The 111,453-nt window shown below is 70.7% G+C and carries 108 protein-coding genes (2 of these 108 running past the window's edge); 63 read left to right on the forward strand and 45 right to left on the reverse strand.

Translation table 11 applies throughout. The features are described from left to right. From hrpA to ASF44_RS32255, 6 genes are all read left to right on the forward strand, one after another. Positions 1–1,357, forward strand: partial view of an ATP-dependent RNA helicase HrpA gene (hrpA, locus tag ASF44_RS28780; protein WP_056902686.1) — the final stretch only. Its footprint begins 2,516 nt before the window's first position; the window shows 1,357 of its 3,873 coding nt (coding positions 2,517–3,873); its start codon lies beyond the left edge, outside the window; its stop codon occupies positions 1,355–1,357. Between the two features lie 201 nt (positions 1,358–1,558). Continuing rightward, positions 1,559–2,494 (forward strand): alpha/beta fold hydrolase, encoded by a 936-nt coding sequence (locus ASF44_RS28785; RefSeq protein ID WP_082525157.1) that lies wholly within the window; start codon positions 1,559–1,561, stop codon positions 2,492–2,494. 119 nt (positions 2,495–2,613) lie between these two features. Further along, positions 2,614–3,582, forward strand: a complete 969-nt coding sequence (locus tag ASF44_RS28790) for a LysR family transcriptional regulator (RefSeq protein ID WP_056902687.1) — start codon at positions 2,614–2,616, stop codon at positions 3,580–3,582. A 106-nt stretch (positions 3,583–3,688) separates the two neighbouring features. Next, positions 3,689–4,261 carry a carboxymuconolactone decarboxylase family protein gene (locus tag ASF44_RS28795; protein WP_056902688.1) on the forward strand — a complete coding sequence of 191 codons (573 nt, stop codon included), beginning with the start codon at positions 3,689–3,691 and terminating at the stop codon, positions 4,259–4,261. Further along, on the forward strand, positions 4,258–5,067 hold the full coding sequence (locus tag ASF44_RS28800) for an amidohydrolase family protein (protein ID WP_056902689.1): 810 nt from the start codon (positions 4,258–4,260) through the stop codon (positions 5,065–5,067). Before ASF44_RS28795 ends, ASF44_RS28800 begins: the two co-directional genes overlap by 4 nt. Positions 5,068–5,159: 92 nt before the next feature. Continuing rightward, on the forward strand, positions 5,160–5,327 hold the full coding sequence (locus tag ASF44_RS32255) for a hypothetical protein (protein ID WP_156374754.1): 168 nt from the start codon (positions 5,160–5,162) through the stop codon (positions 5,325–5,327). A 122-nt stretch (positions 5,328–5,449) separates the two neighbouring features. Here the strand turns inward: ASF44_RS32255 and ASF44_RS28805 are convergent, their stop codons facing one another. Further along, positions 5,450–6,067, reverse strand: coding sequence for a glutathione S-transferase family protein (locus ASF44_RS28805; RefSeq protein WP_082525119.1), 618 nt, complete (start codon positions 6,065–6,067; stop codon positions 5,450–5,452). Then, entirely contained in the window at positions 6,067–7,296 is a 1,230-nt protein-coding gene (locus tag ASF44_RS28810) for a CaiB/BaiF CoA-transferase family protein (RefSeq protein WP_056902691.1), read from the reverse strand. Before ASF44_RS28810 ends, ASF44_RS28805 begins: the two co-directional genes overlap by 1 nt. 207 nt (positions 7,297–7,503) lie before the next feature. Here ASF44_RS28810 and ASF44_RS28815 point away from each other — a divergent pair, with 207 nt between their 5' ends. From ASF44_RS28815 to ASF44_RS28825, 3 genes are all read left to right on the forward strand, one after another. After that, complete coding sequence (locus ASF44_RS28815) at positions 7,504–8,472, forward strand: tripartite tricarboxylate transporter substrate binding protein (RefSeq protein WP_082525120.1); 969 nt, start codon at positions 7,504–7,506, stop codon at positions 8,470–8,472. 69 nt (positions 8,473–8,541) lie between these two features. Beyond that, positions 8,542–9,087 (forward strand): antitoxin Xre-like helix-turn-helix domain-containing protein, encoded by a 546-nt coding sequence (locus tag ASF44_RS31385; RefSeq protein ID WP_235579384.1) that lies wholly within the window; start codon positions 8,542–8,544, stop codon positions 9,085–9,087. Between the two features lie 8 nt (positions 9,088–9,095). Beyond that, positions 9,096–9,581 (forward strand): RES family NAD+ phosphorylase, encoded by a 486-nt coding sequence (locus ASF44_RS28825; RefSeq protein ID WP_156374755.1) that lies wholly within the window; start codon positions 9,096–9,098, stop codon positions 9,579–9,581. Positions 9,582–9,611: 30 nt separating this feature from the next. Here ASF44_RS28825 and ASF44_RS28830 read toward each other — a convergent pair whose 3' ends face one another. Then, complete coding sequence (locus ASF44_RS28830) at positions 9,612–10,829, reverse strand: acyl-CoA dehydrogenase family protein (RefSeq protein ID WP_056902694.1); 1,218 nt, start codon at positions 10,827–10,829, stop codon at positions 9,612–9,614. 215 nt (positions 10,830–11,044) lie between these two features. After that, positions 11,045–11,821 carry an enoyl-CoA hydratase/isomerase family protein gene (locus ASF44_RS28835; RefSeq protein ID WP_056902695.1) on the reverse strand — a complete coding sequence of 259 codons (777 nt, stop codon included), beginning with the start codon at positions 11,819–11,821 and terminating at the stop codon, positions 11,045–11,047. Between the two features lie 221 nt (positions 11,822–12,042). On the opposite strand from ASF44_RS28835, the gene ASF44_RS28840 reads away from it, so the two are divergent. The 6 genes from ASF44_RS28840 (at position 12,043) to ASF44_RS28865 (ending at position 18,970) form a co-directional block, all read left to right on the forward strand. Then, entirely contained in the window at positions 12,043–13,503 is a 1,461-nt protein-coding gene (locus ASF44_RS28840) for a HAMP domain-containing sensor histidine kinase (RefSeq protein WP_056902696.1), read from the forward strand. Further along, complete coding sequence (locus ASF44_RS28845) at positions 13,488–14,852, forward strand: sigma-54 dependent transcriptional regulator (RefSeq protein WP_056902697.1); 1,365 nt, start codon at positions 13,488–13,490, stop codon at positions 14,850–14,852. Before ASF44_RS28840 ends, ASF44_RS28845 begins: the two co-directional genes overlap by 16 nt. A gap of 151 nt (positions 14,853–15,003) precedes the next feature. Further along, positions 15,004–16,149, forward strand: a complete 1,146-nt coding sequence (locus tag ASF44_RS28850) for an SLC13 family permease (protein WP_056902698.1) — start codon at positions 15,004–15,006, stop codon at positions 16,147–16,149. A 162-nt stretch (positions 16,150–16,311) separates the two neighbouring features. Continuing rightward, positions 16,312–17,103: a hypothetical protein gene (locus tag ASF44_RS28855; RefSeq protein WP_056902699.1), complete on the forward strand. Its 792-nt coding sequence runs from the start codon at positions 16,312–16,314 to the stop codon at positions 17,101–17,103. Positions 17,104–17,162: 59 nt separating this feature from the next. Continuing rightward, the gene (locus ASF44_RS28860; RefSeq protein WP_056902700.1) at positions 17,163–17,723 is read left to right on the forward strand and encodes a hypothetical protein; all 561 of its coding nucleotides are present in this window, start codon (positions 17,163–17,165) and stop codon (positions 17,721–17,723) included. 8 nt (positions 17,724–17,731) lie between these two features. After that, entirely contained in the window at positions 17,732–18,970 is a 1,239-nt protein-coding gene (locus ASF44_RS28865) for an MFS transporter (RefSeq protein ID WP_056902701.1), read from the forward strand. A 51-nt stretch (positions 18,971–19,021) separates the two neighbouring features. Here the strand turns inward: ASF44_RS28865 and msrB are convergent, their stop codons facing one another. From msrB to ASF44_RS28890, 5 genes are all read right to left on the reverse strand, one after another. Then, positions 19,022–19,540, reverse strand: a complete 519-nt coding sequence (gene msrB, locus ASF44_RS28870; RefSeq protein WP_056902702.1) for a peptide-methionine (R)-S-oxide reductase MsrB — start codon at positions 19,538–19,540, stop codon at positions 19,022–19,024. Further along, positions 19,537–20,217 carry a peptide-methionine (S)-S-oxide reductase MsrA gene (gene msrA, locus ASF44_RS28875; RefSeq protein ID WP_056902703.1) on the reverse strand — a complete coding sequence of 227 codons (681 nt, stop codon included), beginning with the start codon at positions 20,215–20,217 and terminating at the stop codon, positions 19,537–19,539. The genes msrB and msrA overlap by 4 nt, the downstream gene beginning before the upstream one ends. A 157-nt stretch (positions 20,218–20,374) precedes the next feature. Next, positions 20,375–20,641 carry a pentapeptide MXKDX repeat protein gene (locus ASF44_RS28880; protein ID WP_056902704.1) on the reverse strand — a complete coding sequence of 89 codons (267 nt, stop codon included), beginning with the start codon at positions 20,639–20,641 and terminating at the stop codon, positions 20,375–20,377. A gap of 98 nt (positions 20,642–20,739) precedes the next feature. Continuing rightward, positions 20,740–21,531 carry a molybdopterin-dependent oxidoreductase gene (locus tag ASF44_RS28885; RefSeq protein WP_056902705.1) on the reverse strand — a complete coding sequence of 264 codons (792 nt, stop codon included), beginning with the start codon at positions 21,529–21,531 and terminating at the stop codon, positions 20,740–20,742. Continuing rightward, a complete protein-coding gene (locus ASF44_RS28890; RefSeq protein ID WP_056902706.1) occupies positions 21,528–22,181 on the reverse strand; it encodes a cytochrome b/b6 domain-containing protein in 654 nt (217 codons plus the stop codon). The genes ASF44_RS28885 and ASF44_RS28890 overlap by 4 nt, the downstream gene beginning before the upstream one ends. A 98-nt stretch (positions 22,182–22,279) precedes the next feature. On the opposite strand from ASF44_RS28890, the gene ASF44_RS28895 reads away from it, so the two are divergent. From ASF44_RS28895 to ASF44_RS28955, 13 genes are all read left to right on the forward strand, one after another. Beyond that, positions 22,280–23,026 carry a response regulator transcription factor gene (locus ASF44_RS28895; protein ID WP_056902707.1) on the forward strand — a complete coding sequence of 249 codons (747 nt, stop codon included), beginning with the start codon at positions 22,280–22,282 and terminating at the stop codon, positions 23,024–23,026. Beyond that, positions 23,023–24,507 carry a HAMP domain-containing sensor histidine kinase gene (locus ASF44_RS28900; RefSeq protein ID WP_056902708.1) on the forward strand — a complete coding sequence of 495 codons (1,485 nt, stop codon included), beginning with the start codon at positions 23,023–23,025 and terminating at the stop codon, positions 24,505–24,507. Before ASF44_RS28895 ends, ASF44_RS28900 begins: the two co-directional genes overlap by 4 nt. 85 nt (positions 24,508–24,592) lie before the next feature. Beyond that, entirely contained in the window at positions 24,593–25,495 is a 903-nt protein-coding gene (locus ASF44_RS28905) for a LysR family transcriptional regulator (RefSeq protein WP_056902709.1), read from the forward strand. Positions 25,496–25,631: 136 nt separating this feature from the next. Then, positions 25,632–26,639 (forward strand): tripartite tricarboxylate transporter substrate binding protein, encoded by a 1,008-nt coding sequence (locus ASF44_RS28910; RefSeq protein WP_056902710.1) that lies wholly within the window; start codon positions 25,632–25,634, stop codon positions 26,637–26,639. A gap of 28 nt (positions 26,640–26,667) precedes the next feature. Next, positions 26,668–27,573, forward strand: a complete 906-nt coding sequence (locus ASF44_RS28915; RefSeq protein ID WP_056902711.1) for an amidohydrolase — start codon at positions 26,668–26,670, stop codon at positions 27,571–27,573. Next, entirely contained in the window at positions 27,570–28,568 is a 999-nt protein-coding gene (locus ASF44_RS28920) for a tripartite tricarboxylate transporter substrate binding protein (RefSeq protein ID WP_056902712.1), read from the forward strand. Before ASF44_RS28915 ends, ASF44_RS28920 begins: the two co-directional genes overlap by 4 nt. A gap of 38 nt (positions 28,569–28,606) precedes the next feature. Next, positions 28,607–29,290 (forward strand): RraA family protein, encoded by a 684-nt coding sequence (locus ASF44_RS28925; RefSeq protein ID WP_056903061.1) that lies wholly within the window; start codon positions 28,607–28,609, stop codon positions 29,288–29,290. Then, positions 29,287–30,216, forward strand: coding sequence for an NAD(P)-dependent oxidoreductase (locus tag ASF44_RS28930; protein WP_235579385.1), 930 nt, complete (start codon positions 29,287–29,289; stop codon positions 30,214–30,216). The genes ASF44_RS28925 and ASF44_RS28930 overlap by 4 nt, the downstream gene beginning before the upstream one ends. Next, positions 30,213–31,205: a tripartite tricarboxylate transporter substrate binding protein gene (locus tag ASF44_RS28935; RefSeq protein ID WP_056902714.1), complete on the forward strand. Its 993-nt coding sequence runs from the start codon at positions 30,213–30,215 to the stop codon at positions 31,203–31,205. The genes ASF44_RS28930 and ASF44_RS28935 overlap by 4 nt, the downstream gene beginning before the upstream one ends. Positions 31,206–31,248: 43 nt before the next feature. After that, positions 31,249–32,208, forward strand: a complete 960-nt coding sequence (locus ASF44_RS32260) for a tripartite tricarboxylate transporter substrate binding protein (RefSeq protein WP_056902715.1) — start codon at positions 31,249–31,251, stop codon at positions 32,206–32,208. Positions 32,209–32,212: 4 nt separating this feature from the next. Continuing rightward, on the forward strand, positions 32,213–33,097 hold the full coding sequence (locus ASF44_RS28945) for an amidohydrolase (protein ID WP_056902716.1): 885 nt from the start codon (positions 32,213–32,215) through the stop codon (positions 33,095–33,097). Further along, positions 33,097–34,044, forward strand: coding sequence for an SMP-30/gluconolactonase/LRE family protein (locus ASF44_RS28950; RefSeq protein WP_056902717.1), 948 nt, complete (start codon positions 33,097–33,099; stop codon positions 34,042–34,044). Before ASF44_RS28945 ends, ASF44_RS28950 begins: the two co-directional genes overlap by 1 nt. A gap of 13 nt (positions 34,045–34,057) precedes the next feature. After that, positions 34,058–34,825, forward strand: a complete 768-nt coding sequence (locus ASF44_RS28955) for a hypothetical protein (RefSeq protein ID WP_056902718.1) — start codon at positions 34,058–34,060, stop codon at positions 34,823–34,825. On the opposite strand, the gene ASF44_RS28960 is transcribed toward ASF44_RS28955, so the two are convergent. The 5 genes from ASF44_RS28960 to ASF44_RS28980 are packed head-to-tail and all read right to left on the reverse strand — an operon-like array spanning position 34,808 to position 40,231. Beyond that, entirely contained in the window at positions 34,808–35,560 is a 753-nt protein-coding gene (locus ASF44_RS28960; RefSeq protein ID WP_056902719.1) for a tRNA-uridine aminocarboxypropyltransferase, read from the reverse strand. The genes ASF44_RS28955 and ASF44_RS28960 overlap by 18 nt on opposite strands. 43 nt (positions 35,561–35,603) lie before the next feature. Beyond that, positions 35,604–36,527 (reverse strand): ABC transporter permease, encoded by a 924-nt coding sequence (locus ASF44_RS28965; protein ID WP_056902720.1) that lies wholly within the window; start codon positions 36,525–36,527, stop codon positions 35,604–35,606. After that, on the reverse strand, positions 36,524–37,582 hold the full coding sequence (locus tag ASF44_RS28970; protein ID WP_056902721.1) for an ABC transporter permease: 1,059 nt from the start codon (positions 37,580–37,582) through the stop codon (positions 36,524–36,526). Before ASF44_RS28970 ends, ASF44_RS28965 begins: the two co-directional genes overlap by 4 nt. After that, on the reverse strand, positions 37,579–39,219 hold the full coding sequence (locus tag ASF44_RS28975) for an ABC transporter ATP-binding protein (RefSeq protein WP_056902722.1): 1,641 nt from the start codon (positions 39,217–39,219) through the stop codon (positions 37,579–37,581). Before ASF44_RS28975 ends, ASF44_RS28970 begins: the two co-directional genes overlap by 4 nt. A 10-nt stretch (positions 39,220–39,229) precedes the next feature. Continuing rightward, the gene (locus tag ASF44_RS28980) at positions 39,230–40,231 is read right to left on the reverse strand and encodes a BMP family protein (protein ID WP_056903062.1); all 1,002 of its coding nucleotides are present in this window, start codon (positions 40,229–40,231) and stop codon (positions 39,230–39,232) included. A gap of 287 nt (positions 40,232–40,518) precedes the next feature. Between ASF44_RS28980 and ASF44_RS28985 the strand changes: the two genes are divergently transcribed. Both ASF44_RS28985 and ASF44_RS28990 read left to right on the forward strand, forming a co-directional pair. Further along, a complete protein-coding gene (locus tag ASF44_RS28985) occupies positions 40,519–41,772 on the forward strand; it encodes an MFS transporter (protein WP_369820967.1) in 1,254 nt (417 codons plus the stop codon). A gap of 236 nt (positions 41,773–42,008) precedes the next feature. Beyond that, complete coding sequence (locus ASF44_RS28990; protein ID WP_235579407.1) at positions 42,009–42,596, forward strand: DUF4760 domain-containing protein; 588 nt, start codon at positions 42,009–42,011, stop codon at positions 42,594–42,596. A gap of 7 nt (positions 42,597–42,603) precedes the next feature. Here ASF44_RS28990 and mltB read toward each other — a convergent pair whose 3' ends face one another. The 4 genes from mltB to ASF44_RS29010 are packed head-to-tail and all read right to left on the reverse strand — an operon-like array spanning position 42,604 to position 47,634. Continuing rightward, entirely contained in the window at positions 42,604–43,713 is a 1,110-nt protein-coding gene (gene mltB, locus ASF44_RS28995) for a lytic murein transglycosylase B (protein WP_082525123.1), read from the reverse strand. Continuing rightward, entirely contained in the window at positions 43,710–45,737 is a 2,028-nt protein-coding gene (locus tag ASF44_RS29000) for a DUF3488 and transglutaminase-like domain-containing protein (protein ID WP_235579386.1), read from the reverse strand. The genes mltB and ASF44_RS29000 overlap by 4 nt, the downstream gene beginning before the upstream one ends. Before the next feature lie 8 nt (positions 45,738–45,745). Next, positions 45,746–46,669 carry a DUF58 domain-containing protein gene (locus tag ASF44_RS29005; protein WP_082525159.1) on the reverse strand — a complete coding sequence of 308 codons (924 nt, stop codon included), beginning with the start codon at positions 46,667–46,669 and terminating at the stop codon, positions 45,746–45,748. A gap of 44 nt (positions 46,670–46,713) precedes the next feature. Continuing rightward, complete coding sequence (locus tag ASF44_RS29010; RefSeq protein WP_056902726.1) at positions 46,714–47,634, reverse strand: MoxR family ATPase; 921 nt, start codon at positions 47,632–47,634, stop codon at positions 46,714–46,716. 43 nt (positions 47,635–47,677) lie between these two features. Between ASF44_RS29010 and ASF44_RS29015 the strand changes: the two genes are divergently transcribed. The 3 genes from ASF44_RS29015 to ASF44_RS29025 all read left to right on the forward strand — a co-directional run bounded on the left by ASF44_RS29015 (position 47,678) and on the right by ASF44_RS29025 (position 50,023). Next, positions 47,678–48,631, forward strand: a complete 954-nt coding sequence (locus tag ASF44_RS29015) for a histone deacetylase family protein (protein WP_056902727.1) — start codon at positions 47,678–47,680, stop codon at positions 48,629–48,631. A gap of 91 nt (positions 48,632–48,722) precedes the next feature. Further along, positions 48,723–49,406, forward strand: a complete 684-nt coding sequence (locus ASF44_RS29020; protein WP_056902728.1) for a hypothetical protein — start codon at positions 48,723–48,725, stop codon at positions 49,404–49,406. Next, positions 49,403–50,023, forward strand: coding sequence for an ATP-binding cassette domain-containing protein (locus ASF44_RS29025; RefSeq protein ID WP_235579387.1), 621 nt, complete (start codon positions 49,403–49,405; stop codon positions 50,021–50,023). The genes ASF44_RS29020 and ASF44_RS29025 overlap by 4 nt, the downstream gene beginning before the upstream one ends. Position 50,024: 1 nt before the next feature. On the opposite strand, the gene ASF44_RS29030 is transcribed toward ASF44_RS29025, so the two are convergent. After that, positions 50,025–51,011, reverse strand: a complete 987-nt coding sequence (locus ASF44_RS29030) for an SDR family oxidoreductase (protein ID WP_056902729.1) — start codon at positions 51,009–51,011, stop codon at positions 50,025–50,027. Positions 51,012–51,327: 316 nt separating this feature from the next. On the opposite strand from ASF44_RS29030, the gene ASF44_RS29035 reads away from it, so the two are divergent. From ASF44_RS29035 to ASF44_RS29060, 6 genes are all read left to right on the forward strand, one after another. Further along, positions 51,328–52,077, forward strand: a complete 750-nt coding sequence (locus tag ASF44_RS29035) for an electron transfer flavoprotein subunit beta/FixA family protein (RefSeq protein ID WP_056902730.1) — start codon at positions 51,328–51,330, stop codon at positions 52,075–52,077. Between the two features lie 14 nt (positions 52,078–52,091). Beyond that, positions 52,092–53,024: an electron transfer flavoprotein subunit alpha/FixB family protein gene (locus tag ASF44_RS29040; protein WP_056902731.1), complete on the forward strand. Its 933-nt coding sequence runs from the start codon at positions 52,092–52,094 to the stop codon at positions 53,022–53,024. Positions 53,025–53,108: 84 nt separating this feature from the next. Continuing rightward, complete coding sequence (locus ASF44_RS29045) at positions 53,109–54,896, forward strand: acyl-CoA dehydrogenase (protein WP_056902732.1); 1,788 nt, start codon at positions 53,109–53,111, stop codon at positions 54,894–54,896. 26 nt (positions 54,897–54,922) lie between these two features. Then, positions 54,923–55,876: a nitronate monooxygenase family protein gene (locus ASF44_RS29050; RefSeq protein WP_056902733.1), complete on the forward strand. Its 954-nt coding sequence runs from the start codon at positions 54,923–54,925 to the stop codon at positions 55,874–55,876. Between the two features lie 13 nt (positions 55,877–55,889). Beyond that, a complete protein-coding gene (locus tag ASF44_RS29055) occupies positions 55,890–56,942 on the forward strand; it encodes an acyltransferase (RefSeq protein WP_056902734.1) in 1,053 nt (350 codons plus the stop codon). A gap of 169 nt (positions 56,943–57,111) precedes the next feature. Further along, positions 57,112–58,113 carry a tripartite tricarboxylate transporter substrate binding protein gene (locus tag ASF44_RS29060; protein ID WP_056902735.1) on the forward strand — a complete coding sequence of 334 codons (1,002 nt, stop codon included), beginning with the start codon at positions 57,112–57,114 and terminating at the stop codon, positions 58,111–58,113. Positions 58,114–58,121: 8 nt separating this feature from the next. On the opposite strand, the gene ASF44_RS29065 is transcribed toward ASF44_RS29060, so the two are convergent. The 10 genes from ASF44_RS29065 to ASF44_RS29110 all read right to left on the reverse strand — a co-directional run bounded on the left by ASF44_RS29065 (position 58,122) and on the right by ASF44_RS29110 (position 66,872). Next, entirely contained in the window at positions 58,122–58,787 is a 666-nt protein-coding gene (locus tag ASF44_RS29065) for a glutathione S-transferase (protein ID WP_056902736.1), read from the reverse strand. Further along, positions 58,784–59,710 (reverse strand): rhodanese-related sulfurtransferase, encoded by a 927-nt coding sequence (locus ASF44_RS29070; RefSeq protein ID WP_056902737.1) that lies wholly within the window; start codon positions 59,708–59,710, stop codon positions 58,784–58,786. The genes ASF44_RS29065 and ASF44_RS29070 overlap by 4 nt, the downstream gene beginning before the upstream one ends. A gap of 8 nt (positions 59,711–59,718) precedes the next feature. Then, entirely contained in the window at positions 59,719–60,084 is a 366-nt protein-coding gene (gene mnhG / locus ASF44_RS29075) for a monovalent cation/H(+) antiporter subunit G (protein ID WP_056902738.1), read from the reverse strand. Positions 60,085–60,094: 10 nt separating this feature from the next. Next, complete coding sequence (locus ASF44_RS29080) at positions 60,095–60,373, reverse strand: K+/H+ antiporter subunit F (RefSeq protein ID WP_056902739.1); 279 nt, start codon at positions 60,371–60,373, stop codon at positions 60,095–60,097. Further along, positions 60,370–60,876, reverse strand: coding sequence for a Na+/H+ antiporter subunit E (locus tag ASF44_RS29085; RefSeq protein ID WP_056902740.1), 507 nt, complete (start codon positions 60,874–60,876; stop codon positions 60,370–60,372). Before ASF44_RS29085 ends, ASF44_RS29080 begins: the two co-directional genes overlap by 4 nt. Beyond that, a complete protein-coding gene (locus ASF44_RS29090; protein WP_369820968.1) occupies positions 60,873–62,588 on the reverse strand; it encodes a monovalent cation/H+ antiporter subunit D in 1,716 nt (571 codons plus the stop codon). Before ASF44_RS29090 ends, ASF44_RS29085 begins: the two co-directional genes overlap by 4 nt. Continuing rightward, on the reverse strand, positions 62,585–62,941 hold the full coding sequence (locus ASF44_RS29095) for a Na+/H+ antiporter subunit C (protein WP_056902741.1): 357 nt from the start codon (positions 62,939–62,941) through the stop codon (positions 62,585–62,587). The genes ASF44_RS29090 and ASF44_RS29095 overlap by 4 nt, the downstream gene beginning before the upstream one ends. A 1-nt stretch (position 62,942) precedes the next feature. Next, complete coding sequence (locus ASF44_RS29100; RefSeq protein ID WP_056903067.1) at positions 62,943–65,894, reverse strand: monovalent cation/H+ antiporter subunit A; 2,952 nt, start codon at positions 65,892–65,894, stop codon at positions 62,943–62,945. Positions 65,895–65,989: 95 nt separating this feature from the next. Continuing rightward, entirely contained in the window at positions 65,990–66,433 is a 444-nt protein-coding gene (locus ASF44_RS29105; RefSeq protein ID WP_056902742.1) for a VOC family protein, read from the reverse strand. A 1-nt stretch (position 66,434) separates the two neighbouring features. Next, positions 66,435–66,872: a VOC family protein gene (locus ASF44_RS29110; RefSeq protein ID WP_056902743.1), complete on the reverse strand. Its 438-nt coding sequence runs from the start codon at positions 66,870–66,872 to the stop codon at positions 66,435–66,437. 122 nt (positions 66,873–66,994) lie between these two features. Here ASF44_RS29110 and ASF44_RS29115 point away from each other — a divergent pair, with 122 nt between their 5' ends. After that, complete coding sequence (locus tag ASF44_RS29115; protein ID WP_056902744.1) at positions 66,995–68,086, forward strand: PA0069 family radical SAM protein; 1,092 nt, start codon at positions 66,995–66,997, stop codon at positions 68,084–68,086. Positions 68,087–68,126: 40 nt separating this feature from the next. On the opposite strand, the gene dnaJ is transcribed toward ASF44_RS29115, so the two are convergent. From dnaJ to ASF44_RS29145, 6 genes are all read right to left on the reverse strand, one after another. Then, entirely contained in the window at positions 68,127–69,275 is a 1,149-nt protein-coding gene (gene dnaJ / locus ASF44_RS29120) for a molecular chaperone DnaJ (protein ID WP_056902745.1), read from the reverse strand. 92 nt (positions 69,276–69,367) lie between these two features. Then, the gene (gene dnaK / locus ASF44_RS29125; RefSeq protein WP_056902746.1) at positions 69,368–71,335 is read right to left on the reverse strand and encodes a molecular chaperone DnaK; all 1,968 of its coding nucleotides are present in this window, start codon (positions 71,333–71,335) and stop codon (positions 69,368–69,370) included. A gap of 139 nt (positions 71,336–71,474) precedes the next feature. Continuing rightward, positions 71,475–72,038, reverse strand: coding sequence for a nucleotide exchange factor GrpE (gene grpE / locus ASF44_RS29130; RefSeq protein ID WP_056903068.1), 564 nt, complete (start codon positions 72,036–72,038; stop codon positions 71,475–71,477). Positions 72,039–72,168: 130 nt separating this feature from the next. Continuing rightward, positions 72,169–72,519, reverse strand: a complete 351-nt coding sequence (locus ASF44_RS29135; RefSeq protein WP_056902747.1) for an FKBP-type peptidyl-prolyl cis-trans isomerase — start codon at positions 72,517–72,519, stop codon at positions 72,169–72,171. 55 nt (positions 72,520–72,574) lie between these two features. Further along, the gene (locus ASF44_RS29140; RefSeq protein WP_056902748.1) at positions 72,575–73,750 is read right to left on the reverse strand and encodes a fumarylacetoacetate hydrolase family protein; all 1,176 of its coding nucleotides are present in this window, start codon (positions 73,748–73,750) and stop codon (positions 72,575–72,577) included. Beyond that, on the reverse strand, positions 73,728–74,096 hold the full coding sequence (locus ASF44_RS29145) for a helix-turn-helix domain-containing protein (protein ID WP_056902749.1): 369 nt from the start codon (positions 74,094–74,096) through the stop codon (positions 73,728–73,730). The genes ASF44_RS29140 and ASF44_RS29145 overlap by 23 nt, the downstream gene beginning before the upstream one ends. 154 nt (positions 74,097–74,250) lie before the next feature. On the opposite strand from ASF44_RS29145, the gene ASF44_RS29150 reads away from it, so the two are divergent. The 6 genes from ASF44_RS29150 (at position 74,251) to ASF44_RS29175 (ending at position 83,844) form a co-directional block, all read left to right on the forward strand. Continuing rightward, complete coding sequence (locus ASF44_RS29150; protein ID WP_056902750.1) at positions 74,251–76,161, forward strand: propionate--CoA ligase; 1,911 nt, start codon at positions 74,251–74,253, stop codon at positions 76,159–76,161. A 205-nt stretch (positions 76,162–76,366) separates the two neighbouring features. Continuing rightward, positions 76,367–79,249 carry a 2-oxoglutarate dehydrogenase E1 component gene (locus tag ASF44_RS29155; protein WP_056902751.1) on the forward strand — a complete coding sequence of 961 codons (2,883 nt, stop codon included), beginning with the start codon at positions 76,367–76,369 and terminating at the stop codon, positions 79,247–79,249. 35 nt (positions 79,250–79,284) lie between these two features. Further along, positions 79,285–80,571, forward strand: coding sequence for a 2-oxoglutarate dehydrogenase complex dihydrolipoyllysine-residue succinyltransferase (odhB, locus tag ASF44_RS29160; RefSeq protein ID WP_056902752.1), 1,287 nt, complete (start codon positions 79,285–79,287; stop codon positions 80,569–80,571). Positions 80,572–80,640: 69 nt separating this feature from the next. Beyond that, the gene (gene lpdA / locus ASF44_RS29165) at positions 80,641–82,068 is read left to right on the forward strand and encodes a dihydrolipoyl dehydrogenase (RefSeq protein WP_056902753.1); all 1,428 of its coding nucleotides are present in this window, start codon (positions 80,641–80,643) and stop codon (positions 82,066–82,068) included. A 13-nt stretch (positions 82,069–82,081) separates the two neighbouring features. After that, positions 82,082–83,185 (forward strand): cell division protein ZapE, encoded by a 1,104-nt coding sequence (gene zapE, locus ASF44_RS29170; RefSeq protein WP_056902754.1) that lies wholly within the window; start codon positions 82,082–82,084, stop codon positions 83,183–83,185. Next, positions 83,182–83,844: a hypothetical protein gene (locus tag ASF44_RS29175; protein WP_056902755.1), complete on the forward strand. Its 663-nt coding sequence runs from the start codon at positions 83,182–83,184 to the stop codon at positions 83,842–83,844. Before zapE ends, ASF44_RS29175 begins: the two co-directional genes overlap by 4 nt. Before the next feature lie 78 nt (positions 83,845–83,922). On the opposite strand, the gene ASF44_RS29180 is transcribed toward ASF44_RS29175, so the two are convergent. From ASF44_RS29180 to ASF44_RS29190, 3 genes are all read right to left on the reverse strand, one after another. Next, on the reverse strand, positions 83,923–84,327 hold the full coding sequence (locus ASF44_RS29180) for a hypothetical protein (protein WP_056902756.1): 405 nt from the start codon (positions 84,325–84,327) through the stop codon (positions 83,923–83,925). A gap of 87 nt (positions 84,328–84,414) precedes the next feature. After that, entirely contained in the window at positions 84,415–86,235 is a 1,821-nt protein-coding gene (locus tag ASF44_RS29185) for a M14 family metallopeptidase (RefSeq protein ID WP_056902757.1), read from the reverse strand. A 19-nt stretch (positions 86,236–86,254) separates the two neighbouring features. Then, positions 86,255–86,494, reverse strand: a complete 240-nt coding sequence (locus tag ASF44_RS29190) for a hypothetical protein (protein ID WP_056902758.1) — start codon at positions 86,492–86,494, stop codon at positions 86,255–86,257. 135 nt (positions 86,495–86,629) lie between these two features. Here ASF44_RS29190 and ASF44_RS29195 point away from each other — a divergent pair, with 135 nt between their 5' ends. The 4 genes from ASF44_RS29195 to flhC all read left to right on the forward strand — a co-directional run bounded on the left by ASF44_RS29195 (position 86,630) and on the right by flhC (position 89,102). Then, a complete protein-coding gene (locus ASF44_RS29195; RefSeq protein ID WP_369820969.1) occupies positions 86,630–87,319 on the forward strand; it encodes a hypothetical protein in 690 nt (229 codons plus the stop codon). 49 nt (positions 87,320–87,368) lie between these two features. Beyond that, a complete protein-coding gene (locus ASF44_RS29200) occupies positions 87,369–87,998 on the forward strand; it encodes a DUF2242 domain-containing protein (protein ID WP_235579388.1) in 630 nt (209 codons plus the stop codon). A gap of 203 nt (positions 87,999–88,201) precedes the next feature. Further along, positions 88,202–88,528 carry a flagellar transcriptional regulator FlhD gene (gene flhD / locus ASF44_RS29205; protein ID WP_056902761.1) on the forward strand — a complete coding sequence of 109 codons (327 nt, stop codon included), beginning with the start codon at positions 88,202–88,204 and terminating at the stop codon, positions 88,526–88,528. Positions 88,529–88,556: 28 nt separating this feature from the next. Further along, entirely contained in the window at positions 88,557–89,102 is a 546-nt protein-coding gene (flhC, locus tag ASF44_RS29210; protein WP_056902762.1) for a flagellar transcriptional regulator FlhC, read from the forward strand. A gap of 13 nt (positions 89,103–89,115) precedes the next feature. Here the strand turns inward: flhC and ASF44_RS29215 are convergent, their stop codons facing one another. After that, on the reverse strand, positions 89,116–89,808 hold the full coding sequence (locus ASF44_RS29215; protein WP_056902763.1) for an HPP family protein: 693 nt from the start codon (positions 89,806–89,808) through the stop codon (positions 89,116–89,118). A gap of 85 nt (positions 89,809–89,893) precedes the next feature. Between ASF44_RS29215 and ASF44_RS29220 the strand changes: the two genes are divergently transcribed. From ASF44_RS29220 to ASF44_RS29250, 7 genes are all read left to right on the forward strand, one after another. Next, a complete protein-coding gene (locus tag ASF44_RS29220) occupies positions 89,894–92,287 on the forward strand; it encodes a UvrD-helicase domain-containing protein (RefSeq protein WP_056902764.1) in 2,394 nt (797 codons plus the stop codon). Between the two features lie 92 nt (positions 92,288–92,379). Beyond that, the gene (locus ASF44_RS29225; RefSeq protein WP_056902765.1) at positions 92,380–93,951 is read left to right on the forward strand and encodes a methyl-accepting chemotaxis protein; all 1,572 of its coding nucleotides are present in this window, start codon (positions 92,380–92,382) and stop codon (positions 93,949–93,951) included. Between the two features lie 82 nt (positions 93,952–94,033). Next, positions 94,034–96,199, forward strand: a complete 2,166-nt coding sequence (locus tag ASF44_RS29230; protein WP_056902766.1) for a bifunctional diguanylate cyclase/phosphodiesterase — start codon at positions 94,034–94,036, stop codon at positions 96,197–96,199. A 120-nt stretch (positions 96,200–96,319) separates the two neighbouring features. Next, positions 96,320–96,667, forward strand: coding sequence for a YqjD family protein (locus ASF44_RS29235; RefSeq protein WP_056902767.1), 348 nt, complete (start codon positions 96,320–96,322; stop codon positions 96,665–96,667). Positions 96,668–96,710: 43 nt separating this feature from the next. Continuing rightward, complete coding sequence (locus tag ASF44_RS29240; RefSeq protein ID WP_056902768.1) at positions 96,711–97,058, forward strand: winged helix-turn-helix domain-containing protein; 348 nt, start codon at positions 96,711–96,713, stop codon at positions 97,056–97,058. 72 nt (positions 97,059–97,130) lie between these two features. Beyond that, entirely contained in the window at positions 97,131–97,814 is a 684-nt protein-coding gene (modB, locus tag ASF44_RS29245) for a molybdate ABC transporter permease subunit (RefSeq protein WP_056902769.1), read from the forward strand. A 2-nt stretch (positions 97,815–97,816) separates the two neighbouring features. Then, the gene (locus ASF44_RS29250; RefSeq protein ID WP_056902770.1) at positions 97,817–98,605 is read left to right on the forward strand and encodes an ABC transporter ATP-binding protein; all 789 of its coding nucleotides are present in this window, start codon (positions 97,817–97,819) and stop codon (positions 98,603–98,605) included. A 40-nt stretch (positions 98,606–98,645) separates the two neighbouring features. On the opposite strand, the gene ASF44_RS29255 is transcribed toward ASF44_RS29250, so the two are convergent. From ASF44_RS29255 to ASF44_RS29265, 3 genes are read right to left on the reverse strand one after another with little or no spacing between them, the layout of a single operon-like run. After that, complete coding sequence (locus ASF44_RS29255; RefSeq protein ID WP_056902771.1) at positions 98,646–99,419, reverse strand: BPSS1780 family membrane protein; 774 nt, start codon at positions 99,417–99,419, stop codon at positions 98,646–98,648. After that, positions 99,416–100,387 carry a homoserine kinase gene (locus ASF44_RS29260; protein WP_056902772.1) on the reverse strand — a complete coding sequence of 324 codons (972 nt, stop codon included), beginning with the start codon at positions 100,385–100,387 and terminating at the stop codon, positions 99,416–99,418. Before ASF44_RS29260 ends, ASF44_RS29255 begins: the two co-directional genes overlap by 4 nt. A gap of 4 nt (positions 100,388–100,391) precedes the next feature. Further along, on the reverse strand, positions 100,392–100,733 hold the full coding sequence (locus ASF44_RS29265) for a hypothetical protein (protein ID WP_056902773.1): 342 nt from the start codon (positions 100,731–100,733) through the stop codon (positions 100,392–100,394). A gap of 53 nt (positions 100,734–100,786) precedes the next feature. Here ASF44_RS29265 and polA point away from each other — a divergent pair, with 53 nt between their 5' ends. The 3 genes from polA (at position 100,787) to ASF44_RS29280 (ending at position 105,677) form a co-directional block, all read left to right on the forward strand. Then, positions 100,787–103,591, forward strand: a complete 2,805-nt coding sequence (polA, locus tag ASF44_RS29270) for a DNA polymerase I (protein WP_056902774.1) — start codon at positions 100,787–100,789, stop codon at positions 103,589–103,591. Positions 103,592–103,702: 111 nt separating this feature from the next. Continuing rightward, positions 103,703–104,602 (forward strand): dienelactone hydrolase family protein, encoded by a 900-nt coding sequence (locus ASF44_RS29275; protein WP_056902775.1) that lies wholly within the window; start codon positions 103,703–103,705, stop codon positions 104,600–104,602. 133 nt (positions 104,603–104,735) lie between these two features. Further along, positions 104,736–105,677 (forward strand): PA2169 family four-helix-bundle protein, encoded by a 942-nt coding sequence (locus ASF44_RS29280; RefSeq protein ID WP_056902776.1) that lies wholly within the window; start codon positions 104,736–104,738, stop codon positions 105,675–105,677. Here the strand turns inward: ASF44_RS29280 and ASF44_RS29285 are convergent, their stop codons facing one another. The 3 genes from ASF44_RS29285 to ASF44_RS29295 all read right to left on the reverse strand — a co-directional run bounded on the left by ASF44_RS29285 (position 105,678) and on the right by ASF44_RS29295 (position 108,796). After that, entirely contained in the window at positions 105,678–106,577 is a 900-nt protein-coding gene (locus ASF44_RS29285; protein ID WP_056902777.1) for a sulfurtransferase, read from the reverse strand. A gap of 47 nt (positions 106,578–106,624) precedes the next feature. Beyond that, on the reverse strand, positions 106,625–107,548 hold the full coding sequence (locus ASF44_RS29290) for a DMT family transporter (RefSeq protein ID WP_056902778.1): 924 nt from the start codon (positions 107,546–107,548) through the stop codon (positions 106,625–106,627). Positions 107,549–107,620: 72 nt separating this feature from the next. Further along, the gene (locus ASF44_RS29295; protein WP_056902779.1) at positions 107,621–108,796 is read right to left on the reverse strand and encodes an aromatic ring-hydroxylating dioxygenase subunit alpha; all 1,176 of its coding nucleotides are present in this window, start codon (positions 108,794–108,796) and stop codon (positions 107,621–107,623) included. A gap of 256 nt (positions 108,797–109,052) precedes the next feature. Here ASF44_RS29295 and xseB point away from each other — a divergent pair, with 256 nt between their 5' ends. The 3 genes in view from xseB to dxs are tightly spaced (at most 22 nt apart) and all read left to right on the forward strand, a layout consistent with a single transcriptional unit that may run on beyond the window. After that, positions 109,053–109,292: an exodeoxyribonuclease VII small subunit gene (xseB, locus tag ASF44_RS29300; protein WP_056902780.1), complete on the forward strand. Its 240-nt coding sequence runs from the start codon at positions 109,053–109,055 to the stop codon at positions 109,290–109,292. Continuing rightward, positions 109,289–110,260 carry a polyprenyl synthetase family protein gene (locus ASF44_RS29305; RefSeq protein ID WP_056902781.1) on the forward strand — a complete coding sequence of 324 codons (972 nt, stop codon included), beginning with the start codon at positions 109,289–109,291 and terminating at the stop codon, positions 110,258–110,260. Before xseB ends, ASF44_RS29305 begins: the two co-directional genes overlap by 4 nt. Positions 110,261–110,282: 22 nt before the next feature. Next, positions 110,283–111,453: the 5' portion of a 1-deoxy-D-xylulose-5-phosphate synthase gene (gene dxs / locus ASF44_RS29310; RefSeq protein WP_056902782.1), read on the forward strand. The gene runs 755 nt beyond the window's last position; 1,171 of the gene's 1,926 nt are visible here — the first part of the coding sequence; it begins with the start codon at positions 110,283–110,285; its stop codon lies off the right edge, out of view.

The following is a 111,453-nucleotide window of genomic DNA, read 5'->3' on the forward strand; positions in this document are numbered from 1 at the left end:
CACCGTGACCGTGCCCCTCTTCGTGCTGAACCAGGTGGCCGAGGAGCGCTGCGAGTGGCTCGTGCCCGGCATGCTCAAGGACAAGATCCAGGCGCTGCTCAAGAGCCTGCCGCAGCGCCCGCGCTCGCGCTTCGTGCCGCTGCCCGAATCGGCCGCGCGGCTGGCCGCCGAACTGCCGTTCGGGCAGGGCGGGCTGGTCGACGTGCTGCTCAAGGCCGTGCGCGACCAGACCGGCATCGACGTCAAGAAGGCCGATTTCAAGCTCGACATGCTGAGCCCGCACCTGTTCATGAACCTGCAGGTGGTGGACGAGCATGGCCGCCAGCGCGGCATGGGCCGCAACCTGGGGGCGCTGAAGGCCGAACTGGGGACGCAGGCGCGCGGCGCCTTCCAGGCCCTGGCGGCATTGAAGACGGCAACACCAGCGCCCGCGCCGGCTGCCGCGCAGGCCGAAGCGAAGGCCGTGAAGGCTGCGCCGCCGGCCCCCGCCACGCCGCAGTTGCCCGCCAACCAGCGCCACACCCAGTGGGACTTCGGCGAACTGCCCGAGTTGCTGGAGATCCGCAAGGGCGGCCAGAGCGTGATCGGCTTCCCGGCCCTGGTGGACGACAGCGACGCCGTGCGCATCGAGGTCTTCGACGAACCCGATGTCGCCGCCACCAGGCACCGCGCCGGCCTGCGCCGGTTGTTCGCGCTGCAGATCCGCGACGCCCTGAAGTACCTGGAGAAGAACATCCCGGACCTGCAGAAGATGGCAGTGGCCTACATGCCGCTCGGCACGCAGGAAATGCTGCGCGGCCAGATCATCGACGTGGCGCTGGACCGGGCCTTCCTGCAGGAGCCGCTGCCCACCGACGCGCAGGCCTTCAAGCGCCGCATCGACGAAGGCCGCGGCCGGCTCAACCTGATCGCGGGCGAGGTGGCGCGGCTGGCCGGCGCCATCCTCGTCGAGTACGCCGCCGCGCTGCGCAAGCTGAAGGACGCCCGCCCGAACGCCGACGTGGCCGCCGACGTGCAGCAGCAGCTGCAGCGCCTGGTGCCCAAGGACTTCCTGGCCGTGACGCCCTGGCCGCAGCTGCAGCACTTCCCGCGCTACCTCAAGGCCGTCGTGCTGCGGCTCGACAAACTGCGCGCCGACCCCGCACGCGATGCCACGCGCCTTTCGGAACTCAAGCCCCAGGAGCAGCGCTACTGGCGCCTCGTGGCCGAACGCAAGGGCCAGGTCGATGGCCGCATGCAGGAGCTGCGCTGGCTGCTGGAAGAACTGCGCGTGAGCTTCTTCGCGCAGGAGCTGCGCACCCCGCAGCCGGTGAGCACCAAGCGGCTGGACAAGACCTGGGCGCAGCTGAACCTGTGAGGCACCGCACGGGCGCGTGCGCCACCTGCGTGTTCGCATCCGGCGCATAGCTGTGTTGCGCGGCGCGGCCTTTCGCCGGGCGGGCGCCATGGCCAAACTGGGCGGACCCGCGCCAGCCAGGCGGCCGCCTTCGGTTGCGGTCGCGGCTGCTCAATTGCGTTGAACACGCCTTCGAACCCCGCCGTCGATCCCGGAGACACCATGCACGCCGTCCCCTGCCCATCCGGCCGCGCCTGCCCCGCCAGCGCGCGCTGCAGCCCCGCACGCCTTTCCCCCTCGGTGCCCGACCGGGCCCGCCGCCGGCTGGCGGCGGGCCTGCTGGCCGTGGCCTGCCTGCTGCCGATGGTGGCTGCGGCCCAGGGTCCGCAACGCAAGACCGTCAAGACCGCCGATGCCACCATCGCCTACCACGCCGAAGGCAGCGGACCGCTGTTCATGGTCATCGCGTCCACCGGGCGCGGCACCGAGGAGTTCGGTGCGCTCGCGGCCCGGCTGGTGGCACGCGGCTACCGTGTGCTGCGCCCCGAGCCGCGCGGCATCGGCGGCAGCGTGGGCCCGATGGAGGCCGTCAGCTTCCACGATTTCGCGCGGGACTTCGCCGCCGTCATCGAGCAGGAGGGCGGCACGCCCACGGTGGTGGCGGGCCATGCCTACGGCAACTGGATCGCACGCGTGATCGCCACCGACTTTCCTGCCCTGACGCGCGGCGTGGTGCTGCTGGCCGCCGGCGCCAGGACCTGGCCCCAGGCGCTGAGCGACGCCATCACCACGATCAACGACCCTGCGTCCACCGAGGCGCAGCGGCTCGCCGGCCTGCGGCTGGGCTTCTTCGCCGAGGGCAACGACCCGCGGCCCTGGCTGGACGGCTGGTACCAGGACGTCACGCGCAGCCAGCGCGCCGCGCGCCAGCGCACCCGGCAAGCCGACTGGTGGGCCGCGGGCAGGGCGCCGATGCTCGACCTGCAGGCCGCCGCCGACCCGTTCCGCCCAGCCTCTTCGCGCAACGAACTGAAGGACGAGTTCCCCGACCGCGTCACGGTGCGCGTCGTCGAAGGCGCGAGCCATGCCCTGCCGGCGGAACAGCCCGGGGCCACCGCCGACGCCATGGCCGACTGGGCCGACCGCCTGCCACGCTGAAGGCCCGGCCGCGCCGCGCCTTGGCGGCCCCTTCCGCGGGCCGGGGTAACCCCGGCCGGCGTTCGCGCAGCGCACCCGCACAATGCCGCGTTTCAGTTGCACGGAACAGGTGTTTGTCGATGCAGTCCCACAAGGCCACGCAGATCCAGCTCGATCTGACCTCCGACCTGCAGAAGTGGCGCGCCTTCCTGGCGATCGCCGAACTGGGCAGCCTGACCCGGGCGGCCCTGTTCCTGGACAGCAACCAGTCGCTGCTGAGCCGCCACCTGAACGCGCTCGAGCGCGAATGCAAGGCGCGGCTGTTCAACCGCACGGGCCGCGGCGTGGCCCTGTCCGATGTCGGCGAGCGCATCTTCCCGCTGGTCAAGGCCTTGCTGTCGGATGCCGAGCAGCTGGAGGCGGAGATCCGCGGCGAGGCGCGCGAGCCCGCCGGCCGCGTCACCATCGGTTCGCTGCCCTCCATCACCAATCCCATGGTCGGGCGCCTGTTCAAGCAGCTGCGCGAGCGCCATCCGGCCGTGCAGCTCAAGGTGCTGGAAGGCTCCAGCGGGCAGGTCGAGGAATGGCTGGCCGACGCCCGCGTGGACATCGCCATCCTGTACCGCTACGGCAGCGCCCCGCCCGAGCACGAGCAGGCCCTGGCCACCGTCGACAGCTACCTGATCGGCGCGCCCGGCGACCGGCTGACGGCCGCGGCCGAGCTGCCGTTCTCCGCCCTGCACGGGCTGCCCTTCATCCTGCCCGGCGTGCCGAACGGCCTGCGCACCGCGCTCGACGCCATGGCCCGCGCCGAACGCATCGTGCTGGCGCCCGTCATCGAGGCCGACTCGCTGCCGCTGATGCGCTCCACCGTCGCCGAGGCCCGGCTCTACACCGTGCTGCCGCTGCACGCCGTGTGGTCCGAGGTGCAGGAGGGCAGGCTGCAGGCGGCGCGCATCGCCTCACCGGGCCTGCAGCGCACCGTGTCGATGGCGCTGGCGCGGACCAAGGGCCCCGGCCGGGCCGTGGCCGCGGTGGCTGCCGAGATCGTCGCCATCGTCGAGGACAACGCGCGCCGCGGCATGTGGCGCTCTGCCGCGGCCGGCTGACGGCGTTGCCCGCCGGCGCATAGCAGCCTTGCCGCGCCAGCACACGCGGCCCCGGCCGCAGCGCCTAAGCTGCCCACCACCGATTGCCGCCAGGAGACGATCCCGCATGCCCCGCATCACGCTGTTCCCCACCGACACCATGGACGCCGCCCAGAGCGCCGTGCACGACCGCATCGTGTCCGGCCCGCGCGGCCGCATCCAGGGCCCGCTGCGCGCCGCGCTGCACAACCCCGAGCTGGCCGACAGGTGGCAGGCCTTCGGCGCGCTGCTGCGCTACGGCACGCTGCTCTCGCCGCGCCAGTCCGAGATCGCCATCCTCGTCACCGGCCGCGCCTGCCAGTCGCCGTTCGAGTGGTATGCCCACCGCAGCGAGGCCGAGAAGGCCGGCATCGCGCCGGCCGTCATCGAGGCCTTGCTCGCGCAGGCCGAGCCGCCCGGACTGTCGGAAGACGACGCTGCCGTGCACGCCTACGCCGTCGAGCTGAACCGGCACCGCTCGGTCTCCGACGCCACCTACGCGCGCGCGCTGGCCTGCTTCGGCGAGCGTGGCGTGGTCGAGCTCACCGCCTTGATCGGCTACTACACGCTGGTGGCCATGACGTTGAACTGCCACGAGATTCCGCTGCCCGAGGGCGTGGCGCCGGCCTTCCCGCTGCCGCAGCACGGAGCCATCGCGTGACCCCCGCCGGCTGGGACTGCCACGCCCACCTGTTCGGCCCCTACGCCCGCTACCCGCTGGCCGCCGAGCGCAGCTACACGCCGCCCGAGGCCGTCGAAGCGCAGTACGACGCCTTGCTGCAACGCCTGGGCCTGGCCCATGGCGTGCTGGTGCATGCCAGCGCCTATGGCAAGGACCATGGCCTGCTGCTCGACGCACTGGCCGCCCGGCCGGCCTGGCGCGGCGTGGTGGTGGTGCAGCCGGGCGATGCCTTGCCGCTGGCCGGCCTGCATGCGCGCGGCGTGCGCGGCGCGCGCTTCAGCCACCGCAGCGGCCCCGGCAACAACTTCGCCGGCAGCGCCTCGTTCGACGACCTGCTGGCGCTGGCCCCTGCGCTGGCCGACGCCGGCCTGCACGCCGAGCTGTGGACCGACACGCGCGCGCTGCCGGCCATCGCAGGGCAGATCGCCGCGCTTCCCGTGCCCGTCGTCATCGACCACATGGGCGGATTCGACGTGGCTGCGGGGGTGGACGATCCAGGCTTCGGCGCGTTGCTCGGGCTGCTGGCGACCGGCAATACCTGGGTCAAGCTGTGCGCCTACCGCAACCTGTTCCATGCGCCCGATGCCACGGCGGGGCGCGCCTTCCAGCAGAAGCTGGTCCAGGCCAATCCCGAGCGCCTGGTCTGGGGCAGCGACTGGCCGCACCTGCGCGTGGCGCCGGCGCCGGACGCGGCGCAGTTGCTGGCGATGTTCAGGGACTGGGCGGGCGATGGGGCGGTGGTGCAGCGGGTGCTGCAGGCGAATCCTGGGTGTTTGTACGGTTGAGGCGAGGAGCACGCCTACGACGCCGCAGCGAATATCCGCAAGCACAAAGCGTCTTTCGAGGCGGCCAAGAGCGTGTCCTCGATGGGTTCGCCGTGCAGTTCTTCGACGGGATGCACGCGCTGCAGGAAGACCGATCCATCATGCTTGGCATGCGCTCGAACGCGAAGCTGAAGAGGCCCGTCACCATGATGCTGTCCGAGCACGTCGTGGATGACTTCAAGGGCATGGCCGACGAGGCAGGGTTCCCCACCAGAGCCTGATCAATCTCTGTCTGCGCGATTGCCTGGCGCAGAACCGCGCATCCAGATCAGGTGGCCGAGCGCGGCTGGCAGGCGCGCCTGGAGGCCGAGCTGGCATCTGGCCGTGTTGGGCATCGAGAGCCTCAACCTTCGACGGCCACCGTGGCCTGGAACGACGGCCGGGCGCCGAGCTGCGCGAACCACGGCGCCAGCCGCGGCGCCTGCTGGCGCCAGCCGAAGCCGTCGAAGCGGTAGTCCAGGTAGCCCAGCGCGCAGCCGACCGTCAGCGTGCCGATGGAGAACGGGGCCGCCTGCAGCGCGCCGGCCTCGGCGTCCAGCTGCGCCAGGCAAGCGCGGGCCTTCAGCTCGAACGCATCGGTCAGCGCCTGCAGCGGTTGCGCGCGCTCGCGCTCGTTGCGCCACAGGATGGCCAGGTCCAGCAGGCCATCGCCGAACGCATGCCAGCGCAGCGCCTGCCAGCGTGCCGCGCCTTCCCGCGGGAACAGCGGCCCGTCGGCCAGCGCGTCCAGGTACTCGCAGATCACGGCCGAGTCGAACAGCCGCGTGCCGTCGGCACAGACCAGCGTGGGGATCTTGGACAGCGGGTTGTCCTGCATCAGCGCCGCATTGGGCTTGAGCATGGCCGCCACCGAGCGCACCAGCTCCAGCTGAGGCACCAGGCCCAGCTCGTGCGCGCAGACCATCACCTTGCGCACATAGGGCGACTTGGGCGACCAGTGCAGTTGCATCCGTCCGGCCATCAGATCGCTCCCGCCGTGCGCAGGCCGGCGATGCGTTCGGCGCTGTAGCCCAGTTCGGCCAGGATGGCCTCGCTGTGCTGGCCCAGCAGCGGCGGCGCGGCCTGCGTCTGCAGGGGCGCCTGCGCAAAGCGCATCGGGCTGGCCACCTGGGGAACGTCCACGCCGCAGGGGTGGGGCACGTGGCGCAGCATGCCGCGGGCCTGCACCTGCGGTTCCTCGAACACCTCGGCCACGTTGTTGATGGCACCGCAGGGCACGCCGGCCTTGTCGAGCGCGGCGATCAGCTGCTCGCGCGTCCACCCGGCGAACTGCGCGCGCAGCAGGGCCGAGAGTTCGCCGATGTTGCGCACGCGCTGGGCGTTGGTGGCAAAGCGCTCGTCCTTGCTCCAGGCGGCGCGGCCCAGCACCTCGCACAGCTTGGCGAACTGGCCGTCGTTGCCCACCACCAGGATCACGTCGCCGTCGCAGCAGGCGTACACGTCCTGCGGCTGGATGTTGGGGTGGGCGTTGCCGTTGCGCCGGGGCAGCTTGCCGGACACCAGGTAGTTCATGGCCTGGTTGGCCAGCGTGGCCACCTGCACGTCGAGCATGGCGATGTCGATGCTGTCGCCCACGCCGGTCTGGTCGCGGCGCGCCAGCGCGGCCAGCACGGCAACGGCGGTGTACATGCCGGTCATGAGGTCGACGATGGGGATGCCCACCTTCTGCGGGCCGCCGCCGGGCCGGTCGTCGCGCTCGCCGGTCACGCTCATGAGGCCGCCCATGGCCTGGATCAGGAAGTCGTAGGCCGGCTGGTCGCGCCGCGGGCCGGTCTGGCCGAAACCGGTGACCGAGCAGTAGATGAGGCGCGGGTTGATCCTGCGCAGCGAGGCTTCGTCCAGGCCGTAGCGCGCCAGCGTGCCGGCCTTGTAGTTCTCCAGCACGATGTCGGCCTGCAGCGCCAGGTCCTTCACGATCTGCTGGCCCTCGGGCGTGTCCAGGCTGACGGTGATCGAGCGCTTGCCGCGGTTCACGGCCAGGTAGTAGCCGGCCTCCCTGGTGTCGCGGCCTTCGGCATCCTTCAGGAACGGGGGGCCCCAGGTGCGCGTGTCGTCGCCAGCGCCGGGGCGCTCGACCTTGATGACCTGCGCGCCCAGGTCGGCCAGGATCTGGCTGGCCCAGGGGGCGGCGAGGATGCGGCTGAGGTCGAGCACCTTGACGTGCGAGAGCGGGCCTTGGGCGGTGGTCATGGCAATGGTCTCCTTGGGGATGGACCGATTCTGGAAGCTGCCCCCGCCCGGGGCTACCCGCCAGCCGGCAAGGCTGTGATGCGCCGTGGCGCATAGCTGGCCCCTGGTGCGGCGGGGCCTGCATAGCAGGTATGCGCGCGGCCCCGGTGGCAGGCGGCGGGCCGCTTCCTACAGTGCCAGCACGTTCAATCCCGTGGAGACATCGACATGCACCGACTCTTGAAATCCGCCGCCGCCCTCGCGCTGGGCATGGCGGCGTTCTCGGCCCTGGCCCAGGCCTGGCCCGCCAAGCCCATCCGCCTGGTCGTGCCGTTCCCGGCCGGCGGCCCGGTCGACCAGACGGCGCGCGCGCTGGGCGCCAAGGTCGGCACCGCGCTGGGCCAGAACGTGCTGATCGACAACAAGGGCGGCGCCGGCGGCCTGCTGGGCGCCGACGCGGTGGCCAAGGCGCCGGCCGACGGCTACACGCTGCTGTTCTCGTCCGCCGGCGCGCTGGCCATCGTGCCGCACATCGTGGCCAGCATGCCCTACGACCCGCAGAAGGATCTGATGGCCGTGACCCAGGCGCTCAAGGTGCCGGCGGTGCTGGTGGTCTCCAGTGCGTCGCCCTACAAGACCTTCGCCGAGCTGAAGGCCGCCGCCACCGGCCCCGCCAGCAAGATCAACTACGCCTCGGCCGGCAGCGGCACCACGCCGCACCTGCAGGCCGAGCTGCTGCGGCGCGAGGCCGGGCTGACCATCAACCACATCCCCTACCGCGGCGCGGCCCCGGCCATCACCGACATCCTGGGCGGCCAGGTCGACATGATGATGGTCGACATCCCGGTGGCGCTGCCCTTCATCCAGTCCGGCAAGCTGCGCGCGCTGGCCGTCACGAACAACAGGCGCATCCCGGTCCTGAAGGACGTGCCCACCGTGGCCGAGCTGGGCCTGCCCAAGGCCGAGGCCTACAACTGGTACGGCATGCTGGCGCCTGCGCGCACTCCCGCCGACATCGTGGCCCGGCTCTACACCAGCGTGGGCGCGGCGCTGCACTCGCCGGAGCTGCAAAAGCAGTTCGACCAGCAGGGCGTGGAGGTGGTGGGCAGCAAGCCCGAGGAGTTCGGGCCGTTCATCGCGGCCGAGTCGGCGCGCTGGGGGGCGCTGGCCAAGGCGGTGGGGGCCAAGCTGGATTGAGCTTGCGTACCGGCGCCAGTGGTTGTTGATCATTTGCACTAAGATGTTCGCTCAAACGAGAGGAAAGCAATGACCGCAAAGATGCAGCCCCGCGCCACCCGCAAGCACAGCGTTCCCCGCGCCAAGCCGTCTGGCAAGACACGTCTGCCGCCACACGCTGCTGCAGTGCCACGCCAGGATACGGACATCTATTCGTTCATCGACGTGTTCCGCGCGGAGCCATTGGCACGCGTGCGCATGATCAAGGCCGGCCTGCCCGCCGACTACCTCGACCAGCTCGCGCGCCGCATGAAGATGCCCAAGGAGCGTTTGCTGCCGACGCTGGGCATCGCGCCCGCTACGGTCAGCCGCAAGGTGCGGCAGGCATTGCCGCTGTCCAGCGACGACAGCGAACGCGCCCTGGGCATGGCCCGTCTGGTCGGTCAGGTGCAGGCGATGGTGGAAGAGTCTGGCGATCCGGAAGGGTTCGACGCCGCGCAGTGGCTCGCCCAATGGATGGAAGAGCCACTGCCTTCGCTGGGCGGTGCGCGTCCCTCGGAGCTGATGGACACTTCCGAAGGGCAGGCAATGGTGTCGAATGCGCTGGCCCGCATGCAAAGCGGGGCCTACGCTTGACACCAGCCATGACGCTTTGGCGCATCGCCGTCGATGCGCCCGAGTACCTGGCTGACGACTTGAGCGGCAAGGGCGCCGAGATCACCGGAGGCCGTTGGAATCGCAAGGGCCGGCCGGTCCTCTACACGTCCACCAGCATCGCGCTCGCCTGCCTGGAGACAGTCGTGCACCTGCAGCAGCGCGGGCTGCCGCTCAACCGCTACCTGGTCCGGATCGACATTCCGACCCAGGCGTGGAGCGCACGTGACACCTTCGGCGTCGACGCCCTCCCGGTCGGTTGGGACGCACTGCCGGAGGGAAAGGTCTCGCTCGACCTGGGGGACGACTGGCTCCTCGGCGCCGGCTCGCCACTGCTCGTGGTGCCGTCGGTGGTCGTGCCCGAGGAATACAACGTGTTGATCAACCCTGCGCATGCGCTTGCGCAAGGGATCACGGCGCGCAAGGTGCGTAGGTGGCTCTACGACCCGCGGCTGCGGGGGCACAAGCCGGTTTGAACCGGTGGGCACCGGCGCATCCCCACCATCTCAACGCCGCTTGGCCAGCTCCAGCTTGGCGATCGCATTGCGGTGCACCTCGTCCGGCCCGTCCACGATGCGCACCGTGCGCTGGTGGGCATAGGCCTCGGCGAGCCAGAAGTCCTGGCTCACGCCGGCCGCGCCGTGCGCCTGGATCGCCCAGTCCACCACCTTGCACGACATGTTGGGCGCCACCACCTTGATCATCGCGATCTCGGCACGCGCCTCCTTGTTGCCCACGGTGTCCATCTTCCAGGCGGCGTTCAGCGTCAGCAGCCGGGCCTGGTCGATCAGGCAGCGCGATTCGGCGATGCGCTCGTGCCAGACCGACTGCGCGGCCAGCGGCTTGCCGAAAGCGATGCGGGCCTGCAGCCGGTCGACCATCATCTCCAGCGCGCGCTCGGCCGCGCCGATGGAGCGCATGCAGTGGTGGATGCGCCCGGGGCCGAGGCGGCCCTGCGCGATCTCGAAGCCGCGGCCTTCGCCCAGCAGCATGTTGGCCACCGGCACGCGCACGTTCTCCAGCAGCACCTCCATGTGGCCATGGGGGGCGTCGTCGTAGCCGAACACCGAGAGGTGGCGCACCACGGTCACGCCCGGCGTGTCGCGCGGCACCAGCACCATCGATTGCTGGGCGTGGCGCGGTGCGTCGGGGTCGGTCTTGCCCATCACGATGTAGATCTTGCAGTCCGGGCTGCCCGCGCCGGACGAGAACCACTTGCGGCCATTGATCACGTAGTCGCCGCCATCGCGCACGATGGAGCACTGGATGTTGGTCGCATCCGACGAGGCCACGGCCGGCTCGGTCATCAGGAAGCCCGAGCGGATCTTGCCGGCCAGCAGCGGCTCGAGCCATTCGTCCTTCTGCGCCTCGGTGCCGTAGCGCTCGATGGTCTCCATGTTGCCGGTGTCCGGCGCCGAGCAGTTGAAGACCTGGCCCGACCAGGAGACGCGGCCCATCAGCTCGCACAGCGGTGCGTAGTCCAGGTTGGAGATGCCGGGCACGCCGCGGTGCTCGTGCGGCAGGAACATGTTCCACAGCCCGGCCTCGCGCGCGAGGGGCTTGAGCTCCTCGATCAGCGGCGAGACCTGCCAGGGATTGCCGGCGCGGCGGAAGGCGGCCATCTCTTCATGGTGGCGCGCTTCGTTGGGGTAGATGTGGCGGTCGAAGAAGGCCCGCATGCGCTGCAGCAGGTCGGCCGTCTTGGCGGATGGTTCGGCGAACATCGTTGTCTCCTTGCGTGGACCGCACCGGGGGCGCGGCGTGCCACGGTAGCACGCCGTGCCAGGCCGCACGGGTCACGCAATGGACAGTTCGCCGGCGGTCAATCCAGCCGGATCGGCTTGTCGGGGTAGCCGGCCGCGCTGGCCAGGCCGGCCAGGCACAGCGCCGCTTCGCCCAGAATTAGTTGCGGCGCGCGTGGCAGTGGGTGGGGCGCATCTCAGCGGCCGGTGAAGACGGGCGCGCGCTTCTCGGCAAAGGCGCGCTGCGCCTCCTTGGCGTCGTCGGTCTTGCCGATCTGCGCCGTCATGTCCTGCTCGTAGCGGTAGCCGTCGCGCAGGCTCATGTCCTCGATCACGTTCAGCGTGTGCTTGCCCATGCGCGTGGAGACGGGGCTCTTGGACGCGATGCCCTGGGCGATCTCCATGGCCGTGGCCATCAGCTCCTCGGGTGCGACGCAGGCCTCGACGATGCCCAGCCGGTACAGCTCGGCGCCCGGCACGCGCATGCCGGTGAGGGCCATGCGGCGCAGGCGCGAGTGGCTGAACAAGCGCATGGCGTGGCGGCAGCCGCCCAGCAGGCCGACGTCGACCTCCGGCAGGCCCAGCGAGGCCTTGTCGGACGCCACCAGGATGTCGCTGGAGGCCGCCATGGCCACGCCCGAACCCAGCGCCGCGCCGTTGATGGCGCACACCACGGGCTTGGCGCATTCGCGGATGGCGTGGAAGCATTCGCGCGTGCGGCGCGAATGCGCGGGCAGGTCGCCCGGGCCCTGGATGACGGAAGCCCGGCCCTTCAGATCCGCCCCGGCGCAGAACACCTTGCCGGCGCCGGTCAGCACCACGGCGCGCACCTCGTCCATCTCGGAGATGCGGTCCAGCGCCAGCGTCAGCTCGTCGTTCAGCGTGCGCGTCAGCGCGTTGACGGGCGGGCTGTTCATGGTGAGCGTGGCCACGTGGCCGTCCAGCGCATAGATCAGTTGGGTCAGGTCGTCCATGGGTCTCCAATGTGCGGCGGGCCGCGTGTCTCCGGGAAGATGCCAGTCTAGGCAGGCTGCCGCGGCGCCGCTACGCCGGCTGCCGCAGGGCTGCTATGCGGATCGGCGCATCTCTGCGCCGGCCCGGGCCGGCCGGGCGGCGCGCGATGCCTCCTGACGTGGAACGCCGCGCGTGCGATCATCCGGCCCCCGCGGCGCATGGCCGCCGCCCGTGACCTCCCATGCGCTCACTCCGTGTCCAGCTCACTCTGTTCGGCCTCTTGCTGGTGGCCCTGTGCGCCACGCTCGCCGTGGTCATGGTGGTGCTCTACCGCAGCAGCGCCGGCGCGCAGGTGGACGCCGGCCGCGCGGTGGCCGAACAGTCCTGCCGCGCCATCGCCGCGCGCTACGCGCAATCCGTCCCCGGCCCCTCGGCCGCTGCCGCGGCACCGCAGCTCGACCTGCTGCAGGTGCTGCTGCAGCTGGTGCTGCGCGAGGCCCCGCACGTCGAAGGCGGGGTCTGGCAGGAGCAGGGCGGGTTGCTGGCTTATGCCTACCCCACCTACGAGGGCAGCGGCGTCAAGCGCGACGTGCCCGCGGCAGAGCAGCCGCTGATCGTCGAACTCGTGCAGCGGGCCGCCCGCACCCAGCAGCCGCAGACCGACGTGGTGCGCGGCAGCCGCGAGGCGCTGATCGTCGCCGCCTGCCCGCTGGTGGCGCCGGCCAGGGACCTGGCGGCCTGGACCATGACGCGCACGCACGCCGGCGCGCTGGCGGCGCTCGGCAGCCTCTACACGGGCCTGGCGGTGCTGCTGGCCGTGGTGCTGGTCTCCGCGCTGTGGCTGGGCCTCATCCTGCGCCGCGGCCTGCGCCACGTGGGGCGGCTGGAGGCCCAGCTGGTGCAGGCCGGCGACGACAGCGTGCCGACGCTGGCCCGCACCGGCGTGCAGGAGCTCGACCGCATCGTCGACAGCTTCAACCACTACCGGTCCCGGTTCGAGCAGGCGCGCGCGCAGCTGCAGCTGGCCGCGCAACAGCGCAGCCGCGACCAGCGGCTGGCCGCGCTGGGGCGCATGACGGGCGGCATCGCCCACGAGATCCGCAACCCCATCGCGGCCATGCGGCTCAAGGCCGAGAACGCGCTGGCCGGCGCCCCCGCGCGCCATGGCGAGGCGCTTGCTGCCATCGTCGGCCAGATCGACCGGCTCGACGGCCTGGTGCAGAGCCTGCTGGCGCTGGTGCAACCCGTGCAGCTCGCGGCGCACTGCGTCGACCTGCCGGCCTGGCTGGCCGAACGGCTGGCCGGCGTGGAGCGCCAGGCGGCCCAGCGGGGCGTGCGGCTCGCGCTGCGGCATGCCGGGCCGGCGCAGGCGCGCCTCGACCCGGTGCACCTCGCGCGTGCGGTCGACAACCTGCTGGACAACGCCGTGCGCCACGCGCCCGCGGGCGGCGAGGTGCTGCTGTCGGCCGCGCGCACGCCGGCCGGCGCGCTGCTGATCGCGGTGGACGACGACGGCCCCGGCGTGCCCGACGCGCTGCAACCCCAGCTGTTCGAGCCCTTCGCCACCGGCCGCGCCGACGGCACCGGCCTGGGCCTGGCGCTGGCGCGCGAGGTGGCGCTGGCCCACGGCGGCGAACTGCGCCATGTGGCGCGCGCGCCGGGTGCGCGCTTCGAACTGGAGATGCCATGGCACGCCTGCTGATCGTCGACGACGACGACGCCTTCCGCGAGACGCTGGCCGAGACGCTGCAGGGCCTGGGCCACGAGCCGGTGCAGGCTTCCAGCGGCGCCGACGCGCTGGCGCTGGCCGCGCACACGCGCTTCGCCGCCGTGTTCCTGGACCACCGCATGCCGGGCATGGACGGCCTGGAGGTGCTGGCCGCGCTGCGCGCCCGGCTGGCCAGCCTGCCGCCCGTGATCGTGCTGACGGCCTACGCCAGCAGCGGCAACACCATCGAGGCCATGCGCCTGGGCGCGTTCGACCACCTGGCCAAGCCGATCAAGCGCCAGGACGTGGCCGACGTGCTGGCGCGGGCGCTGCACAGCGCAGCGCCGCGCGAGGCCGCGCAGGCCGCCGGCGCCGCGCCGGACGACGACGATGCGCTGGTCGGCCCCAGCGAGGCCATGCGCGAGGTGCACAAGCGCATCGGCATGGCGGCCGCCAGTGCGGCGCCGGTGCTGGTGCTGGGCGAGACCGGCAGCGGCAAGGAGATGGTGGCGCGCGCGCTGCACCGCCATTCGGCGCGCGTGCACGGGCCTTTCGTTGCCATCAACTGCGCGGCCATCCCCAAGGAACTGCTGGAGAGCGAGCTCTTCGGCCATGTGCGCGGCGCGTTCACCGGCGCCACCGCCGACCGGCCGGGCTGCTTCCGCGCGGCGGACGGCGGCGTGCTGCTGCTCGACGAGATCGGCGACATGGCGCCGGGCGTGCAGGCCAAGATCCTGCGCGTGCTGCAGGAGGGAGAGGTCACGCCGCTGGGCGGGCACCGCACGCAGAAGGTGGACGTGCGCGTAGTGGCCGCCACCCACCGCGACCTGGCGCAGGCCGTGCGCGAGGGCAGCTTCCGCGAAGACCTGTTCTACCGGCTGGACGTGCTGACCGTGCGGCTGCCGGCGCTGCGCGAGCGGCTGGCCGACATCATCCCGCTGGCCGAGCACTTCCTGCGCCGTGCCGCCGCGCGCCAGCAGGACGGCGCGCCCAAGGCCTTGTCGGCCGGCGCGGCGCAGGCGCTGCTGCGCCACCGCTGGCCCGGCAACGTGCGCGAGCTGCGCAACCTCATGGAGCGCTGCCAGGCGCTGGTGCGCCACCGCGTGGTCGACGCGGCCGACCTGGCGCTGGACGGCGCCGCGCCCGCCGCCGAACCCGGCGATGCCGCGCTGCCCGCCGACTGGCTGCAGGCCAGCCTGCCCGAGGCGGTGGAGCGGCTCGAACGCCAGTTGATCGCCCACGCCCTGACGCGCAGCCAGGGCAACCGCGCCGAGGCCGCGCGCGCCCTGGGCATCCACCGGCAACTGCTGTACCGCAAGATGGCGCAGTACGGGCTCGATTGAACCGTCCGCAAAGGAGACGCCGGGCTGTCCGCTTTGCATCCACCGTGCGCGCCCGCCACGCGGCAAGTCCTTGATCAACAAGGCAGGGCGGCTGGCACGGAAATCGAATCACCCAGGGGTTGCACCACCGTGTGTCCGCTTTTTTTCCACCATGCCTCAACCGACCGCCGCTGCCCCCGCCCCACCCAACCACCCCGATGCCGAGGCGCCCGCGCCGGCCGGCAACATGCTGCTCTGGATCCTGCTGGCGCTGGCCGCCGCGTTCGCGGTGTGGCATCCACGTGCACCGCTGGCCACGCTGCAGCTGGTGGACTGGCAGACCATCGGCGCGCTGGCCGGGCTGCTGGCCGTCACCCAGGCGGTGGAGCGCAGCGGCATGCTGCAGGCCACGGCCCAGCGGCTGCTCGCGCGCGTGTCCACGCTGCGCGGGCTGGCGCTGCTGCTGACGGCGGCGGCAGCCCTGCTGTCGGCCCTGGTCACCAACGACGTGAGCCTGTTCCTGCTGGTGCCGCTCACGCGCGTGCTGGCCACGCAGGCGCACCTGCCGCTGGCGCGGCTCGTCGTGCTGCAGGCGCTGGCCGTGAACGCAGGCTCGGCGCTCACGCCCATCGGCAACCCGCAGAACCTGTACCTGTGGCACCGCTCGGGCGAGAGCTTCCTCGGCTTCATGGGGATGATGGCGCCCACCGTCGGCGTCATGCTGTTCTGGCTGTTCGCCGCGGTCTGGTGGCTGGTGACGCGCACGCCGATCGCGCTCAAGCCCGCCGCCGAGGCGGCCGCGGTGCAGCCGCGCCTGCTGGCGCTGGCGGCGGTGCTGTTCGTCGCCTTCGTGGTGGCGCTGGACCGCCACTGGCTGCTCGCGGGCCTGGCCATGGTGTTCGGCGTCTTCGCGCTGGCGGCGCCGCGCGTGCTGCGCGGGGTGGACTGGGCGCTGCTGGCCACCATCGCGCTGATGTTCGTGGTGCTGCGCCAGGTGGCCGAGCTGCCGGCCATCGCCGCGCTGCTGCGGCAGTGGCCGATCGAAGAGGGGTGGCGTGCCTACCTGGCGGCCATCCTGGCCTCGCAGGTGATCAGCAACGTGCCGGCCACCATCCTGCTGGACGGCACCGTGCGCGACCTGCCGGCGCTGGCCGCCGGTGTCAGCGTGGGCGGCTTCGGCTGCGTGCTGGGCTCGCTGGCCAACCTCATCGCGCTGCGGCTGGCACGGCTGCCCCATGGCATGCGCGACTTCCACCGCATCAGCATCCCGTTCCTGCTGGTGTGCGCGGCCTCGGCCGCGCTGCTGCGGCTGGGCTGAAGCCGCCGGGGATGCGCAGCCCCGGCGTCCGCAAAGCGGACACCGCCTGTCCCGCAGGCATCCATCCCGGCCGAGAACCTTTTTGCAAGTCGTTGATTTGAAAGAATCTGCGGGCTGGCACGGCGCTTGAGAGCCAAGAGGCACCTCAACAGGAGTCTTGCCATGCGACAGCTTCAACGCCCCCTCGTCCTTGCCACCTTGCTGCTGGCTGCCGGCGCCTTCGCGCAGCCGGCGCCGACACCGCCCGGTCCGCTCGCGCCGCCACCGCCGCTGGCCGCGCCCCAGGCCGATGCGGCCATGCCCACCGTCACCGGCCGCCTGCAGCAGTGGCTGGTCAACCCCAATGGCGAGGTCGACGGCTTCCTGCTGGCCGATGGCACGCAGGTGGCTTTCGCGCCGCACCTCTCGGCCGAACTGCTGCAGACCGCCAGCCTGGGCGACACCGTGCAGGTCGGCGGCTGGCGCACGCCCGGGCTGCCGGTGCTGCGCGCCAACAGCGTGACGGCCACCGCCAGCGGCCGCAGCGTGGTGGACACCCCGCCCGTGCCCGGTGCGCGCGGCCCCCGCGACCCCGGCGCGCTCACCGCCATGAGCGCCAGCGGCCGCGTCACGCGCGTGCTGTACACCGACCGCGGCGACGCCAACGGCGTGCTGCTGGACGGCGGCAGCATCGTGCGCTTTCCGCCGCACCTGGGCACCATGCTGCTGCCCGGCCTGCAGGTGGGCGCCACCGTGCATGCGCGCGGCTGGGGCAGCCGCAGCGCCCAGGGCAGCGCGCTCGAGGCCACCGCCATCGGCCCGACGGCCCAGGCCATGCAGGAACTCTTCGCCGGCCCCGGCGTTGCCCCCAGGCCGCGCGGCGAACCGCGTGGCCCCCGCGGGCCGCGCGGGCCGCAGCCGCCCATGGCCGGCCAGCCGCTGCCGCCCACCCCGCCGACCCCGCCGGCCTCCTGAGCCGCTCCCCGTCCGCGGCCCACCACCACCCCATCCTCTTCACGCACAAGGAATCCACCATGCCCCGCCCCAACCACCAACGCCACCACGCCCCCGATGACGACGTCTGGTCCGTCGAAGGACGCTTTCAGCACCTGGTCTACAGCCCCAAGGGCGGCATCGAAGGCCTGCTGATCGACACCGACGGCATCGCCACGCAGTTCACCGTCGATCCGCACGACGCCGCCGCCGTGGGCGCCTTGCTCGGCCTGCGCCACGGCCAGGCGCTGGCCGTCGAAGGCCGCAAGACCGGGCCCTCGCCCAAGGGCGAGGGCGCGCACGTGGTCTACCGCTTCGAGCGCCTGGCCGCCATCGACGGCCAGGAACCCGAGGCGCGCAACGACGTGCAGGCGCACGGCAAGGTCGTGCGTTTCAACTTCGCCAAGCACGGTGCCCCCAACGGCGTGGTGCTGGACAGCGGCGACTTCGTCCACACCCGGCCCGACGGGCTGGAACGGCTGCGGCTGCAGATCGGCGACGCGGTGCGTGCGGAAGGCCCGGCACACCCGCTGGCCACCGGCAGCGGCCGCGTGATCGAGGCGCGCAGCGTCAACGGCCAGCCCCTCGCACCCGCCCACTGAGCACGGCCATGGCAACCCCGAGTTCCCTGCTGGCACTGACCTGGCTGGCGTTCTTCATGGCCGACGTGCGCGACGGCCTGGGGCCGTTCCTTGCAACCTACCTGCAGGAGAGCGGGGTGCGCCAGGAGCTCATCGGCGCCACCATGACCGCCGGCGGCCTGGCCGCCGTGGCCATGACGCCGCTGGCCGGCGCCTGGGTGGACAACAGCCAGGCCAAGCGCGCGATGACGGTGGTGGCGGCGCTGGCCGTCACCGCGGCCAGCGCGCTGGCGTTCACGACGCTGTCCGCGCCCTTGCTGGTCGCATCGCAGGTCGTCACCGGCGTGGCCGGGGCGGTGTTGGGCGCGACCATGGCGGCGCTGACGCTGGGCCTGTCGCGCGCGGAAGGCTTCAAGCGCCAGATGGGGCGCAACGAGGCCTGGAGCCACGCCGGCAACATGCTCTCCGCGGTGGGGGCGGGCCTGGCCGCCCACTGGTTCGGCGCGCCCTGGCTGCTGGCGGTGATGGCCGCCATGGCGGTGGGCATGCTGGTCTCGGTGGCGGGCATCCGCGCGGCCGACATCGACCACGCCGCGGCCCGCGGCGACGAATCGGCCGCCGCGGCCCCGCGCGCGGCCGACGACCCCGATGCCGGCGGCATCGGCGCGCTGCTGCGCAACCGGCCCCTGCTGCTGTTCGCGCTGGCCTGCGCGCTGTTCCACCTCGGCAATGCGGCCATGCTGCCGCTGCTGAACCAGCGCCTGGCGGCCACGGTGGCCGACTCCGCGCCGCTGCTGTGGACCGGCATCGCCATCGTGGTGGCCCAGGCCACCATGGTGCCGGTGGCGCTGTGGGTGTCGCGCAGCCGGCGGCTGGACATCACCTGGTTCGTCTACGCCGCCATCCTGGTGCTGCCCGTGCGCGGCCTGCTGGCCTATGCCTTCACGAGCGCCTGGAACAACATCCCGGTGCAGGTGCTCGACGGCCTGGCCGCCGGCGCGCTGGGCGTGGCCACGCCGCTGCTGGTGCAGCGCTACAGCGCGGGCAGCGGCCGCTTCAACACCGCGCTGGGCTTCGTCATGACGCTGCAGGGCGTCGGCGCGGCGCTGAGCCCGGGCGTGGCCAACTGGGTGGTGGGGCCGCAGCTGCGCTTCGGCACGGCCTTCATGGTGCTGGCGGGCGCGGCGCTGCTGGCGCTGCCGCTGTTCTGGTGGGCGCAGCAGGGCAGCCGGCGCGGCGCGCTGCCGGTGGCGCCGGCAGCCGTCTGAGCAGGTCGACGCGCGAGCATCGTCTGCAAGCCGTCGCAGATCGGCCGCTCGCTACACCGCGGGCGGCGTTCCAGCCGTGAAGGCCAGCGCCAATCCGTTCATGCAGTAGCGCAGGCCGGTCGGCTTCGGGCCATCGTCGAACACGTGGCCCAGGTGCCCGCCGCAGCGGGCGCACAGCGTCTCGTCGCGCACCATGCCGTAGCTGCGGTCGCTCTTCTTCTCCACCGCATCGGGCAGGGGCTTCCAGAAGCTCGGCCAGCCGGTGCCGCTGTCGAACTTGGTGGCCGAGGAGAACAGCGGCGCCTGGCAGCCCGCGCACGAGAACGTGCCCGCGCGCTTCTCGTCGTTGAGCGGGCTGGAGAAGGGCCGCTCGGTGCCGGCCTGGCGCAGCACCTGGTACTGCTGGGGCGTGAGCTGCGCCTTCCATTGCGCGTCGGTGCGGGTCACGGCGTAGGCCTTGGCCGCGCGGGCCACGGGCGAGAGCTGCCAGCCGGTGGCCAGCAGCGCGCCTGCGCCCAGGGCCTGCAGAATCTGTCTGCGTGCGTTCGTCAAGGCGGCTCTCCCGGTCATGTGCCCGCGCCGACCAGCACCGGCTTGTCGCGGTACAGGGCCGGGAACACGCGGTGCAGGTTCTCGCGCTTGGGCAGGTCGTTCATGGCGATGTAAGGCTGGTTGGGGTGCAGCGTCATGTAGTCCTGGTGGTAGGCCTCGGCCGCATAGAAGGGCTTCATGGTCTCGATGGTGGTGGCGATGGGCGCGCCGAAGCTGCGCGCCTGGTCCAGCTGGGCGATGTAGGCCTTGGCCACGCGGGCCTGCTCGGCGCTCTGCGCGAAGATGGTCGAGCGGTACTGCGTGCCCACGTCCGGGCCCTGGCGGTTGCGCTGGGTCGGGTCGTGCACCACCGAGAAGTAGATCTGCAGGATCTGGCCGAAGCCGATCTGGCGCGGGTCGTAGGTGATGCGCACGGCCTCGGCATGGCCGGTGCGGCCCGAGCCGATGGCCTCGTAGTTGGCCGTGCGCGCCTCGCCGCCGGCATAGCCGGACACGGCCTGCGTGACGCCCTTGACGTGCTGGAACACGCCCTGCACGCCCCAGAAGCAGCCGCCGGCCAGCACGGCGGTCTCGGTGGTGGCGCCGGCCGCGGGGGTGCCGGCGTCCTGCGGCGGCGGGATCACGACGGCGCTCTCGGCGGCCATGGCGGGCAGCGCCTTCCAGGCCACGGCGCCGCCGCTCAGCAGCAGCGCCATGGCCCAGAGCGCGCCGCGGCGCGGCAGGGCGGATGGGCGGGATGGAACGGAATGGGGCATGGGAACCTCGTTGGCTTGTGGGGCTGCGTGCCGCAGCGGTTGCGGCCGGGGCCGGGCGACATGGTGCGCCGGCCCGGCAGATTGCGCAGGCCTGGGGCTATTGCTTCATCGCGTCCTTCTTCATGCCGTCCTTGGCCATGGAATCCTTGGCCATGCCGTCCTTTTTCATGCCGTCCTTGGCCATGGCGTCCTTGCCCATGCCGTCCTTCTTCATGCCATCTTTCTTCATGCCGTCCTTGGCCATGGAATCCTTGGCCATGCCGTCCTTGGCCATGCCGTCCTTCTTCATCTCGTCGGCGGCCATGGCCGACACGGAGCCGATGGCCAGGAAAGCGGCCAGCACGGTGGTGGTGAGCTTGTTCATTGCAGAGTCCTCGGGGTGGGTTGGGTGGGGTGGGGGATGGAGAGCCGGTTCGTGCCGAACGCGGCCCGACGTGTCGCAGGCGCCGGGGCGTTCGTGCCTCAGCTGCCTCCGAACCAGTTGTAGCCCTGGTCTTCCCAGTAGCCGCCAGGGTTCGTATTGGTCACGAACATCGCCTGGATGTGTTTGGGGTTCTTGTAGCCCAGCTTGGTGGGCATGCGCAGCTTCACCGGGAAGCCGTACCGCGGGGGCAGCGGCTCGCCGTCGTAGGTCAAGGCCAGCAGCGTCTGCGGGTGCAGCGCGGTGGGCATGTCGATGCTGGTGTAGTAGTCGTCGGCGCATTGGAAGCCGACGTACCTGGCGCTGGTGTCGGCGCCCACACGCGCCAGGAAGTCGGAGAAGCGCACGCCGCCCCATTTGCCGATGGCGCTCCAGCCTTCCACGCAGATGTGGCGCGTGACCTGGTCGTGCTGCTGCATGGCGCGCAGCGCGGCCAGCGTCCACTGGCGCTTGTCGGCCACCAGGCCGGTCACTTCCAGCCGCCAGGCGGCGCCATCCACCTGCCGGACCTCGTCTTCGCCGTAGTAGGCGTTGAACGGGAAGGGCCGCGTGATCATCGACTCCGGGTAGGTCGGGGCCAGTCGCGCGGGGTCGAAGATGAGGCCCTGGACCGTGTCGTTGAACTGCGAGATGCGCGTGAGCGCGGCCTCCACGCCGGCGTTGTCGCTGATGCTGCAACCCGTGAGCATGGACAGGCCGCCGAGTGTCAGCGAGCGCTGCAGGAAGGCGCGGCGGGCCGGCTGTTCGACGCGGCGGCCGATCAACTGCCGGGCTTCGGCCAGCGCGGCGCCGGCGTCGATGCCGGGGAGCGGGGGGCGTCGGAAGATCTTCATGCGGCCTCCTTGGCAGCGTGGGCCGTGCGGTCGGTGCGGCCGGCGCGGCCACTCAGCATGGGCAGCAGCGTGCGCGGCACCAGCGCCACCATGGCCAGGTGCACCGCCACGAAACCGACCAGGCCGGCCATGGCGACGAAGTGGATGCGGCGCGCGGCCTCGTAGCCGCCCAGCAGCTCGCGCAGCAGCCCGAACTGCACCGACTTCCACAGCACCAGGCCCGAGAGCACCAGCACCGCGGTGTCGAGCATCACGAACAGGTAGGCCGCCCGCTGCACGCTGTTGTAGTGGCGCGGGTCGGCGTGGGCCAGCGCGCCGCGCAGCGCGGCCCGGGCGTCGTGCCAGATGCCGCGCAGCGTGAGCGGGAAGAACCTGCGCGCCAGCCGGCCGCTGGCGATGTTCAGCAGCAGGTAGACCAGCCCGTTGGCCGCCAGCAGCCACATGGCCGCGAAGTGCCACTGCAGCGCGCCGCCGAGCCAGCCGCCCAGCGTCAGCGCCTTGGGGAATTCGAACGGAAAGAACGGCGCCGCGTTGTAGATGCGCCAGCCGCTGGCCACCAGCACCAGCACGGCCAGTGCGTTGAGCCAGTGGCAGGCGCGCAGCCAGCCGGGGTGGATCGGCGTCGCGGTGGGTGGATGGGCGTTCGGCATGGGGCGCAGTGTGGACCGAAGCCCCTCGCCGTTTCATCACGGAATGTTCAATGAATCGTGACAACTCGGCGGCCGGCTTCGCCCCACAATCCGGCCCCATGGACACCCCCAAGCGCGTACTGATCGTCGAGGACGATGCCCACATCGCCGAGCTGATGCGCATGCACCTGCACGACGAGGGCTACGCCGTGACGCACGCCGCCGACGGCCACGCCGGCATGCAGGCGCTGGCGCGCGGCCCCTGGGACGCGCTGGTGCTCGACCTCATGCTGCCCGGCGTGGACGGGCTGGAGATCTGCCGCGCCGCCCGCGCGGACCACAGGGTGGCGCGCTACACGCCCATCATCATCACCAGCGCCCGCTCCAGCGAGGTGCACCGCATCCTGGGCCTGGAACTGGGCGCCGACGACTACCTGGCCAAGCCCTTCTCGGTGCTGGAGCTGGTGGCGCGCGTGCGCGCGCTGCTGCGGCGCAGCGAGGCCATGGCGCGCAACGCGCGCGTGGAGGCCGGCCGGCTGGAGGTCGGCAAGCTGGGCCTGGACCCGGTCACGCGCGAGGTGCAGGTGGACGGCAAGCCCATCGAGCTGACGCCGCGCGAGTTCGACCTGCTGCACTTCTTCGCGCGGCATCCGGGCCGCGTGTTCTCGCGGCTGGAGTTGCTCAACAGGGTCTGGGGCTACCAGCACGACGGCTACGAGCACACCGTCAACACGCACATCAACCGGCTGCGCACCAAGGTCGAGGCCGACCCGGCGCAGCCGCGCCGCATCCTCACCGTGTGGGGCCGGGGCTACCGGCTGGTGGCGGGCGAGCCCGGCGAGCACGACGGCGGGGACGCGGCATGAAGTCCCCCGGTGCCTGGACCCTGTCGCGCCGGCTGTCGCTGGTGTTCGCCGTGCTGCTGCTGGCCTGCTCGGGCGTGTCGGCCTGGCTGCAGATGGCGTCCAGCGCGCGGCACGAGCGCGAGGTGACGCAGCGCCTGTCGCTGGGCCTGGCCGCGCACATCGCGGGCAACGCCGAGCTGATGCAGCGCGGCGGGCTCAACACCGCCGCGGTGCGCGACCTGTTCGACAAGCTCATGGCCGTGAACCCGAGCGTGGAGGTCTACCTGCTCGACCCGCAGGGCCGCATCGTGGCGCAGGCCGCGCCGCCCGGCCACCTGAAGCTGGAGCGCGTGGACCTGGCGCCCGTGCGCAGCCTGCTGGCGGGCGCACCGCTGCCGGTGCTGGGCGACGACCCGCGCGGCATGGGCCCCAAGGTGTTCAGTGCGGCGCCGCTGCAGGTCGACGGCCGCGATGCGGGCTATGTCTACGTGGTGCTGTCGGGCGAGGACCGCGCCGCGATCAGCGCGCGGCTGGCCGCGGGCTCGGCGCTGCGCACCACGCTGTGGTCCATGGCCGTGGTGGCCTTGCTCGGGCTGGTGGCGGGCCTGGTGGCGTTCCGCTTCATCACGCGGCCGCTGCGCCAGCTGACCGGCGCGGTGCAGGAATTCGAGCGCGACGGCATCGCCGCGCTGGGCCATGCGCCCGCGCTGGACGCGGTGGCGCGCCGCACCGACGAGATCGGCGTGCTGGGCCAGGCCTTCGTGCAGATGGCGCAGCGCATCGACGCGCAATGGAAGGCCTTGACGGCGCAGGACCAGCAGCGGCGCGAGCTGTTCGCCAACATCTCGCACGACCTGCGCACGCCGCTGACCTCGCTGCACGGCTACCTGGAGACGCTGCGCATGAAGGCCGACCTGCTGGACGCCGGCGAACGCGCGCGCTACCTGGACATCGCGCTGGGCCAGAGCCGCAAGGTCGGCCGGCTGGCGCAGGAGCTGTTCGAACTGGCGCGGCTCGAATACGGCGTGGTGCAGCCCGAGAAGGAACGCTTCGCGCTGGCCGACCTGGTGCAGGACGTGTTCCAGAAGTTCGAGCTGGCGGCCGAGGCCCGGCGCCAGCGGCTGGTGGCCGACATCGCGCCCGGCCTGCCGGTGGTGCATGCCGACCTCGGCATGATCGAGCGCGTGCTGACCAACCTGCTGGACAACGCCATCCGCCACACGCCCGAGGGCGGCGAGATCGCGGTGCGGCTGCTGCATGGCGCGGGCGGGGCGCAGGGGGGCGTGGGCGGCGTGCAGGTGGAAGTGGCCGACACCGGCCCCGGCATCCCGCGCGAGCTGCAGCCGGTGCTCTTCACGCGGCCGGCCTTCGCCGGGAGCGGCGCGCGCGGCGGCGGCCTGGGGCTCATGATCGTGCGGCGCATCCTGCAGCTGCACGGCAGCGACATCCGGCTGGAGCCGCGCGCCGGGGCGGGGGCGGTGTTCCGCTTCGGGCTGGAGTAAGAGCGGCTGGAGCAGGCGCAGCTGGAGGCGGGGCGCCGCGCCTGTGGCAGTATGCGGCGCGACCCACGCCCCCCGGAGCCCACCCTTGGACCTGCGCGATCTCCAGTACTTTGAAGTCATGGCCGAGCTGGAACACATGGGCCGTGCCGCCGAGCGGCTGCACCGCACCCAGCCGGCCCTGACCAGCTGCGTGCGCCGGCTCGAGGAGGCCTGCGGTGCCGCGCTGTTCGAGAAGACCGGCCGCGGCATCCGGCTCACCGCGGCCGGCCACGCGCTGCGGCGCTGGGCCCAGCGCACCCGGCTGGACGTGGAGAGCGCGCGGCGCGAGATCGGCGACATAGGCCGCGGCCTGGTCGGCCACGTCAAGCTGGGCATCGTGCCGACGGCCGCGCAGTTCCTGCTGCCGCCGGTGGCGCGCGACCTGATCGCCGAAGCCCCCGATGTGACGCTGCGCACCCACGTGGCGCTGGTCGACGCGCTGACGCCGCTGCTGCGCGCTGGCGACATCGACCTCATGGTGGGCACCGAGGGCGCGCGCGAGCCCGGTTTCACGTCGCAGCTGCTGGCCGAGGACACCATCGTCGTGGCGGCCCACGCGGGCCACCCCTTGTTCGACAAGCCCCGCCCGGCGCTCAAGGACCTGGCGCCCTGGCGCTGGGTGCTGCAGACGCCGGGCGCCCCCACGCGCGACTGGCTGGACCAGACCTTCGACCGCCACAACCTGCCGCGCCCCGTGGTGCAGGTGGAGTCCACCATGCTGCTGATGCTGCCCACGCTGATCGGCGAGACCGGGCTGCTGAGCTTCATCTCGCGGCTGCACCTGCAGGCCGGCCGCTCGGGCGCCGGGCTGCGCGAGGTGGCGATCCCGGCGGCCACCATGCGCCGCCGCCTGGTGGTCACCTGGCGCGACAGCGGCTATGTCTCGCCCGCCGCGCAGCGGCTGATCGCGCTGCTGGCCCGGCATGCCGGGCACGAGAACCTGGGCTGAATACCCCAAGTCCGATCTATCGATTGCAAGAAAGATTCGATTGGACCGTTAGGGATCGCGCACCAATACTTGCCGCCATCGAACGCCTGCCGCGCAGTGGTTGCGCCAAGGCAGTTCGGCCATCGGAGACAAGTCCATGCACGCCATCCACCGGCCCGGCGCCACGCGCCGCCTCGTCCTCGTCGCCTCGGCGATCGCCACCATCGCCACCGGCCTCGCCGGCACCGCCGCACTGGCGCAGCCGGCGTACCCGTCGCGGCCCATCCGCCTGGTCGTGCCGTTCCCGGCCGGCGGCGGCACCGACCTGATCGCCCGCGAAGTGGCCAACAAGGTGGCCACCAGCAACAACTGGTCCATCATCATCGACAACAAGCCGGGCTCCGGTGGCAACCTGGGCGTGGACGCCGCCGCCAAGGCTCCGGCCGACGGCTACACGCTGGTGCTGGGCCAGACCAGCAACCTGGCGATCAACCCCACGCTGTACCCCAAGCTGCCCTACAAGCCCGAGAAGGACCTGGACGCCGTCGGCCTGGTCGCCCAGGCCCCGCTGGTCGTCGTGGTGGCGGCCGATTCGCCCTACAAGACGCTGGCCGACGTGGTCGCCGCGGCCAAGGCCAAACCTGAATCGCTGAACTACGCCAGCTCGGGCAACGGCACGGTGGCCCACCTGGCGGCCGAGCTGCTGCAGAAGGCCGCCGGCGTGAAGTTCACGCACGTGCCCTACAAGGGCGCGGCCCAGGGCTCGACCGACCTGATCGGCGGCCAGATCCAGATGTATGTCTCGTCCGTGCCCACGCTGATCGGCTACATCAAGAACGGCAAGATGCGCGCGCTGGCCGTGACCTCGCAGCAGCGCACGGCCGACCTGCCGGGCGTGCCCACGGTGGCCGAGTCGGGCTACAAGGGCTTCGAAGCCGTCACCTGGTTCGGCGTGGCCGGCCCCGACGGCCTGCCCAAGGACGTGATCGCCAAGCTGAACACCGCCTTCAACAAGGCGCTGCAGGACCCCGAGGTCAAGTCCAAGCTGGCCGCCCAGGGCGCCGATGTGCGCTCCAGCACGCCGGAGCAGTTCGCCGCGCTGGTGCGCAGCGAGATCGTGCGCTGGGGCAAGGTCGTGCAGGAATCCGGCGCCAAGGTCGACTGAGCACAGCCCCCATCCGCCAGAGCGCGAGATGCCAACCCAACACGAAGAGACGGTGTCCGCACCGTTCTCGGCGGGGCAGGGCCGTGCCCGCGTGCCGGTGCCGCCGCTGGCCTGCGACTGCCATGTGCACGTCTACGACAGCCGTTTCGCGGCCGTCCCCGGCGCGCGGCTGACCCCGCCCGACGCCAGCGTGGCCGACTACCGCGCGCTGCAGCGGCGGACCGGCACGCAGCGCGTGGTGTTCGTCACTCCCTCGACCTACGGCACCGACAACCGGCCATTGCTGCAGGCGCTGGACGCATTCGGCGCGCTGGCCCGCGGCGTAGCGGTCATCGATGCGCAGACCGACGAGGCTGCGCTGCAGGCCCTGCATGCGGCCGGCGTGCGCGGTGCGCGGCTGAACCTGTCGCTGGGCGTCACGCACGACGCCGCGCAACTCGAGGCGCTGGCCGCGCGCATCGCGCCGCTGGGCTGGCACCTGCAGCTGCTGGCGCCGCCCGACCTGCTGGCAGCACTGGGCGAACGCCTGATGCGCCTGCCCGTGCCGCTGGTGCTGGACCACTTCGGCCGCATCGCCCCGGCGCTGGCCGGCCGGCACCCCGCGCATGCGCTGGTGCTGCGCCTGCTGGCGCAGGGCCGCACCTGGCTCAAGCTGTCCGGCGGCTACATCGTGAGCCCCTCGGGCCGGGTGGACGACTCTGGCGTGGCGGCGCTGGCGCGCGGCTACCTGCGCGCCGCGCCCGAACGCATGGTCTGGGGCAGCGACTGGCCCCACGCCTCGGCCTCGGCCGGCCACCAGCCCATGCCCGACGACGCGCAGCAGATGGCGCTGCTCGCGCAATGGACCGACGGCCCCGCGCTGCTGCAGCGCGTGCTGGTCGACAACCCCGCCGAGCTCTACGGCTTCGGCACCTCTGCACAAGGAACCCCATGAACGAGACACCCCGCACCCTGGGCCGCCGCAGCCTGCTCGGCGCACTCGCCACGCCGCTGCTGGCCGCCGCCTGGCCGGCCCTGGCCCAGGGCCACTGGCCGGCCGGCAAGACGATCACCTGGGTCGTGCCCTATCCGGCGGGCGGCAGCACCGACATCCTGGGCCGCGCCATCGCCGTGCGGCTCGGGCCGGCGCTGGGCGCCACGGTCATCGTGGACAACAAGGCCGGCGCCACCGGCACCATCGGCTCGGCCTTCGTGGCGCGCGCCCCGGCCGACGGCTTCACGCTGCTGGGCACTTCGATCGGCCCGCAGGCCATCGTGCCGCACCTGATGCCGCGCATGCCCTACGACGCCGTGACCGCCTTCGCGCCCGTGACCCTGGTCGGCACCATTCCCCATCTGCTCGTGACCGCGGCCAGCCGGCCCTGGAACAGCGTGGCCGAGCTGCTGGCGCAGGCCAAGGCCAAGCCCGGCCAGCTGTCCTTCGCCTCGGGCGGCAACGGCACCATCCTGCAGATGCAGGGCGAGCTGCTGCGCCTGCAGGCCGGCGTGCAGATGACGCATGTGCCCTACAAGGGCGACACGCCGGCCGTGCAGGACGTGCTGGCCGGCCATGCCGACTGCATGTTCGCGCCGGTCGCGGCCGCCTTGCCGCATGTGCAGGGCGGCAAGCTCAAGGCGCTGGCCGTCACCTCTGCGGTGCGGCAGAAAGCCCTGCCGGATGTGCCCACCATGGGCCAGGCCGGCTTCAAGGACTTCGTCGTCGAGCAATGGCAGGCGGTCTACGCGCCAGCCGGCACGCCGGCCGCCGTGGTGCAGCGCCTGCACGGCGAGATCGTGCGCATCCTGAAGGATCCCGAAGTCCTGGCCATGGCCGACAAGCTCGGCGTGACCCTGGTCGGCAGCACGCCGCAGCAGCTGGCCGACACGCAGAAAGCCGACCTCGCCACCTGGGGCAAGGTCATCCAGCAGGCCGGCATCAAGGCCGACTGAGCCCCGCATCCCTCCATCCACCCGACCGAAAGACCACCATGTCCCTGCCCGACATCATCCGCAGCTTCGACCGCGTTCCCGCCGACCTCGTGCGCGAGGCCGCCCAGTACCAGCCCGCCATCTTTGCCGACGTGGCCGGCCGCCGCGGCGCGCTGCATGGCCGCATCCGCCCGCTGCACCCGCGCATGAAGCTGGCCGGCACGGCCCTGACCGTGGAAGTGCGCCCTGGCGACAACCTCATGATCCACGCCGCCATCGCGCTGGCGCAGCCGGGCGACGTGCTGGTCGTCGACGGCAAGGGCGACCAGACCTCGGCGCTCATGGGCACCATCATGATGAACGCCTGCCGCAAGCTGGGCATCGCCGGCGTGGTGCTGGACGGCGCCGCGCGCGACAGCCTGGAGATCGACGAAATGGACTACCCCGTCTTCAGCGTCGGCACCAACCCGAACGGCCCGACCAAGAACGTGGGCGGGCGCATCGGTCACCCGGTGTCGGTCGGCGGCGTCACCGTCTACCCCGGCGACTTCGTGATCGGCGATGCCGACGGCGTGGTCGTGGTCGAGCGCGAGAAGCTGGCCGGCCTGCTGCCGCTGGCGGCCAAGAAGGTCAAGGACGAGGCCGCGCGCATCGCGGCGATCCAGGGCGGCGACACCGCCGCCAAATGGCTGACGGCCGCGCTGCGCACGGCCGGCGTGCTGAAGGAAGGGGAGACGCTGTGAGCACCGCGATCGTCGTGACGGGCGCCGACCTGGCGCCGCAGGCCCTGGCGCTGCTGGCCGGCCATGAAGTCGTCTATGCCGGCAAGACGCCGACCGAAGAAGACCTGGTCGCGCTGTGCCGTGCCCACGATCCCGTGGCCATCATCGTGCGCTACGGCAAGGTCGGCGCGGCCGTCATGGACGCGGCGCCCTCGCTGAAGGTCATCTCCAAGCACGGCAGCGGCACCGACACCATCGACAAGGTGGCGGCGAAGGCGCGCGGCATCGAGGTGGTGGCCGCTGCGGGGGCCAACGCGGCGGCCGTCGCCGAGCAGGCGCTGGCCTTGCTGCTGGCCTGTGCCAAGTCCGTCGTGGCGCTCGACGCCCGCATGCACGCCGGCCATTGGGATAAAGCTGTTCACAAGAGCCTGGAGCTCGGCGGCCGCACGGTCGGCCTGGTGGGCCTGGGCGCCATCGGCCTGCGTTTCGCGCGCATGGCCGACGCGCTGGGCATGCGCGTCATCGGCTTCGATCCATTCGCCAGAAACCTGCCGGACCACGTGCAGAGCGTGGACCTGGCGACGCTGTGGCGCGAGTCCGATGCGGTCTCGCTGCACTGCCCGCTGACGGAAGAGAACCGCGGCCTGCTCAACGCCGACACGCTGGCCCAATGCAAGCGCGGCGTGATCCTCGTCAACACCGCGCGCGGTGGCCTCGTCGACGAAGCCGCGCTGCTGGCCGCCGTCCGTTCGGGCCAGGTGGCCAGCGCGGGACTGGACAGCTTCGCCGTCGAGCCCATGGTCGCCGGCCACCCGTTCCAGGGCGAGAAGAACATCGTGCTGAGCCCGCACATCGGCGGCGTGACCAGCGACGCCTACGTCAACATGGGCGTGGCGGCCGCGCAGAACATCCTGGCCGTGCTGGCGCAGCAGCGGGTGGCCGCATGAGGCCGCCCGTCCGCAGCCTCGCGCGCTGGGGCGCAGGCGCCTGCCTGCTGGCCGGCGCGGCGGCGGCGTCGGCCCAGTCCGCACCCGCGGCCTGGCCCGCCAAGCCCGTGCGCATCGTGGTGGGCTTTTCCGCCGGCGGCCCCACCGACGTGGTCGCGCGCGCCTTCGCCGACCATGCGGCGCGCCAGCTCGGCCAGCCCGTCATCGTGGACAACAAGCCCGGTGCCAACACCATCCTGGCGGCCGAGGCCGTGGCCAGCGCCCCGGCCGACGGCTACACGCTGCTGCTGGGCGCGACCAACCACACCATGATCCCGGCGCTCTACAGCAGCCGCGTGAAGTTCGATGCCGTCAAGTCGTTCGCGCCGGTCTGCACGCTCGCCGTCAGCCCCACGGTGCTGGCGGTCGGCCCGGCGATGCCGGTCAAGACGCTGGCGGCCTTCCTGCAGCAGGTCAAGGCCGAGCCGGGCAAGCGCACCTATGCCACGCCGGGCAGCGGCAGCTCGGGCCATTTCGCCAGCGCGCAGTTCACGCGGCTGACGGGCACGGCGATGAACCACATCCCCTACAAGGGCGCGGCCCAGGCCGTGACCGATCTCATCGGCGGGCAGGTGGACAGCTCGTTCGCCACGCTGGGCTCGGTGCTGCCGCAGGTGCAGTCGGGCAAGCTCACGGCGCTGGCCGTGGCCGCGCCCCAGCGCTCGCCGCTGCTGCCGGGCGTGCCGACCTTCGAGGAGGCCGGCGTGAAGGGCTACAGCGCCGACGCCTGGTACGGCCTGCTGGCCCCGGCCGGCACGCCGGCCGCGGTGCTGGCCCGGCTCGAACGCGCGGCGCAGGACTTCGTGCAGGCGCCGGCCACCGTGGACAAGCTGCGCGGCATGGGCATGCAGGCGCAAGGCACCTGCGGCGCGCCGTTCGCCGAGCAACTGCAGCGCGAGGTGCGCGATTACAGCCAACTGGCGCGCGAACTCGACCTCAAGGCCGAGTGAACGACCGCGCCCCAACCCCATCGAAGACCAGGAGACCCTGACCATGAAGAAGACCTTGCAACGCCTGCTGGCCGCCTGCGCGCTCGTCGCCAGCGTGGCCGCGCACGCCCAGTTCACCGACAAGACCGTCACCATCGTCGTGCCCTACGCGCCCGGCGGCGCGGCCGACGCACTGGCCCGCGTGCTGGCCCAGCGCCTGGGCACCAAACTCGGCACCAGCGTGATCGTGGACAACCGCGCGGGCGCCAGCGGCACCATCGGCGAAAGCTATGTGGCCAAGGCCAAGCCGGATGGCACGACGATGCTCTACGACGCGACGCCGTACTCGATCAACCCGCACCTGTTCCCCAAGATGCCGTACGCGGCCGATGCGCTGCAGCCGCTGGCGCTGGTGGCGCTGGCGCCCAACGTGCTGATCGTCAAGGGCGATTCGCCGATCAAGGACGTCAAGGATCTCGTGGCCCGCGCCAAGGCCCAGCCCGGCAAGCTCAACTACGCCTCGGGCGGCAGCGGCACGGTGCAGCGCCTGGCCTCCGAACTGCTGCGCCAGAAGCTCGCCCTGGACATGGTGCACGTGGGCTACAAGAGCGGCGGCCCGGCCATCGTCGACGTGACCGGCGGCCAGGTCGACTTCATGTTCGCCACGGTGGCCGCGGCCTCGCCGCTGGTGGAATCCGGCAAGCTGCGCGCGCTGGCCGTGTCCTCGCCCGAGCGCAGCAAGCGCCTGCCGAACGTGCCCACGGTGGCCGAGACCGTGCTGCCCGGCTACGAGGCCTACGAATGGCATGGCCTGCTGCTGCCCGCGGGCGTGCCGGCCGCCACGATCGACGCTCTGCACAAGGCGCTGGTCGAGGTCATGGCCGAGGACGAGGTCAAACAGCGCTTCGTCGACATGGGCACGCAGCCCGCGGGTTCCACGCCGGCCGAGTTCGCGGCCTTCCTCAAGAAGGAAGACGCCAAGTGGGCCGAGGTGGTGCGCAAGGGCGGCATCAAGCTGGATTGACGGTGTGGCCGCCACGCCCATCGCCGCCCCGCACTCCGCGGGCGTGAACCGGCCCGCGCGGGCGCTGCCCGCCGGCGCCTGCGACAGCCACATGCACATCCTGGACCCGCGCTTCGCGCCGTCGCCGCACTGGCTGCGCACGCCGCCCCGGGCCGAGGTGGCCGCCTACCGGCTGCTGCAGCAGCGGCTGGGCACGCAGCGCACGGTGGTGGTCACGCCGTCCACCTACGGCACGGACAACGCCTGCACGCTGGACGCGCTGGCGCAACTGGGGGCCGCGGCACGCGGCGTGGCCGTGGTCGATGCCGAGGTGGCAGAGCCCGAACTCGACCGGCTGGCCGCGCGCGGCGTCTGCGGCCTGCGCGTGAACTTCGTCTCGCCGCAGTCCTGGGGCACGACCACGCCGCAGATGCTGGACACGCTGGCGCGCAAGGCCGCGCGGCGGGGCTGGCACATCCAGCTGCTGGCCGAGCCCGACCAGATCGTCGCGATGCAGGCGCTGCTGGCCCGCCTGCCCGCGCCCTTGGTCATCGACCACCTGGGCCGCATCGAACCCGCCGAAGGCCCGGCCAGCCCGGCCTTCGGCGTGCTGCGCCGGCTGCTGGACGCCGGCCGCACCTGGATCAAGCTCTCGGGCGTCTACATGCGCTCGCGCGAGGGCGGGCCGGCCTACGGCGATGTCCGCGCCCTGGGCCAGGCCTTCGTGCAGGCCGCGCCCGAACGCATGCTCTGGGGCAGCGACTGGCCGCACACCACCGAGGCGCCGGGTACGGTCGACGACGCGGCGCTGCTCGACGTGCTGCACGCCTGGTGCGCATCGGATACGGTGCTGCACGGCATCCTCGTCGGCAACCCGGCCCGGCTCTACGGCTTTTCTGGAGACTCCTGATGTATCTGCTGCAAGCACCCCAGGTCCGCGACCTGGAGCTCTTCACCGCCATGCCCGCCACGTTCCGCCGCGCCGAGCGCAGCGACTGGGCCGACGCCAACCGCGGCGGCGCCGCCACCGACTCCTTCCTCGAGGGCCCGGTGTTCGACGCGGCCGGCAACCTCTATGTGAGCGACATCCCCTGGGGACGCGTGTTCCGCATCGACACGGCAGGCCAGTGGTCGCTGGTGGCCGAGTACGACGGCGAGCCCAACGGCCTGAAGTTCCTGGACGCACGCACGCTGCTCGTCACCGACTACAAGAACGGCCTGATGCGGCTGGACGTGGCGACCGGCACCGTCACCCCGCACCTGCAGCGCCGCAACTCCGAACGCTTCAAGGGCGTCAACGACATGGTGTTCGACGCGGCCGGCAACCTCTACTTCACCGACCAGGGCCAGACCGGCCTGCACGACCCCACGGGGCGGCTGTACCGGCTGCGGCCCGGCGGCCAGCTCGACCTGCTGCTGGGCAATGTGCCCAGCCCCAACGGCGTGGCGCTGTCGCCCGACGGCAAGCTGCTGTACCTGGCCGTCACGCGCGGCAACTGCGTCTGGCGCGTGCCGCTGCTGGCCGACGGCAGCGTGGCCAAGGTCGGCCAGTTCTTCACCTCCTACGGCCCGAGCGGCCCCGATGGCCTGGCTGTCGACGCGCAGGGCAGGGTGCTGGTCGCCAACCCGGGGCTGGGCCATGTCTGGGTGCTGAACGGCCGGGCCGAGCCGGTCGAGGTGCTGCGCGGCGCGGCCGGCGCCTCCATCACCAACCTCGCGTTCGGCGGCGCGGACCGGCGCACGCTCTACGTGACCGACTCCACGCACGGCCAGGTGCTGCGCGCGCGCATGGACATTGCCGGGCTGCCGCTGGCACGAGGCGATGCGGTGGGGGACGGGCAGGGGCACAGCGCGTAAGCTCGCCCCCGCCATGCACAAACTGCCCGCCGAACTCCAGCGCCTGTACCTCACCCGCCCGCCCGTCCCGGCGGGCGCCGAAACCCCGCCCCCCAGCCTGGCCGGGCCGGACGGCACGGTGCGCGCGCTGGTCATGGAACTTGCGCGCACGCCGGACTGGGAGGTGCTCTCGCGCGTCTGGCAGGGCGTGCAGGCCGAGCTGGACCTGCCGGCCCCGGCCATCGCGGTGTCGGGGACCGACGCCCTGCAGCTGTGGTTCTCGCTGGCCGAGCCGGTGGCCGCCGCGCAGGCGCATGCCTTCCTGAAGGGTTTGCGGCAACGCTTCCTGCCCGATGTCGACGCGCGGCGCGTGCGCCTGCTGCCCACGCCGGACCTGCAGCGGCAGGCGCAGCCGGTGCCCGCGGCGCAGGCCGACACCGGCAACTGGTCGGCCTTCGTCGCACCGGACCTCGCGCCGGTCTTTGGCGACACGCCCTGGCTCGACATCCCGCCCAACGAGGAAGGCCAGGCCAACCTGCTGCGCGGCATCGCGGTCACGAAGAAGGCGGCATTCGACGCGGCACTGCAGGCCCTGGGCACGCCGGCACCGCGGGCTGCGCCTGCGGTTCAGCCCCAGGTGCCGAAGTTGCCGAGAGCCTTGGACGTGCCGCAGGTGCTGGAGGCGGCGGGCGGCGAGGCCGTGCGCTTCCTGCGCCGGGTGATGGACGACGAAAGCGTGCCCATGGCCTTGCGCATCGAGGCGGCCAAGGCCTTGCTGCCGCCTTCAGGCCAGCGCGGCTGACGCCTCGGTGGCCGCGACGGCCTCGCGCAGCCGCTGGTGCGCGGGGCTGTCCCGGTCCACGGGCTGCTGGTTGCGCGCCTGCAGGTAGTGGTGGGTGAACACGTCCAGGTAGGCGTCCAGGGTTTGGGCCGCCCGCGCCTCGCCGGCCAGTGCCAGGCACAGCGCGGCCACCTCGCTGGTGCAGAAGTGGTCGTTGCGGCGCGAGCGGCGCAGCTTGTACTCCGAGGCCCGGTCGGGCTCCAGGCTCAGCACGGGCAGGGCGGCCAGGTAGGGGCTCTTGCCGAACATCTTGCGGGCCTCGGACCAGGTGCCGTCCAGCAGCACGAACAGCGGGCGCCGGGCCGGCGCGGCCGGGTCCGGCCGCACGGCATGCACCACGCGCTCGGGCGCCGCATATTCGCCCGGGAACACCACATACGGCTGCCACTGCGGGTCGGCCAGCAGCGCCAGCAGGGCCGGGTCGACGGCGGTGCGCGCCCAGGTGAACGCGAACGTGTCGGCCACCATGTCGGCGATCAGCCAGCCCGTGTTGCTGGGCTTGAGCGGCTCGATGTCGGCCATCAGCAGGCACATGCCGGCGTGCGTGGGCACCACGGGCCGCAGGCTGCAGATGCAGTGGCTGGGCAACAGCCGGCAGCCGGCGCAGCGCGGGCTGCGCGAGCCGCGGCGTGCGAGGAAGGGCTTGACGCTGTGCGTGAGCCGCGCGGCACGCAAGAGGGAGACGGCATGGGGCATGCCGCCGATTGTCCCCGCGATGGCGGGCCCCGCCCGGCAGCTCCTAACGCTCGCCCTTGCGGTAGGGCTTCATGAGCGCCTGCGGATACGCTGCCTTGCGCGCCACCACGATGAGCGCCAGGATGGACAGCACGTAGGGCAGCATCAGGTACAGCTGGTAGGGCAGCACGGCATCGCCCGATTGCTGCAACCGCAGCTGCAGCGCATCGAAGAACGCGAACAGCAGCGCGCCCAGCAGCGCCTTGCCGGGCCGCCACGAGGCGAACACCACCAGCGCCACGCAGATCCAGCCGCGGCCGTTGACCATGTTGAAGAAGAAGGCGTTGAAGGCCGACAGCGTGAGGAAGCTGCCCGCCACGCCCATCAGCGCCGAGCCCGCCACGATGGCGGCCGTGCGCGTGCGCGCCACCGACAGGCCCTGGCCTTCGGCGGCCTGCGGGTTCTCGCCGACCATGCGCAGCGCCAGGCCCGCCGGCGTGCGGTAGAGCCCATAGGCGATCAGCGGCACCAGCAGCAGTGCCAGCAGCGTGAGCGGGGTCTGCGCGTTCAGCACCGGGATCGGCAGCCAGTCCATGGGCGCGAACGGCGTGACCGTGGGTGGCGTCGTGACCTTGGGAAAGCTCACGCGGTAGCCGTAGTACGACAGCGCCGTGGCCAGCATGGTGATGCCCAGGCCCGAGACGTGCTGCGACAGCGCCAGCCCCACGGTCAGGAACGCATGCAGCAGGCCGAACACCGCGCCCGTGAGCGCCGCGACGGCCACGCCGATCCAGAGCGGCCAGCCCAGATAAACGGCCAGCCAGCCGGCGAAGGCGCCTGCGACCATGATGCCCTCGATGCCCAGGTTGAGCACGCCGGCGCGCTCGCACAGCAGCACGCCCAGCGTGCCGAGGATCAGCGGCGAGGCGATGCGCAGCACCGCGACCCAGAAGGCGCTGTTGGCCAGGATGTCCAGGATGTCGCTCATCGGCGGACCCTGTACTGCGTCAGCAGCGTGGCCACCAGCACCGCGAGCAGCGCGGTGGCCACGATCACGTCGGCGATGTAGGTCGGCACGCCCACGGCACGGCTCATGGTGTCGGCGCCCACCAGCACGCCAGCCACGAAGACGGCCGAGGCGACCACGCCCAGCGGGTGCAGGCCGGCCAGCATGGCGATCACGATGCCGGCGTAGCCATAGTTGGGCGACATGTCCAGCGTCACGTAGCCGGTGCGGCCCGCGACCTCAATGGCGCCGGCCAGGCCGGCCAGCGCGCCCGACAGCAGGGCCGTGAGCACCACCGTGCGCGTGACGGGCACGCCGGCGAAGGCCGCAGCGCGCGCATTGGCGCCCAGCGCGCGGATGTCGAAGCCCAGCACCGTGAAGCGGAAGATCGCCCACACCAGCACGGCCAGCACCAGGCCCCACAGCAGCCCGGTGTGCACGCGCGTCTGCGCGATGAGCTTGGACAGCTCCAGTTCGCCCTGCAGCGCCACGCTCTGCGGCCAGCCCATGGCCAGCGGGTCCTTCATGGGGCCGTCGAGCAGCGCGCCGACAGCCAGCAGCATGATGAAGTTGAACAGCAGCGTGGTGACGACCTCGTCCACGCCCAGCTTGTTCTTCATGAGCGCGGGGCCCAGCAGCAGCAGCGCGCCGGCCAGCGCCGCGGCCGCCATCATGAGCGGGAACAGCACCCACACCGGCCATGCGAGTCCGGTGCCGCCGTGCATGCCGCCGACAGCCACGGCGGCGATGGCGCCGGCATAGAGCTGGCCCTCGGCACCGATGTTGAACAGCCGGGCCTTGAAGGCCACGGTGGCGGCCAGGCCGGTCAGGATCAGCGGGATGGCGCGGGTGAGCGTTTCGCTCCAGGCGAACACCGAGCCGAAGCCGCCGGCCAGCAACAGGCCGTAGGTGCGCGCGACGGGCGCGCCGGCCCACAGCACCAGCAGCGCGGCCACGAGCAGCGTGAACGCGACCGCGCCCACGGGTGCCAGCAGCAGCGCGCCGCGCGAGACTTCGTGGCGACGTTCCAGCCTCATGCCGTCACCTCCGCGCTGCCGGCCATCGCCAGGCCGATGGCCTCGCGCGTCCATTGTTCGGCCGGCCGCGCCGGGCCCAGGTGGCCGGCGTGCATGACGGCCACGCGGTCGCCCAGCGTCAGCACCTCGTCGAGGTCGTCGGAGATCAGCAGCAGCGCGGCACCGGCGTCGCGCGCGGCGATCAGCTGCTGCTGCACGAAGGCGACGGCGCCGATGTCCAGGCCCCAGGTGGGCTGGTGCACGACGATGAGGGCCGGAACGGAGACCGTGGCCCCCACGCTCCCCGCTGCGCGTGGTTCGCTGCCCCCCGAGGGGGCTGCCCCGCCTTGGGGCGGCCCGGCGGCGGGGCATGCCGCGTCGGCCGCCGGCAACAGCGCCCTGCCCAGGATGAGTTTCTGCATGTTGCCGCCCGACAGCGACCGGGCAGAGGTGTGCAGGCCGCCGCCGCGCACGTCGAAGGTTTCCATGATGCGCTGGGCCTGCGCCGTGGCGGCACGCTGGCGGATCCAGCGCAGGCCGGCCAGCGCGCGCGAGAAGGTGGGCGTGCGCAGCCGTTCGGACACGGCGTTCTCCCACTGCGGCAGGTCGCCGACCACGCCCGTGCCGTGCCGGTCTTCCGGGATCCGCGCCACGCCCTGCTGGACGAGCCCGCCTGGCGTCTGCGGCAGCGGCCGGCCTTGCAGCGTCGCCGTGCCGGCGGTGGCGGGGCGCATGCCGGTCAGCAGCTCGGCCAGCGCGGCCTGGCCGTTGCCGGACACGCCGGCGATCGCGGTGATCTCGCCGGCGCGCAGGGTCAGGCACAGGTCGCGCAGGCGGTCGTTGCCGTGGCCGGCGGTGTGCACGTTCGTCAGTTCGCAGACCACGGCGCCGACCCGCTGCGCGGGCTGTCGCTCGCGCTGCTGCACGGCATGGCCGACCATCCAGCGTGCCAGCTGGGCTTGGTCGCAATCGGCGGTGCGGCCCTCGGCCACGAGCTTGCCATGGCGCAGCACGGCCACGCGGTGCGACACGCGCAGCACCTCGCCGAGCTTGTGGCTGATGAAGACGATGGCCAGGCCCTGGGCGACCATTTCGGCCAGCGTGCCGAACAGCTGCTCGCTCTCCTGCGGCGTCAGCACGGCCGTGGGCTCGTCCAGGATCAGGATGCGCGCGCCGCGGTACAGCGCCTTGAGGATCTCCACGCGCTGGCGCTCGCCCACCGACAGGTCGCCCACCCGCGCGTCCGCGTCGACCGGCAGGCCGAAGCGCTGCGCCACGTCGAGCAGGTGCGCGCGTGCGGCGGCGCGGCGCGACACCGGGCGCCACAGCGGCTCGGTGCCCAGGATGATGTTGTCGAGCACGCTCAGGTTGTCGGCCAGCGCGAAGTGCTGGTGCACCATGCCCACGCCGGCCGCGAGCGCCGCGCGCGGGTTGCCGGGCGCAAGCACGCGGCCGAACACCTCGATGCGGCCGGCGTCGGCGGTGTAATGGCCGAACAGGATGGACATCAGCGTGGACTTGCCGGCGCCGTTCTCGCCCAGCAGGGCCAGCACCTCGCCCTGGCGCAGGTCCAGCGAGATGCCGTCGTTGGCAACCAGGCTGCCGAAGCGCTTGGTGATGCCCTGCAGGCGCAGCACCATCGGCGCTTCGACGCTCATCGGCCCTTGCTCACTTGGCCGTGGACTTGGGCTGGCCGTCGTCGATCTTGACCGTGTACTTGCCGGCCAGGATCTCGGCCTCGCGCGCGCGCACCTTGGCCACCAGGTCGGCCGGGATCTTCTTCTCGAAGGTGCCGAGCGGCGAGAGCGCCGAGCCCTTGTGCTGCATGTGCGAGTAGACGCCGTAGTCCTCGGGCTTGAACTGGCCCTCGCGCACGAGCTTGAGCGCGCGGTCGATCGAGGGCTCCATGTTCCACAGCGCCGAGACGACCACGGTGTCGGGGTACTGGGCCTGGGTGTCGATCACGTTGCCGATGGCCAGCACCTTGCGTTCCTTGGCCGCGTCGCTGACGCCGAAGCGCTCGGCGTAGAGCACGTCCGCGCCCTTGTCGACCATGGCGAAGGCGGCTTCCTTGGCCTTGGGCGGATCGAACCAGCTGTTGATGAAGCTCACGCTGAACTCGACCTTGGGGTTGATCTCCTTCGCGCCGGCCATGAAGGCGTTCATGAGCCGGTTGACCTCGGGGATCGGGAAGCCGCCGACCAGGCCGATCTTGTTGCTCTTGGTCATGCCGCCGGCCACCATGCCGGTGAGGTAGGCGGGCTCCTGGATGTAGTTGTCGAACACGCTGAAGTTGGGCGCCTGCGGCTTGCCCGAGCTGCCCATCAGGAACATGGTCTTGGGGAAGTCCTTGGCCACCTTGCGGGCCGCGGCCTCGACCGCGAAGGCCTCGCCCACGATGAACTGGTTGCCGGCCGTGGCGTACTCGCGCATCACGCGCTCGTAGTCGGCGTTGGCCACGTTCTCGGTGGCCTTGTATTCGATCTCGCCGCGCGCCTCGGCAGCCTTGAGCGCCTTGTGGATGCGGCCCACCCATTGCTGCTCGAAGGGCACGGTGTAGACCGCGGCCACCTTGAGCTTGGCCTGCTGGGCGATGGCGGTGTGCGGCAGGCCCATGGCAGTGACTGCGGCGGCTGCGGCGGCGAGGATCAGGGGACGGCGTTGGGTCATGTTGGTGGATTCCTCCAGGGCAAGATGGCGGGGTTCAGCAATATCGGTGCCATGTGCATTGTGGCGCGCCCAGCGCGGTGCGCGGCGCAGGGGCGGGCGGCGTGCGCCGCCGTGCTGCATGGAGCCGGGCGCATGCACGCGCGCCGTGCGGCCGTGCACCATGGCGTGCAGCGCCACGGCCGGCATGGCGGCATGCACGGCGGCACCGTGGGCGGATCGGCAGCCGCCTAGAATGCCGACGCTTTTCCGAAGGCGCCTGTCCGGGCGCTTTTTCTTTTGGCCACGCCGTGAGCGCTTCCCCTTCTCCCCCATCCGCCGCACGGCATGTGCTGCGGCATCCGGGCATGCGTGCCTTCATGGCCGCGCGCGTGGCCGCCGTGCTGGCCACCCAGGTGCAGGCGGTGGTCGTGGCCTGGCAGGTCTACGACCTCACGCGCGAACCGCTGGCTCTGGCCTATGTGGGCCTGGCGCAGTTCATCCCGATGCTGTGCCTGCTGCTGCCGGCCGGCGACCTCATGGACCGCTTCGCGCGCCGGCCCATCCTGGCCGCCAGCTGGGTGGTCTCGGCGCTGTGCAGCGCGCTGCTGTGGTGGCTGTCGGGCCATGGACTGGCGGGCGTCTCGTCCATCTACGGCGTGCTGGTGCTGTACGGCTGCGCGCGCGCCTTCGCCGGGCCGGCGCTGCAAAGCCTGCTGCCGCAGATCGTGCCGCGCGCGCAGCTGGCCCAGGCGATCGCGGTCAACAGCATGCTGATGCGCAGCGCCACCATCACCGGCCCCTTCCTGGGCGGGCTGCTGTATGCGGTGGGCGGCGGCGAACTCACCTACCTGGTGTGCCTGGGCTGCTTCGTGCTCGGGGCCATCCTGCTGCGCTACGTGACGGTGGTGCATGCCGGGCCGCGCGTCGTGGGCGGCACGATCTGGACGCGCTTTGCCGAGGGCATCGGCTTCATCCGCTCGCGGCCCGTGATCCTGGGCTGCATCTCGCTGGACCTGTTCGCCGTGCTGCTGGGCGGCGTGGTGGCACTGCTGCCGATCTATGCGCACGAGGTGCTGCACGTGGGGCCGCAGGGGCTGGGTGCGCTGCGCAGCGCGATGGCGGTGGGCGAAGTCGGCATGGGGCTGTACCTGAGCGCGCGGCCCCTGAACCGGCGCGTGGGCGCGACCATGTTCGGCGCGGTGGCGGTGTTCGGCGTGGCCAACCTGGTGTTCGCGCTGTCGCACTGGTTCTGGCTGTCGTTCGCGGCGCTGCTGGTGGCCGGCATGGCCGACATGGTCAGCGTCTACATCCGCGGGGCGCTGGTGCAGTTCTCCACGCCGGACGCCATGCGCGGGCGGGTGCAGGCGGTCAACATGCTGTTCATCGGCTCGTCCAACGAGCTGGGCGAGTTCCGCGCCGGCACCAGCGCAGCCTGGCTGGGGCCGGTCGGGGCCGCCCTGGCCGGTGGAATCTGCACGCTGGCCGTGGTCGGCACCTGGGCCGCAGCCTTCGGCGGCCTGCGCCGGCTGGACCGCTTCGAGCAGGCCAGCCCCCCGCCTTGAAGGCCCTGGGGTTGCCACCAGCTATGGCATACTGTTTCGGCGCAGAACGGTGGCTCCACCGGCCCTGCGAAGCCTGATGGTTCCGCTTCCCGGGACCATGGCAGTGCAACCGCAAGGAGGTCACATGGCAAGATGCTTCACGGAAGGCGATGGCTTCGCATAAGGGCGATCCGTCGTTCTGGAGGCCCAGCTTCGTGCTGGGCCTTTTGTTTTTTGCGGCACTGATTTCCTTGGCCGTGTTCTTCTGGTGGCATGCCTGGCTGCGCCGCACGGCGCCGGCCGAGGCGCTGGACAAGCAGCAGATCGTGGTGCTGCTGGCGGCCTGGCTGGCCGTGATCGGCTGGATCACCACGGCCTGGACCTCGATCCGCAATTCGGTCAAGCAGCACACCGTCAACACGCTGCTGCAGTCGCGCCTGTCGGCCACCTACATGGAGCGCGCCGACCGCGTCAACAAGTTCTTCGGCGCCTACGAGGCGCACCATCCACTGCGCACGCGCGACCCCGATGCCGACCCGACGCAGGGCATTGCCGGCGACGACGAGGAGGCGCTGCGCTACATCCTCAACTACTTCGAGTACATCGCCATCGGCGTGCGCCACGGCGACCTGCACGAGGCCATGCTGCGCGCCAGCCTGCGCTCGATCCTCACCAAGACCACCTTCTACTCGCGCGACTGGATCGAGCGGCGCGTGGGTGGCGGCCCCTCGCTGTCGCCCAATCCGCTGCTGTACCGCAACCTGCGCTGGCTGTATCTGCGCTGGCGCGACGTGGATGGGGTGCCGGGCAACGACCTGCGCGCGTTCTCGATGGTGCGCAGCTGAACCCGGCTCAGCGGTCCAGCGCCTCGCGCACCGCCTGCCCGAGTTCCAGCACCGCCATCGCGTAGTAGCTGGACCAGTTGTAGCGCGTGATCACGTAGAAGTTCTCGGTGCCGGCCACGTACTGGGCCGGCTCGGCGCCGTTCTGCAGTTCGACCAGCGCCAGCGGCCCCGTGTGCGCCAGCGCCTCGCCCTGCAGCACCGCGCCCTTGGCCGTGAAGCTCTCCACGCCGAAGCTGGGCAGGATGTCGGGTGCCAGCAGCGTGTCCATGTCCGCCTGCGCGGTGAAGCCGACCGGGTAGGTGGCCGGCATGCCGGTCTTCCAGCCGAAGGCCTTGAAGTAGTTGGCGACCGAGCCGATCACGTCGTCCACGCTGCCGAACAGGTCGATGCGGCCATCGCCGTCGAAGTCCACCGCGTAGCGCACCCAGCTGGACGGCATGAACTGCGGCATGCCCATGGCGCCCGCGTAGCTGCCGCGCCAGGCATGCGGGTCCACGCCGGTGCGTTGCGACAGGCTCAGCAGCTGCTCGAGCTCGCCCAGGAAGAACGCGCTGCGCTCGGCCGCGCGCGGGTGCGCCTTCGGGAAGTCGAAGGCCAGCGTGGTCACGGCGTCGATGACGTTGAAGCCGCCCATCTGCTGGCCGTAGATGGACTCGACGCCGACGATGCCCACGATGATCTCGGCCGGCACGCCGTATTCGCGCTCGGCGCGCGCCAGGGCCTCGCGGTGCTCCTGCCAGAAGCGCACGCCGGCGCGGATGCGGATCGGCTCGACGAAGCGGCTGCGGTAGACGCGCCAGTTCTTGGGCGTGCCGCTGGGCGCCGGCGTCATGAGCCGCTGCACCTGCGGCAGCAGCCGGGCCTGGCCGATGGCCTGGCGCACCCATTCGCGGTCCAGGTCGCGGCGCGTGGCGATGTCGTCGGCCGCGCGCAGCACCTCGGGCCGGGTGGCGTAGAGCGGGCCGGGGGCGGGGGCGGCGGCCTTGGCGGCGGGGCGCTTCTTGCTGGGAGCCGTGGATTGGGCGTGCGCGGGGGTGGCGAGCAGGGCGGCGGCCAGGAGTGCGAGTGGCGCGAGTGGCGCGAATGGCGCGAGGCTGGATCGGAGCAGGCGGTTCATGCGGGGGATGTTGGGGTGGGCCAGGGCAGGCGTCGGTACTCGCGCCGCAGCGTGGCCAGTTCCAGGGCCGGCCCGCGTGCATAGCGCTGCGCCTCCAGGCGCAGCAGCCAGTCGCGCAAGGGCGCCAGCTGCTGCGGCCCGGCCGCGGCAGCCGGCAACTGTACAAGCAGCAGGGCTAGCTGCCGCGGCGCCGCCTGCGGCGGCACGGCCAGGCCGGCGGCGCGCAGGCGCTCGCGTGCCTGGTGCAACAGGCGCAGCCAGGGATCGTGCTGGCGCCGCTCCCACAGCGTCCAGCCGACACCGCCCAGGCTGGCCAGCACCAGCAGCGCGGCGAGCAGTCGGCCCAGGTCCTGCCAGTCGGGCGCGTCGAAGCCCAGCGCGCGCAGCAGGTCCAGCTGGCGGCTCTGCGTGTAGTTCAGCACCCACTGGTTCCAGCGGTTGTTGACGGCCTCCCAGGCCGCGCGGAGCTGGGCCGCGACGTTGGGGTTGACGTTGCCCACCGCCGTGGCGAAGGCACCCTGCGGCGCGCGCAGCCGCTGCAGGCTGCCGATGCGGCCCGGCGCCACGGCGCCGGTGGGGTCCACGCGCACCCAGCCCTGGCCGGCGTGCCAGACCTCGGTCCAGGCATGGGCATCGCTCTGGCGCACGGTCCAGTAGCCGTCCACGGCATTCATCTCGCCGCCCTGGTAGCCGGTGACGATGCGGGCCGGCACGTCCAGGGCACGCATCAGCACCACGAAGGCCGAGGCGATGTGCTCGCAAAAGCCCTCCTTGCGGTCGAACCAGAACTCGTCGGCTGTGTGCTCGCCATAGACGCCGGGCTCCAGCGTGTAGCTGTAGCCGCCCGTGCGCAGGCGCTCCAGCGCCGCGGCCACCAGCACAGCGCTGCCGGCCTCGGCGTAGCGCGGGTCGCGCCGCAGCTCGGCGGCCAGCGCCAGCGTGCGCGGATTGCGGCCCGGTGGCAGCTGCAGGTCGGCCTGCAGCTCGGCCGTGCGGCGCTGCGGTCCGTAGCGGAAATCGGTGTGGCTCTGGGCGCGGTAGCGCACGAGGTCGGTGATGGGCCGGTTGGCCAGCCAGGCCAGGTCCTGCGTCTGCAGGGCCTGCAGGCCGGCGAGTTCGGGCCGGCGCGAGGCCACGTCCAGCAGCAGCAGCCAGGGCCGGTTGTGCGGCTCCAGCGTGACCTCGTAGGCGGTCGGCGCGCCGTTCAGCTGCAGGTTGCGCTGGGGCGGGGTGTTGAAGCTGTAGTCGCCGCGGCCCTGGCGCCACTGGCGGCCGTCGAACTCCGACAGCACCGGCCCGCGGAAGTACAGCTCGCCCTGCAGCGGCGGCTGGCCGTCGAAGCGGATGCGCATGGCGATGCTGTCGTCCAGCGCCAGGCTGGCGAGGTTGCCGACCTCCATGGTGGAGGACAGGCCGCTGCGCCCGCTCATGGCGTCGCTCGGGATGCCCCACAGCGGCGCCAGCCGCGGGAACAGCAGGAACAGCACCAGCATGATGGGCGCGCCCACGGTGGCCATGCGCAGGGCGTGGCGGGCCGATTCCGCCAGCGGTGGCCGGCCCACCGGCATGTGGGCGTTGACCAGCGCCGTCAGCAGGCCCAGCAGGCCGACCAGCATGGCCGCCGCGGTGACCAGCGACTGCGAGAAGAAGAAGTTCGTGAGCATCGTGAAGAAGCCCAGGAAGAACACCACGAAGGCGTCGCGCCGTGCGCGCAGCTCCAGCGTCTTGAGCGCCAGCAGCGAGACCAGCAACGTGACGCCGGCGTCGCGGCCCAGCAGCGTGCGGTGGCTCATGAGCGTGAGGCCCAGCGTCAGCGCCAGCAGCGCCGCCAGCCACCAGCGCGAGGGCAGGGGCCGCGCGCCGAGCGCGATCCAGCCGCGCCACAGCAGCACAGCGCCGGCCAGGAGGCTGCACCACAGCGGCAGCCGCGCCACCTGCGGCAGCAGGATCCAGCCGATCACGGCCAGCAGGAACAGCGTGTCGCGGCCGTCGCGCGGCAGCTCGCCCGCGAGGCGCCGGGGCACGAGACGGCTCAGCACAGCGCCAATGCCTCCAGGCAGCGCCGCCTGTGGGCCTCGCCGCTGGCGGGCGGCACCTCCATGCCGGGTACGCGCAGGCCGTATTCCAGCGCCAGCCTGTCGGCCTGCAGCACCCAGGCGCACAGGCGCGCCAGGCGCTGCTCGCTGTCGGGCAGCTGGGCCAGGGCCGCGTCCAGCCAGAGCGTGTGGCGCTGCGCCTGCTGGCTGTCGCGGCTGACCAGCTCGCCGGCCTTGGCGGCCTTCTTCCAGACCACCAGCTTGAGCGGGTCGCCGCGGCGGTAGGCGCGCACGCCGTCGAATTCGCCCGTGCTGGCGGCCTGGCGCGCCATGGCGCCTGCGGCATGCGGCTCGCCCGCGGGCAGCGGTGGCGGGTGCGCTTCGGGTTGCGGGTAGACCAGCACCTGGGCGGCCGGGCGCCACAGGGTCCAGACGCGGAAGGCGCCCATCGGGAAGCGGGTCTCCAGCGTCAGCGTGGGGATGGGGTGCAGGCCGCGCCGTGCCGGCGAGAAGGCCACGTGCACCTGGCTGCGGCCGCCCGCGGGCACGTCCACGAAGGCCTGCCTGGCGGTGTCCAGCAGGCTGGCGGCGATGCCATGCCGAGGGGTCTTGCGCGTGCTGGCCAGCTCCAGCGTGAGCGTGCTGCCGCTGCCTAGGAACTGCGGCTCGGGCGGCAGCAGGTGCAGCTGCAGGCCGCGCAGCGTGGCGTGGCCCACGTGCATGCCGACCAGCGCGCAGCCGGCCAGCAGGAACGTGAGCAGGTAGCCCAGGTTCAGCTGGTAGTTGATGGATGCCAGCAACAGCACGAGCACGGTGGCGCCCAGCATCAGGCCGGCGCGCGTGGGCAGGATGTAGATGTTGCGCTGGGTCAGCAGCATCTGGTCGCTGCGCGGCAGCCGTGCCTCCCACCAGCGCTGCATGGCACCGCGCCAGGGCCGCAGGGGGTTCAGGCGTGCCGTCCAGCTCACGGCAGCGGGACGGCCTCGACCATGGCGCGCACCTGCTCCACCGCGCCGCGGCCCGCGTCGCCGACGGGCACGAGCCGGTGCGCCACGGTCTGCGGCAGGATGGCCTGCACGTCGTCCGGCGCCACGTAGTCGCGCCCGGCCAGCAGGGCCTGGGCCTTGGCCGCGCGCACGACGGCGATGCCGGCGCGCGGCGACAGCCCCTGCAGGAACCAGCGGCCCGAGCGCGTGGCGGCGATCAGGTCCTGCACGTACTCGACCAGTGGCGGCGCCACGTGCACCTGCAGCACCTGCTGCTGCAGCGCCTGCAGCTGCGCGGCCGTCAGCAGCGCGGGCAGGGCGTCGACGAGTGCGCGCCGGTCTTCGCCGGCCAGCAGCAGGCGTTCGGCCGCGCGGTCGGGGTAGCCGATGGAGATGCGCATGAGGAAGCGGTCCAGCTGCGACTCGGGCAGCGCGAACGTGCCGAGCTGGTCCTGCGGATTCTGCGTGGCGATGACGAAGAAGGGGCGCGGCAGCGGCCGCGTGGCGCCCTCGACCGTCACCTGCTTCTCCTCCATGGCCTCGAGCAGCGCGCTCTGCGTCTTGGGGCTGGCGCGGTTGATCTCGTCGGCCAGGAGGATCTGCGCGAACAGCGGGCCGGGGTGGAAGACGAAGGCCTCCTTGCCGCGTTCGTAGACCGAGACGCCCGATAGGTCGGAGGGCATCAGGTCGGAGGTGAACTGCACGCGCGAGAACTGCAGGCCGAAGGTGCGCGCCAGCGCATGGGCCAGCGTGGTCTTGCCCACGCCAGGCACGTCCTCGATCAGCAGGTGGCCGCCCGCCAGCAGGCATGCCACGCAATCCTGGACCTGGGCCTCCTTGCCCACGATCACGCCGTTGAGCTGGCGCAAGAGGTCCTTGACTTTCTCTTGTACGATCATCGCGAGACCTTACCCGAAAACAATTGCGAGAGAGACGACAGCCGTGAACCAGACGGGATACTTCAGCCACCGCGATTGTTGGAAGCACGAGATGGGCCCGGGCCATCCGGAATGCCCCGAGCGGCTCGACGCCATCGAGGACCGCCTGCTCGTCTCGGGGGTGGGCGACGCGCTCGACCGGCGCGAGGCCCCGCTGGCCACGGTCGGCGACCTGGAACTGGCGCACGGCCGCATGCACGTGGCCGCCATCCGCGGCATGACCGACAACCTGCAGGAGCAGATCGTGGCAGGCGGTCCCGCGCACGCGCAGATCGATCCCGACACCAGCATGAACGTGCACACCTGGAATGCCGCGCTGCGGGCTGCCGGTGCCGCGCTGGCGGCCACCGACGCGGTGATCGGCGGTGAGCTGGAGAACGCCTTCTGCGCCGTGCGCCCGCCCGGCCACCACGCCTGCCGCGACCAGGCCATGGGCTTCTGCTTCTTCAACAACGTGGCGATCGCCGCGCGCTACGCACTGGAGCGGCATGGCCTGTCGCGCGTGGCCATCGTCGACTTCGACGTGCACCACGGCAACGGCACCGAGGACATCGTGGCCGGCGACCCGCGCATCCTGATGGCCAGCTTCTACCAGCACCCGTTCTATCCGATGGACTGGAAGCACCGGCAGGCCGACAACCTCGTGAACCTGCCCGTGCCGGCCTACACGCGCGGCATGGACGTGCGCGAGATGATCGACATGCTCTGGCTGCCGCGGCTGGAGGCGCACAGGCCCGAGATGGTCTTCATCAGCGCCGGCTTCGACGCGCACCGCGAGGACGACATGGGCCAGCTCGGCCTGGTCGAGCAGGACTATGTGTGGATCACCGCCTGCATCAAGGACATCGCGCGCCGCCATGCCAAGGGCCGCATCGTGAGCTGCCTGGAAGGCGGCTACCACCTGGGCGCGCTGGCGCGCAGCGTGGAGGCGCACATCCGCGTGCTGGCCGACCTGTAACGCCACCTGCCGCGTGGCCGGCTGCGGCTACCATGGGCCGCTGCACCCCGCGCCGGGTGCGCATCCACACAACATCCCAGGGAGTCCACACATGGCAAACATCCATTTCATCGGCGGCGAGAAGGGCGGCGTCGGCAAGTCGCTGACATCGCGCCTGCTCGCGCAGTACTGCATCGACCGGCAGCTGCCGTTCACCGCCTTCGACACCGACCGCTCGCACGGCGCGCTGCTGCGCTTCTACGCAGACTATTCCGCGCCCGTGGCCATGGACCGCACCGAGGCGCTGGACGCCATCGTCGAGGCCGCGGTGGAGCAGCCCGAGCGCCGCGTGCTGGTCGACCTGGCCGCGCAGACGCACGAGACGCTGGCCCAGTGGATGGAGGAGGCCAGCCTGCTGGCCGTGGCGGCCGACGAGGGCATCCAGCTGCACTACTGGCATGTGATGGACGCCGGCAAGGACTCGGCCGACCTGCTGGGCAAGCTGCTCGACCGCTTCGGCGAAGGCCTGCGCTACGTGCTGGTGCGCAACCAGGTGCGCGGCAGCGATTTCTCGGCACTCGAGCAGTCCGGCCAGCAGCAGCGCGCCGAGGCGCTGGGCGCCAAGGTGGTGCAGATCAAGAAGCTCAACGAGAGTGCGCTGCTCAAGATCGACGGCGCCAGCAGCAGCTTCTGGAAGGCGACCACCTCCGGCGGCGGGCTGGGCCTGCTGGACCGCCAGCGCGTGAAGACCTGGCTGGCCGACAGCTACCGCGAGTTCGACACGGTCGGCCTGTGATCGACATCCAGGGCCTGCGCTTCGCCTTTCCGGATGCGGCGGGCGAGGCGCCGCTGATCGCCGGCTGGTCGGCCCGCATCGGCCCTGGCATCACGCTGCTGCACGGCGACACGGGCGCGGGCAAGAGCCTGCTGCTGCGGCTGCTGGCGGGCGTGCAGGCCGCCGATGCCGGCCGCCTGCAGATCGGCGACGCGGTGCTGGCCGATGCGCCGGAACGCTACCGCGCGCAGCTGTTCTTTGTCGATCCGGCCACGCAGCAGTTCGACCAGATGACGGGCCACGCCTGCCTGGCGCAGCTGGCCGGGGCCGATCCCGACATGGCCTTGCGCGATGCGCTGGTCGAGGGCTTCGGCCTGGCGCCGCACCTGGAGAAGTCGCTGTACATGCTGTCCACCGGCTCCAGGCGCAAGGTGTGGTTGGCCGCCGGGCTGGCCGGGCGCTGGCCGGTGCTGCTGCTGGACGAACCCACCGCCGCGCTGGACCAGGGTTCGGTGCGCTGCCTGTGGGATGCACTGGCCACCATCGGCGCGGCGCGCCAGCGCACCGTGCTCGTGGCCAGCAGCGAGGCCGTCACGGCCGTGCCGCTGACTGCGCGCATCGACCTGCCGCTCTATTGACTCAGCTGCGGTCGCGGTCCTGCGTGGCCAGCAGCACGCCGAGCGCCACGGCGCCCAGCACGGCAAGTCCAAGGCCCAGCGCCAGCTTGTTTTTGGGCTTGGGTTCGGGCCGGAAGCCGCCGTGCACGGCCGGATGGCGCGAGGCGTCGAACAGGTTGCCTTGCGAGATGGGCGTGCGCTGGGCGCGGGCCAGCGCACGGTCGGCCATCCACTTGCCGATGCGGCCCGTGGTAGCCGGCGCCGCCGCCTGGGCCAGCCGGCCGGCCAGCGCAGCCGAGCCCAGCCACAGCGTGGGCCGCGGCCGGCGTGCCAGCCGCACGATGGCGCTGGCCACGGCATCCGGATCGACCAACGGCGGCGGTGGCGCGAGCTTGCGCCCGGTGTAGTTGGCACCGTGGCGCAGGCCCGGCGTGTCGACGAAGGTGGGGCAGACATCGCAGACCTGCACGCCCGGCAGGTCCGACAGCTCCGCCCGCAGCGCGGCCGACCAGCCGCGCAGGCCGAACTTGCTGGCCGTGTAGGCGCCGGCGTAGGGCGTGGCGACCCAGCCGCCCAGCGAGATCATGTTGATCAGCACGCCGCTGCCCTGGCTGCGGAAATGCGGCAGCACCGCATGGGCGCCATGCATGTGGCCGAGCAGGTTGGCCTCGACCACGCGGCGGTGCGCTTCCATGGGCGTGGCCTCGAAGCGGCCCACGGCGCCCACGCCCACGTTGTTGATCCAGACGTCGATGCCGCCGAAGCGCCGCAGCGCCGCACCGGCCAGTGCGCGCACGGCCTTGGCGTCGGTGACGTCGGTGGGCACGGCGATGGCCTGGGCGCCGAACCGGGCGCATTGCGCGGCCACGCGCTCCAGGGCTTCGGTGCCGCGTGCCGCCAGCACCAGCCGCGCACGCTGCTGCGCGAAGGCCAGGGCGGTGGCACGGCCGATGCCGCTGGAGGCGCCGGTGATGACGACGACGGGGGAAGGGGGGAGGGTGGAGCGCATTCTTGTTTCGGTGCGTTGTGCTCGTGATGACGGAGCGCACAGCATAGTTGCAATGGCAGTGCCCCACGCTGAAGTGCCTGTGACCGCAGGCATCTTCGGCAACGGTCCGACACAGGGCCGGCGTGCAGCCCTACAGGGCAAGGCACGGCGGCTGCGTGCGCGCGTGGGCGCGTGCGGGGGCCTGCGGGCGCGCAGGTGTTTCCACTGTCCCGCCGGTGTCTTTGCCGGGGGTGTCCCGGCAGGGGCGCGCACTAGAATCCGGCAGTTTTTGTTCCTGCAGCCTGCGCAAGCAGCAAATGAAAGAGGAGTCGCATCAATGAAGGTCCTGGTTCCCGTCAAGCGCGTGGTCGACTACAACGTGAAGGTCCGCGTGAAGTCCGACGGCAGCGGCGTCGACATCGCCAACGTCAAGATGAGCATGAACCCGTTCGACGAGATCGCCGTCGAAGAAGCCGTGCGCCTGAAGGAAAAGGGCGTGGTCACCGAAGTCATCGCCGTGTCCTGCGGCGTGCAGCAGTGCCAGGAAACCCTGCGCACCGCCATGGCCATCGGCGCCGACCGCGCCATCCTGGTCCAGACCGACGCCGAGCTGCAACCCCTGGCCGTGGCCAAGCTGCTCAAGGCCCTGGTCGACAAGGAACAGCCCGGCCTCATCATCCTCGGCAAGCAGGCCATCGACGACGACGCCAACCAGACCGGCCAGATGCTGGCGGCCCTGGCCGACCTGCCGCAGGCCACCTTCGCCAGCAAGGTCGAAGTGGCTGGCGACAAGGTCAAGGTCACGCGCGAGGTCGACGGCGGCCTGGAGACGCTGGAGCTGTCCACGCCCGCCGTCATCACCACCGACCTGCGCCTGAACGAGCCGCGCTACGTCACGCTGCCCAACATCATGAAGGCCAAGAAGAAGCAGCTGGACACCTTCAAGCCCGAGGACCTGGGCGTGGACGTGGCCAGCAAGCTCAAGACGCTGAAGGTCTCCGAGCCGCCCAAGCGCAGCGCCGGCATCAAGGTGCCCGATGTGGCCACGCTGGTCGCCAAGCTCAAGACCGAAGCCAAGGTCATCTGAAGGAGAACAAGAACATGACCATCCTCGTCATCGCTGAACACGACAACGCCTCCGTCAAGAGCGCCACCCTGAACACCGTCACCGCCGCCGTCGCCTGTGGTGGCGATGTGCACGTGCTGGTCGCCGGCGAGAACGCTGGCGAAGCCGCCAAGGCTGCCGCGCAGATCGCCGGCGTGGCCAAGGTGCTGCTCGCCGACGGCGCCGGCCTGGGCCACGGCCTGGCCGAGAACGTGGCCGCCCAGGTGCTGGCCATCGCCGGCAACTACAGCCACATCCTGTTCCCGGCCACCGCCAGCGGCAAGAACGTCGCCCCGCGCGTGGCCGCCAAGCTGGACGTGAGCCAGATCAGCGACATCACCAAGGTCGACGGCCCCGACACCTTCGAGCGCCCGATCTACGCCGGCAACGCGATCGCCACCGTGCAGAGCGGCGACAGCGTCAAGGTCATCACCGTGCGCGGCACCGGCTTCGACGCTGCAGCCGCCACGGGTGGCTCCGCTGCCGTCGAAAGCCTGTCGGCCGTGGCAGCCAGCGACAAGAGCAGCTTCGTCGGCTCGGAGATCGCCAAGAGCGAGCGCCCGGAACTGACGGCGGCCAAGATCATCGTCTCCGGTGGCCGTGCCCTGGGCAGCGCCGAGAAGTTCACCGAAGTCATGACCCCGCTGGCCGACAAGCTGGGCGCGGCCATCGGCGCCAGCCGCGCGGCCGTGGACGCAGGCTACGCCCCCAACGACCTGCAGGTCGGCCAGACCGGCAAGATCGTGGCACCGCAGCTGTACATCGCAGCCGGCATCTCGGGCGCGATCCAGCATCTGGCCGGCATGAAGGACAGCAAGGTCATCGTGGCCATCAACAAGGACCCCGAGGCACCGATCTTCTCGGTGGCCGACTACGGACTGGAGGCGGACCTGTTCGTCGCCGTGCCGGAACTGGTCAAGGCCCTGTGAGGACCTGAGCCCCCACGGTCCAGTGCAAGGGCATCGCAGCGCGATGCCCTTTTTCATTTCAGAAGACAGAACGAGGAGATTCGGATGGCCTACACCGCGCCGCTGAAGGACATGCTGTTCAACATCCGCCACCTGGCGCGCATCGACGAGATCGCGCAGCTGCCGGGCTTCGAGGACGCGGGCCTGGAGACGGCGCAGGCCGTGCTCGAAGAGTCGGCCCGCTTCAACCAGGACGTGGTGGCGCCGCTGAACGAAGCCGGCGACCGCAACCCCTCGGCCTGGAGCGACGGCGTGGTGACCACCACTCCGGGCTTCAAGGATGCGTTCAAGCAGTTCGCAGCGGGCGGGTGGCAGGGCCTGCAGCACCCGGCCGACTTCGGCGGCCAGGGCCTGCCCAAGACCATCGGCGCGGCCTGCGGCGAGATGCTGAATTCGGCCAACCTGAGCTTCGCGCTGTGCCCGCTGCTGACGGACGGCGCCATCGAGGCGCTGCTGACGGCCGGCAGCGAGCAGCTCCAGGCCACCTACCTGGAACGGCTCGTCAGCGGCGAGTGGACCGGCACCATGAACCTGACCGAGCCGCAGGCCGGCAGCGACCTGGCCCTGGTGCGCACGCGCGCCGAGCCCCTGCCCGACGGGCGCTACAAGCTCTTCGGCACCAAGATCTTCATCACCTACGGCGAGCACGACATGGCGGACAACATCGTCCACCTGGTGCTGGCCCGCGTGCAGGGCGCGCCCGAGGGCGTCAAGGGCATCAGCCTGTTCGTGGCGCCCAAGTTCCTCGTGAACGCCGACGGCTCGCCGGGCCAGCGCAACGACGTGCGCTGCGTGAGCATCGAGCACAAGCTGGGCATCAAGGCCAGCCCCACCGCCGTGCTGCAGTTCGGCGACGCGGGCGAGGGGGCCATCGGCGAGCTGGTCGGCGAGGAAAACCGCGGCCTCGAATACATGTTCATCATGATGAACGCGGCGCGCTACGCCGTGGGCGTGCAGGGCATCGCGGTGGCCGAGAGCGCCTACCAGAAGGCTGCCGCCTTCGCCAAGGACCGCGTGCAGAGCCGCCCGGTGGACGGCAGCGTGGCCGGCAGCGCCTCCATCGTCCACCACCCCGACGTGCGCCGCATGCTGATGACCATGCGCGCGTTGACCGAGGGCTGCCGCGCCATGGCCAGCGTGGCGGCTGCAGCGTACGACGCCGCCCACCACCATCCCGACGCCCAGGTGCGCAAGGACAACCAGGCCTTCTACGAGTTCATGGTGCCGCTGGTCAAGGGCTACAGCACCGAGATGAGCCTGGAGGTGACCTCGCTGGGCGTGCAGGTGCACGGCGGCATGGGCTTCATCGAGGAAACGGGCGCGGCGCAGTTCTACCGCGATGCGCGCATCCTGCCGATCTACGAGGGCACGACCGCGATCCAGGCCAACGACCTCGTGGGCCGCAAGACCGCGCGCGATGGGGGCAAGGGCGCCAAGGCCATCGCCGCCCAGGTGGAGGCGACCGAGGCAGAGCTCGCCGCCAGCGGCAGCGCCGACGCCCAGGCCGTGGCGCGCCGGCTGGCCGCCGCGCGCCAGGCCTTCGCCGAGGTGGTGGACTTCATCGCGGGCGCGAGCCGCAGCGACCCCAACGCGGTCTACGCCGGCTCCGTGCCCTACCTGCTGCTGGCCGGCAACCTGGTGGCGGGCTGGCAACTGGCGCGCGGCCTGCTCGCGGCCGAGCAGCACCGTGGCGAAGATCCGGCCTTCATGCAGGCCAAGATCGCCACTGCGCGCTTCTATGCCGAGCACATCCTGACCCGCGTGCCGGGCCAGCGCGACGCCATCGTCGACGGTGCCGCCTCGGTGACAGCGCTGCCGCTCGAAGCCTTCTGACAATACAAGACCACCCGAGGAGACCCATGTCCAAACTGCCTGGCGCCCTGGCCGACCTGCCGCTGCCCATCATCGGCTCGCCGCTGTTCATCATCAGCAACCCCAAGCTCGTCATCGCGCAGTGCACGGCCGGCGTGGTCGGCTCCATGCCTTCGCTCAATGCGCGGCCGGCGGAGCTGCTGGAGGAGTGGCTCATCGAGATCACCGAGGGCCTGGCCGCCTGGAACCGCGACCACCCGGACCAGCCGGCCGCGCCGTTCGCGATCAACCAGATCGTGCACAAGTCCAACGAGCGGCTGGAACACGACATGGCGCTGTGCGTGAAGTACAAGGTGCCGATCATCATCACCTCGCTGGGCGCGCGCGAGGACATCAACGCCGCGGCGCACAGCTATGGCGGCGTGGTGCTGCACGACATCATCAACAACCGGTTCGCGCGCAAGGCGATCGAGAAGGGCGCCGACGGCCTGATCGCGGTGGCCGCCGGTGCCGGCGGCCATGCGGGCGTGAAGAGCCCGTTCGCGCTGGTCCAGGAGATCCGCCAGTGGTTCGACGGCCCGGTGGCGCTGTCGGGCAGCATCGCCACAGGTGGCGCCGTGCTGGCGGCGCAGGCCATGGGCGCCGACTTCGCCTACATCGGCTCGGCCTTCATCGCCACCGAGGAAGCGCGCGCGGCAGAGGGCTACAAGCAGGCCATCGTCGCCGGCACGTCCGACGACATCGTCTACAGCAACCTGTTCACGGGCGTGCACGGCAACTACCTGGCGCCCAGCATCCGCGCGGCCGGGCTCGACCCGGAGAACCTGCCCGAGAGCGACCCGAGCAAGATGAACTTCGGCGGCGACGCCAAGAAGGCCTGGAAGGACATCTGGGGCTGCGGCCAGGGCATCGGCGTGGTCGACAAGGTGCGCCCGGCCGGCGAATTCATCGCGCAACTGCGCCGCGAGTACGACACCGCGCGCCGCCGCCTGCTGGCCTGAAGCGCCTGGCTCCATGACCGATCGGCTCGGGCCGGTCGACGCACTCAAGGCGTTCGCCTGCGTGCTGATCGTCTGGCACCACCTGGCCTTCTACGGGCCGATGTCCGACCTTGCCCGGCCGCTGGCGCCGGCCGTGGTCGACTGGCTCTACACCTACGGCCGCATGGCGGTCCAGCTGTTCCTGGTGGCCTCGGGCTTCCTGCTGGCACGCGGCATGGGGCCGGGCCGCAGGCCGTCCGGGCCGTGGCCCGCGCAGGTCGGCCGGCGCTACCTGCGGCTGCTGGTGCCCTATGCGGCCGCGCTGGTGCTGGCCATCCTGGTGGCCGACCTGGTGCGCAACAGCGTCGGCCATCCGGATGCGCCGGCGACGCCCACCTGGGCGCAGCTGCTGGCGCACCTGCTCATGGTGCAGGACCTGCTGGGCGAGGAGGCGCTCTCGGCCGGCGTCTGGTACGTGGCGATCGACCTGCAGCTGTTCGCGCTGGCGGCGCTGCTGTGCCGCCTGCCCGGTGCGGCAGCCGCTGCCGCCGTCGCGGGCCTGACGGCGGTCTCGCTGTTCTGGGGCAACCTGGACCACCGGTTCGAGGCGACGGCGCTGTATTTCTTCGGCGCGTATGGGTTCGGCCTGCTGGCGGGATGGTCGGCCCGCTCGGCCCGGCCCTGGGCGGGGCTGGCCGCCGTGGCCGCGCTCGGCATCGCCGCGCTGGTGCTCGATTGGCGCGACCGCATCGCGGTCGCGTGGGTGTGCGCCCTGGCCCTGGGCGCGCTGCAGGCCGCCGGGGCGATGGCCTGGCAGCCGCCGCGCTGGATCGGCTGGCTGTCGCGCATCTCCTACCCGGTCTTCCTCGTGCATTTCTCCGTGCTGTTGGGGACTGGCGCGCTGTGGGCCTGGCTGTGGCCCGATGGCGCGGCCGTGCACGCCTTGGGCATGGTGGTGGCGTTCGCGCTGTCGCTGGCGGCGGGGGCTGCACTGCAGCGGCTGGAGCAGCGCATCGTGCGCCCGCGCGCCGCACTGGGCTGGCAGCTGGCGGTGCTGGCGGCCGGCCTGGTCGCGATGGGGATCTGAGGCCGTCCGGGCCAAGCGCTCCACAGGACCGCATGCCACCGCACTTCACCATCTCTGCAGCGCCCGACGGCGCCCGGTTCGCCGCCCGCGCGCGGTCCGGGCGCGCGCGCCATGTGCAGCCCGTCGCCGATGCCGGCACCCGGTCGGACTGATGGTGCAGGCGGTCCGGATGCCCACCTCTGTTCCACCGTCTCGCCGCCGCGCCCTTGGCTGGCTCGGCCTGCCGCTGCTCGGCACGCTGGCGCCGGCCCGTGCGGCCGGCGACTATCCGGCGCGGCCCGTGCGCATCCTCGTGCCGTTCACGCCCGGCGGCTCCAGCGACATCCTGGCGCGCGCCATCGGGCAGGAGCTGGGCCGGGGCTGGCAGCAGCCCGTCGTCGTCGAGAACGTTCCGGGTGCGGGCGGCACGCTGGCCTCCGAGCGCGCCGCGCGCTCGGCCGCAGACGGCCACACGCTGTTCATGGGCCACACCGGCACGCTGGCGGTGAACCCGTGGCTGTATCCGCGGTTGCGTTTCGACCCGCTCGCGGCGTTCGCGCCCGTGGCGGCGGTGGCGGGCGTGCCCAATGTGCTGGTGGTGCATCCGTCCGTGCCTGCGGCCAGCCTGGCCGAGCTGCTGGCGCACGCCAAGGCCAGGCCCGGGCAGTTGGCCTACGGCTCGGGCGGCAACGGCAGCGCCGCGCACCTGACGATGGAATACCTCAAGCTGCAGACCGGCCTGCAGGCGCTGCATGTGCCGTACAAGGGCACGGCGCCTTCGGTCAACGACCTGCTGGGCGGACAGGTGCAGCTGCTGTTCACCGGCGCGCCGGCGCTGTTGCCGCACATCAGGGCGGGCGGCATGCGGGCTATTGCCGTCTCCAGCGCGCGCCGCCTGCCGCAGCTGCCCGACGTGCCCACCGTGGCCGAGACCGGCGTGGCCGGCACGCGCGGCTTCGAGGCCGACCAGTGGTACGGGCTGGTGGCACCGGCCGGCACGCCGGCCGCGGTGGTGCAGACGCTCAACATGCGCGTCAACCAGGCGCTGGCCAGCGAGGGCGTGCGCGCGCGGCTCGCCACCGAGGGCGCGGACCCGATGCCCATCACGCCGCAGGCCTTCGGCCAGTGGATCGCCAAGGACAAGGCGCGCTGGGAGGCCGTGATCAAGGCCGCCCACGTGACGGTCGAGTAGGCCTGCCGCTACGGCTCGTCCGGGCCGAAGACCGTGGGGGCGTCTCCCGGCTGCCAGGGTGGCAGCCTTCGCATGGCGCTGGCGAAGAGCGCCGACTGTTGCCAGCCATCCAGCCACTGCCGCAGCGCGGGCCACGGCTGCGCGGCGAACCAGTCCGGCGCCACGCCGGCGAACTGCCGTACGAAGGGCGCCAGCGCGGCGTCGGCCAGCGTGGCGTGGCCGCCGCAGAGGAAGGGGCCGGCCTGCAGCCGCGCCTGCAGCGCCATGAGGAAGGGCAGGCAGGCCTGGCGTGCGGCCGTGCCGTCGGGCTCGCCATGGCGCTCTGGGTACTTGTAGCGGTCCAGCAGGGGCTTGAACTGCGTGTCGTTGGCTGCCACCAGCTCCAGCATCTGCGCCGGCGTCGCCTCGCTCGGGCGGCCCCAGCCCAGGGGGTCGTGGCGTGCGAGCGCCCATTGCATGATGGCCAGGCTTTCGTCGATGACCTGGCCATCGGCCAGCACCAGCACCGGCACGGTGGCCTTGGGCGAGGCGTTGCGCAGGGCCTGGGGCTTGTCGCGCAGCACCACTTCGCGCAGCTCGCAGGCCTGGCCGGCGGCCAGCAGCGCCAGCCGCGCGCGCATGGCGTAGGGGCAGCGGCGGAACGAGTACAGCAGCGGCAGCGGCGGCGGCGTCATGCCGGGTCGGGCAGGCCGAGGTGGGTGCCGTCGCGCGTGGCGGCCAGTTCCATCTGGCGCTGGCGTTCCCGGTAGCCGGCGCGCTGGCCTTCGTTGCGCTGCGTGGCGCAATGCGCGCACTGCACGCCTTCGACGAAGTGCGGCGAGGTGCGGTCGGCCAGGCCCAGCGGCTGGCGGCACGAACGGCACAGGCTGTGCGTGCCGGCGGCCAGGCCGTGGCCCAAGGACACGCGCTCGTCGAACACGAAGCACTCGCCGCGCCACAGGCTGTCCGCGGGCGCGACCTGCTCCAGGTAGTTAAGGATGCCGCCCTCGAGCTGGTAGACCTCGGCAAAGCCCTGGGCACGCAACAGGCTGGATGCCTTCTCGCAGCGGATGCCGCCGGTGCAGAACATGGCGACGGCCGGCTGGCCGTCGAGCAGCCCGCCCGGTTGCGATTGCGCGGCGATCCAGGCCGGCCAGTCGGTGAAGGCCGCGGTTGCGGGATCGACGGCATCGGCGAAGCTGCCGATGGCGACCTCGTAGCGGTTGCGCACGTCCAGCAGCACGAGGCCCGGGCGCTGCAGCAGCGCATTCCATTGCGCGGGCGGCACGTGCTCGCCGGTCTGGCCGGCCGGGTCCAGGCCGCGCACGCCCATGGTCACGATCTCGCGCTTGCAGCGCACCTTGAGGCGGTGCAGCGGCACGCTGGCGCAGGCGGCGCTGCGCACGGCCAGGGCCGCCAGCCGCGGGTCGGCACGCAGGTGGTCGAGCACCGCCTGCACGGCGCCGTCCTGGCCGGCGATGCTTCCGTTGATGCCCTCGGGCGCCAGCAGGATGTTGCCGCGCACGTCGTGCGCCGCGCACAGCGCGCGCAAGGGCTCCACGCGCGCGGCGCAGTCGGGCAGCGCGGCGAAGCAGTAGAACGAGGCGGTGCGCGGCACGGTGCCCCTCAATCGCCGGTGTCGGGAGGCAGGGGCTGCGAGTGGCTGGCGTGCGGCAGGTCCACGCCCTTCTGCCGGTCGCGGAACAGGGCCGCGCGCATCAGGAAGATGGTGGTGACCGGGGCCGTCAGCGCCACGAACAGGGCGATCAGGATGGCGTGCAGGAACAGGTTGGTGCCCTGCACCGAGAAGTAGACGACGGTTGCCAGCATCACGCACCAGGCGCCCGCGGTGGCGCCCAGCGTGGGGGCGTGGATGCGGTTGTAGAAGCTGGGCAGGCGCACCAGGCCAAAGGAGCCGATGGCGGCGAAGGCCGCGCCGGCCACGGCGAACAGCGCGGTCAGGATCTCGGCCCAGATCGGCAGCGGGGTCATGGCAGCCTCCTCACTCGATCACCTCGCCACGCAGCAGGAACTTGGCCAGCACGGTGGAGCCGACGAAGCCGAACAGCGCGATCAGCATCGCCGCCTCGAAGTAGACGTTGCTGGTGTAGGTGATGCCCAGCACCAGCATGGTCAGCATGCCGTTGATGTACAGGCAGTCCAGCGCCATCACGCGGTCCTGCGCGGCCGGGCCGACCAGCAGCCTGAACAGCGCGCAGAGCATGGCCACGGCCAGCAGGAACAGGGCGATCTTGAGGCCCCAGAACAGGATGGGTGTCATGGCGTGGTCCCTTCCGGTTGAAAGATCTCGAGCAGCGGGCGTTCGTAGCGCAGCTTCAGGCGGGCGATGAAGTCGTCCTCGTCCACCAGATCGAACACATGGATCAACAGCTTGCTGCGGTCCAGCGACAGTTCGCCCCAGGCGGTGCCCGGCGTCAGGCACATGATCATGGCCAGCACCGCGAGGCCGTTGGGGTCGCGCAGCTCCAGCGGCACGACGACGAAGTAGCTGTTGAGCCGCACGTTGCGCCGCGTGAGCACGAGCCAGGCCACGTTCTTGGCCGACACGAGCATGTCGGCGATTGCCGCGCCGGCCAGGCGCAGCGCCACGCGAGGCTTGCGCATGCGCACGGTGGCCGGGCGCAGGCCTTGCGTGATCAGCGGCACCACCAGCGCCAGCACCAGGGCCGACAGCAGCGTGCTGGGCTCCACCGACTGGTGCAGCAGCAGCCAGACCACGAACAGCGTGGCCGACAGCGGCGGCGAGGGCAGCAGGCGCTTCATGGCGTCTTCTCCTTCAACGGTGGCGGCGGCACGGGGCTGGCTGCCATCACGGCCTGGCGGTAGTGCAGGCCGGAATGCAGCACCTGGGCCGTGGCCTGGGCGTGCTGCATGACCGGGCCGGCGCCGATGGTCAGGCCGATGGCGGCCAGCAGCAGCCCGGCCACCGGCAGCACCTCCAGCGCCGGCAGCGCGGGCATGTGCGCGTGCGGCTGGTTCCAGAAGTAGCGGATGCCTGCGCGGCACAGCGCCACCAGCGTGAGGAAGCCGCCGCCGATCAGCAACACCATCACGGCGATGCCGGCATGGCCGAGCTGGGGCGCCTGCAGCAGGCCCGACAGCATGGCGAACTTGCCGACGAAGCCCGCCAGCGGCGGCAGTCCGGCCAGCAGCAGCGTGCACAGGATGAAGGCCAGGCCCAGGAAGGCCACGCCGGCCGGGATGGCGCGGCCATACAGGGCCTGGGCGTTGTCGTCCAGGTTGACGTCGGACAGCAGGCGCAGGTCTTCGCTGAGGAAGGGCGCATCGTCCCGGGCCGCATGCGGCGCCACGCTGGAGCCGTTGCGCCAGCGTTCGACGATGTCGACCAGCAGGAACAGCGCGCTGACGGCCAGCGTGGAACTCATGAGGTAGTACAGCGCGCCGGCCCAGACGGCGGCCTGGCCCAGGCCCACGGCGGCCAGCAGCGTGCCGGCCGAGACCAGCACGCTGTAGCTGGCCAGCAGCGCCAGCCGCTGGGTGCCCAGCACGCCCAGCGCGCCGACGAACAGCGTGACCAGGCCCAGGCCCAGGATGGCGGTCTGGCCGAACTGGGCCGAGGCACCGGCGTCCACGCCGAACAGCACGCTCCACAGCCGCAGCACGGTGTACACGCCCAGCTTGGTCAGCAGCGCGAACACCGCGCCGACCGGTGCCACCACGCTGCCGTAGGCAGGCACCAGCCAGAAATTCAGCGGCCAGGCCCCGGCCTTGGCGAAGAAGGCCGTGGCCAGGATGGCGGCGGCCGCGTGCACGAGGCCGCGGTCGGCCGGGTCGAGCGCGGCGATGCGCTGGCCCAGGTCGGCCATGTTGAGCGTGCCAGTCATGCCGTAGAGCATGGCCGCGCCGATCAGGAACATGGACGAGGCCGCCAGGTTGATGGCGATGTAGTGCAGGCCGGCCTGCACGCGCTGGCGGCCCGAGCCGTGCAGCAGCAGGCCGTACGAGGCGGCCAGCATGACCTCGAAGAAGACGAAGAGGTTGAACAGGTCGCCCGTCAGGAACGCGCCGTTCAGGCCCATCAGCTGCAGCTGCAGCATGGGGTGGAAGTGCACGCCGGCACGGTCCCAGCGCGAGGTGGAGTAGATCGAGGCGGCGAACGCGATCACACCCGTGAGCGCGACCATCATGGTCGAGAGCCGGTCGGCCACCAGCACGATGCCGAACGGCGCCATCCAGTTGCCGGACAGGTACACGCCGATCGAGCCCGGCCCGTCGCCTGTGGCGGCGGCATTGACCCAGCGCAGCAACGCCAGCGAGACCAGCATGCCGAGCAGGCCGGAGACCACCGTCAGCGTGGCCTTGGTGCGGCGGTGGCGCTCGTCCAGCAGCAGCATCAGCGCGGCCGTCAGCATGGGCAGCAGGATGGGCGCCGCGATCAGGTGCGGCATGCTGAACTCCAGCAGCCGGTCGAGCAGATGCATGGCGTCGTCGAAGAGCAGGTGCAGGCTGTTCATTCCTGCCCTCCTTCGCTCTTTTCGGTGCCGTCCACATGGTCGGTGCCCGTGAGGCCGCGCGAGGCCAGCATCACGACCAGGAACAGCGCCGTCATCGCGAAGCCGATCACGATGGCCGTCAGCACCAGGGCCTGGGGCATGGGGTCGGCCGTGTTGGCCAGCGTGGCGATGACGCCGGGCACGAGCACGGGCTCGCTGTCGACCTTGAGCCGGCCCATGCTGAAGATGAACAGGTTCACGGCGTAGGCGATCAGCGTCAGGCCCATGATGACCTGAAAGGTACGTGGGCGCAGCAGCAGGTACACGCCCGAACTGGTGAGCACGCCGATGGCGATGGCGAGGACGGCTTCCAAATCAGTGGTCCTCGCTGCTGTTGCCGGAGAGGGCGGCGCGCGCTTCGGCCAGGCGCTGGTCCTGCTCCTCGGACCAGCGGTGGCTGCGCACGCTCTGGTGGGCGAGGCTCGTCAAGATCAGCATGGTGGAGCCCAGCACCAGCGCGAACACGCCGATGTCGAAGAACAGTGCGCTGGGAACGTGCAGTTCGCCCAGCACCGGCAGCGTCACGTGGGCGGTGTGCGTGGTCATGAAGGGGTACTGCAGCACGATGGAGCCGGCGCCCGTGGCCAGTGCCAGCAGCAGGCCGATGGCGATCCAGCGGCGCGGGTAGATGCGCAGGTGCTCCTCCACCCACTCCGTGCCCGAGACGATGTACTGCAGCAGCAGCGCCACCGACATCACCAGACCGGCGACGAAGCCGCCGCCCGGCGCGTTGTGGCCGCGCAGGAAGAAGTAGACCGACACCAGCACCGCCAGTGGCAGCAGCAGGCGCACCAGCACGGCCGGCACCATGAGGTAGCCCACCGCGGTGTCCTTGGCCAGGCGCGGGTTGAACACGTCGCTGCTGCCGTCGTCGGACTGGGCCAGTTGCTGCGGCGGCAGCGCCATGGATTCGGGCGCAGGCCGGAAGCGCCGCAGCAGCGCATAGACCGTCAGCGCAACGATGCCCAGCACCGTGATCTCGCCGAAGGTGTCGAAGCCGCGGAAGTCGACCAGCATCACGTTGACCACGTTGGTGCCGCCGCCCTCGGTCAGTGCACGGTCCAGGAAAAAGGGCGAGATGCTGCCCGGGAAGTTGCGCGTCATGACCAGCCAGGCCAGTGCCGCCATGCCGCAGCCCGCCGCGATGGCCACGGTCAGGTCGCGGCCGCGCCGGCCCCAGGGCAGGATGCGCTCGCGCGCGGACTGCTTGACGAACTTGCTGCGCATGGGCAGCCAGCGCAGGCCCAGCAGGATCAGCACGGTGGTGACGGCCTCGACCACCAGCTGCGTGAGCGCGAGGTCGGGGGCGGAGAACCAGATGAAGGTCAGGCAGCAGGTCAGCCCGGCGCCGGCGGCCAGCATCAGCGAGGCCAGCCGGTGGAACTTGGCCTGCCAGGCGGCGCCGATGGCGCAGATGCAGCCGATCACCCAGGTCATGGCGAACATGGGCGAGAACGGCAGCGGCGAGCGCTCGCCGGGCGTGGCCGGGGCGAACCACAGCGAGGCGCCGGCGCCGGCCAGCGCCACGCAGACCAGCAGCAGCAACTGCGTTTGCATGCGCTGGGTGGCCAGCAGCCGGCGGCTGCGGCGGCCGGCCTCCGAAGCGCGGGCCAGCAGGTTCTCGAACACGCGCTGGCCGTCGAAACGGTGCAGCACGGGCGTGCGTGACAGGCGGCCGGCTTCGCGCTGGCGCCGCTGCACGAGGTACAGCGCGGCGCCCCCGGCCAGCGCGACGAAGCTCATGGCCAGCGGCAGGTTGAAGCCGTGCCAGACCGCCAGGCTGTACTCGGGCAGCTCACCGCCGACCACGGGGGCTGCGGCCGCGGCCAGCAGCGGGCCGACCGACCATTCCGGCGCCACCCCCACCACCAGGCAGGCCAGCACCAGCAGCTCGACCGGCACGCGCATCCAGTGCGGCGGCTCGTGCGGCGGCTTGGGCACGGCGCCGATGCAAGAAGGGCCGAAGAACACATCGAACACGAAGCGCGCCGAGTAGGCCACGCTGAACAGGCCGGCCACCGTGGCCAGCACCGGCAGCGCGCGGTCGACCCAGGGCGTGGACTGCAGGAACACGGTCTCGGCGAAGAACATCTCCTTGGACAGGAACCCGTTCAGCAGCGGCACGCCGGCCATGGAGGCGCTTGCGATGATGGCCAGCAGGCCGGTGATGGGCATGAGCCTGGCCAGGCCCGAGAGCTTGCGGATGTCGCGCGTGCCGGTCTCGTGGTCGATGATGCCGGCGGCCATGAACAGCGAGGCCTTGAAGGTCGCATGGTTCATGATGTGGAAGACGGCCGCGACCGTGGCCATGGGGCTGTTCATGCCCAGCAGCAGCGTGATCAGGCCCAGGTGCGAGATGGTCGAGTACGCCAGCAGCCCCTTGAGGTCGTTCTGGAACATCGCCACGTAGGCGCCCAGCAGCAGCGTGATGGCGCCGGCGCCGCCGACCAGCCAGAACCACTGCTCGGTGCCCGCCAGCGCCGGCCACAGCCGTGCCAGCAGGAACACGCCGAGCTTGACCATGGTGGCCGAATGCAGGTAGGCCGAGATCGGCGTGGGCGCCGCCATCGCGCGCGGCAGCCAGAAGTGGAACGGGAACTGCGCGCTCTTGGTGAAGGCGCCCAGCAGCACCAGCACGAGCGCGGCGGGGTAGAGCGCATGGGCCTTGATCTGCGCACCTGCGGCCAGCACGGCATCGAGGTCGTAGCTGCCGGCGATGCGGCCCAGCAGCAGCACGCCCGCGAACAGGCACAGCCCGCCCGCGCCCGTGACCGTGAGCGCCATGCGCGCGCCGCGGCGCGCATCCTTGCGGTGGTGCCAGTAGCCGATCAGCAGGAAGGAGAACAGGCTGGTCAACTCCCAGAACAGCACCATCTGCACGAGGTTGCCCGACAGCACCACGCCCATCATGGAGCCCATGAAGGCCAGGAAGAACGAGAAGAAGCGCGGGACCGGGTCGGAGGCCGACAGGTAGTAGCGCGCGTACAGCACCACCAGCGTGCCGATGCCGGTGACCAGCATGCCGAACAGCCACGCGAAGCCGTCGAGCCGCAGCACGAGGTTCACGCCCAGCGTGGGCAGCCACAGGTATTCCTCGCGCAGCACGTTGCCATCGGCCAGCTGCGGGAACTGCATGCCCAGGTGGATGGCACAGCCCAGCGCCACCAGGCCGGCCAGCGTCGCCTCGCGGTTGCGGGCGTACGACGGCATGAACATCGCGAGGACACTGCCGAGGAAGGGAATGAGGACGAGCAGGGCCAGGGACATCTCGATCAATTTTATCGATGGATGATGGCGTCCCCTTTGGTGTTTCCCTTCCGGCGCAAGCTTTTTCGGCCCGTCTACCCGGGGTCAGTTGGAGGTCAGGGCGCGCTGGTCCACGGATCGTAGTTGCCGAAGTTCCAGACATGGCCCTCCGGATCGGCGCAGGTGAAGCCGCGCGCGCCATAGTCCTCGTCCTTGATCTCCAGCAGGATCCTCGCGCCCGCGGCCTTGGCGCGCGCATAGACCGCATCGGGATCGGACACCACCAGGAAGGCGGACTGCGTCTCGGCGCCGCCGATCTCGTCGGGCTGGCGGATCAGGCGACCCCACGGCGTGGGCTCGGGACTCACCGAGCCGAGCATGACCATGCCGTTGCCGAACACGAGTTGTGCATGGGCGACCAGGCCCTGGTCGTCGAGGTGCACCGCATGGCGCTCGAAGCCGAACGCGGTACAGAGCCAGGCGATCGCGGCATGCGCGTCGCGGTAGCGCAGGCAGGGGATCACGCCGGCGCGGCAGGGCAGGGCGGGGGAGTTCGCCATCTCAGGTCTTGCTTGCGCAGTTGAACATCCAGCAGGTGCCGAAGCGGTCGGTCAGGCTGCCGAAGTAGTCGCCCCAGAACATCTCCTGCAGCGGCATTTCGACCTTGCCGCCTTGCGACAGCGCGGCGAACAGCCGGTCGGTGTCGCCACGCGTGTCGGGCTCGAGGTTGATGTGCACGTTGTTGCCCTGGGTGAGCTGAAAGCCCATGGACTCGGGTGCGTCCGTGCCCATCAGCACGTGCCCGCCGAGCGTGGCCAGCTCCACATGCATGACGAGCTGCTTGTCGGCATCGGGCAGCGACGGCTGGCCCGGCATGGCCGGCGCCTCGCCCATGCGGTGCACGCCGCCGATGAACTCGCCGCCGAACACGCTGCGGTAGAAGTCGAAGGCTTCTTCCGTCTTGCGGTTGAAGTTGAGGTAGGTGCTGACGCGGGCCATGGAAACTCCTGTGAGGGGTTGGGGGACAGGGGCACGACGAAGCGGCGGGCTGGAAATCGACAACGCCGCTTGCCGCTCCGAAGCCTGCACAATATACTGGTTAAACAACCAGTACTCAAGCCATGGCCCGCGAGACCTCCATTCCTGTCGCCGCGCTCAAGGGCCGCGGCGCCGCCACGCAGATCGCGCACCGCTTTTCCAGGGACGCGCGCAACGCCTTCGACGACGGCTGGGGCACGCTGCAGGAGCAGGGCGCCGAGGCCGGTGCGCCACTGCAGACCGAGGTGATCTTCGAGGACGCGAAGAGCGCCATCGTGCAGCAGCAGTCGCCCGACATCTACTTCGAGCAGTCCATCAACCCCTACCGCGGCTGCGAGCACGGTTGCATCTACTGTTTTGCACGCCCCACCCACAGCTACCTGAACCTGTCGCCGGGCCTGGACTTCGAGACCAAGATCATCGCCAAGCGCAACATCGCGCAGCTGCTGCGCAGCGAGCTGGCGCGGCCGCGCTATGTGCCGCAGGGCCTGGTCATCGGCGTGGTGACCGACTGCTACCAGCCGGTCGAGCGCGAATTGCGGCTCACGCGCAGCGTGATCGAGGTGCTGCAGGACGCCCGGCACGCGTTCTCGCTGATCACCAAGTCCAGCGGCGTGGAGCGCGACCTCGACCTGCTGGCCCCCATGGCAGCGCAGCAGCTCGCCGCCGTCTACGTGACCATCACCACGCTGGATGCCGGCATCGCACGCACGCTGGAGCCGCGCGCGGCCTCGCCGCAGCGCCGCCTGCGCACCATCCGCACGCTGGCAGAGGCCGGCGTGCCGGTGGGCGTGAGCGTGGCGCCGCAGATCCCGTTCGTCACCGAAGACATGGAGCAGGTGCTGGCCGCCGCGTGGGAGGCCGGCGCGCGCAGCGCCTTCTACACCGTGCTGCGCCTGCCCTGGGAGGTGGCGCCGCTGTTCCGCGAATGGCTGGCGCTGCACCTGCCCGACCGGGCCGAGCGCGTGATGGCGCGCGTGCAGGAGATGCGCGGCGGCAAGGACTACGACAGCGATTTCGCCACGCGCATGAAGGGCAGCGGCATCTGGGCCGAGTTGATCCGCCAGCGCTTCGAGAAGGCCTGCGCGAAGCTGGGCTTCAACCGCGAGCGTGCAGCGTCAGACCTCGGCCTGTTCCGCCGTCCGTCGCTGGACGGTCAGGCCAGCCTGTTCTGAGTGCCCAAAGAAAACGCGGGCTCAAGGCCCGCGTCGTTCATCAAGCGCTGAAGAACTTCTTCAGCCGGTCGGTCCAGCTCTCGCCCGAGGGCGAATGCTTGCCCCCGCCCTTGCGCAGCGAGTCTTCCAGCTCGCGCAGCAGCTTGCGCTGGTGCTCTGTCAGCTTCACCGGCGTCTCCACCGCGATGTGGCAGTACAGGTCGCCCGGGTAGCTCTCGCGCACGCCCTTGATGCCCTTGCCGCGCAGGCGGAACTGCTTGCCGGCCTGGGTGCCTTCGGGGATGTCGATCGCGGCCTTGCCCGACAGCGTGGGCACCTCGATCTCGCCGCCCAGCGCCGCCGTGATGAAGCTCACGGGCACGGTGCAGTGCAGGTCGCCGCCATCGCGCTCGAAGATGTCGTGCTTCTTGATGCGCATCTCGATGTACAGGTCGCCCGGCGGGCCGCCGTTGGACCCCGGCTCGCCGTTGCCGACCGAGCGGATGCGCATGCCGTCGTCGATGCCGGCGGGGATCTTCACCTCCAGCGTCTTCTGCTTCTTGATCTTGCCCTGGCCATGGCAGGCGCTGCACGGCTCGGGAATGATCTTGCCGGTGCCGCGGCAGGTGGGGCAGGTCTGCTGCACGCTGAAGAAGCCCTGGCGCATCTGCACGGCCCCCTGGCCGTTGCAGGTGGTGCAGGTCTTGGGCTGGGTGCCGGGCTTGGCGCCACTGCCGTGGCAGGTGTCGCAGGCTTCCCAGCTCGGGATGCGGATCTGCGCGTCCTTGCCGCGCGCGGCCTCTTCGAGCGTGATCTCCATCGCGTACGACAGGTCGCTGCCGCGGAACACCTGGCGGCCACCGCCGGCGCCGCCGCGCCCGCGCTGCTGGCCGAACATGTCGCCGAAGATGTCGCCGAAGGCCTCGGCGAAGCCGCCGAAGCCTTCCGCACCCGGGCCACCGGGGCCGCGCATGTTCGGGTCCACGCCGGCATGGCCGAACTGGTCGTAGGCGGCGCGCTTCTGACCGTCGGTCAGCATTTCGTAGGCCTCTTTGGCCTCCTTGAACTTCTCTTCGGCCGTCTTGGCGCTGTCACCCTGGTTGCGGTCCGGGTGGTGCTTCATCGCCAGCTTGCGATAGGCCTTCTTGATTTCGTCTTCCGAGGCGTTCTTGGGCACCCCGAGGACTTCGTAGTAATCGCGTTTGGACATGGTTCGTTCGGGTCGGCTCTGCGCTCTCGGTCAAACGGGAACGCCGCGCGCAGCCCCTCGATGGCTGCGGCGCGGCGTGCGGGCGGGCCGGATCAGCCCTTCTTGACTTCCTTGACCTCGGCGTCGACCACATCGTCGTCCGCCGGCTTGGCCGAGGCCTGCTGCTCGGCACCCGGGGCAGCGCCGGCCGCACCGGCGGCACCGGCCGCCGCTGCGCCTTCGGCGGCCTGCTTGGCCTGCATGTCGGCATAGACCTTCTCGCCGAGCTTGGCGGACGCCGTCATCAGCGCCGTGGTCTTCTCGTCGATGGCGGCCTTGTCCTCGCCCTTGAGCGCCTCGTCCAGCGCCTTCAGCGCGGACTCGATCGCTTCCTTCTCGGAGGCTTCCAGCTTGTCGCCGTGCTCGGCCAGGCTCTTCTTCACGCTGTGCGCCGAAGCCTCGCCCTGGTTGCGGGCCTGGATCAGCTCGAGCTTCTTCTTGTCGTCGGCCGCGTTGAGCTCGGCGTCCTTCACCATCTGCTGGATCTCGGCTTCGGACAGGCCCGAGTTCGCCTTGATGGTGATCTTGTTTTCCTTGCCTGTGCCCTTGTCCTTGGCGCCCACGTGCAGGATGCCGTTGGCGTCGATGTCGAACGACACCTCGATCTGCGGCGTGCCGCGCGCTGCCGGCGGGATGCCCTCGAGGTTGAACTCGCCCAGCAGCTTGTTGCCGGTGGCCATCTCGCGCTCGCCCTGGAACACCTTGATCGTCACGGCCGGCTGGTTGTCGTCGGCGGTCGAGAAGGTCTGCGCGAACTTCGTCGGGATGGTGGTGTTCTTGGTGATCATCTTGGTCATCACGCCACCCAGCGTCTCGATGCCCAGCGACAGCGGCGTCACGTCCAGCAGCAGCACGTCCTTGCGGTCGCCCGACAGCACCTGGCCCTGGATGGCCGCGCCCACGGCGACGGCTTCGTCGGGGTTCACGTCCTTGCGCGGCTCGCGGCCGAAGAACTCCTTGACCTTGTCCTGCACCTTGGGCATGCGGGTCATGCCGCCGACCAGGATCACGTCGTGGATGTCGGACACCGACACGCCGGCGTCCTTGATGGCCGTGCGGCAGGGCGCGATGGTGCGTTCGATCAGCTCTTCGACCAGGGCCTCGAGCTTGGCGCGCGAGAGCTTGATGTTCAGGTGCTTGGGGCCGGAGGCATCGGCCGTCACGTAGGGCAGGTTGATGTCGGTCGCGGCGCTGTTGGACAGCTCGATCTTGGCCTTCTCGGCCGCTTCCTTCAGGCGCTGCAGGGCCAGCACGTCCTTGGACAGGTCGACGCCCTGTTCCTTTTTGAACTCGGCAATGATGTAGTCGATGATGCGCTGGTCGAAGTCTTCGCCGCCCAGGAAGGTGTCGCCGTTGGTGGACAGCACCTCGAACTGCTTCTCGCCGTCGACGTCGGCGATCTCGATGATCGACACGTCGAACGTGCCGCCGCCCAGGTCATACACGGCGATCTTGCGGTCGCCCTTTTCCTGCTTGTCCATGCCGAAGGCCAGTGCGGCAGCGGTCGGCTCGTTGATGATGCGCTTGACTTCCAGGCCGGCGATGCGGCCGGCGTCCTTGGTGGCCTGGCGCTGGGCATCGTTGAAGTAGGCCGGCACCGTGATCACGGCCTCGGTCACGGGCTCGCCCAGGTAGTCCTCGGCGGTCTTCTTCATCTTGCGCAGGATGTCGGCGGAGACCTGCTGGGCCGAGATCTTGTTGCCGCGCACCTGCACCCAGGCGTCGCCGTTGTCGGCGGCCACGATCTGGTAGGGCATCAGGTCGATGTCCTTCTGCACTTCCTTCTCGGTGAACTTGCGGCCGATCAGGCGCTTGACCGCGTACAGCGTGTTCTTGGGGTTGGTCACGGCCTGGCGCTTGGCCGAGGCACCGACCAGCACTTCGCCGTCTTCCTGGTAGGCGACGATGGACGGCGTGGTGCGCGCGCCCTCGGAGTTCTCGATGACCTTGGGCGTGTTGCCCTCGATGATGGACACGCAGCTGTTGGTGGTGCCAAGGTCGATGCCAATGATTCTTGCCATGGTGGTTTCTCCTGCTCTTCCTGAGATGTTTGGTGACTGTGGGCCAGCGGCCTGTGCCGCTGCCGACTGTTGCTAACTTGTGGATAACCCGGTGGGTTTCAAGGGGGCTGGGTGTGGATCGCCGGTGCAGATCGCAGGCTTACTGCGGTGCAGCCACCGTCACCAGCGCAGGACGCAGCACGCGCTCGGCGATCAGGTAGCCCTTTTGCAGCACGCCGACCACGGTATTGGGTTCCTGGCCGGTGCCGGGCACCATGCTGATGGCCTGGTGCTGGTGCGGATCGAACTTCTCGCCCGCGGCGGGATTGATCTGCAGCACCTTGTTGCGCTCCAGCGCGCTCCTGAGCTGGCGCAGCGTGGCCTCGGCGCCTTCGCGCACCTGGGCCACCGTGGCGTCGGTGTGCGACAGGCCTGTTTCCAGGCTGTCCACCACCGGCAGCAGGCTCTCGGCAAAGCCTTCGACGGCGAACTTGCGCGACTTGGCGATCTCGTCCTCGGCACGGCGGCGCGCGTTCTCTGCCTCGGCCTTGGCGCGCAGGAACTGGTCGGCCAGTTCGGCGCTCTTGGCCTTGAGCGTGGCCAGTTCGGCCTGGGTCTGGGCCAGCACGTCGGCCTCGGTGGCGAATGCCGCAGCTTCGCGTTCCTCGGGCGTGTAGGGGGCTTGCTCGGCGGACTTGTCGTTCGGTTGGGTCGGGTCTGTCATGCGCTTGAATGGCTTGAAAAAGGTCACAACGGCTAACAGTTAGGGATTGACCCTGTCGTTTCAAGGGTCGAGCCGCACGGAAGGCGAAAAAAAGCCGGCGTGTTGCCGGCCCGTGCGGTGCTTGCCGCGCTCAGGCGACGGCCAGCAGTTCCACGTCGAACTTGAGCGTGGCGTTCGGCGGGATCACGCCGCCGGCGCCGCGCGCGCCGTAGCCCAGTTCGGCCGGGATGATCAGCGTGCGTTGGCCGCCGACCTTCATGCCGGCCACGCCTTCGTCCCAGCCGCGGATGACCATGCCGGCGCCCAGGCCGAACTCGAAGGGGTCGTTGCGGTCGCGGCTGGAGTCGAACTTGGCGCCTTGCTGGCCGTCGTTGTAGAGCCAGCCGGTGTAGTGCACGGTGACGTGCTGGCCGGCCTTGGCCTCGGCGCCGGAGCCCACGGTGGTGTCCTCAAATTGCAGTCCGGAAGCGGTGGTGGTCATGCGGGGCTCCTGAAAGTGGCGGCGCCCCGGAAAGGGGCGCGCGAAAAGCGGGCGATTATGCCAGCAGCCCCCGGCGGCCCAGGTCGCGCATCAGTGCGCCGGCGCCATAGGTCCAGGGCGCGACCTTGTCGCTGTGGTTGACGCGGTTGGCCAGCAGCCCCAGGCGCGGCGTGGCCACCGTCACCACGTCGCCGATGGCGTGGGTGAAGCCCTGGCCGGGGCCGTGGCGGTCCTGCGTGGGCGCGAACATGGTGCCCAGGAACAGCACCAGCCCGTCGGGATACTGGTGGTTCTTGCCGATGGCCTGGCCGGCCAGGTCGAGCGGGTCGCGGCTGATCCTGGACAGGCTGCTGGCGCCATCCATGGCGAAGCCGTCCTCGCCGGTCACGCGCATGGTCAGGTCGCAGCGGCGCACGTCGTCGATGCCGAACTGCGCGTCGAACAGGCGGATGAAGGGGCCGATGGCGCACGAGCCGTTGTTGTCCTTGGCCTTGCCCAAGAGCAGCGCGCTGCGGCCCTCGAAGTCGCGCAGGTTCACGTCGTTGCCCAGCGCCGCGCCCTTGACGCGGCCATTGCTGTCGATGGCCAGCACCACCTCGGGCTCGGGGTTGTTCCAGGCGCTGCCGGGGTGGATGCCGACCTCGGCGCCCGTGCCCACCGCGCTGAGCGGCTGCGACTTGGTGAAGATCTCGGCGTCCGGTCCGATGCCGACCTCCAGGTACTGCGACCAGGCGCCCTGGGCGATCAGCACCTCCTTGAGCCGCATGGCCTCTTCGGAGCCGGGGCGGATGCTGGCCAGGTTGTCGCCGATCACGCCGACCACGGCGCGGCGCACGGCTTCGGCGCGGCCGGCGTCGCCGCGGGCCTGCTCCTCGATCACGCGTTCGAGCATGGAGGCCACGAAGGTCACGCCGGCCGCCTTGATGGCCTGCAGGTCGCAGGGCGCCAGCAGCCAGGGCAGGGCGGGGTCGCGTGCGTCCCAGGCAGAGTTGGCCAGCACGGCCGCGGTGTCGGCGATGCGCTCGCCGCCGTGCTCGCGCACGGCCGCGGCGGGATCGTCGTGTTCGAGCAGGGCGCTGCAGGTGGGGTCCAGGCGCGACAGGTCGTACACGCCATCGGCGCGCACCTGGACCAGCACGGCACCCAGGCCTTCCTGCCAGACGCGGCCGACCAGCACGGCGTCTGCGTGGTCCTCGGGTAGCGCGGCTTCAGGCCGCAGGTGGTGGTGCATCGGGTTCTCCTCCGGGGGGTGTGGTGGGTGGGGCGGCGGGCGCCCGGCGTGGGCGCGCGGTGGCCCACTTGTGGGCGAAGGCCGGCAATTCGCCGAGCCGGCGGACCAGGTCGGTGCCGGCGGGTGTGAGCAGGTAGCCCTCGCTGCCGTGCGTGAGCAGGCCGGCCTCGCGCAATTCCTTGATGCGCGTGTTCAGCGTGTTGGGCGTGACACCGCCCACGCTGTCCTGCAGCAGCCGGAAGGTCTGGGCATGGCCATCGCGCAGGGCCCACAGCACGCGCATGGCGTAGCGGGCCTCGAGCAGGGCCAGCAGCTGGAAGATGGCCGGCTTGTCCCGCGGGCTCACGTCCGCATCCCTCGGCAGGGCATGGTGGCGGAATGCGTCGCGGCGGGCATCGACAAATTGTGCCAGCGCAGTATCCGAGTGCAACACCCGATTGCGTGGACGCGGCCCGCGCGGGCATGCTGCGCGCGCCCGCACTCCAACAACCGAGGAAGACATGTCCGCCTACGCAGAGTTCTACCGCCGCTCGCTCCAAGACCGCGATGCCTTCTGGGCCGAGCAGGCGCGGCTGATCGACTGGCAGCAGGCGCCCCGAACCATCTGCGACGACAGCCGCGCGCCGTTCACGCGCTGGTTCGCGGGCGGCACCACCAACCTGTGCCACAACGCCGTGGACCGGCACCTGGCCACGCGCGCCGGGCAGGCCGCGCTGATCCATGTCTCCACCGAGACCGGCGTGGAGAAGACCTACAGCTTCGCCGAACTGCATGCCGAGGTGCAGCGCATGGCCGCGGCGCTGCTGGCGCTCGGCGTGGTGCAGGGAGACCGCGTGCAGGTCTACATGCCCATGGTGCCCGAGGCGGTGTTCGCCATGCTGGCCTGCGCGCGCATCGGCGCCATCCATTCGGTGGTGTTCGGCGGCTTCGCTTCCGGCTCGCTGGCATCGCGCATCGACGACGCCGAACCCAAGGTGATCGTCAGCGCCGATGCCGGCTCGCGCGGCGGCAAGGTGATCCCCTACAAGCCGCTGCTGGACGAGGCCATCCGCCTGGCGCACCACAAGCCCCCGGCGGTGCTGCTGGTCGACCGGGGCCTCGCGCCGATGGAGCGCACGCCCGGCCGCGACCATGACTACGCGGCACTGCGCGCGCAGCATCTGGACACCACGGTCCCGTGTGCCTGGGTCGACGCCACGCACACCAGCTACACGCTGTACACCAGCGGCACCACGGGCAAGCCCAAGGGCGTGCAGCGCGACACCGGCGGCTACGCCGTGGCGCTGGCTGCCAGCCTGCCGCACATCTTCATGGGCAAGCCGGGCGAGACCTTCTTCTGCACCAGCGACATCGGCTGGGTCGTGGGGCACAGCTACATCGTCTACGGTCCGCTGATCGGCGGCATGGCCACCATCCTGTACGAAGGCCTTCCCACGCGCGGGCTGGACGGCGGCAACGACCCGGGCATCTGGTGGTCGCTGGTCGAGAAGTACAAGGCCACGGTGATGTTCAGCGCGCCCACGGCCGTGCGCGTGCTCAAGAAGCAAGACCCTGCCCATCTCGGCAAGTACGACGTCTCCAGCCTGCGGGCGCTGTTCCTGGCGGGCGAGCCGCTGGACGAGCCCACGGGCCGCTGGATCAGCGAGGCCCTGGGCGTGCCCGTCATCGACAACTACTGGCAGACCGAGACCGGCTGGCCGCTCATGACGGTGGCCAACGGCGTCGAGAAGATGCCCAGCAAGTTCGGCAGCCCGGGCGTGCCGATGTATGGCTTCGACGTGCGCCTGCTCGACGAGGCCACGGGCGAAGAGCTCACGGCACCCGGCCAGAAGGGCGTGGTCGTCATCCAGGGCCCGACGCCGCCCGGCTTCATGCAGACCGTGTGGCGCGACGACGCGCGCTTCGTCACGACCTACTGGGACAGCATCCCCGGCAAGCGCGTCTACAGCAGCTTCGACTGGGGCGTGCGCGATGCCGACGGCTACTACTACATCCTGGGCCGCACCGACGACGTGATCAACGTGGCCGGCCACCGCCTGGGCACGCGCGAGATCGAGGAGAGCATCTCGGGCCACCCCAACGTGGCCGAGGTGGCCGTGGTCGGCGTGGCCGATCCGCTCAAGGGCCAGGTGGCCATGGCCTTCGTCGTGGCGCGGGACGCCAGCGGGCTCGGCGACGACGCGGCCAGGCTGCGGCTGGAGGGCGAGATCATGAAGGTGGTCGACGGCCAGCTCGGCGCGCTGGCGCGGCCTGCGCGCGTGCAGTTCGTCGGGCTGCTGCCCAAGACGCGCAGCGGCAAGCTGTTGCGCCGCGCGATCCAGGCCGTCTGCGAAGGGCGCGACACGGGCGACCTCACGACCATGGAAGATCCCGGCGCGCTGCAGCAGATCCGCGACCTCGTGGGGCGCTGACACGCCTGCGCAGCGACACCGCACGCTGCGTGAGATCGGCGCAACAGGCCCCGGCCTGGCGCGCCCCCTCGAGTTTTCGGTGTGATAATCCGCGCCGAACTAAGGCCCTTCCTAGCCACAGTCGCATCCGCCAACCGGTTCAGCCGTGCCGCGGAAGGTTAATTCACCAGCTAATGTTCCCCCAAGGGGAGCGGAGGTCAGCGCAATGAGTGCAACGCCACCGTCGATCTACTCGGCGTACCTGAACAACACCTATCTCTTCGGGGGCAACGCGCCCTACGTCGAAGAGCTCTACGAGAACTACCTCGCCAACCCGGGCAGCGTGCCCGACAACTGGCGCGAGTACTTCGACGCGCTGCAGCACGTGCCCGCCGTCGATGGCACCAACATGCGCGACGTGCCGCATCTGCCGGTCGTCAACGCCTTCGCCGAACGGGCCAAGCAAGGCCAGACCACCGTCGTGGTGGCCAGCGGCGCCGACTCCGAGATGGGCCGCAAGCGCACGGCCGTGCAGCAGCTGATCGCCGCCTACCGCAACGTGGGTGCACGCTGGGCCGACCTGGATCCCTTGAAGCGCGATGTGCGCGACGACATCCCTGAGCTGGAACTGTCGTTCTACGGCTTCTCCGACGCCGACCAGGAGATCGTGTTCAACACCAGCAACACGTTCTTCGGCAAGAACACGATGTCGCTGCGCGACCTCACGAACGCGCTGCGCGAGACGTACTGCGGTGCCATCGGCGCCGAGTACATGTATGCCACCGACCAGAACGAGAAGCGCTGGTGGCAGCAGCGGCTGGAAAGCATCCGCAGCAAGCCCAACTTCGACGCGCAGAAGAAGAAGGACATCCTCGACCGCCTGACCGCGGCCGAAGGCCTGGAGCGCTTCCTGCACACCAAGTACGTGGGCCAGAAGCGCTTCTCGCTGGAAGGCGGCGAGAGCTTCATCGCCTCCATGGACGAGCTGGTGCAGGAAGCCGGCAAGCGCGGCGTGCAGGAGGTCGTGATCGGCATGGCCCACCGTGGCCGCCTGAACGTGCTGGTCAACATCCTCGGCAAGCTGCCGGCCGACCTGTTCGCCGAGTTCGACCACACCGCACCCGAGGAGCTGCCGGCCGGTGACGTGAAGTACCACCAGGGCTTCTCCAGCGACGTGTCCACGCCTGGCGGCCCGGTCCACCTGTCGCTGGCCTTCAACCCCTCGCACCTGGAAATCGTGAACCCGGTGGTCGAAGGCTCGGTCAAGGCACGCCTGGACCGCCGTGGCGACACCGAAGGCGACAGCGTGCTGCCCGTGCTGGTGCACGGCGACGCGGCCTTCGCCGGCCAGGGCGTCATCATGGAAACGCTGGCGCTGGCCCAGACGCGCGGTTACTACACCGGCGGCACGGTCCACATCGTCATCAACAACCAGATCGGCTTCACCACCAGCGACCCGCGCGACAGCCGCTCCACGCTGTACTGCACCGACGTCGTCAAGATGATCGAAGCGCCCGTGCTGCACGTGAACGGCGACGATCCCGAAGCCGTCGTGCTGGCCACGCAGTTCGCGCTGGACTACCGCCAGGAGTTCAACAAGGACGTGGTCGTCGACATCGTCTGCTTCCGCAAGCTGGGCCACAACGAGCAGGACACGCCCAGCCTGACGCAGCCGCTGATGTACAAGAAGATCGCCCAGCACCCCGGCACGCGCAAGCTGTACGCCGACAAGCTGGCCGCGCAAGGCCTGGGCGACACGCTGGGCGACGACCTGGTCAAGGCCTACCGCGCCGCCATGGACTCGGGCAAGCACGCCGAAGCCATCACCATCAGCAACTTCAAGAGCAAGTACGCGGTCGACTGGTCGCCCTTCCTCAACAAGCGCTGGACCGATGCCGGCGACACCGCCATTCCGCTGACCGAGTGGAAGCGCCTGGCCGAACGCATCACCACGATCCCGGACAGCGTCACCCCGCACCAGCTGGTCAAGAAGGTCTACGCCGACCGCGCCGCCATGGGCCGCGGCGAGATCAACGTCGACTGGGGCATGGGCGAGCACATGGCCTTCGCCTCGCTGGTGGCCAGCGGCTACCCGGTGCGCCTGTCGGGCGAGGATTGCGGCCGCGGCACGTTCACGCACCGCCACGCCGTGATCCACGACCAGAACCGCGAGAAGTGGGACACCGGCACCTACACGCCGCTGCACCACGCGGCCGATGGCCAGGCGCCCTTCGTCGTGATCGACTCCATCCTGTCCGAAGAGGCGGTGCTGGGCTTCGAATACGGCTACGCCTCCAACGACCCCAACACGCTGGTGATCTGGGAAGCCCAGTTCGGCGACTTCGTCAATGGCGCGCAGGTCGTGATCGACCAGTTCATCGCCTCCGGCGAGGTGAAGTGGGGCCGCGTCAACGGCATCACGCTGATGCTGCCGCACGGCTACGAAGGCCAGGGGCCCGAGCACAGCTCGGCCCGCCTGGAGCGCTTCATGCAGCTGGCGGCCGACACCAACATGCAGATCGTGCAGCCGACGACGGCCAGCCAGATCTTCCACGTGCTGCGCCGCCAACAGGTCCGCAACCTGCGCAAGCCGCTGATCATCATGACGCCCAAGTCGCTGCTGCGGAACAAGGACGCGACCTCGCCGCTGTCCGAGTTCACCAAGGGCAGCTTCCAGACCGTCATCCCCGACCAGAGCGAAGCCATCGCCAAGGGCGCGGCCAAGGTCAAGCGCGTCATCGCCTGCTCGGGCAAGGTCTACTACGACCTCGTCAAGAAGCGCGAGGAGAGGGGTTCGGACGACGTGGCCATCATCCGCGTCGAGCAGCTGTACCCGTTCCCGCACAAGGCCTTCGCCACCGAACTCAAGAAGTACCCGAGCCTGGTGGATGTGGTGTGGTGCCAGGACGAGCCGCAGAACCAGGGCGCCTGGTTCTTCGTGCAGCACTACATCCACGAGAACATGAGCGAAGGCCAGAAGCTGGGCTATGCCGGCCGCGCCGCCTCGGCCTCTCCGGCCGTCGGCTACGCGCACCTGCACCAGGAACAGCAGAAGGCGCTGGTCGATGCCGCCTTTGCCAAGCTCAAGGGCTTCGTGCTGACCAAGTGAACCCTGTCTGAACAGAACAAACCGGAAACAGAAAAATGGCGATCGTTGAAGTGAAGGTTCCGCAACTGTCGGAATCGGTGGCAGAAGCCACGATGTTGCAGTGGAAGAAGAAGGCCGGCGAGGCCGTGGCCATCGATGAGATCCTGATCGAGATCGAGACCGACAAGGTCGTGCTCGAAGTGCCGGCGCCCGCCGCCGGCGTGCTGGCCGAGATCGTGCAGGGTGACGGTGCCACCGTGGTGGCCGACCAGCTGATCGCAAAGATCGATACCGAAGGCAAGGCCGGTGCGGCTGCATCCGCCGCGCCCGCTGCCGCACCTGCGGCGGCGGCTGCAGCTCCCGCGCCGGCTGCCGCCAGCGCACCCGCTGCGGCACCGGCCGCCGGCGGCAGCAAGGGCGACGTGGCCATGCCGGCCGCCGCCAAGCTGCTGGCCGAGAACAACCTGCCCGCCAGCGCCGTGGCCGGCACCGGCAAGGACGGCCGCGTGACCAAGGGCGACGTGCTGGGCGCCGTGGCCGCAGGCGCAGCCAAGCCCGCCCCCGCCCCCGTGGCGATCCCGACGGGCGCGCCCAAGGCCGCGCTGCCGCAGGTGGCCGCCCCCGTGGCGCCCGACCTGGGCGACCGCCCCGAGCAGCGCGTGCCCATGAGCCGCCTGCGCGCCCGCGTGGCCGAGCGGCTGCTGCAATCGCAGTCGACCAATGCCATCCTGACCACCTTCAACGAAGTCAACATGGCGCCGGTCATGGAGATGCGCAAGAAGTTCCAGGACCAGTTCACCAAGGAACACGGCGTCAAGATCGGCTTCATGAGCTTCTTCGTGAAGGCCGCAGTCCATGCGCTCAAGAAGTACCCGGTGCTCAACGCATCGGTCGACGGCAACGACATCGTCTACCACGGCTACTTCGACATCGGCATCGCGGTCGGTTCGCCGCGTGGCCTGGTGGTGCCCATCCTGCGCAACGCCGACCAGATGAGCTTCGCCGCGATCGAGAAGAAAATCGCCGAGTACGGCAAGAAGGCCGCGGACGGCAAGCTCGGCATCGAGGAGATGACCGGCGGCACCTTCTCGATCTCCAACGGCGGCACGTTCGGCTCCATGCTGTCCACGCCCATCATCAACCCGCCGCAGTCGGCCATCCTGGGCGTGCATGCTACCAAGGACCGCGCGGTGGTGGAGAACGGCCAGATCGTGATCCGCCCGATCAACTACCTGGCGATGAGCTACGACCACCGCATCATCGACGGCCGCGAAGCCGTGCTGGGCCTGGTCGCGATGAAGGAAGCGCTGGAAGACCCGTCGCGCCTGCTGTTCGACATCTGATCGCGCGCAGCCACAGCCAACGCCCCGCCCGCGGGGCGTTGTTCCATTTCAATCCAGGAATTTCTCACCATGTCCCAAGCATTTGACGTCGTCGTCATCGGCGGCGGCCCCGGCGGCTACATCGCCGCGATCCGCGCCGCCCAACTCGGTTTCCAGGTCGCCTGCATCGACGAATGGAAGAACGGCAAGGGCGGCCCGGCCCCGGGCGGCACCTGCACCAACGTGGGTTGCATCCCCTCCAAGGCGCTGCTGCAGTCGTCCGAGCACTTCGAGCACGCCAACAAGCACTTTGCCGACCACGGCATCACGGCCTCCGACGTCAAGATCGACGTGGCCAAGATGCTGGCCCGCAAGGACACCGTCGTGAAGCAGAACAACGACGGCATCCTGTACCTGTTCAAGAAGAACAAGGTCACCTTCTTCCACGGCCGCGGCTCCTTCGCCAAGGCCGAAGGCGGTGTCTATGAGATCAAGGTCGCGGGCGCCAAGGAAGAGTCCATCACCGGCAAGCACATCATCCTGGCCACGGGCTCGAACGCGCGCGCGCTGCCCGGCGTGCCCTTCGACGAAGAGACCGTGCTGTCCAACGACGGCGCGCTGCGCGTCGGTGCGGTGCCCAAGAAGCTCGCGCTGATCGGCTCCGGCGTGATCGGCCTGGAGATGGGTTCGGTCTGGCGCCGCCTGGGTGCTGACGTGACCATCCTCGAAGGCCTGCCGACCTTCCTGGGCGCGGTCGACGAGCAGATCGCCAAGGAAGCCAAGAAGGCCTTCGACAAGCAGGGCCTGAAGATCGAACTGGGCGTCAAGGTCGGCGAGGTCAAGGCCGGCAAGGGCGGTGTGTCCGTGGCCTACACCAACGCCAAGGGCGAAGCGCAGACGCTGGACGTGGACAAGCTGATCGTCTCGATCGGCCGCGTGCCGAACACGGTCGGCCTGAACGCCGAGGCCGTGGGCCTCAAGCTGGACGAGCGTGGCGCCATCGTGGTCGACGACGACTGCAAGACCAGCCTGCCCAACGTCTGGGCCGTCGGCGACGTGGTGCGCGGCCCCATGCTCGCGCACAAGGCCGAGGAAGAGGGCGTGGCCGTGGCCGAGCGCATCGCCGGCCAGCACGGCCATGTCAACTTCAACACCGTGCCGTGGGTCATCTACACCAGCCCCGAGATCGCGTGGGTCGGCCGCACCGAGCAGCAGCTCAAGGCCGATGGCGTGGCCTACAAGGCCGGCACGTTCCCGTTCCTGGCCAACGGTCGGGCGCGCGCGCTGGGCGACACGACCGGCATGGTCAAGTTCCTGGCCGACGCCAAGACCGACGAGATCCTGGGCGTGCACATCGTCGGCCCCATGGCCAGCGAGCTGATCTCCGAGGCCGTGGTGGCCATGGAGTTCAAGGCCAGCGCCGAGGACATCGCGCGCATCTGCCACGCCCACCCCTCGCTCAGCGAAGCCACCAAGGAAGCTGCGCTGGCCGTCGACAAGCGCACCTTGAACTTCTGAGCTGGCGCCAGGGATGACGGGCCCGGTCAGGTCGGCCTACGATGCGGAGCTGGCCTCCCGCGGCTACCAGAGCGACCCCGCGCAGCTGCGCGCGGTGGCCGCGCTGGAGCGCTGCGCCGCCGAGTGGGCGGCCTACAAGGACAAGCGTTCCAACGCGTTCAAGAAGCTGATCCACCGCCTGCCCATTCCCAAGGGCGTGTACATGTACGGCGGGGTAGGGCGCGGCAAGAGCTTCCTGATGGATTGCTTCTTCAACGCCGTGCCGATCAAGCGCAAGACGCGGCTGCACTTCCACGAGTTCATGCGCGAGGTGCACCGCGAACTGGTGGACCTGCAGGGCACGGTGAACCCGCTGGACGAGCTCGGCAGGCGCATTTCCAAGCGCTACAAGCTGATCTGCTTCGACGAGTTCCACGTCGCCGACATCACGGACGCGATGATCCTGCACCGGCTGCTGCAGTCGCTGTTCGACAACGACGTGGGCTTCGTCACCACCTCCAACTTCATCCCCGACGGGCTGTATCCGGACGGCCTGCACCGCGACCGCATCCTGCCCGCCATCGCGCTCTTGAACGCGCAGATGGAGGTGGTCAACGTGGACAACGGCACCGACTACCGGCGCCGCACCATGGAGCAGGTGAAGCTCTACCACACGCCGCTCGGCCCCGAGGCCGATGCGCAGATGACCGAGGCCTTCGACCGCCTGGCCGACCACAGCGACGAGGACCCGCTGCTGCACATCGAGGCACGCGAGATCCGCGCGCGCCGCAAGGCGGGCGGCGTGGTGTGGTTCGATTTCCGCACGCTGTGCGGCGGCCCGCGCTCGCAGAACGACTACCTGGAACTGGCCAGCCGCTTCCACACGGTGCTGCTGTCCGATGTGCCGGCCATGCCGGTGCGCATGGCCTCCGAGGCCAGGCGCTTCACCTGGCTGGTGGACGTGCTGTACGACCGGCGCGTCAAGCTGATCATGTCGGCCGCGACGCCGCCCGAAGAGCTGTATACGGAAGGCCCCTTGGCGCACGAGTTTCCGCGAACCGTGTCACGCTTGAACGAAATGCAATCGGTCGAATTCCTAGCGCTGGAGCACCGCACCGTGGACACGGGGCTCACATGAACGCCGCACGCCTGTGCGCCAGCCTGGCGCTGCTCGTGGCGGCAAGCGCCTGGGGCCAGAGCACCACCCCCGTCAGCCAGGAGCAACTGGCGGCCGAGAAGGCGCGCATCGCCAGCGAACGCGCCAACGTCGCCAAGCGTTTTGCGGCCGAGGAACGCGCCTGCCACCAGCGCTTCGCGGTCAACGACTGCCTGCGCCGCAACCGGGCCTGGCAGCACGAAGCCCTGGCCGACCTGCGCCGCCAGGAGATCGTGCTCAACGACAGCGAGCGCCACCGGCGCGCGGCAGAGCGCATGGACAGCCTCGAAGAAAAAAGCCGCGCGCGTGCGGCCGAGCAGGCAGAGCGTCCGGTGGCCGAGCCCCGCACGCCCAACGCTGCGCCGCGGCCGGGCGGTGGCAAGCTGCCGCAGGCCGGCGATCCCGCACCACGCGTGCCCGACCAGGCCGCCATCCACGACTACCAGGAACGCATGGAGCGCAAGCAGGAGCGCCACACGCAAGCCCAGGCACAGCGCGCCGAAAGGGCTGCGCAGGCGGACGAGGAAGCGCGCCGCAACGAGGCACGCGTGCGCGAGGCAGAGGAACGCAAGGCCAGCGTGCTGCGGCGCAATGCCGCAGAGCCCAGCAAGGGGCAGCCGCTGCCATCGCCGGCACCCTGAGCCAGGCAGATCGAGCGGCGAGAACAGGGTCCGAATGGCCTGATCGGCCCGGGCCACTGAGCCAGGTTCAAGCCAGGTTCAAGCCAGGTCTTCGATGACGAGCCGGCGGTACTTTTCCGCAAACGAGAACGGCGCCGTGCGCACCACGCGCATCACGGCCTCCGTCTCGTCGGCATCGGGTGCATGCACCATCACGGCCCAATGGCCCTGGCCCGCGAGCGCCGCATATTGGCGCACGGTGGCCGCTTCTGTACCGGCCGAAGGCAATGGAATGTCTGCGCTGCCCACCGTGCGCACGACCTTCTCCAGGATCTGCTGGGGCGACAGCAGCATGACGGGCTTTTCCGACAGGCCTTCGCGCTCCAGCGTCTCGCCGATGTTGCGGGCGTCCTGCTCGCTCGGGAACATCGCGAACACGTAGCCGGTGGGATAGAAGACGCCGGCCAGCGTCAGCATGTCGGGGTCGAGTTCGAAGGCATGCATGGGGAACTCCTTGTAGTGTTCCCCCATTGCAGTGCACACCGGGCGCAGCCGCTGTCGGCCACGGTGGTCGCCCGGTGTAGGACGCGCTCAGAAGCCGCCGGCCGGCAGCGGTTCCAGGCGCATCGTGGGTTCGCCCACCACGCGGGCCTGGCTCTGCAGCGCATCGACCACGCGGTTGGCGAAGTAGCTGTTCTGCGTGTCGGGCTCCAGCGCGGCGACGACCAGGTTGGCCAGCGGCTGCGACAGGGGCACGTAGTAGCTGCCCATCGGCGTGTCCAGCACGCCGCGTGACAGCGCCACCTCCACCTGCACGATGGGCGCGGCATCGGCGATGCTGCCGCGCACGTCGCTGCGCTCGCCGCTGGCACGCGCGGTTTCCCGGTAGCTTTCGCCCAGCACGGCACCGGGCTCGGCCACGCGCATGACCTGCACGCCCAGCTGCTGCAGGCGTTCCACGGCCTGGGTGGCGGCCGCTGCCAGCCAGTAGCCGCAGGGGCGGCTACGGGTCTTGAGCGGGCGCAGTTCCAGCGCGGAATTCCAGTCCACGTCGATGGGGCGGTCGGCACCGGTGGCCGGGTCCAGCATCACCAGCGCGCGGCGCTGCGGTGTCGGGCCGGCGCTGGTCACCATCTCGCCGCGGCAGGCATTGCCCGCGGCCTCGCGGTCCATGTACGAGCGCACCTTGCCCAGGTCATCGGCGCGCTGCGAGGCGCTCTGCAGCACGCTGGACAAGGCCACGACCTGGGTGTGCACGCGGCGCTGGATGTGCAGCCGGCCGATGCCCACGCCCCGCGTTTCCAGCAGCAGGCTGACGGAGTTGCGCAGACCGTAGACGTTGCGGCCGGTGTCGGGCTGCGTGCCGCCCATGGAGATGCGCAGGTCGTTCGGGTCGGTGGAGGTGGTGTAGTACCACTCGCTGGTCAGGCCCTCTCGGTTCAGCGCGGCCGCCATCGGGCGGCGGAACCACTCCTCGGAGGCACGCGGCATGAACTCGGACAGGTTGGCCGTGGTGGCGTATTGCAGCAGCGCGTCGAACTTCTGGATCGCGCCGTACTTCTCGAGGAAGCGGCCGACCACGGTGTACTCGTGCGCGTCCACGGTCACCGCGGGCTGGTAGTCGCGTTGCAGCCGGGCCAGCGCGCGCGCCTCGGGCGTGCGCAGCAGCAGGTGGTCGCGGTTCATGTCGATGCCGCTGGCGGTCACGCGCTTTCCGGCGGCCGCGCCGTCGGGGTTGGCGCGCGGCAGCAGCACCACGTTGATGCGGTCCAGCAGCGGCTCCAGCCGGCCCTGGGCGAGTTCGCGTGCCAGCACCAGCAGGGCTTCGGCCGGCGCCGGCTCGTCGCCGTGCTGCTGGCCGACCAGCAGCACCGTGGGCTTGCCGCTGGCCAGCAGCGTGGCCGGGTCGGTGGACGCGGCGCGCGTGAGCACCAGCGCCTCCAGCGGCGTGCCGCTCTGCGACGCGCCCAGGCCCAGCAGGCCGACACGGCTGCGGCCGCCCGCACTGGCCGCAGCCAGGTCGCGCAGCCAAGTGGAGATCTCGCCGTTGCTGCTGAACTGGTCGCGGCCGGCGGCCAGGCCCGGCGTGTTGTAGACGATCGCAGGGTCGGGGAAGCGCGCGGCGACCTCGGGACCGTAAGGCGCCGGGGGCACGGCAGGCGCCGCCGCACTGGCCGCTCCCGGTGGTGGCACGGCCTCGACGACGACGGCGGGGGCCGGACTGCCGATCGCGGGCGGGCTCGTCGTGGGGGCGGCGGCCGGCGCCGCAGCGCTGCCCATGTTGACCACGGCCGGCGCGGTGCGCGCGGTCGGGCGGTCCGGCCAGGGCGGCAGTTGGGTGCTGCCGCAGGCGGTCAGCAGCGCCAGCGCGGCCGGGGCCAGCGCGCGCAGTGCAATGGGGCGAAGCTTCATGGGGCGTTTGGCGAGGAGGTCAATACTGGCTCTGGCTGGGCGGTGCCAGCACCGCCATCAGCGCCTCTGCGGTAACTTCGAAGGACAGCAGCTTGCGCTCCGTGCCCGGCAGCGAGGCCAGCAGTTCGCGCGTGTTGTCGAGTTCGTGGCGCAGGCCCTTGATCGAGTCCAGGTCGCCACGGTGCGGCGCCAACAGCAGCTTGACTGCAGCCAGCAATGCCAACTGCGAGCCGGCGGAATCATCAGGGTTCAGGGGCATGGAGGTCTCCGTCGCTCGTGCGTGAGGCGCACAGTATGCCTTGGGCTTTCCGGCCTTCGGCCAAGGGCACAATGCCGCTCCGATTGCACCGATATGGGTACCGCCACCGCACTCTCCCGCGCACACGCCCGCCGCTTGCGCGAGGTCTACCGCTCGGCCGGCTGGCCCTGGCAGGACGTGGTGGAACTCGAGCTGCTCGCGCTGGGATTGCTGGAGCGCCAGCAGGCCGACGGGCACGACAGCGTGCGGCTGACCGAGGCCGGCATCCAGGCCGTGGCGCAGGCCGCCGTGCGCAACCAGCGCGCCCTGTCGGCGCACGAGGCGCTGGTCGAGCGTGTCGCGCGCGAGCAGGGGCGGGCCGGGCGCATCGCCTGGCGTGGGCTGGCCCTGCGCGCGCTGCTGCCGCCGGCGACGGAAGGCGCCGCGCCGGTCTGGTGCATGGCCTGCCCCGACGTCTTCTCGATCCGCAACACCTCGGTGGCCAGCTATGTGGACCCGGTGGTGCACGAGATCAAGGTCAGCCGCGCAGACCTGCTCGGCGACCTGCGCAGGCCAGCCAAGCGCCAGGCCTACCTGGACCTGGGCGGCCAGTGCTGGTACGTGCTGGGCCGCGACGCGCGCGGGCATGCCATCGGCGATGCCGACGATGTGCCGGCCGAATGCGGCGTGCTGGTGCAGCAGGAGGACGGCCAGCTCTGCGTCCAGCGCAACGCCCAGCGGCGCGAACGCCTGGCGTTGCCGTTCCATGTCTGGATGGCGCTGGCCCGTGCCACGCCGTGCGCGGGCCTGGACGAGGGCGCGCAGCAGCTCCTGCGCGCCGGCTGAAACAAGTCCTTGCCGCTGGTGCGCCTGTGCGGAACTTCCTGCCACGTCCGTGGCCTACACTTTCGCGCAGCCCCTTCCCAAGCACATGATCCAACGGCCTTCTCGCATCCTCGCCCTCGGCGCGCTGTCGCTCGCGCTGCTGACCGGCTGCCAGTTGCCACGCCAGCCCTTGGCGCCGCAAGAGCATTTCGACTCGAGCTCCACCTACTCGCGCAGCTTCGGCGCCTCGCCGTCGGAGACCTGCGAGGCCGCGCGGCGCGCATTGCTGAGCCAGGGCTACCTGATCAACACCGCCACCAAGGACCTGGTGGACGGCCGCAAGAATTTCCAGCCGGCCGTGGACACCCACGTGCAGATGGAGATCCGCGTCGTCTGCGCGCCCGAGACGCGCAGCGGCAAGAGCACGCTGGGCTTCGTCACCGCGCAACAGGACCGTTTCTCGCTCAAGAAGAGCGCCACCGCCGCCAGCCTGGGCGTGGGCGCGGTGGGCACGCTCTCGCTGCCGTTCGCGGCCAGCGACGATTCGCTGGTGCGCATCGGCAGCGAGACCATCGCCACGCAGGACTTCTACGAACGCCTGTTCCAGCTGATCAACCGCTTCCTGCTCGACGAGGACGAGGAAGAGCGGCAGCAGGATGGCGGCGGCAGGCCGCCACACCCGGACAAGCCGGCAGCCTGAGGCCCGAGGCGCTGTAGTCGCAGGCCGGGCGACGCTGTAGGCCTTTTTCCTACATGGCCGGCCGACGGGGGAGACGCGGTGTCCATCCATCCCCCGACTCAAAAGCTTTTGGGCGGCAACCACAATCCATTTCAACGGATCACGACCCTTCGCCTGCAGTAGATGCAGTGCCCGGATCCGCTGACTTGCCAAGGAGTGCCGCCATGAACACCGACCAGATCATTGCCGAGATCCGCGAAGCCAACCTCACCTACCTGATGCTGGCCCAGAACCTGATCCGCCAGGACAAGGCGGCCGCACTGTTCCGCCTGGGCATCCAGGAGGAGGCCGCCGACATCCTGGGTGCGCTGTCGGCAGCGCAGATCCTCAAGCTGGCCTCCAGCAACATGCTGCTGTGCCATTTCCGCGTGGACGACAACCTGGTCTGGAACCTGCTGACCAACCACGACGTGAAGAAGGTCGGCAACGAGGCCACCAACAAGCTGCACGCCAACATCCTGATGGCCGGCCGCCTGGCCGAAGTCATCTAAGCATCCCCCCGTCCGCAGGAGCAAAGCCATGGCCGCCGCCTCGACCAAGAGTGTGCTGAACGATTCGCGCCAGATCGAGCGCGCCGCGATGCTGATCCAGATGGGTGCCCGCATGCAGGTGCTGGAGTCGGAGACGGACCTCTCGTACGAGCGGCTGCTGCGCCTGTACAAGGAAGTGGCGGGCAAGTCGCCGTCCAAGGGCCAGCTGCCGTTCTCCACGGACTGGTTCCTGTCCTGGCAGGAGAACATCCACTCCTCGCTGTTCCTGAACATCTACGAGTACCTGTCCAAAAGCATGGACATGGACCCGATCGACATGCTGACCAAGGCCTACCGCCTCTACCTGGAGCAGGTGGGCGCGGCAGAGATCGACCCGCTGCTGTCGTTCACGCGGGCCTGGCGCCTGGTCAAGTTCGTCGATGCCAACATGCTCAACATGACCGCCTGCAGCAGCTGCGGCGGCAAGTTCGTCTCCGAGCTCTACGAGAACCCGCGCACCTACCTGTGCGGCCTGTGCAACCCGCCGGCGCGCGCGGGCAAGTGCAAGGGCGAACGTTCGCTGATGCTGCAGTGAGCCACGCGGCCTTCTAGCTCCACAGATCCAGCGGGGGCTCGTGCGCCACGGCGCGCACGATGTCGCTGCGCGAGACGAAGCCGATCACCGAACCGGCGTCGTCCACCACCGGCAGGCCGGGCAGGCCGTCCTCGTGCAGCACGCCGGCCACGCGCCGGATCTCGTTGTCGGCCGAGGTGCTGGGCACGGGCGTCCACATCAGTTCGCCGACGGGCTGGGCCATCAACGCCGACCAGGTCTCGGGCGAGAGCGCGGGCAGCGCCAGACGCTCGGCCCGCAGCAGGTCCGCCCGCAGCAGCAGGCCCACCAGCATGCCCGAGGCGCTGACCACGGGCGCCTGCGCGTAGCCGTGGTAGGCCAGCAGTTTCCAGGCTTCCAGCACAGGCGTGCTCTCGGGCAGCGTGAGGGCGGGCGTGTGCATGATCTCGGCCACCCGCACGAGCGGCTGGCGCTGGGTGTCAGCCGCGCCCGTCTGGGCATAGGCGGCCAGCGCGGTCCGGCTCGCCACCGTGGTGCCGGCGGCCGGCACGGCGACCGGCTCCAGCGGGGTGTTCAGCGCAGGGTCGGCCGAGACGCGCTCGGGCAGCACCTCTTCGTTGGGATCGATGCGGCGCGTGCGCGCGGCCGCGTTGACCCGCTCGATCTGGCGCAACTGCTCGGCCGAGCCGGTGAACTGGCGTCCGCCGACGCCGTAGACGGAAAACATGGGCTGCCTCCTTCGCGCTGCGCGCGGGACTGGGGCTGTGACTGCGGCGGAAATTACCACAGCGCCCGCTTCCTACAATCGCCCGATGCTTCCTTTCGATCCCCCGGCGGCCGATGCCGCGTCGCCGCTGCTGCGCCAGCTCAATCCCGAACAGCTGGCGGCAGTCACCCTGCCGCAGGAGCACGCGCTGATCCTGGCCGGCGCCGGCTCGGGCAAGACGCGCGTGCTGACCACCCGCATCGCCTGGCTCCTGTCCACCGGCCAGGTCTCGCCCGGCGGCATCCTGGCCGTGACCTTCACGAACAAGGCCGCCAAGGAAATGATGACGCGGCTGGGCGCGATGCTGCCCGTCAACGTGCGCGGCATGTGGATCGGCACCTTCCACGGCCTGTGCAACCGCTTCCTGCGCGCGCACTACAAGCTGGCCAACCTGCCGCAGAGCTTCCAGATCCTGGATACGCAGGACCAGCTGTCGGCCATCAAGCGGCTGCTCAAGCAGCACAACATCGACGACGAGCGCTTCCCGCCCAAGCAGCTGCAGTGGTACATCAGCGGCAACAAGGAGGAGGGCCTGCGCGCCCACGACCTCAACGGCCGCGACGAGGACACGCGCAAGAAGATCGACCTGTACCGCCTGTACGACGAGCAGTGCCAGCGCGAGGGCGTGGTCGACTTCGCCGAGCTGCTGCTGCGCAGCTTCGAGCTTTTGCGCGACAACGACCCGATCCGCGAGCACTACCAGCGGCGCTTTCGCCACATCCTGATCGACGAGTTCCAGGACACCAACACGCTGCAGTACGCCTGGATCAAGATGCTGGCCGGCAAGGCCGAGGCCGACCACAGCCAGCCGGCCCACCACGCCGGCAGCGTGCTGGCGGTGGGCGACGACGACCAGAGCATCTATGCCTTCCGCGGCGCGCGCGTGGGCAACATGTCGGACTTCGTGCGCGAGTTCGACGTGCGCCAGCAGATCAAGTTGGAGCAGAACTACCGCAGCCACGGCAACATCCTCGATTCGGCCAACGCGCTGATCGAGCACAACAGCCGCCGCCTGGGCAAGAACCTGCGCACCGACCGGGGCCCCGGCGAGCCGGTGCGCGTGGTCGAGCAGACCAGCGACTTCGCCGAGGCGCAGTGGATGGTGGACGAGATCCGCCAGCTCGTGCGCGACGACGTGCCGCGCAAGGAAATCGCGATCCTGTACCGCAGCAATGCGCAGAGCCGCGTGATCGAGACCGCGCTGTTCAATGCCGCCATGCCCTACCGCGTGTACGGCGGGCTGCGCTTCTTCGAGCGGGCCGAGATCAAGCACGCACTGGCCTACCTGCGCCTGCTGGAGAACCGGCACGACGACACCAGCTTCCTGCGCGTCGTGAACTTCCCGCCGCGCGGCATCGGCGCGCGCAGCATCGAGCAGCTGCAGGACGCCGCGCGCACGCACGGCTGCTCGCTCAACGACGCGGTCAGCAGCCTGACGGGCAAGGCCGGCAGCAACCTCACGGCCTTCGTCGCGCGCGTGGACGTGCTGCGCGAGCAGACCGCGGGCCTCACGCTGCGCGAGATCATCGAGCAGGTGCTGGACGGCAGCGGCCTGCTCGAACACTACAAGGCCGACCGCGAAGGCGCCGACCGGGTCGAGAACCTGGAGGAACTGGTCAACGCGGCCGAGAGCTTCGTGACGCAGGAAGGCTTTGGCCGCGATGCCGTGGCCCTGCCGCTGGACGAGCACGGGGCCGGGCTCAGCCAGTCGCCTGCCAGCCAGGGCCTGGACCCGAACGCGCCCGTGGTCGATGCGCCGTTGCCCGACATCGCCCCCGATGTCACGCCGGAAACGGGCGAGACCCTGTCGCCGCTGGCGGCCTTCCTGACCCACGCGGCGCTGGAGGCCGGCGACAACCAGGCCCAGGCCGGCCAGGACGCCGTGCAGCTCATGACCGTGCATTCGGCCAAGGGCCTGGAGTTCGACTGCGTGTTCATCGGCGGCATGGAGGAGGGCCTGTTCCCGCACGAGAACAGCATGACCGAGCGCGATGGGCTGGAGGAAGAGCGCCGGCTCATGTATGTGGCCATCACGCGCGCCCGCGACCGGCTGTACCTGAGCTTCTCGCAGACCCGGCTGCTGCACGGGCAGACGCGCTACAACCTGCGCAGCCGCTTCTTCGAGGAGCTGCCCGAGGACGCGCTCAAGTGGATCACGCCGCGGCAGTCGGGCTTCGGCGGCATGCGGGGCGCCGCACCAGGCCGCTTCGGCATCGAGGCCGGCAATTTCCCCTCGGCCGCCGCGCCGCTGCCGCCGCAGAAGGCCGCGCCGGCCCACGGCCTGCGCGCCGGCATGAAGGTGTTCCACACCAAGTTCGGCGAGGGCACGGTCAAGTTGCTCGAAGGCAACGGCGACGACGCACGCGCCCAGATCGACTTTCCGCGCCATGGCACCAAGTGGCTGGCGCTGGCCGTGGCCAAACTCACCCCGGTGCCCTGACGACTACTGGTTTCGCTCTATTTTCGAACCAATGTGTTCGGATATTGTGGGTGCATTCTGAGCTCTGGCGGCCGACAGGGGCCGTACGCGACATGGCTGCAGCACCTGCTCCGCGTTCCCTCGGCACCGCCCAGCGCCTGGGCATCCTGATCGCCTGTGCGCTGGCCGGCGTGCTGGCGCTCTCGGCCGCCTTCCTGTGGTCGGAGCGGGGGCTCATCATGGACGAGCGCCAGGCCAGCGTGCGCCAGAACGTGGAGGCGGCGCACAGCGTGCTGGTGTACTACCAGCGCGAGGCGGCGGCGGGACGGCTGACGGAGGCCGAGGCCAAGCGCCAGGCCATGGCCACCATCAAGGCCATGCGCTACAGCGGGGCCGAGTATTTCTGGATCAACGACTTCACGCCGACCATGGTGATGCACCCGATCCGGCCCGAGCTGGACGGCAAGAACCTCTCGGAGAACAAGGACCCCACGGGCAAGCGCCTGTTCGTCGAGTTCGTCAACGTCGCGCGGGCCTCGGGCGCCGGCCACGTGCCCTACCTGTGGCCCAAGCCGGGCAGCGACCAGCCCGTGCCCAAGACCTCCTATGTGCAGGCGTTCCAGCCCTGGGGCTGGATCATCGGCTCTGGCGTGTACGTGGACACCGTGGAGACGGCCTTCCGCCAGCGCCTGCTGCGCTTCGGCCTGGCCGCGCTGCTGCTGGGCGCGGTGCTGGTCGGCATCGGCCTGCTCGTCGCGCGCGGCCTGCTGCGCCAGCTGGGCGGCGAGCCCGCGTATGCGGCCGAGGTGGCGCGCCGCATCGCGCAGGGCGAGCTGGACATGCCCATCGCCGTGCCGCCAAGGGGCGAGGGCAGCCTGTTGCACGCCATGCGCGGCATGCGCGACAGCATCGCCGGCATCGTCGGCGGGGTGCGCCAGGGGGCGGACGCCATCGCCGCAGCCTCCAGCGAGATCGCGGCCGGCAACCACGACCTGTCGGCGCGCACCGAGCGCCAGGCCAGCGCACTGCAGCAGACCGCGGCCTCCATGGAGCAACTGACCGGCACCGTCAAGCAGAACGCCGACAACGCGCGCCAGGCCAGCGCGCTGTCGGCCACGGCCTCGCAGGTGGCGGGCAAGGGCGGGGCAGTGGTGACCGAGGTGGTGGCGACGATGGAGACGCTGACCGCGTCCTCGCGCAAGATCGTGGACATCATCGGTGTGATCGACGGCATCGCGTTCCAGACCAACATCCTCGCGCTCAACGCGGCCGTGGAGGCCGCGCGCGCCGGCGAACAGGGCCGTGGCTTCGCGGTCGTGGCGGGCGAGGTGCGCCATCTCGCGCAGCGCTCGGCCGAGGCCGCCAAGGAGGTGCGTGCGCTGATCCAGGCTTCGGTGCAGAACGCCGAGCACAGCAGCAGCCTGGTGCACCAGGCCGGGGGCACCATGCAGGAGATCGTGGAGAGCGTGCACCGCGTCTCGGCCATCGTGGCGGAGATCGCCGCCGCCAGCCAGGAGCAGTCCCAGGGCATCGACCAGATCAACCAGGCCATCGCCGACATGGATGGCGTGACCCAGCAGAACGCTGCGCTGGTGGAGCAGTCGGCGGCGTCGGCTGCGGCGATGCGCAGCCAGGCCGACCAGCTGGCGCAGCAGGTCGGGGTGTTCCGCATCGGTGCGGGCTGAGGCGCGCCGGGACACGATTGCGCCACAGTCTGGGCGGGCTGGCGCGGCACAGTCCAGGCATCACCAGAAGCCGCCATCCCGCATGAGCCTGTTCCCGAACCTGTTTCCCGAGATGAGCATCCGCCTGAAGCTGCTGGGTGCCTTCCTCGTGATGCTGGCGGGTTTCGTGGTGCTGGCAGGCGCTGCCGTGGTGCTGCAGCTGGTCGGTGCGCAGCGCGCGGCGCTGCAGGAGGCCCAGCACGTGGCGCTGGCCGTGGCGCGCATGTCGGACCAGCCGGGCCCGGCCCAGCGCGACCGGCAGAGCTACTTCGACAGCCTGGGCGTGTTGTTCGACCGCGACATCTTCCTGGTCGATGGCCGCGGTACGGTGGTTGCCGCGACCGACCGCCGCGTCATCGGCCGGCCGTACGAGGTGCCCGAGATCGCGCAGGCCGTGGCGGACGGGCAGCCGCGCGACTTCATCGGCCCCGACGTGTTCGATGGTGCCCCGGCGCACCAGGTGGTGGTGCCCCTGCCGGCGCCCGAAGACGCGGCCGGCGACCACGGTGGCGACGCCGTGGTGTTCGAGTACACCCAGGTCTACGACACGCTGATGGCCGAGGCCAAGCAGGCCGCGGTGCTGACCGTGGTGGCCACCCTCATCCTGGCCGTGCTGGGCTGGATCATGGCCTTTCGCGTCACGCACGCGCTGGTGCGGCCGCTGGCCGAGCTGGAAGGCACGGTCGCGCTGGTCGCGGCGGGCAACCATGGCGCGCGGCTGCGCGTGCGTTCCAACGACGAGATCGGCCGGCTGGCCTCGGCCGTCAACCGCATGGCGGCCGACCTGCAGCGCCAGCACGACGCGCTGCAGGAACGCAACGCCGCGCTGGCGCGCAGCAACGCGTTGCTGCAAGAAGGCATCGCCCGCCAGCAGGAGGCGGCCGAGCGCATCCAGCACCTGGCCTACAACGACAGCCTGACGGACCTGCCGAACCGCAACCAGTTCGGTGCCATGCTGGCCACGGCGGTGGCGCGGGCCGCGCACCAGCGCCATCCCTTCGGGTTGTTCTTCCTCGACCTGGACCGCTTCAAGCAGATCAACGACACGCTGGGCCACGGTGCGGGCGATGCGCTGCTGCAGGAGGTGGCGCGCCGGCTGCGCCACACGCTGCGCGAGGGCGATGCCGTGGCACGCCTGGGCGGCGACGAATTCGTGGTGCTGGTGGACGAGCTGCGCGGCGACCGCCATGCCGAGGCCGTCGCGCTCAAGATCCTGCAGGCCGTCGCGCGGCCTTTCGCGATCCCCGGGCACGAGTTGCGCGTGAGCGCCAGCGTGGGCATCAGCCGCTATGGCCGCGACGGGCACGACGGGTCCACGCTCATGAAGCGCGCCGACATCGCGATGTACCAGGCGAAGGCCGCCGGCAAGAGCAACTTCGCCTTCTACTCGTCGGCCCACGACGACAACTCCATCGCCCGGCTGCAGCTGGAGTCCCGGCTGCGCTGCGCGCTGGAACGCCAGGAGCTGGAGCTGCACTACCAGCCCAAGCTGGACCTGCGCAGTGGCCGCATCAAGGGCATGGAGGCGCTCCTGCGCTGGCCCAACCCCGAGTTGGGCATGGTGGCGCCGCAGCAGTTCATTCCGGTGGCCGAGGAAACCGGCCTGATCGTGCCGCTGGGCAAGTGGGCGCTGCGCCAGGCCTGCCTGCAGAACATGGCCTGGTTGGCGCAGGGCCTGGCCGGCCTGACGGTGGCGGTCAACCTCTCGCCCCGCCAGTTCGGCGATGCCGACCTGCTGGCCGACATCGTGTCCATCCTCCACGAGACCGGCATGGACGGCCGGCTGCTGGAGCTGGAGATCACCGAGAGCGCGATCATGCAGGACGCCGAGGCCGGCCGCCGGCTGCTGCGCTCGCTCAAGTCGCTGGGCGTGCGCATCGCGATCGACGATTTCGGCACCGGCTACTCGTCGCTGTCCACGCTCAAGCAATTCCCGATCGACACGCTCAAGATCGACCGCTCCTTCATCGCCGACCTCGCCTGCGATCCGGAAGACCGCGGGTTGACCGAGGCCATCATCCAGATGGCCCGCACGCTGAAGCTGCACCTGGTGGCCGAAGGCGTCGAGCAGGAGGCGCAGAAGACCTTCCTGTGCGAACGCGGCTGCGACGAGTTGCAGGGCTACCTGTTCAGCAGGCCGCTGCCGGCCGCGGAGTTCGCCGCGTTCGTGCAGCGCCAGCGCGGCATCGACCGGCTGGCCGCCGTCTGAACACGCACTAGCGCGCGGCCAGCGCGCGCGTCCTACAGCCGTATCGACGTTCTCCGACAGTGCCGGCGCGACCGGCTGCGTACGCTCCACTGTCGATCCATCGACAAACAGGAGCTCAGCATGCACAACGACACCCCCGCCTTCGCACCGACCCTGGACACCGGCAAGCTGCAGCGCGGTGTGCAGGAGGTCGGCGAGAACCTGCACTCCACCATCGACCGCGTGGCCCAGCCGGTGCACCAGGTCGTGGAGCGCGCATCGGCCGGCGCCCACCAGACGGTGGACCGCATGGCCAACGGCGTGGCAGAGGCGGCGCAGCGCCTGGATGCGAAGATCGACCGCGTGCGCGCCACGCCCAACCAGGCGCTGGAGGGTGCGCGCGAGTACGTGGCCGCCCGGCCGCTGAAGACCGTGGCCGCGGCGCTGGCGCTGGGGTGGCTGATCGGCCGCATCGGCGCCTACCGCTGACCGGCGGCGCCGGGCCGGGGCCGCCGGCACAATGTGCGGCCATATGAAATCCAAAGTGCAGTTTCGTCTGCGCATCTACCGCAACGAGAGCATCGCCATCGGTCCCGGCAAGGTGGCCCTGCTGGAGGCCGTGGCCGAGACCGGCTCGATCTCAGCGGCGGCGCGCCACCTGGGCATGTCCTACCGCCGCGCATGGGTGCTCATCGATGAGACCAACCGCGCGCTGGCGACGCCTGCGGTGAACACCGCCGCTGGCGGCGCCCACGGCGGCGGCACGGCGCTGACGGACGTGGGCATCGAGCTCGTGACGCGCTACCGGGCCATCGAGAACACCGCGCGGCTGGCTGCCGCCGCCGACATCACCGCACTGAACCGCCTGCTGGCACCTTAGCCGGGCACTGCGACCCGCACCGCATGCGGCTGTCGGCGCCAGGCGCTGTGCCAGAATCTGCGCTGTATTTTCATGGACACGACGCGCGCACTCCTGGCCGGCATGGACTGGCATCCCCTGATCCTGTCCATCCAGGTGGCGACGGTCGCGACCGGGGTTGCCTTGCTGCTGGGCATCGCGCTGGGCTGGCTGGTCGGCCGCTGCCGCTTTCCGGGCCGCCAGTTGCTGGAGGCGGCCTGCATGCTGCCCATGGTGCTGCCGCCCACCGTGGTCGGCTACGGCATCCTGGTGCTCGCGGGCCGGCGCAGCCCGCTCGGCGCCTGGCTGCGCGAGCATTTCGACTACTCCATCATCTTCAGCTGGCACGGCGCGGTGGTGGCCTCGGCCATCGTGGCGCTGCCGCTGGTGCTCAAGTCGGCCAGCGCCGCCTTTGCGGGTGTCGACCGTTCGCTCGAGGCGGCGGCGGCCACGCTGCGCCAGTCGCCGCTGTCGGTGTTCCTGCGCGTCACGCTGCCGCTGGCCTGGCCGGGCATCCTGGCCGGCACGCTGCTGGCGTTCGCGCGGGCCATGGGCGAGTTCGGCGCATCGCTGATGGTGGCCGGCTCCATCCCCGGGCAGACGCAGACGCTGTCCATGGCCATCTACGACGCCAGCCAGGCCGGGCAGGACGAGCTAGCCTTGCTGATGGTCGTCATCACCTCGGTGCTGTCGATCACGGTGCTGCTGCTGTCCAACCGCCTGCTGGCACCGCGCTGAGCATGGCCGCGCACATCGATGTCGACCTGCAGCTGACCGTGGCGGACGGGCGGCGCAGCTTCACGCTGTCGGCCGCGTTCGCCTCCGATGCGGCGTTCGTCGCGCTGTACGGGCCGTCGGGCTCGGGCAAGTCGCTCACGCTGCAGGCCATGGCCGGGCTGCTGCGGCCCGCGGCCGGCCATGTGCGGGTGGCCGGCCGCACGCTGTTCGACAGCGCCGCCGGCACCAACCTGCCGCCGGCGGCCCGCCGCATCGGCTACCTGTTCCAGGACTACGCGCTGTTTCCCCACCTCAGCGTGCGCCAGAACATCGCGTTCGGGCTGACCTCCTGGCGCCACCGGCGGCTGACGGACGCGCAGCAGGCGCGCATCGAGGCGCTGCTGCAGAACTTCGGCCTTGCCGCGATGGCCGGCAGCCGGCCGGGCACCCTGTCGGGCGGCCAGCGCCAGCGCGTGGCCCTGGCGCGGGCGCTGGCCTGCGAGCCCAACCTGCTGCTGCTGGACGAACCGTTCGCCGCCCTGAACCCGATGCTGCGCGAGGAACTGCGCGCCGAACTGGCCGCTGCCTGCCGCGCGGCCGCGATCCCGGCGCTGATGATCACGCACGATGTGGACGATGCGCTGGCCCTGGCCGACGAGGCCTTCGTCTACAGCGAAGGACGCATCGTGCGCCGCGTGGATCTGCGTGCCGGGGTCGAACAGGTGCTGCAGCGCGAGGCACTGACCGGCGTCTGCGCCCCGGCCGCCACGCCGCTGCGCCTGAAGCTGCAGCGCATGCTGCGGGGCGGCTGAGCCTCGGTGCGGCGCTGAGCTGCCGAATCCAGGCTGGACTTCAGGCCTCGGTGGTCAAGGCTGCCGGTGCTTCGCTTTCCACGAAGCAGTCGCGGAAGGTGAAGTAGATCGAGGTCGACATCATGGCCGCCATCAGGAAAGCGAACGGCATCATGACCATGCTGGCGGCCTCGGCGCTGCCCACCAGCGAGGCGAAGATCGCGATCACCATGCCCATCGCCATCACCAGGCCGGCCCAGGCCAGGCCGTAGACGAGGAACGCGCGGGCATTGCGCAGGCAGGCCACGATGCTGAAGAACAGGCTCTTGGCCGGCGACACGCCATGCCAATGCACGAGCGCGGGCGCGTGCCAGAACATCAGGAAGATCGGCAGGTGCAGCAGCAGCGTGAGCAGCACCGCGCCGCTGACCTGCTGGGCAGCTGGCGTGCCGGCCTGGGCGGGGGCCTCTGGCGTTGGCAGCAGCGCCGACACGATGAGGGACACCAGCGTGGACAGCACCGCGTAGGCCAGGCCCAGCACCAGCATGGCCTTCATGCGCTGCTGCCCGGCGCGGAACGCGCTGGCCAGCACCGTCGGCATCGGGAAGCGGCCCTGGGCCGCCTCGCGCGTGGCCGCCATCAGCCCCAGCGTGCTGGCGGGCACCAGCACGCCGGCCAGCAGCACGCCGATGCCGGGGAACTGCGAGACGATCAGCATGACCGCCATGTACATGAAGAACAGGCCCACCAGGGCCAGCGGCTGGCGGAAGAAGGTCTGGATGCCCTCGCGCACCCATTGGACGCCGGTGCGGGCGGGGACGATGTTCAGGTTCATGCGAAGGCGGGCGCAAAGCGCGTCGCGCGGGCGCGCAGCACGCGCTCGAAATGGCCAGGGTCGTGCGGCGTCAGCATCGCGGCTTCGCGCGGCAGGTGGTAGTCCCACAGCCGCGAGATCCAGAAGCGCAACGCACCGGCACGCAGCATGGCGGGCAGCAGTTCTCGCTCGGGGCCCGTCAATGCACGCTCGGCCCCGTAGGCGTCGAGGAAGGCGGCCGTGCGCTCGGGGTCGGCCTGGCCATCGGCCAGGTCGATGCACCAATCGTTCAGGCACACGGCGATGTCGAACAGCCAGGTGTCCACGCCTGCGAAGTAGAAGTCGAAGAAGCCGGTCAGCACGGGCGCCTGGCCGGGCAGCTGTTCGAACATCACGTTGTCGCGGAACAGGTCGGCGTGCACCGGGCCGCGCGGCAGCGCGGCGTAGGCAGAGGAGGCTGCCACATGGTTCTGGTAGGCCAGCTCGCCCTGCAGCAACGCGGCCTGTTCCGGCTCCAGGTGGGGCAGGACCACGGGCGCGGTCTCGTTCCACCAGGGCAGGCCGCGCAGGTTGGGCTGGTGGCGCTCGTAGTCACGGCCGGCCAGGTGCATGCGGGCCAGCATGGCGCCCACGGCCGCGCAGTGCGCGGGGCCTGGCGCCAGTTCGCTCGCGCCACGCAGCCGGTTGACCAGTGCAGCCGGCTTGCCGTTGACGCGGTGCAGGATGCTGCCTTGCGCGTCCGGCGCCGGATCGGGCACCGGGATGCCGCGGCGCGCCAGGTGCTGCATCAGGTGCAGGTAGAAGGGCAGTTGCGCGAACGACAGGCGTTCGAACAGCGTGAGCACGTGCTGGCCGCGTTCGCTGTCGACGAAGTAGTTGGTGTTCTCGATGCCGCCCTGGATGCCGCGCAGCTTGCGCAGCTCGCCCAGCCCCAGGGTGTTCAGCAGGGCCTGGGCATCGTGTTCTGTGACCTCGGTGAAGACTGCCACGGTGTCAGAAGCCGAGCACTTTCCACACGCGCTGCCCGGCATTGCCCTGGGCGTTGTCGCGTTCGTTGCCGGGCCGCACGCGCGCGCCGTTGTGCGGCACGATCTCGTAGGCCGGCATGGCGCTGTTGAGCGGCTGCACGGTGATGCTCTGGGGTTCGCCGCCATAGCGCAATTCGTCGATGCGCGCGCCCTTGTCCTCGATGCGGATGTGCTCGATCCGCTTGTCCGTGCCGGACGTGCCCGGCTGGTCCGCGACGAGCGGCGCCGGGGCCGTGCCGGCAGGTGCCTGCGCCCAGGCCGAAGCCGTGGCCGCGAGGCAGAAAAAGAGGAGGGCGGGTGCGCGCATGGCGGCATTGTAGGTGGCGGCGAATGGCCCGTTGCCAAAGGCACAATGCCCCGATGAGCGACACGAATACCCTGCTGCTGGTCGACGGTTCCAGCTATCTGTACCGGGCCTACCACGCGCTGCCGGACCTGCGCGGCCCCGACCAGTTTCCGACCGGCGCGCTCCACGGCATGGTGGCCATGCTGACCAAGCTGCGGGCCCAGTTTCCGTCCGCGCATGCCGTCTGCGTGTTCGACGCGCCGGGCAAGACCTTCCGCGACGACTGGTACCCCGAGTACAAGGCCAACCGCGCCGCCATGCCCGAGCCGCTGGTGCAGCAGATCGCGCCCATCCACGAGGTGGTGCGGCTGCTGGGCTGGCCGGTGCTGACGATCCCGGGGATCGAGGCGGACGACGTGATCGGCACGCTGGCGCGCCGCATGGCCGCGCGCGGCGGCAAGGTCATCGTCTCCACCGGCGACAAGGACATGGCGCAGCTGGTGGACGAGCATGTCACGCTGATCAACACCATGAGCAACGAGACGCTGGACCCCGCTGGTGTGCAGGCCAAGTTCGGCGTGCCGCCGGAGCGGATCGTGGACTATCTGTCGCTCATCGGCGATGCGGTGGACAACGTGCCCGGCGTCGACAAGGTCGGCCCCAAGACGGCCGTCAAGTGGCTGGCCGAGCACGGCTCGCTCGACGGCGTGATGGCCGCGGCTGGCGCCATCAAGGGCGTGGCTGGCGAGAACCTGCGCAAGGCGCTCGAATGGCTGCCGCTGGGCCGCCGGCTGGTGACCATCCACACCGATTGCGACCTGGCCGCGCACGTGGCCGGCTGGCCGGCGGAGGGTGCGTTCGAGGCGTTGAAGTTCGCCGAGCCCGACCCGGCGCAGTTGCTGGACTTCTACCAGCGCTACGGCTTCAAGACCATGGGCCGCGAGCTGGAGGCGCGCATGGCCGCCACCAAGCCCGCGCCCGGCAGCACGGACGATCTGTTCGCAGAAGGTGCCGGCACCGCCGACGCACCCGCGGCCACGGCCTGCGAAGCGGCGCCGCCCAGCGGCGACTACCAGACCGTGGCGAGCTGGGAGCAGCTGGACGCCTGGATCGCCCGCCTGCGGGCCGCGCCACTCGCCGCGCTGGACACCGAGACCGATTCGCTGGACCCGATGCGTGCGCGCATCGTCGGCATCTCGTTCGCGCTGCAGGCGCGCGAGGCCGCCTACATCCCGCTGGCGCACAACTACGCCGACGCGCCCGACCAGTTGCCGCTGGAGGAGGTGCTGGCGCGCCTGAAGCCCTGGCTGGAGGACGAATCGGCCGGCAAGATCGGCCAGAACATCAAGTACGACAGCCACGTGTTCGCCAACCACGGCATCACGGTGTGCGGCTGGCGCCACGACACGCTGCTGCAGAGCTACGTGGTCGAGGCCCACAAGCCGCACAGCCTGGAGAGCCTGGCCGACCGCCACCTGGGCCGCAAGGGCTTGAGTTACGAGGACATCTGCGGCAAGGGCGCCAAGCAGATCCCGTTCGCCCAGGTCGACGTGCAGACCGCCACCACCTATTCCGGCGAAGACAGCGAGATGGTGCTGGACGTGCACCGCGTGCTGTGGCCCGAGCTCGACGCCGAACCGGCCGCCGCGCCGAGCCGGCGCTACGTCTACGAGCAGATCGAGATGCCGACCAGCGCCGTGCTGCAGCGCATCGAGCGCCATGGCGTGCTGGTGGATGCGGCCGTGCTGAACAAGCAGAGCCAGGCACTGGCCGAACGCATGCTCGCGCTGGAGCAGCAGGCCTACGAGCTGGCCGGCCAGCCGTTCAACATGGGCAGCCCCAAGCAGATCGGCGAAATCCTGTTCACCAAGCTCGGCATCCCGGTGCAGAAGAAGACCGCCACGGGCGCCCCGTCCACCGACGAGGAGGTGCTGGAAAAGCTGGCGGCCGACTACCCGCTGCCGGCGCGGCTGCTGGAGCACCGCAGCCTGTCCAAGCTCAAGGGCACCTACACGGACAAGCTGCCGCTGATGGTCAACCCGATCACGGGCCGCGTGCACACCAACTATGCGCAGGCCGTGGCCGTGACGGGCCGGCTCTCCAGCAACGAGCCCAACCTGCAGAACATCCCGATCCGCACGCCCGAGGGCCGGCGCGTGCGCGAGGCCTTCATCGCGCCGCCGGGCCACCGCATCGCCAGCGCCGACTACTCGCAGATCGAGCTGCGCATCATGGCCCACATCAGCGAAGACCCCGGCCTGCTGGCCGCCTTCGCCGAAGGCCGCGACGTGCACCGCGCCACGGCCGCCGAGGTCTTCGGCGTGGCCGTGGACGCCGTCAGCAGCGAGCAGCGCCGCTACGCCAAGGTCATCAACTTCGGCCTCATCTACGGCATGGGCGCGTTCGGCCTGGCCAGCAACCTGGGCATCGACCAGAAGGCCGCCAAGAACTACATCGACCGCTACTTCGACCGCTTCGCGGGCGTCAAGCGGTACATGGACGAGACGCGTGCCCAGGCGGCCGCGCAGGGCTACGTCGAGACGCTGTTCGGCCGGCGCATCGTGCTGCCCGAGATCCAGGGCGGCAGCGGCCCGCGCCGCGCCGCGGCCGAGCGCCAGGCCATCAACGCGCCCATGCAGGGCACGGCGGCCGACCTCATCAAGCTGGCCATGATCGCGGTGCAGGCCGAGATCGACCGCGCCGCCAAGTCCACGCGCATCGTGATGCAGGTGCACGACGAGCTGGTGTTCGAGCTGCCCGAGGACGAGGCCGACTGGGTGCGCACCGAGGTGCCGCGGCTGATGGCCGGCGTGGCCAGCCTCAAGGTGCCGCTGCTGGCAGAGGTGGGCTTCGGCGCGAACTGGGACCAGGCCCACTGAAAGCTGCGTGCGGACCGGCGCGCGCCTGCGGTGTCGTCGCGCGCGGACGGTTGGCGCGGAACGTTTCGCGCCGGCGCGGCTCAGTCCACTTCCATCCACCGAGGAGTCAGCATGCTGCGTGAAGATCTCAAGTCCGATTTCGATTCCCTGCTGCCGGGCAGCAGCACCGAGCTGGGCGCTTCGCGCCGTACCGCGCTGAAGGCGGCGCTGGGCGTGGGCTATGCGGCCTCGACCTTGCCCATCATGGCGCAGACCGCCGTCAAGACCTCGGCGGAGGGGCTCACGGCCGGCGAGATCAGCTTCGAGGTCAACGGCTTCAAGGTGCCGGCCTACCGCGCCGCGCCGGCCGGCAAGACCGGCCTTCCGGTGGTGCTGGTGATCCAGGAGATCTTCGGCGTGCACGAGTACATCGCCGACACCGCACGCCGTTTCGCGAAGGCGGGCTATCTCGCGATCGCGCCCTCGCTGTACGCGCGCCAGGGCGACCCGACGCAGTACACCGAGATCGCCAAGCTGCAGGCCGAACTCGTGTCCAAGGTGCCCGATGCCCAGGTCATGGCCGATCTCGACGCGGCCGTGAAGTGGGCCGGTGCCAATGGCGGCGATGTGTCCAAGCTGGGCATCACCGGTTTTTGCTGGGGCGGGCGCATCACCTGGCTCTACAGCGCGCACAACCCGGGCGTGAAGGCCGGCGTGGCCTGGTACGGGCGCCTGGTGGGCAATGCCAGCGAACTCACGCCGCGCCACCCGGTGGATGTGGTGGGCCAGCTGCACGGCCCGGTGCTGGGCCTGTACGGCGGCGCCGACACCGGCATCCCGCTCGACACGGTGGAGAAGATGAAGGCCGCGCTGGCCCAGGGCAGCGCCGCCGCCAAGGCCTCGGAGTTCGTCGTGTATCCGGACGCGCCGCACGCCTTCCATGCCGACTACCGCCCCAGCTTCCGCCAGGGCCCGGCCGAGGACGGCTGGAAGCGCGCCCTGGCCTGGTTCAAGGCCAAGGGCGTGGCCTGATCCTCGGCGGCGCTGCGGCCTGCGCCTACGGGCGCCTTCGGGCCTGGACGACGCCGCACGCGCGGCGGCGCTCCGAACATGGGCACAAGTCCCGACGCGGGACCTTGTTCAACCCAAGCGAAGGAGCACGACCATGGCAGCAGCCGACGAGCGCGAACTGCGCAATCTCGATCCCATCACCGAAGCGCCCGGCGCGCATCCCGTCGGCACCGGCGTGGGGGCCGCGGGTGGCGGCGTCGCGGGGGCGGCCATCGGTGCCGTCGGCGGCCCGATCGGCGCGGCGGTCGGCCTGGTGGCAGGCGCGCTGGTGGGCGGCCTGGCCGGCAAGGCAACGGCCGAGCGCATCAATCCCACGCTGGAAGAAGCCTACTGGCGCGAAAGCTACACGCGCGAACCCTATTACGAGGCCGGCCGCAGCTACGACGACTACGGGCCGGCCTATGCCTACGGCTGGGGCGCGACCGCCACCTACCCGGGCGCCTTCGAGGACGCCGAGCCGGAACTGGCGCGCGACTGGGAGCGGCAACGCGGCGGCTCGTCGCTGGACTGGCAGCAGGCGCGGCCGGCGACGCGCGCGGCCTGGGACCGTGTGCAGACGCCTGGTTCGACGACGGAAGAGTTCGACCGCGACGATGTGCTCGAGACGTTGGACGACCTGCTGAAGACGTGTCGCGATGGCCAGAAGGGCTTCGAGGAAGCCGCCGAACACACCCGCACCGCCACGCTGGCCACGTTGCTGCGCGACCGTGCCCAGGCCTGCGCCCAGGGTGCGCAGGACCTGGTCGCGGCCATCGGCCGCCTGGGAGGCGAGGCCAACGACCGCGGCAGCGCCACCGGGGCCCTGCACCGTGGCTGGGTCAGCGCGCGCGGCAGCGTGGGCGCGCTGAGCGACCTGGACATGCTCGAGGAATGCGAACGCGGCGAGGACACCGCGCTGGCCCGTTACCGCAAGGCGCTGCAGCAGCCGCTGCCGGCCGACGTGCGCACGCTGGTCCAGCACCAGATGGAAGGTGCCCAGCGCAACCACGACGAGATCAAGCGGCTGCGCGACGCGGAGCGCGCACGCAAGGCCTGATCAGCCGCCCGTCGCGACGGGGCGGCTCGGGTCGCTGCACCAGTCGCTCCAGCTGCCGGCATACAGCGCAGTGGCGGGATAGCCCGCCACCTGCATGGCCAGCAGGTTGGGCACGGCGCTGACGCCGCTGCCGCACTGGTGCACGACGCTGGCCGGATCGCGGCCGGCCAGCAACGCATCGAACTCGGCGCGCAGCTGCTCTGCGGGCTTGAAGCGTCCGTCCGCGCCGATGTTCTGCGCGAACGGGCGGTTCAGCGCACCCGGAATGTGGCCTGCCACCGGGTCGAGCGGTTCGGTCTCGCCGCGGTAGCGCGGACCGGCGCGCGCGTCCAGCACGGTCTGGACGGGGCTTTCCAGCTGCGCCAGCACCTCCTTCGCATCGACCAGCCGGACCAGCGGCGCGTGCAATTCGAAGTTGCTGCGGAAGTGCCCGGGTTCATCGCCCGATGCCACCTCGCCACCGGCGGCCTGCCAGGCCTGCAGGCCACCGTCGAGCACGGCAACGGCTTCGTGGCCGGCCCACTTGAGCATCCACCACAACCGGCCGCAGTAGTTCGCGCCCTGCCGGTCGTACACCACGGCCTGCATGCCGTTGGCCAAGCCGATGCTGGACAGCCAGATCGCAAACTTCTCGCGGTTGGGCAAGGGATGCCGGCCGCCCGAGGCGGGCGTGTCGGCGGCCTGCGCCGTCAAGGCTCCGTGCTTGCCGGGGGCGCCATGCATGGCGCTCAGGTGGCGGTCGAGGTCGGCGCGCACGGCGCCGGGGATGTGGGCCTCGCGGTACTGCGCGTCGCCGGCGTGCGGCTGCATGAGTTCGAAGCTGCAGTCGAACAGCATCTGCGGCTGGCCGCTGGCGCGCAGCGTGCGCAGCTGCTCCGGCGTGATCAGGGTGGTGTACATGGCACTCGGATTCGTGTTGGACGCGCCATTGTGGCGTGCCCGCGCGCTCAATGTTCCTCGGCCGGGGCCTTGGGAACCGCGCGCTGGCGCAGCACGGTGGCGACCACGCCGCTGGCAATGACCAGGCCCATGCCGACGACGCCCGCCGTGTCGATCACGTCGTCGAACAGCAGCACGCTGAAGATGGACGCGAAGATGATGCCCGAGTACTGCAGGTTGGCCACCACCAGCGTGCCGGCCTGCGTCTTGGCCTGAGCGTAGGCGCGCGTCATGCACAGCTGGCCCAGGGCCGCCAGCACGCCGATGGGCAGCAGCCACAGCGCATGCAGCCAGTTCCAGGGCGACAGGCCCGTGAACAGCATCCACAACCCGCCCATCACGGCCGCGCCGAGCGCGAAATAGAAGACCGTGCGGGTCTCGGGCTCGCCGATGCGCGACAGCGCGATGACCTGCAGGTAGGCGAAGGCCGCCGTGAGGCCGGAGATCAGGCCCACCATGCCGGCGAAGCCCTGGCTCGGGTTCATGTCGGGTTTGAGGATCAGCACCACGCCCACGAAGCCGACCAGCACCGTCAGTGCCAGAACGCCCTGCAGCGGCGGCAGCGGCACGCGGCCGTCGCGCCCCGGGATCGGCACCCAGGCGAGCAGTGCGCCGCCGACCAGAAAGGTGGCGATCCAGATGCTGCTCATGTAGTTCAGCGTCATCGCCGCGGACAGCGGGATGTGGGCGATGGCGTAGAACCAGCAGCCCAGCGAGAAGGTGCCGATCACGCTGCGCCAGACATGCATGCCCGGATAGCGCGTGGCCAGCGACACGCCCTGGCGCCGCGCCAGAACGCCGATGAAGACCACCCCGACGATGCCGCGCCAGAACACCAGTTCGGCGCTGTTGAACGAGGCCGAGGCGAACTTGACGCACACGCCCATGGCGGCGAACAGGAACGCCGACGCCACCATCCAGAGACCTTGCATGACCCGTATTGCTTGTTGTGAGGGTGACAAGAAAAAGGGGCACGAGGCCCCTTGGCAGGCGCGCCGAAGGCCTCAGCGCTCCAGCGCCTGGAACGGCCGCGCCAGCGGCACGCCCTGCAACTGGCGCCGGTACCACTCGTGGAAGTGCTGCATGCCGTCTTCCATGGGACTCTGGTAGGGGCCGGCCTCGTCGTCGCCACGCGCCAGCAGCGCCTTGCGGCCGGCGTCCATGCGCAGCGCGATCTCGTCGTCCTCCACGCAGGTCTCCATGTAGGCGGCCTGCTGGGCGTCGACGAACTCGCGCTCGAAGGCGGCGATCTCTTCGGGGTAGTAGAACTCCACCGTGTTGAGCGTCTTCTGCGGCGACACCGGGTACAGCGTGGACACCGTCAGCACGTGCGGATACCACTCCACCATGACGGTGGGGTAGTAGGTCAGCCAGATCGCGCCGTAGCGCGGGGGCTGGCCGTTGCGGTAGTCCATCAGCGCTTTCTGCCAGCGCTGGTAAGCCGGGCTGCCGGCCTTGCCCAGGCGGCCGGCGATGCCGACGGTCTGCACCGAGTGGTGCTCGCCGAACTCCCAGCGCAGGTCGTCGCAGGTCACGAAGTTGCCCAGGCCGGGGTGGAACGGGCCGACGTGGTAGTCCTCCAGGTAGACCTCGATGAAGGTCTTCCAGTTGTAGTCGCACGTGTGCAGTTCCACGCGGTCGAACACGTAGCCGTCGAAGTTGAGGTCCGCGCGCGGCCCCAGGCGGGACAGCTCGCGCTCCACGCGGCCCGGCTCGGCGCCCTCAAACAGCAGGCCGTTCCAGTTCTGCAACGGGTAGTTCGCCAGGTTCAGGCAGGGGTCCTGCGCGAAATGCGGCGCGCCCAGCAGCGTGCCGGCCGGGCTGCCGCGCCCGCCGCTGTAGGTCCAGCGGTGCAGCGGGCACACGATGTTGCCGCCCGCGCTGCCGCTTTGCGTGGCCGCCAGCGAACCGCGGCCCTTCAGGATCACGGCCTGGCGGTGGCGGCAGACGTTGGAGACGAGGTCCACACCCTGGGGCGTGCGCACCAGCGCACGGCCCTCCCGTTCCTGCGGCAGCACGTGGTAGTCGCCGACCTGCGGCACCAGGAGTTCATGCCCCACGTAGCGGGGTCCGCGCTGGAAGATCGTCTCCAACTCGCGCTGGAACAGCGCCTCGTCGAAATAGCTGGAAACGGGAAGTTGGCTTTGGGCCTGCTGAAGTTGAAGACTTAAATCAGACATGCATGTCCTGACCTAGAGACTCCCCCTATGAAGGGGCAGGGTAGGCGCCTGTTCCGTCGGCACCAAGGCACCAGTGGGATTTGCGCGGGAGGGGTGGATCGGCTGAGCCGCCGAGGCTCCTTTCGAAGCGTTGCCGCTTGCTAGGGAAAAAGAGGCGCGATTGTAGCTGCGGTCGATGTCAGTCCACCCCGTAAGGAATGGCTGGCGGCGCAGCGCCTAAAATCCCGCTTTCCGTCTGCAACTTTCCCTCCTGCCCATGCCCAAGGCCTCTGCCTCGCCCCCACCCGACCCGGTCAGCTACGAGGCCGCGCTGCAGGAGCTCGAGGCGCTGGTGGGCCAGATGGAGTCCGGCCAGATGCCGCTCGATGGCCTGCTCACCGGCTACCACCGCGGCGCCGACCTGCTGCAGTTCTGCCGCGGCCGGCTCGATGCGGTGGAAGACCAGATCCGCGTGCTGGACCAGCAGGGCCAGGTCAAGCCCTGGAGCCAGGAATGAGTTCCGTGGCTGTATCCGCCGATTTCGATCTGGCCGCCTGGAGCACCGCCACGCTGGACCGCGTGGAGACGGCGCTCTCTGCCTGGGTGGCGCCCGGCGCGGCCGATGACGACGGCCACGAGGCCCCGGCTGCGCTGCGCGAGGCCATGCGCTATGCCGTGCTGGATGGCGGCAAACGGCTGCGCCCGCTGCTGGTGCTCGCGGCGCGCGCGGCGGTGTCCGGCACCGAGAGCGATGGCGCTGCCCGTTCGCTGGACGACGCCGCGCTGCGTGCGGCCTGCGCGGTCGAGCTGATCCACGCCTATTCCCTGGTGCACGACGACATGCCCTGCATGGACAACGACGTGCTGCGCCGGGGCAAGCCCACCGTGCACGTGCGCTTCGGCGAAGCGCAGGCGCTGCTGGCCGGCGATGCCCTGCAGGCGCTGGCCTTCGAGCTGCTGACCGCCGAGCAGGCCAGCGCCCCGGCCAGCGTGCAGGCCACGCTGTGCCGCCTGCTGGCGCGCGCCGCAGGCTGCGAGGGCATGGCCGGCGGCCAGGCCATCGACCTGGCCAGCATCGGCCGGCCCCTGTCGGAGGACCAGCTGCGCGACATGCACCGCCTGAAGACCGGTGCATTGCTGCAAGGCAGCGTGATGATGGGTGCCGCATGCTGCGACGCCCACAGCAGCTGCAGCGCGCAGGCGCTGCGGGGCCTGGCCGCCTATGGCGCGGCGCTGGGCCTGGCGTTCCAGGTCGTGGACGACATCCTGGACGTGACGGCCGATTCGGCCACGTTGGGCAAGACCGCCGGCAAGGACGCCGCGCAGGACAAGCCCACCTATGTTTCGGTGCTGGGCCTGGCGCGTTCGCAGGCCTATGCGCAGGAGTTGCTGGACCATGCGCTGGCAGCGCTGGACGGCGCCGGCCTGCCCGACACGCGCGCGCTGCGCGCCCTGGCCGACATGGTCGTGAACCGCTCCACCTGAGCCCTACGGAGAGACAAACCCCATGGCGAATCCGGACGCAGCGGCCTACCCCCTGCTGATGCGCATCAACGACCCGGCCGACCTGCGCCGGCTGCCGCGCCACGAGCTCAAGCCCCTGGCCGACCAGTTGCGCGCCTTCGTGCTGGACAGCGTGTCCAAGACAGGCGGCCACCTGAGCTCCAACCTCGGCACGGTGGAACTCACGGTGGCACTGCACTACGTCTTCAACACGCCCACCGACCAGTTGGTCTGGGACGTGGGCCACCAGACCTATCCGCACAAGATCCTGACCGGCCGGCGCGACCGCATGCCCACGCTGCGTCAGCTGGGCGGCCTCTCGGGCTTTCCGATGCGCGCGGAGAGCCCGTACGACACCTTCGGCACGGCGCATTCCTCGACCTCGATCTCGGCGGCCCTGGGCATGGCCATGGCCGCCAAGCAGAAGGGCGAGGACAGCCACGCCGTGGCCATCATCGGCGACGGTGCGCTGACGGCCGGCATGGCCTTCGAGGCGCTCAACAACGCGGGCGTGTGCGACTGCAACCTGCTCGTGATCCTGAACGACAACGACATGAGCATCAGCCCGCCCGTGGGCGCGCTGAACCGCTACCTTGCGCAGCTGCTGTCGGGCAACTTCTACGCGCGTGCCAAGAACGTCGGCAAGCAGGTGCTGAAGGCCGCGCCGCCGCTGTTCGAGCTGGCCAAGCGGCTCGAGCAGCATGCCAAGGGCATGGTCGTGCCGGGCACGATGTTCGAGCAGTTCGGCTTCAACTACATCGGCCCGATCGACGGCCACGACCTCGAATCGCTGGTCCCCACGCTGGAGAACATCCGCCAGTTGAAGGGGCCGCAGTTCCTGCACGTGGTCACGAAGAAGGGCCAGGGCTACAAGCTGGCCGAGGCCGACCCCGTGGCCTACCACGGGCCCGGCAAGTTCGATCCGCGCGTCGGCCTGGTCAAGCCCAGCACGCCGTCCAAGCCCACCTTCACGCAGGTGTTCGGCCAATGGCTGTGCGACATGGCGGCGCAGGATCCGCGGCTGGTCGGCATCACGCCGGCGATGCGCGAAGGCTCGGGCATGGTCGAGTTCGAGCAGCGCTTTCCCAAGCGCTACTATGACGTGGGCATCGCCGAGCAGCATGCCGTGACCTTCGCCGCGGGCATGGCCACGCAGGGGCTCAAGCCCGTGGTGG

Origin of the sequence: Pseudorhodoferax sp. Leaf274 (assembly GCF_001422445.1) — a bacterium.
Lineage (GTDB): Bacteria > Pseudomonadota > Gammaproteobacteria > Burkholderiales > Burkholderiaceae_C > Pseudorhodoferax.

Bases quoted from the DNA above. Each gene is read 5' to 3' on its own strand.
- ASF44_RS29020 (WP_056902728.1), top strand. From the start codon at position 48,723: ATGGCAAACATCCATTTCATCGGCGGCGAGAAGGGCGGCGTCGGCAAG.
- ASF44_RS29045 (WP_056902732.1), top strand. From the start codon at position 53,109: ATGGCCTACACCGCGCCGCTGAAGGACATGCTGTTCAACATCCGCCAC.
- ASF44_RS29250 (WP_056902770.1), top strand. From the start codon at position 97,817: ATGGCCGCGCACATCGATGTCGACCTGCAGCTGACCGTGGCGGACGGG.
- ASF44_RS28795 (WP_056902688.1), top strand. From the start codon at position 3,689: ATGCCCCGCATCACGCTGTTCCCCACCGACACCATGGACGCCGCCCAG.
- ASF44_RS28920 (WP_056902712.1), top strand. From the start codon at position 27,570: ATGAACGAGACACCCCGCACCCTGGGCCGCCGCAGCCTGCTCGGCGCA.
- ASF44_RS28850 (WP_056902698.1), top strand. From the start codon at position 15,004: ATGCCTCAACCGACCGCCGCTGCCCCCGCCCCACCCAACCACCCCGAT.
- msrA (WP_056902703.1), bottom strand. From the start codon at position 20,217: ATGGCGCTGCTGCTGAGCGGCGGCGCCGTGGCCTGGAAGGCGCTGCCC.
- ASF44_RS29110 (WP_056902743.1), bottom strand. From the start codon at position 66,872: ATGGCCCGCGTCAGCACCTACCTCAACTTCAACCGCAAGACGGAAGAA.
- ASF44_RS29085 (WP_056902740.1), bottom strand. From the start codon at position 60,876: ATGAAGCGCCTGCTGCCCTCGCCGCCGCTGTCGGCCACGCTGTTCGTG.
- ASF44_RS29295 (WP_056902779.1), bottom strand. From the start codon at position 108,796: ATGTCTGATTTAAGTCTTCAACTTCAGCAGGCCCAAAGCCAACTTCCC.
- ASF44_RS29135 (WP_056902747.1), bottom strand. From the start codon at position 72,519: ATGACCACCACCGCTTCCGGACTGCAATTTGAGGACACCACCGTGGGC.
- ASF44_RS28785 (WP_082525157.1), top strand. From the start codon at position 1,559: ATGCACGCCGTCCCCTGCCCATCCGGCCGCGCCTGCCCCGCCAGCGCG.
- ASF44_RS28925 (WP_056903061.1), top strand. From the start codon at position 28,607: ATGTCCCTGCCCGACATCATCCGCAGCTTCGACCGCGTTCCCGCCGAC.
- ASF44_RS28950 (WP_056902717.1), top strand. From the start codon at position 33,097: ATGTATCTGCTGCAAGCACCCCAGGTCCGCGACCTGGAGCTCTTCACC.
- ASF44_RS28975 (WP_056902722.1), bottom strand. From the start codon at position 39,219: ATGAGCGTCGAAGCGCCGATGGTGCTGCGCCTGCAGGGCATCACCAAG.
- ASF44_RS28825 (WP_156374755.1), top strand. From the start codon at position 9,096: ATGACGCTTTGGCGCATCGCCGTCGATGCGCCCGAGTACCTGGCTGAC.
- ASF44_RS29065 (WP_056902736.1), bottom strand. From the start codon at position 58,787: ATGACGCCGCCGCCGCTGCCGCTGCTGTACTCGTTCCGCCGCTGCCCC.
- modB (WP_056902769.1), top strand. From the start codon at position 97,131: ATGGACACGACGCGCGCACTCCTGGCCGGCATGGACTGGCATCCCCTG.
- ASF44_RS28840 (WP_056902696.1), top strand. From the start codon at position 12,043: ATGCGCTCACTCCGTGTCCAGCTCACTCTGTTCGGCCTCTTGCTGGTG.
- lpdA (WP_056902753.1), top strand. From the start codon at position 80,641: ATGTCCCAAGCATTTGACGTCGTCGTCATCGGCGGCGGCCCCGGCGGC.
- odhB (WP_056902752.1), top strand. From the start codon at position 79,285: ATGGCGATCGTTGAAGTGAAGGTTCCGCAACTGTCGGAATCGGTGGCA.
- ASF44_RS29275 (WP_056902775.1), top strand. From the start codon at position 103,703: ATGCTGCGTGAAGATCTCAAGTCCGATTTCGATTCCCTGCTGCCGGGC.
- ASF44_RS29180 (WP_056902756.1), bottom strand. From the start codon at position 84,327: ATGCATGCCTTCGAACTCGACCCCGACATGCTGACGCTGGCCGGCGTC.
- ASF44_RS28955 (WP_056902718.1), top strand. From the start codon at position 34,058: ATGCACAAACTGCCCGCCGAACTCCAGCGCCTGTACCTCACCCGCCCG.
- ASF44_RS29190 (WP_056902758.1), bottom strand. From the start codon at position 86,494: ATGCCCCTGAACCCTGATGATTCCGCCGGCTCGCAGTTGGCATTGCTG.
- ASF44_RS29255 (WP_056902771.1), bottom strand. From the start codon at position 99,419: ATGAACCTGAACATCGTCCCCGCCCGCACCGGCGTCCAATGGGTGCGC.
- dnaJ (WP_056902745.1), bottom strand. From the start codon at position 69,275: ATGTCCAAACGCGATTACTACGAAGTCCTCGGGGTGCCCAAGAACGCC.
- ASF44_RS29240 (WP_056902768.1), top strand. From the start codon at position 96,711: ATGAAATCCAAAGTGCAGTTTCGTCTGCGCATCTACCGCAACGAGAGC.
- ASF44_RS29150 (WP_056902750.1), top strand. From the start codon at position 74,251: ATGTCCGCCTACGCAGAGTTCTACCGCCGCTCGCTCCAAGACCGCGAT.
- ASF44_RS29090 (WP_369820968.1), bottom strand. From the start codon at position 62,588: ATGAACAGCCTGCACCTGCTCTTCGACGACGCCATGCATCTGCTCGAC.
- ASF44_RS29290 (WP_056902778.1), bottom strand. From the start codon at position 107,548: ATGCAAGGTCTCTGGATGGTGGCGTCGGCGTTCCTGTTCGCCGCCATG.
- ASF44_RS29010 (WP_056902726.1), bottom strand. From the start codon at position 47,634: ATGATCGTACAAGAGAAAGTCAAGGACCTCTTGCGCCAGCTCAACGGC.
- ASF44_RS29035 (WP_056902730.1), top strand. From the start codon at position 51,328: ATGAAGGTCCTGGTTCCCGTCAAGCGCGTGGTCGACTACAACGTGAAG.
- ASF44_RS28915 (WP_056902711.1), top strand. From the start codon at position 26,668: ATGCCAACCCAACACGAAGAGACGGTGTCCGCACCGTTCTCGGCGGGG.
- mnhG (WP_056902738.1), bottom strand. From the start codon at position 60,084: ATGACCCCGCTGCCGATCTGGGCCGAGATCCTGACCGCGCTGTTCGCC.
- ASF44_RS29285 (WP_056902777.1), bottom strand. From the start codon at position 106,577: ATGTACACCACCCTGATCACGCCGGAGCAGCTGCGCACGCTGCGCGCC.
- ASF44_RS29030 (WP_056902729.1), bottom strand. From the start codon at position 51,011: ATGCGCTCCACCCTCCCCCCTTCCCCCGTCGTCGTCATCACCGGCGCC.
- ASF44_RS29155 (WP_056902751.1), top strand. From the start codon at position 76,367: ATGAGTGCAACGCCACCGTCGATCTACTCGGCGTACCTGAACAACACC.
- ASF44_RS28910 (WP_056902710.1), top strand. From the start codon at position 25,632: ATGCACGCCATCCACCGGCCCGGCGCCACGCGCCGCCTCGTCCTCGTC.
- ASF44_RS28805 (WP_082525119.1), bottom strand. From the start codon at position 6,067: ATGGCCGGACGGATGCAACTGCACTGGTCGCCCAAGTCGCCCTATGTG.
- ASF44_RS28830 (WP_056902694.1), bottom strand. From the start codon at position 10,829: ATGTTCGCCGAACCATCCGCCAAGACGGCCGACCTGCTGCAGCGCATG.
- ASF44_RS32260 (WP_056902715.1), top strand. From the start codon at position 31,249: ATGAAGAAGACCTTGCAACGCCTGCTGGCCGCCTGCGCGCTCGTCGCC.
- ASF44_RS29140 (WP_056902748.1), bottom strand. From the start codon at position 73,750: ATGCACCACCACCTGCGGCCTGAAGCCGCGCTACCCGAGGACCACGCA.
- mltB (WP_082525123.1), bottom strand. From the start codon at position 43,713: ATGAACCGCCTGCTCCGATCCAGCCTCGCGCCATTCGCGCCACTCGCG.
- ASF44_RS28880 (WP_056902704.1), bottom strand. From the start codon at position 20,641: ATGAACAAGCTCACCACCACCGTGCTGGCCGCTTTCCTGGCCATCGGC.
- ASF44_RS28885 (WP_056902705.1), bottom strand. From the start codon at position 21,531: ATGAAGATCTTCCGACGCCCCCCGCTCCCCGGCATCGACGCCGGCGCC.
- ASF44_RS28855 (WP_056902699.1), top strand. From the start codon at position 16,312: ATGCGACAGCTTCAACGCCCCCTCGTCCTTGCCACCTTGCTGCTGGCT.
- polA (WP_056902774.1), top strand. From the start codon at position 100,787: ATGAGCGACACGAATACCCTGCTGCTGGTCGACGGTTCCAGCTATCTG.
- msrB (WP_056902702.1), bottom strand. From the start codon at position 19,540: ATGACCGGGAGAGCCGCCTTGACGAACGCACGCAGACAGATTCTGCAG.
- ASF44_RS28900 (WP_056902708.1), top strand. From the start codon at position 23,023: ATGAAGTCCCCCGGTGCCTGGACCCTGTCGCGCCGGCTGTCGCTGGTG.
- ASF44_RS28965 (WP_056902720.1), bottom strand. From the start codon at position 36,527: ATGAGCGACATCCTGGACATCCTGGCCAACAGCGCCTTCTGGGTCGCG.
- ASF44_RS28790 (WP_056902687.1), top strand. From the start codon at position 2,614: ATGCAGTCCCACAAGGCCACGCAGATCCAGCTCGATCTGACCTCCGAC.
- ASF44_RS29055 (WP_056902734.1), top strand. From the start codon at position 55,890: ATGACCGATCGGCTCGGGCCGGTCGACGCACTCAAGGCGTTCGCCTGC.
- ASF44_RS29220 (WP_056902764.1), top strand. From the start codon at position 89,894: ATGCTTCCTTTCGATCCCCCGGCGGCCGATGCCGCGTCGCCGCTGCTG.
- ASF44_RS28865 (WP_056902701.1), top strand. From the start codon at position 17,732: ATGGCAACCCCGAGTTCCCTGCTGGCACTGACCTGGCTGGCGTTCTTC.
- ASF44_RS29215 (WP_056902763.1), bottom strand. From the start codon at position 89,808: ATGTTTTCCGTCTACGGCGTCGGCGGACGCCAGTTCACCGGCTCGGCC.
- xseB (WP_056902780.1), top strand. From the start codon at position 109,053: ATGCCCAAGGCCTCTGCCTCGCCCCCACCCGACCCGGTCAGCTACGAG.
- ASF44_RS28815 (WP_082525120.1), top strand. From the start codon at position 7,504: ATGCACCGACTCTTGAAATCCGCCGCCGCCCTCGCGCTGGGCATGGCG.
- ASF44_RS28845 (WP_056902697.1), top strand. From the start codon at position 13,488: ATGGCACGCCTGCTGATCGTCGACGACGACGACGCCTTCCGCGAGACG.
- ASF44_RS29265 (WP_056902773.1), bottom strand. From the start codon at position 100,733: ATGCGCGCACCCGCCCTCCTCTTTTTCTGCCTCGCGGCCACGGCTTCG.
- ASF44_RS28810 (WP_056902691.1), bottom strand. From the start codon at position 7,296: ATGACCACCGCCCAAGGCCCGCTCTCGCACGTCAAGGTGCTCGACCTC.
- ASF44_RS29105 (WP_056902742.1), bottom strand. From the start codon at position 66,433: ATGGCGAACTCCCCCGCCCTGCCCTGCCGCGCCGGCGTGATCCCCTGC.
- flhC (WP_056902762.1), top strand. From the start codon at position 88,557: ATGGCCGCCGCCTCGACCAAGAGTGTGCTGAACGATTCGCGCCAGATC.
- dnaK (WP_056902746.1), bottom strand. From the start codon at position 71,335: ATGGCAAGAATCATTGGCATCGACCTTGGCACCACCAACAGCTGCGTG.
- ASF44_RS29100 (WP_056903067.1), bottom strand. From the start codon at position 65,894: ATGTCCCTGGCCCTGCTCGTCCTCATTCCCTTCCTCGGCAGTGTCCTC.
- ASF44_RS28970 (WP_056902721.1), bottom strand. From the start codon at position 37,582: ATGAGGCTGGAACGTCGCCACGAAGTCTCGCGCGGCGCGCTGCTGCTG.
- ASF44_RS29115 (WP_056902744.1), top strand. From the start codon at position 66,995: ATGGCCCGCGAGACCTCCATTCCTGTCGCCGCGCTCAAGGGCCGCGGC.
- ASF44_RS29230 (WP_056902766.1), top strand. From the start codon at position 94,034: ATGAGCCTGTTCCCGAACCTGTTTCCCGAGATGAGCATCCGCCTGAAG.
- ASF44_RS29040 (WP_056902731.1), top strand. From the start codon at position 52,092: ATGACCATCCTCGTCATCGCTGAACACGACAACGCCTCCGTCAAGAGC.
- ASF44_RS29235 (WP_056902767.1), top strand. From the start codon at position 96,320: ATGCACAACGACACCCCCGCCTTCGCACCGACCCTGGACACCGGCAAG.
- ASF44_RS28960 (WP_056902719.1), bottom strand. From the start codon at position 35,560: ATGCCCCATGCCGTCTCCCTCTTGCGTGCCGCGCGGCTCACGCACAGC.
- zapE (WP_056902754.1), top strand. From the start codon at position 82,082: ATGACGGGCCCGGTCAGGTCGGCCTACGATGCGGAGCTGGCCTCCCGC.
- ASF44_RS28980 (WP_056903062.1), bottom strand. From the start codon at position 40,231: ATGACCCAACGCCGTCCCCTGATCCTCGCCGCCGCAGCCGCCGCAGTC.
- ASF44_RS29280 (WP_056902776.1), top strand. From the start codon at position 104,736: ATGGCAGCAGCCGACGAGCGCGAACTGCGCAATCTCGATCCCATCACC.
- ASF44_RS29080 (WP_056902739.1), bottom strand. From the start codon at position 60,373: ATGACACCCATCCTGTTCTGGGGCCTCAAGATCGCCCTGTTCCTGCTG.
- ASF44_RS29005 (WP_082525159.1), bottom strand. From the start codon at position 46,669: ATGCAGCGCTGGTGGGAGGCACGGCTGCCGCGCAGCGACCAGATGCTG.
- ASF44_RS28835 (WP_056902695.1), bottom strand. From the start codon at position 11,821: ATGGACGACCTGACCCAACTGATCTATGCGCTGGACGGCCACGTGGCC.
- ASF44_RS28895 (WP_056902707.1), top strand. From the start codon at position 22,280: ATGGACACCCCCAAGCGCGTACTGATCGTCGAGGACGATGCCCACATC.
- ASF44_RS28935 (WP_056902714.1), top strand. From the start codon at position 30,213: ATGAGGCCGCCCGTCCGCAGCCTCGCGCGCTGGGGCGCAGGCGCCTGC.
- grpE (WP_056903068.1), bottom strand. From the start codon at position 72,038: ATGACAGACCCGACCCAACCGAACGACAAGTCCGCCGAGCAAGCCCCC.
- ASF44_RS28860 (WP_056902700.1), top strand. From the start codon at position 17,163: ATGCCCCGCCCCAACCACCAACGCCACCACGCCCCCGATGACGACGTC.
- ASF44_RS29185 (WP_056902757.1), bottom strand. From the start codon at position 86,235: ATGAAGCTTCGCCCCATTGCACTGCGCGCGCTGGCCCCGGCCGCGCTG.
- flhD (WP_056902761.1), top strand. From the start codon at position 88,202: ATGAACACCGACCAGATCATTGCCGAGATCCGCGAAGCCAACCTCACC.
- ASF44_RS28890 (WP_056902706.1), bottom strand. From the start codon at position 22,181: ATGCCGAACGCCCATCCACCCACCGCGACGCCGATCCACCCCGGCTGG.
- ASF44_RS29175 (WP_056902755.1), top strand. From the start codon at position 83,182: ATGAACGCCGCACGCCTGTGCGCCAGCCTGGCGCTGCTCGTGGCGGCA.
- ASF44_RS29305 (WP_056902781.1), top strand. From the start codon at position 109,289: ATGAGTTCCGTGGCTGTATCCGCCGATTTCGATCTGGCCGCCTGGAGC.
- ASF44_RS29050 (WP_056902733.1), top strand. From the start codon at position 54,923: ATGTCCAAACTGCCTGGCGCCCTGGCCGACCTGCCGCTGCCCATCATC.
- ASF44_RS31385 (WP_235579384.1), top strand. From the start codon at position 8,542: ATGACCGCAAAGATGCAGCCCCGCGCCACCCGCAAGCACAGCGTTCCC.
- ASF44_RS29060 (WP_056902735.1), top strand. From the start codon at position 57,112: ATGCCCACCTCTGTTCCACCGTCTCGCCGCCGCGCCCTTGGCTGGCTC.
- ASF44_RS29225 (WP_056902765.1), top strand. From the start codon at position 92,380: ATGGCTGCAGCACCTGCTCCGCGTTCCCTCGGCACCGCCCAGCGCCTG.